The following is a 115,343-nucleotide window of genomic DNA, read 5'->3' on the forward strand; positions in this document are numbered from 1 at the left end:
TGCTCACCATTGTCAGGCTGAGAGATCAGCAGGTTTTCTGTATCGATTCCGAGTTTCTCGGCATATACCTTGTCAAATGCGTGCTCTGCGTCAATGAAGGCAGCCAGGCCACCGGCGCGCTGCGCCTCTGCAATAGCATGCATGGTAAGCGTGGTTTTACCAGAGGATTCAGGACCGTAGATCTCAATGACACGGCCGCGCGGTAAACCGCCAATTCCTAAAGCAATGTCAAGTCCAAGCGAGCCGGTAGAGATAGCCGGAATGTCTTCCACTTTGTTGTCGCTTAGCTTCATTACGGTGCCTTTACCGTAAGTCTTGTCAAGCTTGTCTATCGTCAGCTGCAGGGCTTTTAGTTTTTCGTTGCTTACGCTCATGTGTGTTTAATTAAATAGCTTTATATTGATGTGAAATTACGACGTTCAAAATCAATTTGCAAAAAAAGTAACAGGTATTTTGCTAAATATTTTAGTTGAGTATGGCCGTCTTGTTACAACATATATCGATAGGCTTTTGTGCCATATTATTCCCTTTTTTATGAGATATTTCAGGCTTTTATTTTGTGCCTTTGCTGTGCTTTACAGCCCTTTAGCCTATAGTCAGCTCAACAACGACGCACTCAAGCTAACTATACCCGTCAAACCTGAAAATGCTAATCAAATTAGAATTGGGCTGCATGCTTTTGGCTTTTCTAAAAACAATGAGTACTTCAACAGGATAGCCGATGGCTATACCTTGTTTGGTTACCACCTGATGCCGCGGGTAAGCTATTATCCGTCTGCCTCGGTGCGTATAGATGCCGGTGCTTTTCTGTGGAAAGACTTTGGCAGCTCGGGCTACCAGGACTTTCAGCCAACCTTCACCGTAAAATGGCAGCGCGAAAACTGGGCCTTTGTGTTCGGTACTTTAGAAGGTAACGTCAGTCACGATTATGTAGAGCCGCTCTATGATTTTGAGCGTGTGATCAACGACAGGCTGGAGAACGGGCTGCAGTTTTTGCTGAACACGCATCGTGTCAAACTGGATGCCTGGATTGACTGGAGCAAAATGATCTACCGGGCTGATCCTGTGCGGGAAGAAGTGGCTGGGGGTGTCAGTTCTGCTATACGCCTGTTCAACCGGCCTGGCAGGGCAGAAGGCGATACCCTGCGCCTGGCTATACCTGTGCAGTTTACGGCGCAGCACAAAGGCGGGCAGATCGATAGTTCGCCGTTGCCTTTGCTTACCGTAGTCAATGCGGCAGTGGGGATAGAGCTGGAACGGATGCTGCCGCATCGTGTACTCCACCGGGTATACACCAGGAATTATCTGCTGGGTTTTAACGACTACTCCAATACATTCCAGCTTCCGTTTACAAAGGGAGGCGCTATCTACCTCAACGCAGGTATAGATACCAAGTACCAGGATGTGATGCTGAGTTACTGGCGTGGGGACGGGTATATCACTGAGCTAGGGGGGAAGCTTTTTCAGTCAGCCTCCACAACTTATAAAGATCCTGACTACATCCAGGAGGACCGCCATCTGCTGATCCTGCGATTGATGAAGGACATCGAAATCATGGAAGACCTACACCTGACACTTCGGTTAGAGCCTGTGGTCGACCTTGACAATCCGAAACTGGAGTTTTCGAATGCGCTATACCTGACCTTCGACACTGATTTCTTTGTAGCGAAACCCCGTAAGTAAAGCGGTTTACACGGCAGTCTGGGTGTCGCGCTCTTTGAGTTGCGTTGCCTGCTCGTAATCGTCGCGGGTCATGCCGTAGTAGCGCAGGTCCAGTAGCTCTTCTGAGTCAGCACCCTTGAAGTCGCTTCGCAGCACACCTTCCTTTAAGAAGCCGCAATTCTCGGCCAACTTTGAGCATACATTATTATAGTGTGTGCAGCGCATGTATACCTTGTTGAGCTTCACGTCCTCAAATGCAAAATGCAACACTGCTTTGAACGCCTCCTGTGCCAGGTCCAGCATTTCAGACCAACTCGTAAAGTATAATGCTGCCTCTGCTTTTGGTACAGAACGGTCTATGTTCTTGAGCGTGATGTCGCCAATGTATGTGTTGCTCTCCCGAAGCCAGACCCCAAAGTCGAACTGCTTGCGGTTGTCCCAGTCGCTGCGCAACTGGGCCAGCTGTATGCGTGCATCTTCGAGTGCGCGTACCCGGGCCACTCTCCCTGTAAAGGCGGGACTCAGGGCTGCTGTGTTCTCCTGAATAAGGCGCATAAATTCCTGCTCGTCTCCTTCTGCGTAGGGCCTAAGTACCAGGTGTTCTGTTTCCAGTTGTTCTTCAAAGGCGTCGGGCAAGGTATTGTATAAATAGCTCATAGCGATGGTGTAGTTATAATGAATCAGATGTGACGTTGTTCCGCCTGCTTTGTTTGTCATACGCTATCCAGCTAAAAATGTGGAAATTATCTTCCTTGTCCTGTCACGAGCTAACCGACCAGCAGTCATGGCCGTTACAAGCTTATACAATACATGTGCTTTAACATTAATCAATTAACTATGAAAAACAGATTAGAAGGCAAGGTCGCTATTGTGACAGGCGGCGGTACAGGTATAGGAGAGGCTATCTGCAAGAAATTTGCGCAGGAAGGTGCCCGTGTGGTGGTAGCAGGCTTTCCGGAGGATCCCGTAGACGATGTCGTAAAGGAGATACAGAAGGGGGGAGGAAAAGCAATCGCTTATAATGGTGATATCTCCACAGAAGTCAATGCCAAGGAATGCGTTAAATTGGCTGTAAAAGAGTATGGACAACTTGACATCCTGATCAACAATGCGGGTGTTTTTCCGGAGGTGAACATGCTGCAGGACTATACAGAGGAGGCGCTGGACTACATGATCAAGAACAATATTAAGTCAGCTTTTGCCATGAGCAAGGCCGCGCTGCCTGAACTGCACAAAACAAAAGGAAACATCGTGTCGGCCGGATCGGAGGCCGGTGTAATTGGTATAGCGCAGAATGCGCCCTACGGTGGAACTAAAGGATTTATACATGCTTTCATGAAAGGACTCGCTGTGGAGCAGGCGCAGTTTGGTGTGCGGGTTAACATTGTAGGCCCAGGGCCAATCGACACTGCCTGGACGCACAAGAGCACCGGACCAATGGATAAGAAGATGGTGAAGACCATGAAGGTAGCCACACCCATGGGGCGCAGAGGCAGTCCGGAAGAGGTAGCGAACGTCTACTGCTTCCTGGCCTCAGACGAGGCTTCGTATGTGACGGGTGCACTTTATATGGTTGATGGAGGCATCACGGTCGCCAAAGGCCCTGTAGGCGAGGAGGCGGACTCCAGCATGAAGAAGCAGCCAAAAGGCGACCTGGACCTGGATCACTCCAAAGAGGGGCATACCTCCATCCGGAATAAGTAAGCTTCGTCTGGTATAGAAAACAAAGCACCCACAGGTATAAGTCTGCGGGCGCTTTGCTTTTATCAGGTATAGCCGCTGGCTATTGATTCAGTAGGAAAGGGTACTTGAAGTGTTTTGGGCTGTTAAGTTGCTGCTGGCGCATCATCACCTCCAGGGTATGGGCCGTTTCATTGAAATACTCCAGTCTTCGAATCAGCATTTCTTTTTGCAGTACAACGCCGCCTGCTGTTTTCATGTAGGCTCGCTTTTCTTCCAGTACACGCTGCAAAGTATCCATTACGGCATTCTCATTCTGCTCAAACCAGCGGGTAAAATCCTCCAGACGAGCAGCACCTGCTGTTTCAGATTTGAAGTCAAGGCCGTGCAGGCGCAGGATGTCAGCCAGCAGGTCTACTTCCAGCGGAATAGATACATTGTAAGGCATGGAGCGAACTTCCAGTCTGCTGTTCAGGGCTCCGATGATAGTGGCCAGGTTGTCTTTAAAGCGAACGTATAGCGCTGCCGCCTCCATAAGTTTCAGGGTAATGTGTCAAAAATCAGTACAGCCGCAAAATTACACCAATAAGCTTAGATTGCTACATTGTTTGATGAATTGTTGATTGCTGGTTGTTAATTGTTGCCTCTTGAATGGTTGAATTGTTCAATTGCTGAATTGTTGACGTCCTATATGACTGAAAATCTGTTAAGTTCACTCCTCCAATCTTACTAGAAAACAATATCTAGTCGGCTTGAGCTATACCTGAGAAATTTTAAACAATCAACAATAAGCAATCAACAATTAAAGCAACTCCTGGATGAGCTGCTCAACCGTAATACCCTCGGCCTCGGCTTTGAAGTTGCGCACGATGCGGTGACGCAGAATAGGGAGTGCAACAGCCTGCACATCTTCTATGTCAGGCGAGTACTTTCCATTAAGCAGGGCGTTGCATTTTGCTCCGATGATCAAATGCTGCGAGGCACGCGGACCGGCACCCCACTCCAGGTATTGACTGGCCCGTTCTGACCCCATCGCTGTATTAGGGCGGGTTTTGTGAACCAGCTTCACGGCATATTCCACCACATTGTCCACCACAGGCACGCGGCGCACCAATTGCTGGAAAGCCATGATGTCATCAGCGTGCAAGATCTTGTCAAGTGCCACACGGGCAGCACCGGTGGTGTTCTTCACAATCTGCAGCTCCGACTCGTAGCTTGGGTAGCCCAGCGTAATGTTGAACATGAAGCGGTCGAGCTGTGCTTCGGGCAGGGGGTAGGTACCTTCCTGCTCGATCGGGTTTTGGGTGGCAAGTACGAAGAACGGGCGTGGAAGCTCGTAGCGCTTGCCGGCAACTGTCACGGCATACTCCTGCATAGCTTCCAGCAGGGCTGCCTGTGTTTTGGGAGGAGTACGGTTGATCTCGTCCGCCAGAATGATGTTGGCGAAGATAGGGCCCGTCACAAAGTTGAAGTTGCGGTCCTTGTCCAGTGTCTCGGCTCCTACAATATCACTTGGCATCAAATCCGGGGTGAACTGCACCCGGCTGAAGGACATATCAAGCGAAGAGGCGATGGTCTGGATGAGGAGGGTTTTGGCAAGACCGGGAACACCGACCAGAAGGCAGTGCCCCTGACAAAAAACGGCTGTGAGCACCAGGCGCACGACCTCTTCCTGTCCTACTATGACTTTAGATATTTCGGAAGTGAGGTCCTGGTAGGAGCGGTGCAGCGCATCAGCTGCTTCTTTGTCAGAGGTATACTGCTTCATGGGTGTCTATTGCGTTAAGTTAAGCACTTTGCATCGGTCGTAGTCCGGATCGATCTCGATGAATACGGTGTCAATGTTTTTTCGGAACCACTCATCCACAGCTTTGTCTCTTTTCTGTGCCAGGGCGGCGGCGGCGATCTTTTGGTAGTCGTCGCGCAGGTTGGCGAGGTGAGGAGACGATTTGTAACGAAGCTGGATGATGCGGGCTGCTTCTCTACCGTCAGGCGTTGTGAAGCTAACTGGCTTCGACACGTCACCAACTTTCATGGTGTCGATCACGAAGAATATACCTGGTTCCACTTCATCCATCGGGATGTAAGAACTACCAGTTATACGGCTCATCAGGGTGCCACCGTTGTCTTTTGTGTTCTTGTCGTCCGAAAAATCTTTGGCAGCCTTGGCAAAGCTAATGCTGTCATTCACGATCAGCGTACGCACACTGTCCAGGGCGGCGATGGCATCCTGCACATCCACACGGGCGGTGGCAGGCTTGATCAGGATATGACGTGTGTTGAACTCCTGGCCTTTGCGCTCGATCATCTGGATCAGGTGGAAGCCGAACATGGACTCTATGACATTAGACATCTGGCCTGGCTCGAGGCGCAGCGCGGCGGCTTCATACTCTGGTACCAGTTCTTTCTTCTTGAAGAAGCCCAGTTCTCCACCAGCTTCTGCTGAACCCGGGTCTTGCGAATACTCACGTGCCAGTGTGGCAAAGTCTTCTCCGGCCACAATGCGCTCACGTAGAGCTTCCAGTTGCTGGCGGGCAGCCTGCTTCTGCTGGCGGCTTACCTCTGCATACTTCACGATGTGGCTCAGTTGTACTTCGCTGGAGAAGTAAGGCAAGCTGTCAGCCGGGATCTGGTTGAAATAACGACGTACCTCTTTCGGGGTAACGGTTACTTTCTCAGTGATATCACGCTGCATCTTTTCAGACACCATCTGGTTGCGAACAGTGCGGCGCAGTTCGTCGCGCAGCTGCTTAATGCTCTTTTTGTAGTACTGCTCCAAACGCTCGGTACCGCCCACTTGGGAGGCCAGGTAATCAATTCGGCGGTTCAACTCACCGGTTACGGCAGCTTCCTCCACTACAACTGAGTCAATCTCGGCACGGGCCAGCAATAGCTTCTCCTGTACCATCGATTTAAGTATCTCGCACTTCAAGGGCTCGTTCTGTTCGCTTGGCTGCTGTTTGTTCTGGGCCAGGTACTGCAGGTAGCTGAATTCAAGTTCGGAACGCAGGATCACATGGTTGTCTACCTTGGCAATAATGCCGTCCAATTTTTTCTGGGTAGGTGCCTGTGCCGTAGCTGTAAATACCGTAATCAGGCTGAGCAGTAGCAGGGCCAGGTTTTTCGTTTTATAGATTGTGTTATGCATGTTGGCTTCTATCGGTTCTCTCGTTGCGGACCCGCTTTATTTTCTGATAATTTTATCGACCTCTGTCTGGTTAACGCTAACCGGGTTCTTTTCCTGCAGCTGCTTTACCCACTGCTCGTCCAGGTAGTTCTGGTAGTCAGCCGTTACCTGACCTCTCACTTCAGACAGCTGCTTGGGAGCAGGAGCCAGCACATCGTGCACGATCACCAGGTACTTGCGTCCGTTCAGTTCGGTGTTGTAAGAGCCTTTTTCCCACTTCACAGCGTCCACAGCTTTGTTTTCGCCTTTCTGGAATTTTTTCTCGACGATCTGTACACCTAGCGGGTTGCCAGCATTCAGGTTGTCAGCCAGTGCGCTCAACTCTGAAGAGTAAAGCGTGAACGACACGCGTCTGTTGCGGCGGCGACCTGTTTCGGTATTGTCAGCAGCGGCTTGCTTGGTTTTGCCCAGTGCTTTGGCGCTGAGCTGATCTGCTGCTACGCCATGGGCTGTCAGGTAAGCCATTATAGCCTGCGAGCGCTCTGCGGAAAGGTCACGCTTGCCAGCTGCTTCACGTGCATCGGCATGGCCATTCACTTCCAGTGTCAGGTTCGGGTTATTGCTTAAGCGGTCAGCCAATTCGTTCAGTCGGGCTATACTTGCCTGATCCGGGGTGGCGCTGTTCGTTTCGAAAGTAATATCGGCTGGTTTGCCGTTGCGTACCTCGTAGCGGCGCTCACTCAACTGCTGCTGTGCTTTAGTGAGCAGTTCTGCATTGGCAGCGCTGATCACGGTGGCCTGTGCACGCTCTTTCCACTGGTACTTATCACGGTTCTGCTCAAAGTACGCCTGGAGGCCAGCTGTGTCTTCTACAGCCTTTGACCATACCTTTTCGTCCATCAACTGGAACAGCAGGATGCCGTCGTGGTACTCACGCACCAGCATGCGGTAATCCGGATACTTGTTCTCCAGGTTGGCACGCTCGTAAGCCAACAGGCTCTTCTGCACGAAGTTGTCATAGAACGAGCTCATGTGGTGCTGTGGGGTGCCTGCCATACGCGGACGTTGCTCAGCCCTCACATAGGTATAGAAGTCGGCCACGGTATAAGGCTTGCCCTGTATTGTGAACAGTGTATTCTTCAGAGATTTATCAGCGGCATCATAGTCCCATTTACCTTGCATCAGGGCGTCTGTCGCCTTACCCAAGGCAGCGGCTTTCACAGTGGCATCTTCGCTGAAGTTGTTTTCTGTTTTGATGCGCTTCAGGAAGGCTGCTTTGTTCAACTCGGAGCGGGAGTCTTTGGCAATCTTGTTGCGCAGGTTCTGCTCCATGTCCTCAAACGGAGGAAGCGATTGCTTGCCGATAAGCTTGATTATGTGCCAGCCATAAGGCGTCAGTACCGGAGGGGCCACTTCACCTTCTTTTTTCAAGGCAAATGATACCTCTTCAAACGAAGGGATCATGCGGCCAGTACCGAACCAAGGCAGCTCTCCGCCGTTGGCGGCAGAGTTGGCGTCCTCTGAAAACTCAGCGGCCAGGCGGTCCCAGCTCTCGTTGCGCTGCACACGCTTATAGATGGCATCGATGCGCTGCTTGGCTGCCAGTGAGTCTGCCTTCGGCATACCCGGTGTGGCACGTACCATGATGTGAGCTACTTTTACTTCGCCCTGTGCGGCACGCTTGTCGTTTACTTTGATCAGGTGATAGCCGAATCGGGTGCGAACCGGCATCGAGATCTGGCCAACGGGTGTTTTGTAGGCGGCGTCTTCGAAGCGGTATACCATCTGCATGGCCGTAAAGTAGCCCAGGTTGCCACCGTTTTCAGCTGCCGATGGGTCGTGTGAAAACTCACGGGCAAGCTTTTCAAAGGCCTCTCCAGCCTCCAAGCGCTTGCGCAACTCCAGGGCCTGGTTGTAGGCTGCCAGTGTGTCCTGCGGGCTTGGGTCGTTGGGTAGACCGAGCAGTATGTGCGATGCGTTCACCTCCTGTTTCAGGCGCTCGTAAGCCTCCTGCACCAGCTGGTCGGTTACACTTTTTTCGGTGAGGTAAGGTTGGGCGAGTTGTTCCTTATAGCCCTCCAGTTCGCGCTTAAAAGCGGTGGTGGTGTCCAGGCCACGGCTTTCGCCTTCCATCACCTTCAGCTTGAAACGGGTATAGAGATCGAGGTATTCGCTTACACTCTGGCGAGTATAGGCGTCTTCATTGCCTCCGTTGTTCTTCTCATACACATACTGAAACTCGGATGTGTAAATAGGTTGGGAGCCAATGGTCGCAATGATAGGTTCCTGCTTGTCATTCTTCCTGGTTGCGGTACAGCCAGCCATTAGGAGGGCCGCTGCCGCAACAAGTAGTTGATTGCTGCGCATAAATAGATGATAAACTAACGCTTGGTTTTGTCCTGACGAGGTCAGATCATGCAATTTTAGTTAATTTTTCTGACAGATTAGTCAAAAAGTACCACTATAATCCTATTGCATGCGATTTCGTTCCGGATAACGGACAAGGGGCGCTAAAAGTGTGCAGCTCAGCCCTATTTAATTTTTTTGTAGAGGAGGCAGGTGTTCTGCCTATCGTCTGACTCGAATTCCACGCGGTCCATGATGCGGTTGACGAGGGCGATGCCGACGCCCCCCTTTTTGCCGATCCGGATATGCTCTTCGATGTTAGGCTCTTTGTATTCTGAGCGGCGAAAAGCCACGCCATTATCGGTAATCTCGAATTTGAGCATCCCGCTCTTCTCCGTTATGGCCATTGAAATGGATTTGGAAGGATCTTCCTGATTGGCGTGGATGATGAGGTTCGCGCATATCTCATCCACAGCCAATACGATCTGATTCATCAGGATATCTGTCAGTTTGTAGCCTGCCAGATACTCCGTGACGAAGTCCCGTATTTGCTTCAGATTTTTTTTAGTACAGCTAACTGTAATTTTATTATTCATCAGCAATGGTCATGGCTTCCTCGTAATCCGAAACGATAGTCATGAGCAGGTCAAGGCCCAGGATTTCGAACACGTTGCGCACTTTGTCCTGCATGTTGTAGAAAATGAGTTTGATCTGTGCATCCTCAAATCGCTGCAGGTGCGAAATGAATACCCCAAGGCCCGCAGACGAGATGTAGTTCAGGTCTTTGCAGTCTACCAGGATCTTGCTGTAGGTCATGATCTCGGGGTCGGAAAGCGCTTCATCGAGCATAACTGATGAGCTTGCGTCCAGTTCACCATCCAGGGTGATGATGATTGTCGTGTCTTTGATTTGGTTAGTAATTTTCATCGGCATCCTTTACGTATAACTATTCACTAGGTTGAGTCGGCTTAAACTTGATGACAAGCAGCGTCTGGTCATCATATAGGTTTTCTGTGGGACCGGTAAAGTCCTCCAGGTCGTTAATAATAGCACACTTGATATCCTCGGCCTCCAGGTGGTAGGTCTGGGTGAGCATGTAGCGCAATCTGTCCTCTCCATACTCCTCGTTGGCAGGGCTGCGAGCCTCCACAATACCATCTGTGTAAATCACCATCACATCGCTCGGGTTGTAATCATAATACATTTCCCGAACGTGATTGTTATAACTTTTATCACGAATGATGCCAAGTCCCAGTCCGTCCGTCTGGAAATAGAAAGTGTCATCCATCATGGAGTTGTAGTACAGGGTATGGCAGTGGCCTGCGCGGGCAAACATAAAGCCCTTCATGCGATAATCAATGATGTATAGCGCAGAAGTAATAAAAGAGGTTTTCTCAAGGCAGCGGCTCAGGGCGCTGTTAGCCTGTTTCATGAACTCACTAGGCGGCATATCCTGTTGCATCAGGCCATGGAAAATACCCTTCATCTGGGCCATGTGGAAGGCCGCCGAAATACCTTTGCCCGACACGTCGCCGATAATAATGGCGATGCGTGACTCGCTCAGTTGCAAGAAGTCATAAAAGTCACCACCTACTTCTTTGGCTGCTTTCGCATGCGTGGAAATCTCGAACCAGCTGTCACTCGGGAATTTTTTAGGAATCAGGCTGTCCTGCACAAGTGAGGCAATCTTAAGCTCCTCTTTGTAACGCTCGTTTTGCAACGACTCGTGTACCAGGCGCAGATTTTCGATCGTGAGAATGGTCTGGTTGGTGAAGGTGCGCAGCACATTCACAGTTTCCCTATCAAAGCCCTGCTCTATATCCTTGAGCAGGTATAGCACCCCAAAGAGGTGCTTCTTGGACTTAATGGGCAGAATGATCAGCGACTTCCAGGGCAGTGTCAGGTCCCGGAAGCCAGGGTTACGATCGAGGTTATTGTTGATGTAGTCGATGTGCTGGATGTTGTAGGCCAGCAACAAGTGCCGTATGCGCTTGATCTGCTCTTCTTCTATGGTGAGCTGATGGCACAACTCTATTTCATCTTTTTTCTCGCCTTTGAATATCTCGAGCCAGGCAGCGCTGGCATCGGCGGCCTTTACGGTGCTCTCAAAAAGCATGTCGTATACCTGCTTCTCGCTTTGGCCCTGCTGTATGGACTGGCTCAGGCGCTGGAAGTTGAGTAGGTCTTCGCTCTTTTGCTCAAACACACTCGAGGTAGGCAAGCTGAAGAGCGCTACCAGGAAAGCGGCGAAGGTATACAGCGCTACAAAGAACATGGCCAGCAGCAGGAAACCCACATCGGTATAGTCGATTACAAGCAGCGGACTGTCTGCAAAGTTGTAGAAGAAGTCTGCGAAGATGTAGCAGGCCAGCAGGATAGCGACAAGCAAAATAAGCGACCTGCCTTTCTTGTTGAACGTCAGGTAAGCTACCCATTTGAGGTTGGTGCACAGGAACAAAGTATAGAGCGCGATCAGCCCTAGCAGCGGCATGAAGATCAGGCTGCTGTAGTTGAAGTTGAGCAGTGTGAGAAGCAGCGTAGCAAAGAGCAGGATCTCGTACCAGTCCCAGGCGATCTGGATAAACTTGTTCTTATGGTAGAGTATCAACTGTCGCCACACATAGAAAGCCTTTGCCAGGAACAGCACCAGTAAGCCAAAGTTTACCTGATACACCATGTGCAGCAGCAGTGGCGACTGCACGTTGGAATAGTTGGTAACCATGCGGTACACCATGTACAAGGCAACACTCAAGTAGGCAGCTATACCTCCTTTGGCAAAGATGTTCCAAAGATAACCGATGAAGTCGATACCTTTGAGGTTGTCAGCACTCATGCGCTGGAAGCCAAAGACAGAGATGATGAAAACGACGATCAGAAAGTTGTTGACAAAAGGCAGATCCAGGCCATTGGAGCTTTCCTGCCGCAAGCTCTCTGCCGCCAACAGCACATTAGCCAGCAGGAGCGACCAGCTGACCAGAGCTGAAGTAATAAATAGAGATTTCGCGTTGGTTCTATAAAGCATAAAACGGAAAACCGTGCTTAGTTTTATCGGCGACAGAAAATGGCTTGCCCGAGACTTTATCAGTTTGTAAGGTAAGAAAAATTTTTGCTCTTTGGCCAAGTTGTCGAGGTGAGTTTTTAAAGAACAACTTGCATAACGTAAAAAAGAAGAAGTAGGTTAGCAAAAGGCCAACCTACTTCTTTTATTGTTGTGTTATGAAATGACTAGCGGCTGTAGTTTGGAGCCTCGCGCATGATCTGTACATCGTGCGGGTGACTCTCACGCAAACCAGCCCCTGTTATTTTTACCATCTTGGCGCTTTGGAGCGCAGGTATAGTCGGGGTGCCGCAATAGCCCATACCGGCGCGGATGCCACCCACCAGTTGGTAGATCACCTCTGATACCAGGCCTTTATAGGCCACGCGGCCTACTATACCTTCTGGCACCAGTTTCTTGCTGTCTTTTTCGTTGCCCTGGAAGTAGCGATCTTTCGAACCTTCTTCCATTGCCTCAATAGAACCCATGCCGCGGTACGTCTTAAACTTACGACCTTCGTAGATGATCATCTCACCTGGCGCCTCCTCGGTACCAGCCAACAGAGAACCCACCATCACAGTGCTTGCACCTCCGGCCAGGGCCTTTACAATATCACCCGAGAATTTAATGCCACCGTCTGCAATCACTGGCACATCCGTACCCTCCAGACCTCTGGCGGCTTCCATCACAGCAGAGAGCTGCGGCACGCCTATACCTGCAATCACGCGGGTGGTACAGATACTGCCCGGGCCAACACCCACTTTCACGGCATCGGCTCCTGCATCTGCCAGTGCCTTCGCACCTTCGGCAGTAGCTACGTTACCTGCAATCACATCCAGGTTAGGGAAGTTGTCTTTGATCTTGCGCACTACATCCAGCACACCTTTGGAGTGACCGTGGGCTGTGTCAACGCTGATTACGTCCACGCCAGCTTCTACCAATGCTTTGATGCGGTCCATCACGTCAGGTGTTACGCCCACGGCGGCACCTACACGCAAACGGCCGTACTCATCTTTGCAGGCGTTCGGGCGGTCTTTTTTCTTCAGAATGTCTTTGTAAGTGATCAAACCCACCAGGTTGCCCTCGCCATCCACTACCGGCAGTTTCTCGATCTTGTACTGTTGCAAAATGTCTTCGGCTTTTGCCAGGTCAGTGCCTTTCTCGGCTGTGATGAGATTTTCGGTCGTCATCACGGCTCTCACGGGCTGGGTCAGGTCTTTCTCGAAGCGCAGGTCGCGGTTAGTCAGGATGCCGGTGAGCTTGCCCTTGCCATTGGTGATTGGTATACCTCCGATCTTGTTCTCTGACATGATGCGAACGGCATCGCCGAGCGTAGCATCTTCCTCCAATGTGATCGGATCGAGGATCATGCCGCTTTCAGAGCGCTTCACTTTGCGCACCTGCTCAGCCTGCGCCTTGATCGACATGTTTTTATGGATAATGCCGATGCCTCCTTCCTGTGCCATAGCGATCGCGAGTTCAGCCTCGGTTACGGTATCCATAGCGGCAGAAAGCAACGGGATGTTGATTCTTATGTTGCGTGTAAGCTGTGTGGAAGTATCAGTGTTGTGGGGGAGCACCTCGGAGTAGGCCGGGAGCAGAAGCACGTCGTCGTAGGTGAGTGCCTCAAATACAATTTTGGATTGATCAGCGATCATGGCAAATAAATTAGGGGTCCTTATTTGCCGCGTAAAATTACATAAATTAATCCGGATAATTTAGCAAGAGCTGCGAGAAAATTATTCAAAACCTGCTATACGGCTCCCATCAGAAATATTTTAAAATGTTAATAATTGTTCAGAAGTGCTTGCGGGGAAATGCTACAGAAGAAGAAAGAGAATGCCAGACTTCAGCAGGTATAGCGCTATACTTAGTACACGCGCATAGTGGGATCTACCTGTGTAGCCCAGGCATGAATACCGCCTTTCAGATTTAGCAGATTGTCGTAGCCAAGACGCTGGGCGAGGTAGTTGATGGCTTGTGCGCTGCGGAAGCCATGATGGCAAACCATGACCACCGGTATGTCGCGCCGGATGCGGTTCACCTGCTTGGACAAGTCCCCCAAAGGGATGAGTTCTCCACCCAGGTTGCATATCTCAAACTCCACAGGCTCACGCACATCTACAATCTGCAGTTGGGCGTTGCGGCTTAGTCTCTCTTTCAGTTCCTGTGCTGTGATCTCGTCCATAATAATAAGGCTCCTGTCTTTGCTATACCTTTAGCTTTGGCGTTTTGGTTTCGATTTACAAACTTAGCAACAAATTAGCCTAAATCATGGGCTTACACAGGTATAGATGACAGATTTTTACAATAGCATTCTGGAAGGATTACAGGGCATGAGCCTGGTCGAAGTGGTAGGCGTGATCACAGGTATAGCCGGGGTGTGGCTGGCCGCCAAACAGAGTATCTGGACCTGGCCCATCAGTGTGGTGAGTGTGACAGCTTACGTGTTCATTTTCTACGATGCCCGCCTATACGCCGACATGGGGCTAAACGCCTTTTACATTATCACGAGTTTTTATGGGTGGTATGAATGGCTTTACGGCGGCAAAGGGCATACCGAGCGCAAAGTCACCAACGTTAGGCAGCATGAGTTGTGGGTGTTAATTGCGCTGGTGGTAGCTTTCACAGGCGGCCTAGGTTATTTTCTTGACAACTATACCGACGCCGATTTGTCCTATACCGACTCGGCCACTACAGCTGTGAGTCTGATGGCCTACTGGCTTATGGCCAAAAAGCGCCTGGAGAACTGGTTGGTGTGGCTGGCAGTGGATGTAGTGTACGTGGGAGTTTACACTTATAAGGAGCTATACCTGACAGCTTTTCTGTATTTTATTTTCCTGATTCTGGCCACAATAGGCTATCTGGACTGGAAACGGGACATGGAAAAGGAAGCTGTAGCTCATGTTACAAAGTGATTGTTAGAAATGTCCTGTTTTATGTTTCTATCTTATGCAGTCATGGCATGGTATGTGCCGTACATGAGTGTAGCTGAGGCAATCGTTGAATTTTAGTGCGCCAAAGTATGCGAGTACCTATGTTCCACGCTACAACGACACTATGTATGAAGAACCACAAGATTGAATTGCCGGACGAACTCAAGTATGAGAACCGTATGAAATGGGGCTACGAGTCTCCGGACGAAAGCCCCAAGCGCCTGCTGCTATGTCAGCACGGCGATAGGCACCCCAAAGAGGTGGAGGTGTATAATTTCTATGATTATAGCTTCACTGAGAATTAAGTATTTGCCTGTATTAACTGTCCAGGCTGTAGTATAAAAAAAGGATACATAATCTATGTATCCTTTTTTTATACTTTGATTGCATCAGATCGTTCTATGGATTTGGTTTGTATCATTGCTTACCCTCCGCATATACCCGTCTACCTACTATGATATGTAGTAAACTATAAATAGCAAAAATCTACCTGTTTTTTAAAGTTTTAATAGTGTATTAGGTTAAAGTTCAGTTAGCTAATGGGTGATTAAAGGGTTGCCGTCTGCAAACTAATATAAAACTGTCTCTACCTCTCCTTGCTTATCCTATAAGCTATTGGTGAATGCGCTCGTATCGCTAGAATCTGATCTCAGATTAACGAATGCTCAAAATCGGTTAAACCAACTATGTAAAACGCACACTACCTGTAATGTTGATTTATAATTGAGATGGAGAGGTGGATAGTGATGGATTTAAATATAGTCGGTGCATACAAGCTTAATCAGTAAATCAGACAAAATAACGGTAAAAGATAAACTACTTAAAAAGGAATAGCAGTAGAAGGCTGTTAAATATAACTGCCGCGAGTGGGACCAATCCTGCTGGCGGCAGTTTTTTTATGGCAGGCCCTGTGATGGCGACTTTCAGCATAATTGCCCTACCTTTGCGGTATGCTGAAAGTCGCCATCACAGGGCCTGAGTCTACGGGTAAATCTACGCTGTCGCAGCAGTTGGCCGCGCACTACAACACAGTGTGGGTGCCGGAGTATGCACGCACCTATATCGAAGATTTGGCTAGGCCCTATACCTTGCAAGACCTTGAGGAGATCGCCAAAGGGCAATTGGCTTTGGAGGCACAGGTGCAGCAGGAGGCAGGCCGCATTTTGTTCTCTGATACCGACCTGCTGGTGATCAAAATCTGGAGTGAGCATGCCTTTGGGCAGTGCCCTGACTGGGTGCTTCAAAAACTAAAAGAGCAGGATTATAACCTTTACCTGCTGATGGGCGTTGATTTGCCGTGGGAGCCTGATCCGCAGCGAGAGCATCCGCATTTGCGCCAGTACTTTTATGATTGGTACAAACGAGAGTTGGAGGCGCTGCAAGTGCCCTATCTGGAGATCAGCGGACAGCACGAAGACCGGCTCGAAAAGGCAATCGGGCGTGTCGATGCATTGCTCCGGCAACATACCTAAACCTATACCTGACCATGCTATACTATTTGCAGAATTATAACTTTAAGGTGGGCGTCGAGAGCAAAGGCGCCGAGTTGCAGCATTTCATCAAGTTGGATGAACAGCTGGAGCTTATCTGGCAGGCCGATCCGGCAATCTGGGCGAGCCATGCTCCCAATCTATTCCCGATCGTGGGGGAACTGCCTGAGGGTACCTATACCTACGAGGACGAGATTTTCGCCTTGAAGCGGCATGGGTTTGCGCGGCACAAGGAGTTTAAGCTGATAGAGCAGGAGGAAGATAAGTTGGTGTTCGAGCTTGATGACGATGAAGAAACCTACAAGGTATACCCCTTCAAGTTCAGACTCCTGATCGCTTACAAACTGGAGAATAACAAGCTGTCAGTAACGTACCAGGTATTTAACCGCGACAGCAAGGGCATGTACTTTTCCATTGGCGGCCATCCGGGTTTCAATGTGCCGCTTTACGCTGGGGAGCGCTACGAAGATTACTTTATCGAGTTTGAGAAAGAGGAAACGCTGCACCGCTACCTGCTGACCGATGATGGCCTGCAGAGTGGCGACACAGAAAAGGTATTGGAGCATGATCGGGTGCTACCTCTCAAGCACAGTTATTTCGATAAGGATGCATTGGTGTTCAAGAACCTGAATTCTGATAAGCTTTCCTTGGGGAGCCGCACTAACCAGCGGCGCATCGAGATGACGTTCGAAGGTTTTCCATACCTGGGCATTTGGGCAAAGCCGGGGCCATCGCCTTATGTGTGCATCGAGCCCTGGTGTGGTATTGCGGGTCGTGACGGGGAGTCTGGGGAAATCGATAAAAAGGAGGGCATCAATCTGCTCAGTCCCAAGCATGTATTTGAGCGCACCTTTACCTTAGAAGTCTTATAGTCAAATTGAAAGAACTTCAATCAAAAAGTCCCCTGCTGTATTTTTCGAGCAGGGGACTTTTTGTTTTCATTGCAGGGAAGGTTCCGGAAACTTGGGAACCTTGATGCGTCTCAGGTCATATTGCGGTTCATAATCATTGATGGGCAATGATATGCCGGGTGGCAGGTCCAGATCTGGCAGATCGTCGCCTAGTGGCTCGCCTCCATCGTCATCATTATCAGTAGAGGAAGACCCTCTGAATTTTTTGCGTGGAGCGAAAGCGTAATATGCCAGTATCGTTAGCAGTGCTAAAGTATACAGTAAGCTGATCATCATCACATTTCTTCTTAAACTCTAAAATTGGTTCAGCCGGCCTATTTTCCTGGCAATTCCTACTTGGTATGAGCGGGTGCTTGAAAATGTGCCTTGTATTGTTTTCAACGTAGTTTGCCCGCATGTGGTTATCGGCTTTTGTTAAAATAAAATTGCACTTAACTACTTGATACAGTGGGTTAGCCATAAATTGCCTTAGTCCGTTTTGTTTTCACAGAAAATCAGCCATACCTTTACAGCAGTTTAGGGGTGCCTTATAACAACGGGCTGAGATCATACCCATTGAACCTGATCCGGGTAATGCCGGCGAAGGGAAAAACGCGGGGAAACAATGTAGCAGGCTGCCGGCCCCAGGCAGGTCTGTATGTTTCAACTTATTCTTTTCTTACACACCAATGAAAAAATTACTGATTGTGATGGCAGTCGTACTGTTGCCATTGCAGTTGCTTGCTCAGTACCAACTGAGCGGCTACGTAACCGATGCTGCCAAAAACGAAGCGCTGGCGGGAGCCACCGTTGTACTGGCTGGCAGCAACCAAGTCACCGTATCTGGCCAGGATGGCCGTTTTCAATTTCAAAATCTGCCGGAAGGCGAGTATACCCTGCAGGTTTCTTATCTGGGCTATAACAAAGCCAGCAGACAAATCAGGCTGATTGTTGACACCAGCGTGAACATGGCGCTGCAACCGGCTAGTGTAAGCACTGGTGAAGTGCTCGTGTCGTCTACCCGGGCCAATGAGCGAACAGGTACTACTTTCACGAACGTGACGCGCGAAGAGATAGCCGAGCGCAACTTCGGTCAGGATCTGCCATACCTGTTGGAGCAAGTGCCCTCCGTCGTGGTAAACTCTGACGCCGGCGCTGGCGTAGGCTATACCGGTATTCGCATTCGTGGCTCCGATATCACGCGCATCAACGTAACCGTGAATGGTATACCTGTCAACGACTCCGAAAGCCACGGTACCTTCTTTGTGAACATGCCGGATTTTGCCTCTTCAGTGGAGGACATGCAGGTGCAGCGCGGTGTGGGTACATCCACCAACGGTGCAGGTGCCTTCGGAGCAAGCATCAACATTCAAACCCAAAAGGTGCGCCGCGAGGCTTATGCCGAAACCGATAACAGCTACGGCTCTTTTAATACCTGGAAGAACAATGTGCGCTTCGGAACGGGCCTGATCAACGGCAAATTCGCTTTTGATGGCCGTCTGTCACGCATCAAGTCGGACGGCTACATCGACCGTGCTTTTTCTGATCTGAAATCTATGTACTTCTCGGGTGGCTACTATGGCGATAAGACGACAGTGAAGTTTGTGACTTTCTCAGGGCAGGAGCAAACCTATCAGGCTTGGTATGGTACACCGGAAGCGCTGGTATACGGCAACGAAGCTGACCTGCAGGCCTACATCGACCGCAACGGTATCACAGGTCGTGATCTCGAAAACCTGCGCTCCGCCGGCCGCCGGTATAATTACTATACCTACGACAACGAAACCGACAACTACCAGCAGGACCACTACCAGCTGCACCTGTCGCATGACTTCTCGCCGGAGCTGACTTTCTCCGGAGCGCTGCACTATACCTATGGCCGTGGCTACTACGAGCAGTTCCGAAACAACGACCGCCTCTCCAACTATGGCTTACCCAATGTGCAGATCGGAGATCAGACCATCAGCCGTACCGACCTGATCCGCCGTCGCTGGCTCGATAACCACTTCTTTGGTGCCACTTATGCCTTCCAGTATGATCCGTCAGCCAGGCTAAGCGCTACACTGGGCGGTGCCGTCAACAGGTACGATGGCGACCACTTCGGTGAGGTGATCTGGGCACGCTATGCCTCGACATCCAACATCCGTGACCGCTACTACGACAACAATGCGGTGAAGACGGATTTCAACATCTTCGGTAAACTCACTTATAGCCTGACGGATCAGCTGAGTCTGTTTGGCGACATGCAGGTGCGCACGATCAACTATACCTTCGAGGGTATCGATAACAACTTCGAGAACCTGGAGCAGGAGGTGGATTATACCTTCTACAACCCGAAAGCAGGTATAAGCTACGAAATTAAGCCGGGACATCAACTATACGCCTCTTATGCCATAGGAAACCGCGAGCCGGTTCGCAAAGACTTTACCGAGTCTACTGCCGATAGCCGTCCGAAGCACGAGACACTGCGCAACCTGGAAGCCGGCTACCGTGGTCAGCTTGGATTGGGCGAACTGGTAGGGCGTACACTCAGCGCCAACGTGGAGGCAAATTACTTCTTCATGGATTACAAAAATCAACTGGTGCTGACCGGTGAGATCAATGACGTAGGCGCCTATACCCGTACGAACATTGACCGCAGTTACCGCCAAGGTATAGAGTTAGCCGGAGCAATGCGTTTGGGCGGTTTTGCGAGCCTAAGCAGTAACCTGAGCTATAGCCAGAACAAGTTGCGCGACTTCGAAGAGTACATCGACGATTATGATGATGGTGGCCAGGTGATGAACACTTACCGTGAAGCCTCTATTGCTTTCTCTCCGGATTTTGTGTCGGCTACGCAATTGGAGGTAGAAGTGCTGAAAGGTTTGAAAGCTGCTTTTATCTATAAGACAGTGAGTAAGCAGTACCTGGACAATACCCAGAACGAAAGCCGCATCATACCTGCCTACCAGGTCGGGGATCTGCGTTTCCGCTACACTACTGGTTTCACAGGCGTCCTGAAAGGTCTTGAGCTTGGGCTGCTGGTGAACAACATCTTCAACGAACGCTATGCTGCCAATGGCTATACCTACAGCTACAAAGCAGGAGGGGAGTTAACAACTGAAAACTTCTATTACCCACAGGCCACACGCAATTTCCTGGCTTCTGTCGGCTTAAGATTTTAACATAGATTGAGATTTTTTGGAAAGGCCCCGCCATTAGGTGGGGCTTTTTTTGATCAGAATTTTCAGAATTTTTAAGGATAGACAGGATTGCTTTACCTCAAGTGATAGGGCAGCGTACGCTTGTTTTCTGCTTTAGGGCATGCAACAATTGCATCGGGACGTTGTTAGCATTGAAGTAAACAGGTGCTCAAAGACCTCACAGCGTCTCCGAAGACCTGTGAGTGTCTGTGCCGACGATGGTATTATAAACATACTGATTAAGTATTGTCTTTTTCGCCAATAACAGGTTTTAGTTATACCTCCATTATGCCTACGCTGCCTACGCTGCGTAGCCAACAAGACACTCTAGGTCTTCGGAGACACTGTGAGGTCTACGCACTACCCCGCGCCAGCATTATCAATCCTGAAAATCCGTGGGGGAAGGGGCCTCTATTTTTATTCCTACAAATCCTGATTCAGAAAACTTGTTATATTTGCGTATTACCCTTTCCTTAAAACAACGAAATAAGCTATGGCCTACGAATCATCAGGAGCTCCTGACTACTATAACATTGACGATTTATTGACTGAGGAGCATCTCCTCATCCGCCAGACCCTGCGCGACTTTGTGAAGAAAGAAATTTCTCCAAACATCGAACAATGGGCGCAGGACGCGCACTTTCCATCTGAGATTGTGAAGAAATTTGGTGACGTGGGTGCTTTCGGCCCAACTATACCTGCCGAGTACGGCGGAGGCGGACTGGATTACATCAGTTATGGTATCATCATGCAGGAGATCGAGCGTGGCGACTCCGGTATGCGCTCTACCGCTTCGGTGCAGGGCTCGCTGGTGATGTACCCGATCTACGCCTACGGCTCAGAAGAGCAGCGCAAAAAGTACCTGCCTAAACTGGCGAGCGGCGAGTGGCTAGGCTGCTTCGGCCTGACCGAGCCTGACCACGGGTCCAACCCGGGCGGTATGACAACCAATATCAAAGACATGGGCGACCATTACCTGCTCAACGGTGCCAAGATGTGGATTTCCAACTCACCGGAGTGCCAAGTGGCGGTAGTGTGGGCCAAGAACGAAGAAGGTCGCATCAAAGGCCTGATCGTGGAGCGCGGTATGGAAGGTTTTTCTACCCCAGAGATCCACAATAAGTGGAGCCTGCGTGCCAGCTGCACCGGCGAACTGGTGTTTGACAACGTGAAAGTGCCGAAAGAGAACCTCTTGCCAAATGTGGAAGGCCTGCGTGGTCCGTTGGGCTGCCTTGATTCTGCCCGTTATGGTATAGCCTGGGGAGCCATTGGTGTCGCGATTGACTGCTACGAGTCGGCCCGCAAGTATGCGATGGAGCGTATCCAGTTCGACAAACCGATTGGTGCATTCCAGCTCACACAGAAGAAACTGGCTGAAATGTTGACTGAGATCACGAAGGCGCAACTACTGGCTTGGAGACTGGGTACTCTAAAGAACGAAGGCAAAGCGACTACACAGCAGATTTCGATGGCCAAGCGTAACAACGTGGACATGGCTTTGCAAATCGCACGCGAAGCACGCCAGATCCACGGGGGCATGGGCATTACGGGCGAGTACCCAATTATGCGCCACATGATGAACCTGGAGTCGGTGATCACTTACGAAGGTACGCACGACATTCACCTGCTTATCACAGGGGCAGATATCACAGGTATACCGGCATTTAAGTAAGCTTATCCTTCTACTCAAAGCGAGGAGATTTACAAGTATAAGAAGGCAGCTGCGAAAGTGGCTGCCTTTGCTTTTGCTAATCTGGTTAGATATTTAATGATTTTCTATAAAATAATTAGCAAAATTCATTAAATTCGTAGGCAGAAATGGAGCGAAAGCAAAGCTGAAACTGTTACCTTTAGGTATAGCTTTTAGCTACAATAATACAGTTTATTCTATGAGAGAAGATTATCTCACCGGTAGCAATGACTACATGTCGCCGGTTGAAAAAGACATTGATAAGGCGCTTCGTCCGCTGAGCTTTGCCGATTTTACGGGGCAGGCGAAGGTGGTGGAGAACCTCAAAATTTTTGTGTTGGCGGCCAAAAACCGTGGTGAGGCGCTGGACCACGTGCTCCTGCACGGCCCTCCTGGTTTGGGTAAAACCACGCTGTCGCATATTATCGCTTCTGAGCTGGATGCAGGTATAAAAATGACTTCCGGCCCGGTACTGGATAAGCCGAGCGATCTGGCTGGTTTGCTGACCAACCTCGATGCCAACGACGTATTATTCATCGACGAGATACACCGTCTCAACCCAATTGTGGAAGAGTACCTGTACTCAGCGATGGAAGATTACAAGATCGACATCATGCTCGATTCGGGTCCGAATGCCCGTTCTGTGCAGATTAGTTTGAACCCTTTTACGCTGATAGGTGCCACGACGCGTTCCGGTTTGCTTACCTCACCGCTTCGGGCACGTTTTAGCATCAACTCCCGCCTGGAGTACTATGATGCGGAGTTGCTGACTTCCATTGTGAAGCGTTCTTCAGCCCTGTTGGGAGCGCCTATTCATGATGATGCCGCTTTTGAGATTGCCCGTCGTAGCCGCGGTACACCCCGTATTGCTAACAACCTGCTGCGCCGTACCCGCGACTTCGCCCAGGTAAAAGGCAACGGCACCATTACCGTAGAGATCGCCAAGTTTGCCCTGAATGCGCTCGACGTAGACCACAACGGCCTGGATGATATGGACAACCGTATCCTGAGCACTATCATTGACAAGTTCAAAGGAGGTCCGGTCGGTTTGTCGACCATCGCGACGGCTTGCGGCGAAGAGTCTGAGACGATTGAAGAGGTATACGAGCCATTCCTAATCCAGGAAGGTTACATCAAGCGTACCTCACGCGGACGTGAAGCCACAGAAGCTGCTTACCGCCATCTGGGCAAGATTCCGCCGCAGCAGGTAGTAGCTGGGGGCTTGTTTGATCAATCTGAATAAAAACTGTTTGTGATAAATTTAAAACGGCAGGCCTTAGGTCTGCCGTTTTTATTTTGCAGGTATAGGAAGGGCTGAAAGTCTACTTTTGTCTAACAGCTTTATTTTATCCGCATCCCGCTCTTCCAAATTCCCCAGACATTGCTCAGGGACTCAATATCACTTGTTGGATCACCTTCAACGAGTAAAAAATTAGCCTTACTATTCTCCTTGATAAGTTGGTTCTCCAAAAACTTGAAGGCTATGGCTGGGTTGATGGTCGCCGTTTTTAACACCTCCAAATCACTTAAACCACAGGCCTTGAGTAATCTTAATTCTTCCAGTAGGGCATCATGGTAGTTGATACCCAGGTTCGGCGCATCTGTTCCTGCCAATAAGAGAATCTGGCTTTGGTGTAGTCGATGTACTTCTGTCTGTATTTTCTCAAAAGGCAGGTGGTGCAAGTTAAGATCCTGTTGGTCGGCGTATTGCAGAAGTTTTTTTGTGGCGAATAAAGTAGGGATCACGAAAGGTTTTTGCGCAGTCAGTTGAGCCAGTTGTTCTTCATCCATGGCGCTGTCAAACCAGATGTGAGCAAATCCATTGATCCTCAAATCGCTGATGGCAAGCGCATCCGCCAAGGTGGAAACATGCGCGATGGCTAACTTTTTATGTTGATGAGAGGCCTTAATAAGTGCCCTGATGGTTTCAAAGTCTAAGGTAGATCGTAAGGGCTCTCGAATTATCTTGATATAATCAACGCTTTCAGCTGCCCTGTCACGAACAAAGCGGTTTGCCTCGCCGGCGTGGGAGACTGTGGGCACAGGATAACCTAGCTGTGTACCATGACCACCGGGAGCTGTTGCGCCGGGCCCAGAGGTATAGTAAGTAGCGTAAGGTATAGAATCATTGAATACCCGAAGTTGCTTCGTTTTTTCACTGGATGTGTACAGGTCGAGCACTGTGCCTATACCTTGAGCCAAACTCTCTTTTAGATGCTGCGGTTCGTACACATGGGCATGCGCATTGACCAATAGTGGAATAATAGTCTTGCCTTTTCCATCCACCACAATTGCCGCTTCACCTGCTCTATGCTCTCCGATAGAGATAATAACACCATCCGAAATTAGTACATCGACCTGCTCCCGAACTGTTGAGCCGTCAAACAACCTAACCTGTTTTATTAACACAAGCTGACTGTTGTTTCCACATCCAGAAAGTAAGACGCAGCACAAAAGGACCGCTATTATAAAGGCTTGCGTGAGAGCTCGGGAAAGCATAGCATTTTATCGGTAGAACAAAGCAAATGTATGCTATTCCTGTAATAAGTACATACTAGTGCTACTCCGTCTTGCTGATCTCTGCGATAACCTCTATTTCCAACACGGTGTCTTCCTCAAACAGCCTCGATACCTGAACCCAGGTAGCGGCAGGGGTGTGGGTTCCGTAGTATTTCCTGCGGATAGGCTGGCTTTTCTTGGCTGCTTCGATGTCTGTTGCATACAGGTTTTCCTTCACCACGTGGGTCAGGTCAAGTCCGTATTGCTTCAGGGTTAGTTCGATCGTCTGGTAAACACGCTCCATCGCCTTGTCCATATCGCCTTTCCCGACGGTACCTGACAGGTATAGCATGTTGCCGCTCCGGTAAGCCTGGGCATAATTCCATTCCTGTTCGCCCTTTGGGTGCAAATGAAAGACTTTTCCATTCTGTAATTTCTGGCCCTGTGCCTGCACGGTATAAGCCAAGCCAATCAGAAAGGCAATCAGTAAGAGGAGATTCTTTTTCATAGTTGTGAAGCTTTTATAGGTTTCTTCTGCTATACCTAAGATTATGCCAACTCAGGAATTGTGCTCAGGAGAGCCACAAGCGTGATTTGAGTGATAGTAAATCTGCTCAGTGTGTTCAAAATAGTACAGCACTGTCCAAAAGCGGGCGATTAGGGCAGCATAAAAGCAAAAGGCCTGGTGAGCTTGGCAAAATAGGTGCGAATCGGATTTATTTCTCCGTAAATTTGTTCTTCTCCAGGTATAGCTATACCTGAGCGACACGCATATTTTGAACAAAGCACAATACACATACCTCATCAAGCAGAAAGCGCAGGAACTGGGCTTTATGTACTGCGGCGTTTCCAAGGCTGATTTTCTGGAAGAGGAGGCTCCACGGTTGGAGAACTGGCTCAAGCAGAACATGCACGGGCAGATGCACTACATGGAGAACCATTTCGATAAGCGACTGGACCCGCGCCTGTTGGTAGAGGGAGCCAAATCGGTGGTGTCGCTGCTGCTTAACTACTACCCGGAGAAAGAAAATCAGCAGTCTGAGGAAGATACTTACAAAGTATCAAAGTACGCTTACGGCACCGATTATCACTTTGTCATCAAAGACAAGCTGAAGACGCTACTAAACTATATCAACGCGGAGGTAGGGGAGGTAGGCGGCCGTTGCTTCGTAGACTCGGCCCCGGTGCTCGATAAGGCCTGGGCTAAGAAAAGCGGACTGGGCTGGGTTGGCAAGAACTCGAACCTGATCACACCACAGGTGGGCAGTTTCTACTTCATCGCTGAATTGATCATTGATCTGGAGCTTGAGTATGATGGCCCCATCAAAGACTATTGCGGTTCCTGCACCCGCTGCCTGGATGCCTGCCCGACTGATGCGATCGTGGCGCCTTATATGGTAGACGGGAGTAAGTGCATCTCTTACTTCACCATTGAACTGAAAGACCAGTTGCCAACGGAGATGAACGGGAAGTTTGGAAATTGGATATTCGGATGCGACATTTGCCAGGACGTTTGTCCCTGGAACCGTTTTAGCAAGCCACACCAAGAGCCTGCCTTTGAGCCGCACCCGCAGCTCAAGGAAATGAAAAAATCGGACTGGGAGGAAATCACGCAGGAAGTCTTTGCGCAGCTGTTCAAGAAATCAGCTGTGAAACGAACAGGTTACAATGGCCTAGTGCGCAATATCCGCTTTGTGGAACAAGGCCCCGGTTCTCAGACCTGAGCTCTGGAGAAAACCTTGTTCAACACAAAGAGATACATCTCCGAGAACTTTTCATAGCACCATTGTTTCAGCTGTTTTAGCTCCTCTGGGATCAAAACCTTGAAGGCTTTTCTCAGTTCTTTTTCAAACAGCTTTCTGTCAAAGCTTACCTTCAACAAGATCGTTTTAACGTACTCCAGCATTTTTGTATATGGTAATTCGGTATTCTAATCTGATATACGAAATTAGTCTAAAAAGTTGATTCAGTTTTGATTAATTTGTAGAATTTTTAGTTAATCAGCTGATTTTGAATGATAATGCACTGACGATTTCTATCTCTTAGCTACTAATAGAACGTTCATAAAAGGCTCGTATTTCACAGAAATGGGGAATCAGGGAAAGGTGCAAAAAATTGGAGGGCCCCTAAGAATTGGACAATAATATTCCGGTGGATAGCGACAAGAATTTGTAAATTTGCTATTATACCTGAATTATGCGCCTTACTTTCCTACTTGTGCTGTTATACCTGTCGGTATTGGTGCCTGCCTTTGCGCAGCAGGCCCGTATTGAGTTGGGGAAAAGTCCACTGCCGATCAACACCTACTTCACGGTTTCCATCAGACTGCAGGATCAGCAACTAAAAGACTACTCGCCTTTTCCGGAGATAGAAGGATTCAAAAAAAGTAATCGCTTCTCGTCCACCAAAACGGTCATAGCAGGAGGTAAAACCACCACCGTGCTCACCATTACCCAGAATTACGCAGCCCTGGCCGAGGGCGACTACGAACTAAAGCCGTTTAACATGACCGTGAATGGACAGGCTTTGCAATCTCCCGGCATGAAGATCAAAGTGGGGCCAATGGCTGCTGTCAGTCCGCAGGGGCCTGACCTGGTGATTCCACAGCAGCCGGAGCAGGGAGAGGAGCAGCCCCAGGAGTATGTGGATCAGGAAGACAATGCCTTTCTCACGCTTTATACCGACAAAAAAGAGGTATACGTGGGAGAGGGCCTGAACATTGTGCTCTACTTCTACCTAGCAGAGGAAGATCAACGGCTGCTTGATTTCCATGATTTTGGCAACCAGATAACAGGTATACTTCGTCAACTGAAACAGCCCAATGCCTGGGAGGAGGTGTTTGAAATAGACGAGGTAACTCCTGAGCAGGTGATCGTGCAGGGAAAGCCATACCTGCGCTTCAGGCTATTCGAAGCCGTGCTATACCCGCTCACAACTGAGCCGCTGCATTTCCCGAAGCTTTCACTGCGCATGCTCAAATACAAAGTGGCCGTCAATCCTACCCTACTGGAAGACCGCCTTGAAGGGTACAAGACTTTCTTTGCCCGTGAGCGCATCATACCTGTGAAAGAATTGCCGCCGCACCCGCTGCGCGATGTAGTACCTGTGGGAGAATATACGTTGCGCGAAGGGCTGTCAAGCAAGTCAGTGCCGCTGAACAAAAGCTTTAGGTACATGTTTGAGCTGGAAGGGGAAGGCAATCTGGCTGCGATCATGCCCCCAAGCCCTACTACTACAGGGACGTTAGACTTCTATCCGCCCGATCTGCAGCAGGATATTACGTTGCGTGCCGGACGTGTGCAGGGTATGAAGCGTTTTAGCTACTCGGTGCTGGGACGTGTGCCTGGCACTTATAATCTGGCCGATGACTTTCAGTGGATTTACTTCAATCCGGTGACCGCTACCTACGATACACTGCGATCTGAGCTGAGCGTGACGGTAACAGGTATAGCCGATGCAGGTACCATGGTGCTGGCCCGCGACCTGGGGCCTTTTTACAAGATCATCGAAAACGAAGACCATACACTGGTTAGCATTTACCAGGATGAGGCCATTAAGCGCTATACCAACATCATTCTGCTGGTGCTTTTGGCTGTATCAGGGTTTATCTTCTTAAAATACCGCAAAACCAAATGAGCAACACATACGGCAAGATTTTCAGAATAACCACCTTCGGGGAGTCACATGGCCCAGCAGTGGGCGTGATCGTGGACGGCTGTCCGGCAGGTCTGGAGATAACCACAGACGAGATACAGGCTGCCCTTGACCGCCGTCGGCCAGGCCAGTCAGACATCACCACACCCCGCAAAGAAGAAGATAAGGTAACTATACTTTCAGGCGTGTTTGAAGGTCGTACCACAGGCACGCCTATTGCGATGGTGGTAGGCAACAAGGACCAGGCAAGCCACGATTACTCGCATGTGGCGCAGGCATTCCGGCCGTCACATGCCGACTATACCTATACTGCCAAGTATGGCCTGCGCGATCATCGTGGTGGCGGCCGCAGCTCAGCCCGTGAAACCGTGGCACGTGTGGCTGCCGGTGCTTTGGCCGCTAAACTCCTGCAGCATTATGGCATCACGGTGCGCTCCTATGTGTCGCAGGTGGGCCATGTAAAGCTCCGCAAGCACTATACAAAGCTGGACTTGTCGCAGATCGACAGCAATAAGGTGCGCTGCCCTGATGGGAAAATTGCCGCCCGCATGATCGGCCTGATAGAAGATGCACGCGATAATCTGGATACCATTGGCGGCGTAGTGAGCTGCGTGGTACAGAGTGTGCCATCAGGCTTAGGAGAGCCAGTATTCGATAAGTTGCACGCCGAACTGGGCAAGGCTATGCTGAGCATCAACGCTGTAAAAGGCTTCGAGTACGGAAGTGGCTTTGAAGGTGTGAAGCTGCGCGGCTCGGAACACAACGACCAGTTCTATACCGACGAAGAAGGCAATGTGCGTACCCGTACCAACCATTCAGGAGGTATACAGGGGGGCATCAGCAATGGGCAGGATATCTACTTCAATGTAGCCTTCAAGCCTGTGGCAACCATCCTGAAGCCCCAGCAGACCATTAACGATGCCGGTGAGGAGATCACCCTGCAAGGCAAAGGCCGTCATGACCCCTGTGTGCTGCCACGGGCCGTGCCGATCGTAGATGCAATGGCTGCGCTCGTGCTGGCTGATTTCCTGTTGAGGCAGCGGGTTAATAAGTTGTAATGACCTTTTGTACTTGTTACTGAAATTAAAAAGAGCCGCTTCCTTCACAAAGGAGCGGCTCTTCTATTATAGCTATACCTTAGGTTTTAGAACAGTCTCAGGTGCACCACCAGGAACCAAACCAGCAGGAAGATCGGAAGCAGGAATGGGATAGAGTAACGCAGAATGTAAGCGAAGAATGATGGCATTTTCACACCAGCACTTTCCGCAATCGCTTTAACCATGAAGTTAGGTCCGTTACCAATGTAAGTGAAGGCACCGAAAAGTACGGCTGCTAACGAGATGGCTTCGAGCTGAATCAATGTTTCCATACCTGCGGCAGAAGTACCGGCAGCAAACTGCCTAACATCCTCTACGTTGTTCTGAGCCAGGTCAAACTTTGCCATAGCCAGTGAAAGGAAGTTGGCATAAGTTGGGGCATTATCCAGGAAGCCAGATAGTGAGCCCGTTGCCCAGTACAGGAAATTTGGTGTGATGAAGTTAGCGTAAGCAGGCGACGAGGCAATCTCGGCTGAAAGCTGCAGGGCTGGCATCATGGTAAAGAAGATACCGAAGAACAGGAACACTACTTCCAGAATAGGATGGAAGTTGAACTGGTTACCTGCCAGGGCTTCTTTGCTTGAGAAACGGAAGCACATGAAGGCAGCTGATAGCTGGATTATCTCACGGATGTAAGAGAACTTGTTGCCGTCGTAGTAGATGTGTGGCAGAGCATCGATCACGTTCGGGTCCAGGAACACGGCACCGATAATGATGGCCAGCCAGAACAGGTTACGACGACCGGTGAAGCTGAATTCTGTTTTGCCTGTGCTTGGCTCTGGTGTGTCGAGGTGAGCTACGATTTCATCTCCTTTGTTGCGGCTATCCACAAAATAGAACAGTGTGCAAAGCAGGATGATAGAGATTACCCACGGAATGAAAAGGTGCTGTAGCGTCCAGAAGAACGGTACGCCTTTGATGAAGCCGATGAACAGCGGCGGATCACCAAGCGGCGTCAACAGACCACCCGCGTTACTCACAATAAAGATAAAGAATACGATCTGGTAAGGCTTGAGTCGGTGCGCATTGAGGCGCATAAACGGACGAATCAGAAGCAGGGAAGCTCCTGTGGTACCAATGAAGTTGGCTAAAACAGCACCTACGGCTACCAGCGCCACGTTTATGAGTGGCGTTGCTTTGGCATTCACATTCAGGTATATACCGCCGGCCGCAATGTAGAGGGAGCTAAGCAGTACAGCGAATGTAAAATATTCGGCCAGGGTATGGGCTGGCATGTGTACATCACCCAGCACAAACAGATAGTAAGCCAACACGGTCAGACCAAGTGTAACGGCTATTTTCTTATAGTTGTGTTCCCAAAAGTGCCCGAAAAAGATAGGACCACTTGCAATAAGTCCGATCAGGAGCAGGAAAGGGATAATCAGAAAACCAGGAACGGCATGCTGCGCTTGCGCCAGCAGAATGTAGTTGTAAAGCATGTTAAACGTGCTGTGTGTTTAGTCGGGACAAAAATTTAACTGCGTCACAAAGTTACATTTTCTGGGCTAAATAGCTAACCAAATTGTTGTATAGACATCGCTAATGCGGCACGATACCTGCTCTATATACAAGAAATGTACAAGTGTCTTGCTGTTTTGTGAGCTGTGCGCCTTTGCGAGGCACTATCACTTGTCAGAATAATTGAGTAATTTTGGAAACTTTAAGGCGCAGGCCTAAGTTTTAACATAAAACGCTGATATCCATGTTAGATAATAAAGAAAAGACAGTTTCGGTATATGCCGAAGCTAACCCGAACCCCGAGTCCATGAAGTTTGTGATGAACGTAGGCCTTCTGCCAGACGGCCAGAGCGTGGACTATCCTAACTTAGAGAGTGCTGCTGATTCACCTTTGGCACAAGAGCTCTTCAATTTTGATTATGTGTCGCGTGTGTTCATCGCCAGCAACTTCGTGACAGTAACCAAAGCCGCTAACATCGAGTGGGTGAAGCTTATACCTGAGCTGCGCACCTTCCTGAAGTCGTATGTAGAGGCAGGTGGCCCGATCTTCGTTGAAGGTTTCCAGGCAAACAAGCCAGCCACAAGCACTGAATCAAACGGAGAGGTGTCTGATGACGATGCTGCAATCGCGAAGAAAGTAACTGACCTGCTGGAAAACTATGTGCGTCCGGCTGTAGAGCAGGATGGTGGTAACATCTCCTTCAAGTCTTACAAAGACGGTGTGGTAACTGTACACCTGCAAGGTTCTTGCAGCGGCTGTCCATCTGCCACTGTTACACTGAAGGCTGGTATTGAGAACCTGCTGAAGCGCATGGTTCCTGAAGTACAGGAAGTAGTGGCTGACGGTGTGACGATCTAAGCAAGCCCAACAATCCATAATATAAAGGCCGGCTCTCTGTTAAGGGAGCCGGCCTTTATATTTTGTGATCGTATCATAACGCATACATCATGATTAGTTCTGCTGCTTCATCTTCACAGGCAGTCGGGTGCGCGTTTCTAAGTATAACGCATCATTTTGTGTGCTTTAACTCGTCTTTGATTTTGGAAAGGTATTTAACTGCTTTTTGTCGATAGGACCACGGTTTCACGTGTGCTGGCAGTCTGCTCAGCCAATGGGAGTTAGGCCCCATGTGGCCAGGCCTTTTCTCGCTTAATGCCCTAGTGGTTGGCAGCAATTTCATCGAAAGGATATCGATGCAATGGTCAAGCTGCTCGACCGATGAAAACACAAAAGTAAATCCATCAACTTCTATATGATAGATTTTGTACATACCGTTTGCGTTTTTCTGGGGTGCTGGCGGATCGAAAGCTTGAGCAGCATACCAGGGCACGCCGTCCTGCTCTATATGCACCCAATATGCCATAGGAAAGGACCGCCAATTGTCGCTGTAGCTTATACTAAAATGCTTCATGGTGTTAAATTAACCAGAACGCCAGAACAAAAAAACTCCCGCCCCTTTGCAGAGGCGGGAGTTTTCTGTTTATATGCTGAGCTTAACTTAAGCTACTTTAGCAGATACAGCTGGCGTTACTTTCTCTTTCACAGTATCCACCACGATTGGCGTCGCGATGAACAGGGAAGAGTAGGTACCAGCCAGTACGCCGATGATCATGGCGAACGAGAAGCCTCTCAGTACTTCACCACCGAAGATGAACAGGATCACCACCACTACAAACAGGGTAAGTGACGTGATGATCGTACGGCTGAACGTGCTGATCAGGGCTGGGTTCACGATGTCACGCAGCGGCTTGTTCGGGTTGTCGTGCATGTACTCACGTACACGGTCAAAGATTACTACGGTATCGTTAATGGAGAAACCGATGATCGTCAGTACCGCTGCAATGAACACCTGGTCCATTTCGTAAGATACACCAAACAGGTCGAAGATAGAGAACACGGCGATGATCATTAGGGCGTCGTGCAGCAAGGCAACCACACCACCCAGTGAGAACTGCCACTTGCTGAAACGTAGCATCACATAGATGAAGATACCTACGAGCGCCAGCAATACGGCCACAAGTGCTGTTTTCTGGATATCGTCGGCCATGGTAGCACCTACTTTAGAAGAGCTCAGGATTTCCGGATTCTGGTTGCTGTATTGCTCCAGCCCCTGCATCAGAGCAGCTTTCACACGCTCGTCAGCCTGAATGCTTTCATCATCTGCCAACCAGCTGGTTGTGATCTTCACACGGTTAGAAGCACCGAATGTCTTCACTTCTGTACCAGCAGACTCAAAGTCATCCAACAGGGCTGAACGAACATCCGGAGCTGCAATAGCTTGGTCGAAGTTTACAACATAAGAACGACCACCTTTGAAGTCAACACCCAGGTTAGGGCCACCGTTGATGTACATGGCCACGAAGCCAAATACGATCACAGCAAGTGAGAAAGCATAAGCTGGCTTTCTGAACTTCATCACATCGAACTTCACGTTGCGGAACATGTTAGCTGAAAGGGCAGTACCGAATGACAGTTTACCGCTCTTCTTGAACACACGCTCTACCAGGATTCTTGAAATGAATACAGAAGTAAAGAATGAAGTCACGATACCGATCATCAGGGTGATCGCAAAGCCTTTCACAGGACCAGAACCGAAGAAGTATAGGATAAAGCCTACAATGAAGGTTGTTACGTTCGCATCCAAGATAGTCGAGAAAGCTTTGTCATAACCTTTGTTGATCACTTCACGCATGCTGAGACCTTTGAGTGACTCTTCACGCATACGCTCAAATATCAGTACGTTCGCATCCACGGCCATACCTAGTGTCAGTACGATACCGGCGATACCAGGCAAGGTAAGGGCCGCGCCAAACTGAGCAAGTACACCCAGGATGAAGAACACGTTGAACAGCAAGGCAAGGTCAGCAATGAAACCGCCACGGCTGTAGTAAGCGATCATGAAGATAACAACCATGATCAGACCAGCGATTGTAGAGATCAGACCTTGGTTGATAGCTTCCTGACCTAATGATGGACCTACGATGGCTTCTTCCACGATACGGGTAGGAGCTGGCATCTTACCGGCCTTCAGGATGTTGGCAAGGTCTTTTGCTTCTTCAATAGTAAAGTTACCTGTGATAGAAGAGTTACCACCTGTAATCTCGCCCTGCACCACTGGAGCAGAGTATACATAGTTATCAAGTACGATCGCTACCTGACGGCCTACGTTGTCGCCTGTCAGTTTAGCCCAACGCTTGCTACCAGCAGGTGTCATGGTCATGTTGATCTCCGGACGACCGTTCTGGTCAAAGTCCTGACGGGCATCGTTTACGGCATCACCTGTCATAGGTGCTTTGCCATCACGGCCTTTCTTCACAGCGTAGAACTCTACGAATTCCTGACGGTTGTCACCCACAAGTGGCTTCACGCCCCACAGGAACTTCATATTAGGAGGGAAGATAGAACGAACATCAGGTCTGTTGAAGATTTCGTTGATTTTGGCAGTGTCGCGCACATTAGCACCGATACCACCTGGCATCATCGTGAATAGACGGCCCATTACACCCATTTGCTCTTCCTGAAGTGACTGAAGCGCATCAGCAGAGTCAGTCTGTGCGGCAGAAGCAAGGGCTGTTGTGTCGGTAGAAGCAGCGGCGGCAGTGTCGTTAGAGGTAGCGGCAGCTTGTGCCAGTACGTCGTCAGCAGCAGCATCCTGTACGGTAGCTGGCGTAGTAGCAGAAGACTGTGTGCGGGCTGTTGAAGAACGGCCGATGTTCAGACGACCCGCTTTTTCTTCTGCGTTCAGGTGCTCGCTCAGCTGTGTGAAATAAGGAGAAACTTCTTCAGGAGTCCATACTTCCCAGAACTCCAGGTTGGCCATACCCTGCAGGAGCTTGCGCACACGGTCAGGGTTGTCGATGCCTGGCAATTCGATCTGGATACGACCGCTGTTGCCCAGGCGCTGGATGTTTGGCTGGCTCACACCGAATTTATCCACACGTGTACGCAGGATGTTGAATGAACGCTCAATGGCATCTTCTACTTCCGTATCAATCGCGTTGATTACATCAGCGTTGCTGGATTCGTAGCTGATCTTGCCACGGTTGGCTGTGTTAGAGAAGATGCGGCTCAGACGACCGTCTGGCTCAATTTCTCTGAAGGCTTCAGCGAACAGGGAAGTGAATTTCTCCTGGCTGTTGCGCTGCATTTCCTGCGCACGGGCAAGTGCTTTGAGGAAGTTAGGGTCTTTGCTGTTGCCAGACATTGACTTGATGATCTCGATAGGAGACACTTCCAAAACCACGTGCATACCGCCACGAAGGTCAAGGCCAAGGCCCAGTTCGTTTTCTTTTACCTCCTGGTAGGTATACTCAGCACCAAGGAAGTTGTAAACAGGCTCTCTCCACACCGAGTCAAGGTATGACTGCTGCTGGGCGTGGTCTACGTTGCCTTGTGCGTCTGTGGCGTAGGCCTCAGCGTCTTTTTGCACACTGCGGGCAACGAACGAGAATGACAGGTAGTACAGGCAGAGCGCCGATACTATCAGAGTCATAACGATAATAAAATTCTTATTCCGCATGGGTTGGTTGATAAATAAAGTATAGTTGAAATAATGATAATGCTCTGAGGATCACAGCGGTGCTATCTTATAATAACCAATAAATGCTGTGATGCTGTTCCGCTATACCTGAGAAAAAGGTATGCGCAACGGGTCAGGACCATGGGAGGGCCTGTGGGGAAAGGGTTCGCTTAGGGAGCGTTGGGTTGAATGGAAATAGGGAGGAAGCGGGCAACGAAGCCAACACCGGGTGCTCTGGCCGCATAAGCAGGCAGCGCTTCATCAGTAGGTATAGCAAAGGCAGGTATAGGAGTGGGCTTCAGCGCATCCTGCTCTAAGTTGAGCACTACGAAGGAAGTAGTAGCCTCCAGCGTAACCTTTTGCTTGATAACCGTTTTTTCCTGCGGAGCCGTGGCCAGTTGGGAGGCCGACTTTACAGGGATGCCTTGCGCCGTGTAGGTATACGCCACCACTTCCTGTCCATTGAGCATAAGCGCCCAAAGCAGGGTTACGGTCATCAAAAGATGACGGAAGTGTGGAAGTATAGCGTTTGCGTTTGGCATATAGAAAGCAAATGTAAAAGCTTTCGTTGAAAAATAAAACCTGTTAGCGGTTTATATCAATAAATCGTTTGATATCGTGCTTTTTCCCGATAAGAATCAGAATGTCAGAAGGATAGATGATAGTGTCGGCCTTCGGAACACCGATGATGTGCTCCACCTGTGTCGGTTTACCGTCCTGGATCTCCTCAAAGAAGCGCTTAATCGTGATCATGTTGAGGTTATACTTCTCGCGCAGTGATATTTTAGCCAAGCTTTTGTTGGCGATACCACGCGGGGTGTTGATCTCCACGATCTCGTAGTTGTCAGGCAGCGGCAGGAAGGTGCGGATGTTTGGCTGCAGCAGGCGCTCGGCTACAGTTTTACCAACTTCTCCCTCCGGCGACAGGATCTCCTGCACGCCCATTTTCTCCAGAATACGACGCTGCTGTTTGTTGGAGGCACGTGTGATCACCCGTTTAATGTTCAGCTCCTGCAGGTTAGCTGTAGTAATCAGCAAAGCCTCGAAGTCCTCGCCGATGGCCACAATGGCCGCGTCCATGTCCTGCACGTTTTGGGCTTCGAGGGCGCGGATGTCGGTCGCGTCAAGGGCAACGGCATAGGCCACTTCGTCCTTGATGGCTTCCACGTGGTCTTCGTCATTGTCGATGGCGAGTACCTCCGCGCCACGTTCAGCAAGTGTGCGGGCAATGGAGTTGCCGAAGATACCGAGGCCGATTACTACGAACTTGTGTCGCATTATTTTATTTTGGAGTTAAGGTATGTGGTCAGCACATCCAGCCCGCGGTCGAAATTCTCGTTGTTCGGGATGATGATGTCTGCGTCGTTCTTGTAAGGCTTGATGTACTTCTCGTAAGTAGGTGCCACATGGTGGGTATAGCGGTACAGCACATCGTCCAGGTCATAGCCGCGCTCCACTTTGTCGCGCACGATGCGACGCTGCAGCTTGATGTACTCTTTGGCGTCGATGTATACTTTCAGGTCCAGCAGTTTGGCGATCTCCTCGAAATAGAAAACAAAAATACCCTCTACCACCACGATCGGTGCTGGCTTGAACTCCAGCTGCTTTGGCACTACGTTTGGGTTGTTGAAGGTATACTCTTTGCGGAAAACGCTTTCGCCACGGCTCAACTGCAGGATGTCCTGTGCATAAGCGTCGTCGTCGATGCAGGAAGGGAGGTCGAAGTTGACAACCCCGTTGAGGTCGCGGGTCTGGTGCTCGCGGTCTTTGTAATAGTTATCCTGAGAGATCAGACAAATATTCTCAGGCGAGAAAGAAGCAAGTAGTCTATTCAAAAAAGTGGTTTTCCCTGAAGCACTACCTCCTGTAATTCCGACGATGAATGGCTTTTGCATTGGAAGTTATGGTATCAGGCTACAAAATTAGTCTTTTAAGGCCAATGTGGCTACAGCCTGTGCTAATTATTTTACCTCCCCAACGCTATTGTGCTTTCAAAAATTCCACCAGCTTACGGATGGCCTCGCCACGATGACTGATGGCGTTTTTTTCCTCTGGTGTCATCTCTGCGAAAGTACGGTCATAACCCTCCGGTACAAACACCGGGTCGTAGCCAAAACCCTTATTTCCTTTCCACTCGGTGGTAATCTGACCGTTCACGGTACCTTCGAACTGATGCTCCTGCCCGTCGAGGAATAAGGTGATGGAAGTGCGGAAGCGGGCACGGCGGACGTCGTGGCCCTCTAGGTTCTTGAGTAAGTGGCGGATATTGTCGGCGTCGTTGCGCTGCGGGCCGGCATAGCGGGCAGAGTACACACCTGGCTCGCCGCAGATGGCATCTGCCTCCAAGCCTGTGTCGTCGGCAAAGCAGTTGACTTTATATTTCTCCCACACGTATTGCGCCTTTTGGCGGGAGTTACCTTCCAGCGTGTCCTGGTCCTCGGCCAGCTCCTCGTGGCAGCCGATGTCTTCGAGGGTGAGCAGTTTATACTTGCCTTCAAGCATGCGGCTCACTTCGGCTACTTTGTTTTTGTTATTGGTGGCAAAGCAGAGTTCTTTCATAGTTTGTCAGTATCAGGATTCGCCGGATTGAGGATAACCTAAATTAGTAGTCCGGTACCAAGCTGAATAGTACGTGCTAAGGTATATTTGGATTAACAGGAACCTCTTTTAGCCGTTCATGGGCGATGCTACGTCCTGCGAACGCCTTTCCAGCGTCTTTAGTTGATTGTATCGTTTGGTGTTGAAGTTCCAGTAGTAGGCGTGAAGACCCATCCCTACTGCGCTGTAAATGAATAGTCTGATCAGGAAGTCTGAGGAGATGAAACTATGGGCAAGTGCCGACGTGTCCCATGCTCTCAAATCATCCCAAGATTGGAGCAGGTTTGATAAGATACTGACCAGCACTCCCCACAGCAAACCGCGTGTGATAATGTAGCGCCATTGACCGCCTTCTTTCGCTTTGGCCCATTTGCCAATAAAGCCCACTTCTTCTTTGTTTAGCTGCATAGCTTCAGTTTAGAGTTTTCACCTTCTTTTGTAGAAGGCGCTAGAGTATTTTTAATGCAGGTACGCTGCTATTTCATTTTCCTGGAGCACCACATCCACACGCTCCCGCAGGGTAGTGGCCAGCGAGTAACCGGTATAGGTAGACGATACCGGGAATAAGGTATGGTGCCGGTTCACCAGCGTCGCGATCTCCACTTTTTTGGGATTGTGCGGCAGCAGGGCGTTTAAGGTATAGGCTAGTGTTTTGCCTGTGTTCAGCACATCATCCACAATAATCACGACGGCATTCTGGAGCGCAGTTCCCTCCGGACTGATGGCAACCGGTGTTTGTAGCGGAGCTGTTTTGTCGAGTGTGACTTGCAGGAGCGTTACCTTGATAGGTGAAATCTTCTCCAGTTCCTGTGCCAGCATGCCTGCCAGGGTATAGCCGTTGCGGTGTATGCCTGCCAGCACAAGGGGCTGTTCCTCAAAGTTCTGCTCATATACCTCATAAGCCATGCGGGTGATCTTTTGCTGGATCTGGCCCTGGTCGAGTATCAGGTTTTGCTGTGGGTGTGTCATGTGGGTATCGGTGTAAGGTATGGCGCTGTGCCTGAGACAAATTTATATAATTATCGATAGCAACTGCATACCTGAGTAAATGAGTAAAATAATTTGGTTAGTAGCGTTTTAATTTCAAAAATACTTATTAAATTTGCAGTCCGATTCAGAAATTAAGGTTAATTAACGTTTATAATAATGAAAAAAGGCATTCACCCAGAATACAGAGATGTGGTATTTCAGGATATGACGAGTGATTTCAAATTCATCACGCGTTCTACGATGAACTCTGACGAGAAAATCACGATGGAAGACGGCAAGGAGTATCCAGTGATCAAAGTGGAAGTTTCTTCTGCATCACATCCTTTCTACACTGGTAAAAACATCTTTGTGGATACTGCGGGTCGTGTGGAGCGTTTCAACACACGTTACAAGAAAAAATAAGCAGGTATACCACCTGGTTAAAACGTTTCAGAAAAGTCTTCCTGAGAAATCGGGAAGACTTTTTTATTTTTACCTTCAGTCGAGGCATTTGGCCCGGTTTCTGTTATAGCAAAAACTATATATAGACGCTTACTAAACCACTGACTATGAAACTGAAAGCTACCCCTCTGTTTGCCATGCTGTCGCTCTTGGTCTTCGCCTCCTGCGACAAAACCGAAGAAGTTACACCTGAGCCCGAGCCAGTTGATAAAACAGTAGTATTCCAGGTATTTGGCAGTCAGAATTTCTCTTACAGCCAGTATGCCGAGGAGGCTATAACGATCAAGCTTTTGATTACCCGAACGAACAGGGATGTGGCAGATGCGATTGAAACGGTGGTTTTCGACAGCACCTTTACGATGGCCCTGAAAGAGGTACCTGTGCGGGCTAACAGAATAGTGATCAGGAAAACTGTGCCTGCGGTGCTGGATACCGAAGAGAATGTGTTCATCGGAACCGGCTATACCTACCGGCAGAACTCCTTTGGCAAGAACCAAACCTTTCCTACTGGTCAACAAGAAAAGAATGTGGAGCTGACGGTCTACTAGGGAAAAGATTACACGTAATTAAGCCAGTCTTCCTGAACTATTTCGGGAAGACTTTTCTATTTTTGTAGCTATGAATATCATTCTCTTCGATGAACCTGTTATCCGGCAGTCGCTATTGCCGCTGACTTTCACCAGGCCGGTGGCCGAGATCCGCGTTGGTATAATGACCATTGCGGAGAAGTGGCAGGCATATGCAGGTGCTACTGTGTCATACCTGACGCAAACATACCTGCAGCACAAGTTTCCGGCGCACTATGTCACGCACAATGTTTTTGTAAATGGTGCGGTTTGCCCGGATGAAAAGCTAATAGAGCAGGTCAAAGCCCTCAAGGTAGGAGAAGGGTTGTACTGCGAAGGTATGCTGATTGCGCTAAATGCTGACAACCTGGACCTGCACGACGCCGCCGAATTGGTCATGCATTCCTCTTCCAAAAAAATAGAGTGCATGCCTGAGAGCATCATCCGGGAGGTGTGGGAGATTTTCGTGCAGAACGGGAATCAGATTCGCAGCGACTTCAAGGTGCTGACAGAAGGTCGCAAAAGCCAACCTGTTGGAGACAAGTATACCATGGTGTATGGCGAGGAGAATATCTTCATCGAAGAGGGTGTGAAAATCCGAGCGGCCATACTCAATGCGGAAAACGGACCTATCTACATCGGCAAGAATGCCCAGATACATGAAGGCGCAGTAGTCAAAGGCCCTTTCGCGATCTGTGAAGGCAGCAATGTGAACGTGGGCGGCAAAATGCGGGGTGACGTGACCATTGGCCCTTTCTCAAAGGTGGGCGGTGAAGTAGCGGCTTCGGTGATCTTTGGCTATACCAATAAAGGCCATGAAGGCTACCTGGGCAACTCGGTGTTAGGCGAATGGTGCAACCTGGGTGCCGATACGAATACATCAAACCTGAAAAACAACTACGCCGAGGTGAAGATCTGGAGCTACGCCAAAGGCGGCTTCAAAAGCACCGGTCAGCAGTTCTGTGGCCTGATCATGGGCGACCACAGTAAGTGCGGTATCAATACCATGTTCAATACGGGTACAGTAGTAGGTGTGAGTGCTAACATCTTTGGGGCTGGGTATCCGCGCAACTTTATACCTTCCTTCGCCTGGGGAGGCGCCGCTGGCTTCGAAACCTTCCAGCTGCGCAAAGCAAACGAAGTAGCCGAGAAAGTAATGGAGCGCCGTAACCTGGCTTATGACAAAATAGAACAGGATATTATGGCGGATATCTTTGAACAAACCCGCGAATACCGGGTGTGGGATAGGAAAGTATAATTGTTGGTTGTTAATTGCCAAAGGGGCCGCCTCTCAGGTTTAAAACACTGGAATGATAACAGCATAATTAACAATCAACAATAAGCAACCAACAACAATTTAAACGTGCATTTCTCTCAAATAATAGGACATCAGGAAACGAAAACCTTGCTGGTTAATTCGGTGCGGCAAAACCATGTGGCGCATGCGCAGCTGTTTCTGGGGCAGGAGGGAAGTGCCAATCTGGCTATGGCGCTGGCCTATGCCACCTACATCAACTGCGAGGACCGGCAAGCTGATGATTCATGTGGAACGTGCAATAGCTGCGTGAAGATGAACAAGCTGGTGCACCCCGATTTCAACTTCGTGATGCCGGTGACGAGCACCAAGTCGGTGACCAAGGATGTACTGAGCCAGAAGTTCCTGACGGAGTGGCGGGAGTTTGTGCTGGCCAATCCCTATCAGGGGCTGAATGAGTGGATGCAGCATATTGGTGCCGAGAACAAGCAAGGGAATATCTCCAAAGAGGAAAGCCGCCAATTAGTGAAACTGGTTTCACTGAAAGCCTTTGAAGGTGATTATAAGATCGTACTGATCTGGCTACCGGAACTGATGCACCCATTCGCCGCCAATGCGCTGCTCAAATTGCTGGAGGAACCACCCGCTAAAACACTTTTTCTGCTGGTGTCGCAATCGGCCGAGAAATTGCTGGCGACCATTACCTCCCGTACCCAGATTGTGCAGGTGCGGGCTTTCACAGAAAGTGAGGTCATCTCATACCTGCAGGAGAAGCACGGTCTTGATAACACAGCCGCTTACCAGGTAGCACAATTGGCTGAAGGTAGCCTGAACGCCGCTACCAAACTCACCAGCGAGGTCAGCAGCGACTACTTCACCTTCTTCACCGACTGGATGCGCAACTGCTACAGCTACAAATTCGACAAGGTGGTGGACTTCAGTGAGGAGTTTCAGAAGCTGGGCCGTGAGAACCAGAAGAACTTTCTGCTTTATGCGCTCAACCTCTTCCGCAAAGTGATGCTCTACGGTGTAGATCCATCGCTGATCGCTTATTTGCCCTCAAACGAGCTCGATTTCGTACAGAAGTTCTCGAAGCTGATAACACAAAACAATGCCGATAAACTGACGCAGGAACTAAACGAGGCACATTATCACATAGAGCGAAATGCCAATCCGAAAATGGTGTTCGTGGACAGCTCTATTCAGATCGCCCAGTACCTGCGCAATGCTAACTAAGAAGATATCATGGAAAATAATACAGCGATAAAAACCATCAACATCGGAACACGCGGCAGTAAGCTGGCCCTTTGGCAGGCACATGCCGTGGCCGACAAACTTCAGGCCGCAGGCTTGGATACTGAGATCGTGATCATCAGTACCAAAGGCGACCAGATACTCGACCGCTCCCTCGACAAGATCGGCTCGAAAGGCGTATTCACTGAAGAACTGGAAGTAGGCCTGCGCGACGGCAGCATTGACATAGCCGTGCACAGCGCCAAAGACGTGCAGTCGTCTATACCTGAGGATCTGGAACTGGTAGCCTTTATGGAGCGCGAGCAGGTGAACGATGTCATTCTATCCTTCAACCCGGACTTCAAACTGGAGCGTGACAGCAAGGTAGTAATTGGCACTTCGTCGACTCGCCGCAAAGCTTTGCTCAGAAAATACTACCCGAACGTGACTACCGCCGAGTCACGCGGCAACTTGCAAACCCGCCTGCAGAAACTCAAGGACGGACAGTTTGATGCGCTCATGCTGGCCTATGCCGGTGTGTTCCGCATGGGCTACGACGACCTGATTGTGCATACCTTCCCGGACAACGAATTTATACCTGCTGCTGGTCAGGGCAGCGTGGCTGTGGAATGTGCCCGCAACCTGGAGCCGGAGCTAAAGCAGCAACTAAAAGACGCGCTTGACCATGCAGAAACCCATGTTTGCCTGGTGGCAGAACGGGCTTTCCTGCGCACGATGGAAGGTGGCTGCAGTATTCCTTCTTTCGCACTGGCTACCTTAACAGCTGAAGGCAAGGTGAGCATTCAGGGTGGTTTGGTAAGTCTGGATGGACAGCAGCACCTGTACGATAAGTTTGAGGGTGATCAGGCAGAAGCTGAATCACTGGGTGTGAAGCTGGCTGAAACGATTCTGGGTCGTGGTGGTGATCAGATATTGAAAGACATCAGAGCTGAAAGAGGCGAATAGCCTGTCAGTAAAACTATACCTCAGTAAAATAAGAACGGGCCGCTTGCTTTGCGCAGGCGGCCCGTTTCTGTTGTAGGTATAAAGTATACCTGTTATCTATACCTATGCCTCCGCTTCAGCCTTCAAGTGTGCTGCTTCAACCGCCGCTGGTGTGAACGGCTGTTTTTTACTGGAGCGTGCATAGGCCAGGAAAGCCTGCATCTCGTTTTTCACGACCGGGGCCAGGATGAACAAACCTATCAGGTTCGGAATACTCATCGCAAAAAGCATCGCATCAGAAAAGGCTACTACGCTATTCAACTGAATCGGTGCACCCAGTACCACAAAGGCGCAGAACAATACTTTAAAAGAGATATCAGCCGACTTGGTGTGGCCAAACAGATAGGTCCAGGACTTAAGGCCGTAGTATGACCAGGTAATCATGGTAGAAAAAGCGAATAGGATAACGGCAGCAGCCAGTATGAGCGGGAACCAGTCGATTACTGTGGCGAAAGCGGAAGAGGTAAGTGCAATACCATCGCCTGTGTCCTGGGTATAGGCACCTGTTACAACTATTACGAGGGCTGTCATGGTGCAGACAACTACTGTGTCAATAAAAGGCTCCAGTGAAGCGACAAAGCCTTCTGTAACGGGCATGTTGGTTTTCACGGCGGAGTGCGCAATGGAGGCCGAGCCTATACCTGCTTCGTTCGAGAAAATACCACGACGCAAGCCTTGAATCATAACGCCAACCACACCGCCGCCAATGGCCGTCGTGGTGAAGGCACCTTCAAAAATAGCCACAAAAGCTGCTGGGATTAAAGTAAAGTTGACCAGCAAAACTATAATAGCAGCCACAATGTAAACGCCGCACATCAGCGGAACCACTTTCTCGGTTACCCGGGCTATGCTCTTCATTCCGCCCAGAATCACCAAACCTACCAGCACAGCCATAATCAAACCGAACATCCAGGAATTACCACCTCCAAAGAAAGAAGCCTCTGCGCCGCCCGTTACGGATATAAACTGCTGCGTTGCCTGGTTGATCTGGAACATGTTGCCTGCTCCCAGTGCACCGCCTATACACATCACTGCAAAAAAAGCAGCCAGAAATTTGCCCAGGCCCGTCATGCCGCGTTCCTGCAATCCCTTTTTTAAGTAGTGCATCGGTCCGCCTGATACGGTGCCGTCGGCATGCACATCGCGGTACTTCACACCCAGCGTACACGACACAAACTTAGTGGACATACCGAAAAGGCCTGCCATGATCATCCAGAAGGTAGCACCTGGTCCGCCGAGTGAGATGGCGATGGCCACACCCGCAATATTGCCCAGGCCTACTGTGCCAGATACGGCAGCTGTCAGCGCCTGGAAGTGGGACACCTCTCCGGGGGCACCGGGCTGGTTGTACTTGCCGCGTACAATGTCTAGCGCATACTTAAAGCCTCTGATGTTGACGAAGCCCAGGTATACAGTAAAGAATAGAGCGCCTGCCAGCAACCATACCAGGATAAGCGGTATACCTGTGCCAGCCACTTGCACTTCATAGAAGATGATGTCAGAAATGAACTGCGCAGTAGGAGCTACGGCTGCTTCAATTTTTTCGTCGATAGTGGTGGAGGGAACCTGTGCCTGCGCACTGCCTGAGGCGGCAAGGCCAAGGCCTGTTATGAGTAGTACTTTTTTCATTAAATAAGGGTAGGTAAGTTTAGTCAGCATGCATGAATATAACTTTATTTGACGGAAGTAGGAAATTAACATCTAAATTGCTTCCGGAGGTGCAGCATAAAGTTCTTAAAGTGCAAGCTATACCCTGTATACGAAAGGGCTCCTTTCACATGATGCTGTGGTTGTGGATTTTATTCTGAAATAGAAGTATTCGCATGAGGGGGCAGAAAATGAGGTCAATGCGTGAAAAGGTGCCAAAAAGGCTTAAATTTGAAATTTAGACCTAATTTCAGACGATAAACCTATACCACAAACATGAATCTGCTTAGAAAGATCGCTACTTTCATGATACTGCTGGCCTTGTTGCCTATGGCCGTGCTGGCTCAGAAAGCTCCGAAAGGCAAAGACCAGCTGGTAACCATCTCTACGCCGCATGGCGAAATGAAACTGCTGCTCTACGACGACACGCCTCTACACAAAGACAACTTCCTGAAACTTATCCGCGAGGGCTATTACGACGGCACCACGTTTCACCGTGTAATCGATGGCTTTATGATTCAGGGGGGCGACCCGAACACCAAAGACGATGACCCACGCAACGACGGTATGGGTAACCCGGGCTATACCATTCCCGCTGAGATCAAGCCGAAGTACAAACATGTGCGGGGCGCTCTGGCCGCTGCCCGTATGGGTGACCAGGTGAATCCTAAAAAAGAGTCGAGCGGTTCGCAGTTCTACATCGTGGAAAATCACCAGGGCACGCCGCAACTGGATGAAGCCTATACCGTGTTCGGGCAGGTGATCGATGGCCTGGATGTGATCGATAAAATAGCTGAACAAGCTGTAGACGGCCGTAACCGTCCGCTTTCGGATGTGAAAATAACTGTGAAAGTGGAGGACGTGAAAAAGAAGAAGATCGCCCGCAAGTACAACTATACCTATCCGCAGGCAAATTAACTGTCGTTGGGACTGACTGTCTGTTTTTCATTTAATAGAGAAACGCACAGTAACTGTAGAATCTTTACCCAAATGGCAGTTTCCTTTAGTAGGAGAGGGCTGATGCACTTGCTCTCAAGAACAGGGCTGTTTTTTATGAGAAAACAAGCTCCCTTCCCCCGGAGGTTAAGCCTGTGCCATTTGCTACCAAGATCCATTCAGGATGACAAAAGTAAAACGGAATGACCTTGCTCCCAAGTGGACTTAGTTTGCAAGCTAATACCAAACCAAGCATAGAAGAACTCTACTGAGAATCTTCACCTAAACCAAGAAACCGAAAACATGAAAAGAATACTGATTACAGGCTCCAATGGCCTGCTGGGCCAGAAACTGGTTACCCTGTTACTTCCTCGCACCGATGTAGAATTGCTGGCAACCAGCCGTGGCGATAATAAATTAGCTGAGATCTTTCCGACATTGGCCTTTGCCTCGATGGATGTGACCAACCCCATAGAAGTGGAGCGGGTAGTAGCTGACTTTAAACCAACGCATCTGATCCATACCGCTGCCATGACGAACGTAGACCAGTGCGAGTCTGACCGTGAGGGTGCTCTCAGGCTCAACCGCGACGCAGTGGCCTTTGTAGTAGAAGCCTGTGAAAAGCATAACGTACACCTGATCCACCTTTCCACTGACTTTATCTTTGATGGTGAGGACGGTCCTTATGACGAGGAAGCGGAGGGCAACCCGATCAGCTTTTATGGTGAAACCAAACTGATGGCCGAGGAGATCGTGAAAAAGGCGAAATGCAAGTGGGCGATACTCCGCACTGTGCTGGTATATGGCGTGGTGCACGACTACGGTCGCACGAACATTGTGCTGTGGGTGCGTGATAGCCTGCGGGCCGGCAAAGTGATCAAGGTCGTAACTGACCAGTTCCGTACCCCAACGCTGGCTGAGGACCTGGCCATGGGCTGCTGGCTGTCCGTGCAGCACAACGCCGAAGGCATCTACAACATCTCAGGCAAGGAAATGTACACCCCTTATGACATGGCGATGCTCGTCGCTGACTACTTCGACCTGGACAAATCACTCATCGATAAAGCTGATGGCAGCACCTTTTCGCAACCTGCCAAGCGTCCGCCGCGCACTGGTTTTATCATCACCAAAGCCGAGCGTGAACTAGGGTACAAGCCCCATACCTTTGAAGAGGGTATAGCCATGGTCGCAGAACAGGCTGATATGTATTAAAAATATTGAATTTAATATGGTTCAATCAGAACCATTGTTTAAATTGTAAGCTTTAAATCCCTATTATCCGTGCCTTTACACTAAACCAACTAATCTAAACTAACCAACCTTTACCTCTTTTTATGAGTGCTAACAAAGAATCATGGGGCTCCCGGGTGGGTCTCATTCTGGCCATGGCCGGCAACGCAGTGGGTCTGGGAAACTTCCTCCGTTTCCCAGTGCAGGCGGTGCAGAACGGCGGTGGAGCTTTCATCATACCCTATCTGATCTGCTTTCTGGTAATGGGTATTCCGCTCCTCTGGATTGAGTGGTCCATGGGCCGCTTCGGTGGTAAGTTCGGTCACCACTCCACACCGTTTATTGTGGACACCATGCACCGCAACCGCCTCTGGAAGTACATCGGGGTATTTGGTATCTGGACCAACATCGCGGTAGCCTCATATTACTGCTACCTGGAGTCCTGGACGCTCTCTTACGTGTTCCACTCCATCGGCGGTACCTTCGCCGGGCTTGATCAGAACGGCGTGTCAGCTTTCTTCAACGAGTATGTAAGCCTGGGTGAATCTACCTTCGGTATACCTTACGAACCTATTGTTTTCTTTGTGATCTGCTTGCTGCTTAACACCTGGATCCTTTCTCAAGGCCTTGCCAAGGGTGTGGAGCGTGTTGCCAAGATCGGTATGCCCTTGCTGATTCTGTTCGGTATTTTTCTGGCTTACAAAGGCTTCACTATCACGGCAGGTGAGAATGGCGCAATCAACGATAGCTCTGTAGGTCTCAACTTCCTTTGGACACCGAACTTCGATGAGCTATGGTCGCCAAGTGTATGGCTGGCAGCTGCCGGTCAGATCTTCTTTACCTTGTCGGTAGGTATGGGTACCATCCATTGCTACGCTTCTTATGTGCGCTCCAAAGACGATATCGCCCTTAATGCGATGTCTGCCGGTTGGATGAACGAATTTGTGGAAGTGGTACTGGGTGCTGCTATCCTGATCCCGATCTCTATTGGTTACCTGGGCGTTGACGGTGTGACTGAACTGGTGAACAGCCAAGGTGGTCTTGGACTTGGTTTCAGAACGCTGCCATACCTGTTCTACCAGTGGGGCGATGTGCTGGGTGCTGTAGCCGGTGTGATGTGGTTCGGCCTCCTGTTCTTTGCCGGTATTACTTCGTCACTTGCTATGGGTACACCTTGGATCGGCTTCCTGCAGGACGAGTTCAACTGGAGACGCAAGCCAGCCGCCTGGTCGTTTGGCCTGATCGTGTTGCTGCTAGGTATGCCGACGGTGCTGTTCTTCAAATATGGTGTATTCGACGAGTATGATTACTGGGCAGGCACTGTATCGCTGGTAGTGTTTGCGCTATTTGAATCTATTCTGTTTGCGTGGGTGTTTGGTATGAACAAGGGCTGGCGTGAGATTACCTCCGGTGCCGACATTCAAGTGCCTAATTTCTATAAGTTCATTATCAAGTTTGTGACGCCGCTGCTCTTGCTTTGGGTATTTATAGGCTCGCTTATTACGCCAAAAGGCGGTGACTGGGCCGGAGCCTTTGCTAATGGCTGGGAACTGGACGATAGTTCGATCATCAATAAGATCAAGAACTCCAGCCTGAAACGCCAGCTTGCCGAAGCGACTGATCCAGAAGTGATTCAGCAGTTGCAGGATACGTTGTTCTTTGTGAACGCTTCGCGTACATTGTTAGTAGCTGTATTCCTGAGCATTGCGCTGCTGGTATACATTGCCTACAAAAAAAGAGTTAGAGAAGGAAGAATTTAGGAAACTATGAATACATCTGCACTTGTTGTCATGCTCAGTACCATATTGCTGGTAACTGGCTTAATGTCATACTTCTTTTACCGGGTGCTGAATGCACCTCCAAAGCCGGAGCCCGATTCGTATCTCGACAATGATGACGAGATAGAGCGGCAGGCTCCACGGGCATAAATTAGAAATGAGAAAACTCAAGTACTGGATTCGACGCAACTTTGGCTTCTCGCAAGGTGAGGTAAACGGATTTCTGGTACTGCTGGGGGCAATGGTGCTGCTAACGGCAGCACCATTGCTATTTAAATGGGTTACAAAACCTAATCCCACCTCTATTGATAGTAGCCCATCTGACAAACAGCTGCTTGATAGCCTGGTGGCTCAACTCGAAGCCAAACAACCAGAGCCGACAGGTAGGGGACAGGTATACCAGTTGCCTGTGGCACTGCAGCCTTTCAACCCTAATCACTTAAGCGAGGAGCAGTGGCAGGAGCTGGGTATGCCGAAGTACATGGCACAGCGCATTCTCAACTTCCGCAACAAAGTAGGCGACTTCACTTACAAGGCACAGCTCGGGACTATCTATGGCCTGCCTGATTCGGTTTTCCAAAAGCTGTACCCTTACATCCAACTCCCCGAAACCAAACCTGATAGGTATAGCCGCAACCAAGGTATAGCTGGTAGTCCTCGGACTGCGCCAAATCCAAATTGGACCAGTAACCCACGCCCAAGAGAGCAGTTTATATTGGCACCTTTCAACATTAACTCCGCTGATACCACGGCGCTAAAACAGATCAGAGGGATTGGCAGCAAACTGTCGGCAAGGATCGTGAAGTACAGGGATGGTTTGGGAGGTTTCCACAGTATGGCGCAGGTGCAGGAAGTTTTCGGGCTGCCACCGGCCGTAGTAGACAGCCTGCAGAAGTATACCTTCGTGCCAAAAGCCAACCCCTTGCAGCAGCTGTCACTTAATCAAGCCAACGCCGATCAGTTGAAGGCACATCCTTATATCAGTTCTAATGTGGCGCGGGCGATTGTTGCTTATCGGGAGCAGCATGGTGCTTTTACATCAGTTGAAGATATTAAAAGAATTAAGATAATAGATCAGGAAATATACCAAAAGGTTAAACCTTATTTAATACTTTAATACTATATATATTTATCATCAGTAAATAATGATAGAGCTGAGAGAAAAAGAGCCCAGACATATTCATATCTAGGCTCTTTTACTTATTCTAAACTAGTGATTTCTACTGTTTCTGCGTAGTTGGTTTAGCATCAAGCTCCATATTATAAACTTTAGGCTCGTATTTCATAACGGCACCTGTTAGTGCATCTATGCCCCAAGCAAGTGGAGATAAGAAGTTTAATACGCTAACAACATTAAATGCTTTTTGTAGCTCAAAGGTTTTAGTCTCATAGCCATCAGCTTTTAGTGTTACAACCTTGTCATTTAAGCTTCTTTTTACGCGAATAGATTCACCAGTATGACCCACTTGGATGCCATCAATCTCTATTTTAGCTTTCTGATCTGAATTGATAACAATTGTGTCTTTTGTACCAGTAAAGAGGGTTGCACAACTCTGTGTAAGAATCATTGCGACAAGAATTAAGCTTGTAGATAATTTTTTCATAAGATGAAGTATAAAATTATTTGATAGTAGACACAAATGTAGAATTAATATTACATAATTCATATATAATAATTACTATATATTACTTGTGCTACTAACATTATGAATGGAAACATGCGGCAGATCAAGATTGTGACGCAGGAGCTGTTCGAGAAGATCAGCCCTTACCTGGTGTTGTAGGGTGTTCAAATCTAAGCTGTGCGAAAATAAGGGAGTCGATTGTGTGAAAATTGCACAGCGTCTCACCTTTCTCATTAAAGATATAAACTATATTTGCTGTCAGCCAAAATCATTTGAAAGACAAACAACAGCCTACCTGGCAGAAAACTGCCGACAATCATTCTACCTTATGAAACAGCTTCTACTTTCACTTCTGTTGCTCATCACAACTCAGTACAGCTATGCCCAAGCTGACACACTCTTCACGACCAGCGCAACCATACCTTGCATCGTAAAAGAAATTACTCCGGAAATGGTGAAATACTCTCATGTAGGGGAGGAGTTAGTCAACTCAGTGTATAGAAATGCTGTGCAGAAAATTGTGTTCCAGAATGGACGTGTGCAGACGTTTACGGAAGCGGCTGCATTCAAAAAAGTAAGCAATAGAAAGGACTTTGACAACGTGACCGTAACACAACTCGAAGGAGATGTGAAAGGCTTATTTAAAATTGGAGAAATCAGCTCGGCAGCTCAGGGGGCAACGCTATTTTCTGATATGGGAGCGGTAAAAGAACGGGCATTCCGGAAGATCAAAATTATGGCAGCAATGATGGGTGCGAACGTCGTATACCTGACGCAGAACCAAACGGTAACAAACAGTTTCAATATTCATAATAACAGCACAAGCGCAACCGCCGGCACATTTCTTTCAGGTGCAGTCTATACCACGCAATTATTAAACGCTGAAGAGTTCAAAGCAAGACTAGCTGGCAAAACGGAATTTAATGTGGTCGAAAAAGCAAGCTTCAAGAGTGGCTCAAACGACATGACAGTATATCCTTCCAAATATAAATTCAAACTACGGGAGGTGAAGGATGACAATGGCCTGATTATACTGGATGGTGACCTGCAGGGGGCAAGCAAGTATAACAAGTTCAGGATAGCGTCTTTTGACAAAGACTTCTTTTACATTTTCTACGAAGAAAAAGGCGTCTACTATAATGTAAAGCTTGTGATATAGGCTGTACGAAAAGTCGTTTTGATCAATTATTTGTGGGTAGGTGACTGGCCAGGAGCGAAATCTATTTCTCTGTTTTATGGATCAGTTGCTCCGCCTTTTCCAGCGCCTGACGTTCGCTTTTGAAAGACAGCAGCTCTTTGGCCGCTTGCAAGTCTACCCAACGGGCTTCGTTCACTTCCCAGTCGTGCTGGCCGATGTCGCCTGACTGGTAAGCCAGCAGAAAGAAGTGCACAAACTTGTGAAATCGAACTCGCTGTCCGGCTTTGTTTCCCACATACCAGTACTCAATCGTATCGATCTTCTCAACCAGCGTGGCTGTTACGCCTGTTTCTTCCTGCACTTCACGTACAGCTGTCGTTTCAGGTGTCTCGCCGGGGTCTACGATGCCTTTGGGCAGCTGCCAGCGGGCGGGTTTGCCAACCGAGATCAGGGCCACTTCTATACCTGACAGTCCGTGCTGAAACACGACTCCTCCCGATGACACCTGCTCTAGCGTAGGCAGGCCAGGTTTAGGTTGTTCTTCTTTTTTTGAAGCGTCAGACATTGGCTCGATCTATCCACATAATGATCACTGACCAGCCACAGGCTCGGCCGGAGGGGCTGGCATCTTCTTCTGCTGTTCATTCAGCCAAAGCAGACCGGGGTTATAGGCCATGTCGTGCACACCCTCAAACAGGGTTAGCCTGACATTAGCTGACTCCCGCACAAACACAATTTTGGGGTCTTTCGCTCCGAAATATTTGTCGCGGGTGGTAGCGCCTTCCATCCCTTCGGGCAGGGCCTGCTCTTCCAGGATATAGTCAATTTCCTTTTGGGAGATGGTATCGGCAGGATTGGCCAGTATGTTAAAGGCCCTGATGGAATGGTCAGGTGGTACGAGAACATCGACTGTGCCATGTGCCAGGAAGATCGGCACCTCCTTTGCATTATGGATGTAGGTGCTCGGGCTGCGGCGCTTGCATTCTTCGGCGGCGGGCGTGCCAGGTATAGGCTCTCCGCCACAAGCTGTCACCACGTGCCGGTTGTAGTCGCGGTGCGGGTAATTCTGGCTGAAAGCATACCAGTCCACCAGGTCGAATACAGGGACCCAGGCCACTACACCTGCCCAGATCTCGGGATGTCGTCCGGCTGCCACCAAAGCAGTCATAGCGCCGCCCGATGAACCCAGGATGTAAATGCGCGACTCATCTATTTCAGCGTTTGCTTTGGAGTAATTCACTGCATCTACCAGGTCCTGAATGGCCAGGTCAGAAGCCATGGCTTCCGGTTTGTTGAACTTGCCACGGTAGTTAGGGTGTATAAAGGCCCAGTCATACTCCTTGGACCAAAGCGCGAAGGGAATACTCACTTCCTGCAGATACTCGCTGCTCCAGCTGTGCAGCATCACCAGCAAGGGGCGAGGGCCAGTTGTTTCGGAGGTATAGAACAGCGCCGGCTGCTCGTTCCCGTCGAGCGTGGACTTGATTTTGACTTCCTTTATTTCAGGCACCTGCTCTTTCCACTTTTGGATACTCTCGTCCGCAAACTTGGAAGGGTATTTTTTGGAGGTAGTGTACTCGTCCATACGAGCTACTTCTTTCTCCATCCGCTCTTTGCGGCAGGCAGACAGCAGCGTGAGGACCAGCCCGAGCAACAGGAGCAGATTTATGGGTTTTCTCATAGTAAATATTGGTGCAAATCGGATGCAAGCTACAGCTTGTGCGTGATACTACAACTGCTGTTCAGGTGAAAATGTTATAAGGAAAGCAGATCACAGAAGCGCAAAATAGCTTAACCGGAATTTTTATTCCATACGGTTAAATATGCACTATAGGTTAAGCGGCGGCGGGTTTATGCAGTTTACAGGTTAGGAGATGCCTAGGCTATGATCCAAGTGATAGTCTGTCGCTTTGTGTGGCATCAGGAAGGCCGGAAAATAAAAAACACTACCGCATACAGCATACGTACTGCCGGAGTGATGACGATCTTATCGCTTCCAAGTCCACTAAATTCATGCTAACTTGCCGTAATGCTGCCGAGTTGCCGTATAGCTACAGACTATTCTGCAATTCCATCCGTTTTCGGAGCAATACACTGTATGAAATCCATCCTCAAAAGCTATCGCCATCGCCTGCTCAACCTGAGCGCCGGGAACAGAGCCCTGCTGCTGTTGCGGCTTTCGCGTGAGCTGCACCTCGATGTTAGCGAGCTGGATTTCATCAACAACAAACCCGCTTTCCATGTGCTGGAGAAGGTACTCAGTGGCAAAAATGCCGTGCTGGCCCCCTTTGCTGACAGTCGCTACGCTCCTGTAACGCCAGTGAGCCAACGCTTGCGCTACATTCGCCGCAAGGCTGACATGATCGAAGAAGAGCGTGGAAGCCGGGAGTTATACCTTGGCTGGCCTTTTGTGCATGGCAAGTTTGCCGATGGCACTACCGTGCGCTGCCCGCTGCTGTTTTTTCCGGTACGGTTGCAGATCAATGGCAAGCAGGAATGGGAGCTTATACCTGATCCGTCGCAGCCGGCACAGTTCAACCAGAGTTTTGTGCTGGCCTACGCGCATTACATGGGTACCCCGTTGGCCGAGCCCTTGCTGGAGCTTGATCTGGGCACACTGCCCACGCACCCGCTGGAGTTTCGCACGCAGGTATACGAGCTATTGAAAGAGAACCAGCTGACGGTGCATGCAGGCCGGGAGTTTTTTACTGATAAACTCAAGCCATTTCACGATTTCCGGAAGGCCGACTACGAAGCCGATCTGAAACCCGGTCAGCTATACCTGGAGCAGGAGGCTGTGCTGGGGCTATACCCGCAGGCTGCCTCTTATCTGCTAAGCGACTACGATGAACTCCTGCAGCGCGATGGTCTGCAGGAGATGGAAGACCTGTTTGCGGTACCTGATGCAGGTATAGGCCAGTCAGCTACACAAGCGCAGCATACCTTTACCGCTTTTGCCATGGATGCCTCGCAGGAGGCCGCCTTGCAGCAAGTGAAGTTGGGGCGCTCGCTGGTGGTGCAGGGACCTCCGGGTACGGGCAAGTCGCAACTGATTTGTAACCTCGTCTCTGACTTCACAGCCCGAGGTAAACGGGTGCTGGTGGTGAGCCAGAAACGTGCCGCCCTCGATGTGGTACACCAACGTTTATCGTCTGCCGGTCTGGGGCCGTTTGCCGCGTTGGTGCACGATATCAACGCCGACCGCAAAAACATCTACCAGCAACTGCTGCTACAGATAGACCAGCTGGAAGAATACAAGAAGCAGAACCACGCCCTCAACAGCATCTATACCGACCGTACTTTCCTGGAAGTGAGTCGTGGCATCAACCAATGCCTGCAAAAGCTGGAGGCTTTCCGTACAGCTTTGTTCGACAGTAGCCGCTGTGGCTGGTCACCCAAGGAGCTATACCTGCGCAGCAGCCTGCAACAGCCTCACGTGCAGCTTCCGGAGGTGTTCAGGCAGTTTACGGCTGATACCATCCATGATTTTTTGCCTCGTTTGCGGGCTTGCCTGCAGCAGGGCATTGTGCTGGAGCAGCCTGGCTTCATCTGGAAAGAGCGCCACAGCATGCAGGGCTTTGGCTGGCCGCAGCGGCAGGAACTGGAGCGCACCATCGAGGCACTGCCTGAGCAGTACCGTGCCCTGCGGCAAGGTATAAGCCAACTCAGCGGTTCTGACTTTGAACTGGGCAACCTGGAGCGCTACCGAAGCGCCTACGACACCTTAGACGAACTGCAGCACATGCTCGAGCAGGAAGGTGTGCCCGAAGTGCTGCAACCCCTTCTGCGCAAACAGGCCAAAGCATCAGAATTGAAAAAACTGGTGCGCCAGCTCAAAGGGCTATACCTGGTGTGTCCCGCTCCAGACGCAGCCATACCGGTCGAGCAACTGACGCTGGTGAAGTCGGCCATCTCAGCTTATGAGGCGCAGCAGAAAGATTTCCTCAAAGGTATAGGCTGGTTTTTCTCACAGGATAAAAAAGTGCTGCAGCAGGCATTAGGCAAATACAAGTTTGACCTGACCTCTAAGGGGGTAGGCGAACTGCAGCGGCGCATCGAACTGCGGGAGCAGGCACAGGAGTTGATTAAAGCCATCAACAAGAGCATTGGCTATACCCTGCGACTAGAAGACAACCCGACACCGATGCTGCAAAAGCTGGAGGTAGCAGAGCAGGCTCTGGAGGCGCACCAGTTGCTCAAGCAGCTGCATCGGGAGCGTGTGCTGCACGAAAAGATGTGGCTGGAGACAAACTTGTCAGGGCACTTGCAAGCCCTGGCACAGGCACTGCAGGTGTTTGAACAGCGCTACGGGCAGTGGGAGCAGTGGCTCCCTAAAACACAGATAGAAAAGCTGACAGAACAGGAAGGTTACAGCAAGCTGATGCTGGATACCCTGCAACAGTACTTTGAGCAAATAGTAGCTTACGACGAGCTGAACAGTACACTGACTGTAGCCGAACGGGAGGTATGCCGCCAGGTGCTGCACGAAGGTATAGCCACTGCGCAAGACGGAGAAGTACTGTTCCTGAACAGTCTGTACCTGGCCTGGCTGCACGAGCTCGAAAGCCAGAAGCCTGAACTTCGCATGCCCGACAGTGGCGAGCTAGACCGTGTAGAAACAGAACTGCAAAGCCTGCTGCAGCAAAAGCAGGACTTGAGTCAGGAAATCGTCCTGTCGCGGCTACGGGAGCAAACTTACCGGCACATGGAGTACAACCGGCTGGGCAATGCCGTGACCTATCGTCGGCTGCATGCCCAGGTCAGCAAAAAGCGCAGCCTGTATCCGATCCGCAAACTGTTCGAACTGTTCAGTGAGGAGATTCTGAACCTGGCACCTTGCTGGCTGGCATCGCCCGAAACGGTATCGGCTGTTTTTCCGCTGGAGCGCTGCTTTGACCTGGTGATCTTTGATGAGGCCAGCCAATGCTTTGCTGAGACAGGTATACCAGCCATGCTGCGCGGGCAGCAGGTGGTAGTGGCTGGCGACGAGCAGCAGTTGCGACCATCAGACCTGTACCGCTCACGCTGGGGCGGCAACGGTGACGAAGAACCGGAAGAGCTGACGGCGGAGTCGCTTTTGCAGCTTTGTGGGCTATACCTGCCGCAGACCATGCTCACACAGCACTACCGCAGCCGCTTTCCCGAGCTGATCGATTTTTCTAACCGCCACTTCTACCGCAACCGCCTGGAACTTATACCTGAGTTGCAGGACGTGAATGCCCGTCAGCCCGCCATCCAGTTTGTGAAAGTACAGGGCCTGTGGCAGCAAAACAGCAATCTGCCAGAAGCTGAGAAAGTGATAGAGCAGGTGCTTCAGCTGCTGCAGAACGGTGCACAGGATATAGGTGTGATCACTTTCAACTACAATCAGCAGATGCTGGTGCAGGACCTGCTGGAGCAAAAGACCCAGTTGCAAGGTATAGCCTTGCCGCCAACCGTGACGGTGAAGAACATTGAGAACATGCAGGGGGATGAGAAGGAGGTCGTGATCTTGTCGGTAGGGTATGCACCGGATGCCAAAGGCCGTATGGTAATGCAATTTGGTAGCCTGAACCAGGCCGGCGGCGAAAACCGCCTGAATGTGGCGATCACCCGTGCCCGGCAAATGGTGATCGTGGTGAGCAGTATCCGAAGTGAGCAGTTGCTGGTAGAAAACGCGCAGCACGCGGGCCCTAAGCTGCTTCGCGATTACCTACATTATGCACAGCAAGTCAGCCGTCGCTACTTCAAGTACGAACCACAGGTACTACCTATGCCGGCACAGGTACCGATGCTAAAAGAGCAGCTGGCGCAACTGGTGCCTACTTTGCAAGCCGCCATGCCTTTTGCTGACCTGACCACCGTGGAGGACGGCAACTATAGCAGCGTGGTACTGACTGATGACGACCTGTACTTCAACAACCTCTCGGTTCGCCACGCCCACGCCGACATCCCCAGACTACTACAGCAAAGACACTGGGCCTTCCAGCGTGTGTACAGCCGCCAATTCTGGGCCAATCGCAAAGCCTTACTGGATAAGTTCAGGAGTCTGGAAAGTTTGGAAGGTAGAAAGAGTTGAAAAGTTAGAGAATAGACAAACTACAGCGTCAGACCGCGACCAGTCACCAATCGTGCATCAAACCATTTAATAGCTGATAAATCATCAATTACAAGTTAAGATTCACCCACTAACAGATAAATGCTCATTAAACTTTTCACCCTGTATGTATACCTGCAAACGGCTTTGTGCGGCTGCGGAGCGGACAGGCGCAACAGCGACTTTGAGCGATTGCGGAAAGATTACAAGGTGAAGGTGCAGCGAATCGGTCGTTTAGATAGCCGCATAAAAGAGAGCTCAGGGCTTGCACATGCAACGGACACTACCTTCTGGACGCACCCTGATAGCAGTTTTCCGGCTGAGCTATACCTGTTTAACTTAAAAGGGGAGCTGCTGCGAACAGTACCAATGCCACTGCCCAACCGGGACTGGGAGGAACTGGCGGAGGACTGGAATGGAAACTTGTATATCGGTGACTTTGGCAACAATGCCAATGCCCGCCGTGATCTGCGAGTTTTTAAGGTGCAGCAGGAGGGCATGACCGTGCAGGAGACTATCAATTTCAGCTTTGCTGATCAGCAGGAGTTCCCCCCACCCACACGGCAGCGCCACTTCGATCTGGAGGCCTTTTTTTATCGTAATGACAGTTTGCACCTTTTCACTAAGAGCCGCGCCCGCAAAGGCATTACCCATCGCTATACCCTGCCCGCTTTAGGCGGCACCTATGCCCTAGAGCCACAGGAAAAACTTCGTGTCAGTTCTGCGATCACTGCTGCTGACAGCGCCCCGAACGGAAAAGTTTTTGCCTTGCTCGGGTATGGGCGGCTATACCTGTTTGAGCCCCAAGATAAGCAGGTACAATTTGCGGGCAAGCGCTACTGCCTCCCACTGGCCCGCACAGGTCAGGCCGAGGCGTTGCTATACCTGTCGCCTAGCGAGTTGCTCATTAGCAACGAAAATGGAAAGCTATACCTGGTCAGCTTTGAGCCGAAGCGCTGATTTTCATCATCCCCTTTAACCTATCACCAACATGATCAGTTTATAAGTAAAGCTGTATCATGACACGGCAGAAGGCCTTGGCACGTATAGCTAACATACCCCTTAACAGATAAGACTATGCGACAAACGATATTGGTAACTGGCGCTACAGGTACAGTAGGCCGTGAAGTTATAAAACAACTGGCCATGCAGGATGTGAATGTGCGGGCAGGCGTACACTCCGTTATCAAAGGCGAAAATCTAAAGCGATTGCCCGGTGTGGAGATTGTGGAGATCGACTTCCGAGACCCTAACTCCCTGCACGCAGCTTTCACGCATGTAGATGGGCTCGTGCTCATCACGCCACTTTCTGAAGACCAGTTGGAGATGGCTCGTAACCTGGTAGAAGAGGCCAAGCGGCAGGATGTAAAACATATCGTAAAACTTTCAGCACTGGGAGCCGGAGCTGAGCCGGGTATACAGCTCGGCCGCTGGCACCGTGAGATGGAAACTTATGTAGAAGAGAGCGGCATCCCCTATACTATTCTTCGGCCAGCTGGCTTTATGCAAAACCTGGTGAACTACAGTGCTAATTCAATAAAGGGTGAAGGCAAATTTTACATGCCAGTAGGGGAGGGAAAGGTCAGCTACATCGATACCCGCGATATAGCGGCAGTGGTTGTGGAGGTGCTGCTGTCAGAAGAACACATGGGAAAGGTATATGAACTTACCGGACCAGAGGCCCTTTCGCATCATGAAATGGCTACCTTGCTGGGCGAGGCTACAGGCAAGAAGGTAGACTTTGTGGATGTGCCGGAAGAAGCAGCCCGCGAAGCCATTAAGTCGCATCGTACACCTGCCTCAATTACCGATGCTTTGTTGGAGCTATACGCAGCGTACAAGGCGGGTAAATCAGCTAAGGTAAGCAACACAGTGCAGGAAGTTACAGGCCGGCCCCCTCACAGTTTCCGTCAGTTCGCACAGGATTATCAGGAGTGCTTTTGATGAATCAGGTATAAAGTGGTCTGCATAATCCAGCATGTGTAAAGTTGGAGTACGACAAAAAAAGAGCGCCTTCCCTGACTCAGGGAAGGCGCTCTTGCTTTAGCATATTGCTGGTTAGTCCAGGTCACGGTAGCGATCGCTTCTTCTTGTTTCGAAGCCGCTGTCGTCGCCGTAGCTGGAACGTCCGCGCTGTGAGTAATCCTGGTCACCCATGCCGCTGCGATAGTTTTCGCGGGAAGATGAGCCTTGGTTATCGCTGTAGTAAGACGTGCCGCTGTCCATAGAACCGTAACGGCTCTGGTCGCCGCCGCGTCCGCCCTGGCCATAACCACCTTCACGGTAACCGCTCTGGCCATAGCCACTCATGCCGCCGCCTCTGGAAGAGCCGCCCATAGAGCCACCACCGCCAGACGAACTGCCGTAGCCGCTGCTGCTCATACCTGAGCCCATGCCGCTTCGTGAGCTGCCATAGCCACTCTGCGAAGAAGAACCGTAGCCGCCTTGTGAGCTGCCGCGTCCGCTCATAGAGCCATAATCGGCACCTTGTGAACCGTAACGGGAAGAGCCGCCGTAACCGCCCTGCGAACCAGAGTTGTCGTCGTAAGAACGGCCACTTCTGCCGCGGTCCTGAGATGAACGATACTCGTCATTATAGGAGCCACCACGAGATCCGTAGCCGCCTTGTGAGCCATAACCACCCTGCATAGAGCTTTGGGAGTCGTACCCTCTCTGCGAACCATAGTCATCTCTGTCATACTCGCTCATACCTCTGGAAGAGCCGTAACCCATAGAACCATGTCGGTCGCGATCACCGTAGCCGCCGCCCTGGGAGCCACCCATAGAGCCACCGCCTCTGGACGAGCCGCCATAGCCGCCGCTCATACCTGAGCCCATGCTGCCGCTGGAGCCATAACCTCCTTGTGAGCTGCCGTAACTGCCCTGAGAGCCACCGCGGCTGCTCATAGAACCGTAATCTCCTTGAGATGAAGAGCTGTACCCGCTGCTGTCGCCGTAGCCGCGTTGCATGCCGCTACCCTGAGACGAACCATAATTGCCCTGTGAGCCACGCTGACCATAGTCACCCTGGCCGTAACCTTGTTGGTAACTGCCCTGGCTGCCATAGCCGCCGTGCATATTTGTTCTGGATGATCCGGAGCCTGTCATGCTGGAGCCGTAGCCTTCCTGGCCACTCATGCTACCACCATAGCCGCTCTGAGACGAGCCGCCGTAACCACCTTGAGATGAGCCACCATAGCTGCTGCCCTGGTTGCTGCTGCGATAGCCACCGCCTTGCTCATATCCACCTCGGCCGCTGTCGTAGCTGCCATAGCCACCCTGGTTAGAGCCGCTGCCCTGCATACCGAAGGAGCCTTGTGAACCACCGTAGCTCTGGCCACCGATATTATCACCTTCTCTGTCCTGCATGCCACCTTGCATACCTCCTCTTGATGCACCAAAGTCCTGATCCTGGTAGCGGGCGCGATTGCCTTCCATGCCACCTTGGTTGCCATAGTTGAAGCCACCCTGTGAACCCCAGTCAGACTGAGAGGAAGAGCCGTAGCCACCGCTCATGCTGCCGGAGCCACCACGGTTCATAGAGCCATAGCCGCTGCTGTCGCCGTAGCCGCGCTGCATGCCACCGCCTTGCTGTGATGAGCCGTAGTCGCCCTGATAACCGTAGCCACTCTGGCCGCCATAGCCGCCGCTGTGCTGCGAGCCATAGCCATAACCACCTTGTGAGCCATAGCCCTGCTGGTCGCCAGAGTTCTGGCCTCCCTGCTGCGAACCGTAGCCGCCCATGCCGCCTTGCTGACCACCCATGTTGCCTGAGCCCTGGTTGCTTTGCTGCGAACCACTCAGACTGCCATAGTTTTGGTCGCTGCTACCCATAGACGAGCTTCCGCCCATTGATGAGCTACTGCCCATTGAGCTGCTGCTACCTGAGTCGCTGCTCTTGCCGCTTTTAGAAGTAGAAGATTTAGATGTTTTAGAATCAGAAGACTTGGCAGAAGTTTTAGAGCCTGACTTAGCTTTGGTGCCTGATGCTGTCTTGCTTTCAGAAGACGACGACTTGCTGCTGCTGCTCTTGGAAGTAGGATTAGAGCCTGAAGAGGATGATGCGCTTGTGCCGGAACTTCCCTGGTTTGATGATCCCATATTGGAGCCGCTTTGGCTGGAGCTACCCGATGACATGCCACTCGACATGCTTCCAGACTGGCTGGACGATTGGTTTTTTTCGTTTTCTTTCATAGTTCTGATCTCCTCAGTTTATAGTTATAGATTAATTTGGAATGGTAAAAACCCATTAGTACGTCTCATTGCCACAGCCCGACACCAGGTGTCAGGGAAGTGGCAAATCGCTTGTTCAGTCTGAAGCAAAAAAATGGTAATTATACCTTTTTACTTAGTGTAACTGAACGTTTTAGCTATACGAACCTCGTGTGGGAGGGTTATTGGGCATGATAGCAGAGAGCACCCGAAAAGACTCACCGCATGCACATGCACCGATGGGGCAGGAGGGGCAAGGAAGATCAGCTATGTTTCTGATTCAGATTGGCTTATTATATTTTTCTGAATTTGGTTATTTATAAGAACTTATTTTTTACCTTTGCTTCCATTATTAACAATTATTTATCATGCAAACAGGTAAAGTAAAATTCTACAACGTATCGAAAGGCTTCGGATTCATCATTGCTGACGATACAAACCAAGACATCTTCGTTCACCAGACTGGTCTTGTTCACGAAATCCGTGAGAATGACCGTGTTTCTTTCGAAGTGAAAGATGGCAAAAAAGGATTGAATGCAATTAACGTAGAGCGTATCTAAGTTAAAGATCATATAGCCCTTTAGGCAGGGCATTCATCTATTTTGACCCGCTCAGTTTACTGAGCGGGTTTTTTATTTTACCCCGTTTTCGGCTTCTTTTTCCTCGCTGCGCTCCTCACCTTTTTCCAGGCCTTCCTGTATCAATTCGTTCGCCTCTTCATGGTCTTCGGCATCTGCTTTGGGAGGCTGCTGTTCCTCCTCATGTTTCGGTTCATAGTTTAGCGTGATCAGAATCGGGAAGTGATCGGAGCCGAACTTTGGCAGGCGCTCCATATGCACCAGCCGGAACGAAGGATCATAAAAGACATGGTCCAGGGGGTAGCGGAATAGTGGTACGTAAGCATTGTACGTGTTATAAAAGCCACGGCCAACCCGGGGATCCAGCATGCCGCTGATCTGCTTGAACAGCTTGGTGGTGCTTGACCAGGCCACATCGTTCAGATCACCGGCTACAATAGAAGGGCGCGGTGAGTTCTTGACAGCCTTGGCAGCAATCAGGAGTTCTGCTTCCCGGGTCTCGGTGTTCTGCATAAGCCGCGGCGGCTGAGGATGCACCGTGTACAAGTCGAACTTCAGACCGCTCGGCAGCTCCACGACTGTATAAAAAGAAGGTATATCGTCTTCCACCATAAAGCGGATCTCACTATCCAGCATCTTGAACTTGCTGTAGAGCAGCATGCCGTAGGTATTCTCCAGCGGCTTTTTGATCGCATAAGGGAACCGCTTGTCTAACTCAGGCTGAAGGTGTTCATGCCAGGCGTGGTTAGGTTCGTTGATCAGCACAATGTCAGGGTCGGTACGCAGTACGAGCTGTAAGAATTGCTCATACTTTTTATTGGTCATGCGCACATTCGAAATCATCAGGCTAATAGTGTTGGCGGGCTGTTGCACTTCGGTGCGCAATGCTTCTCTGGGAGCAAGTGGCGTGAAGTAATAGACAAAGCGCATCTCGTTTATGATAGCCAGACCCCACAGCACGAGCATAGCAGTCTCGCCGGCGCTACCTGTCACACCATATAGTGCGATGTACGCCACTAATATACCTGTCAGTAGTATGGCCACGTGAAAGCGCGGAAAATCAAGCACTCTGATCCACCACAAGGGGGACTTAATGAGTGGCAGAAAAGAAAATAGCGTCAGGACGAATCCGGCTATTTGGAGGGTGAGCTTCATATAAGTGCAAGCTAATAGGGATGGTACAGTAAGATATACTGCATACTTTCAACTGTAATTTTTTGTTGTAAGTACCTTCGGTTTCTTGCCAGGGTATAAAGTAATCGCTATAAAGTATAGGGAGCTAACCGGTGCAAAAGAAAAAGGGCCGAAGCTATACATTTGCCTCGGCCCTTTTACAGAAACTATACCTGTTTCTAATTGGCAACTTCTTCTACACGCACGCCCACTGCCAGAATGTTAGGAAGCGGATCACGACGCATGTATTGCGTCAGCTGCAGGCGGTAGGTACCTACCTGTGGGAAGGCAACTTCCTTTAGCACAAGTGACTGCATATCGTAGATGTCGCTTGAACCTTTTCCTTCAGGTTTGCCTGTTTTGGCATCCATCAGATGCAGCTCGTGCAGCGCTGCCGATACCTCACTGCTATCAGGAGCCGTCAGGCGGTGCTGCAGGTATAGGTTATAGTAGTCATAAGCCAGTGAATAGCGCACATTGAAGTACACGTTATACCTTTTGGTCGTGTCATCAATGGCAAACTCAAAAACCGGCGCATTGTCCACTGTCCAGTTTTTATCAGGCAGTTCTATATTCTGCTCATATACCCGCGAGGGGTCGCAAGCTGTCAGTAGAAAGGTGCATACTACTGCCAGCATTAGCATCATGTTACGCATCAGAAGAAGGTGTTTTTGGTTGGTTTGGTTTTGGGCCACGGTTCGGTCTGCGTGACTTCTGACGTCTGGGCTGCTGTGATGCGCCATCGCCCTGAGGCTGCTGGCCATCCGGTCTGCCTTCGCCACGCGGTTGTCTGGGCTCTCCACCTTCCCGAGCGGCTCTGGGCTCACGAGGCTGCTTTTCGTCTCCTCTTGGCTGTCTTTCCTCCCTGTTTTCACGTCCTTCGCGATTGCCACGGTTGCGTGGCGGGCGCTGCTTTTTAGGTCGCTGTCCCTGTTCAGATGGCTGTGCTTCGGTGACTCCTGTTTGAGGAGCTGTAGTAGCTTTAGCCTGCTGGTCAGCCGCCTTGGCCTCACGTGGACCTCTGTCACGGCCTCGGCCTTCACGAGGGCCTTTGCCTTCCCGCTGCCCTCTGTCCTCACGTGGTGCACGCTGCTCTTTAGGTTCACGTGCGTCACCCTGATTACGTGGCTGGCCTTGTTTGACCTCTGCACCTTCAGCGGCAGGTTTTTTCTTCTTTTTCTTCTTTTTCTTATTCTTAAACTTATCGTCGAGTCGCTCAAGGCTGCCTTCTACCTGGGCCACAAACTCATTCTGCTTCGGCTCGTTTATAGGCTCCTCTACCAGCATTTCAGGCACTACACCCTGGCTGTTCATCTTCAGGATTTCCTGCACGCGCTCCACCGGCACCGGGTACCAGTTGTTGTCGCCTCTGTAGCCAAACCACATCATCTTTTTAAAGATGTCGGTTTTCTGCAGCATGGCATCGCCTTGCTTGGTCTGCAACGGACGCGATACGGTAGGGATGTCCTTGAGCGCCGCCATGTAAGTTTCCAGCTCGTAGTTGAGGCAGCACTTCAGGCGTCCGCACTGACCAGAGAGCTTGCTTGGATTAAGCGAAAGGTTTTGGTAACGGGCCGCTGTGGTGGATACACTTTTGAAATCGGTAAGCCAGGTCGAACAGCACAATTCGCGTCCGCATGAGCCTATACCTCCCAGACGGCCTGCCTCGTGCCGCAGACTGATCTGGCGCATCTCGATGCGTACTTTAAACTCCTCAGCCAGCTTCTTGATCAGGTCACGGAAGTCAACGCGGTCGTCGGCAGAGTAGTAGAACGTCGCCTTGGAACGGTCGGCCTGGTACTCCACATCCGAGAGCTTCATTTTGAGGCCCGTCTGCTGGATGATCTCGCGAGACCGGTACATGGTAGCAGCTTCCTGCTCCTGCACTTCGCGCAGTTTTTCCAGATCGCGTTCATTGGCGATGCGGTAGATAGTGCGGATCTCCTCGTTGTTATCTACCTTCTTTTTGAGCATCTGCAGGCGCACGAGTTCACCTTTCAGCGACACAGTGCCGATGTGATGCCCGTTGGGCACGTCTACTACTACCGGGTCACCGGTTGTCAGGTCGAGTCTGTTTATGTTGCGGAAGAAATCTTTGCGTCCTCCCTTGAATCTTATTTCTACGATGTCGAACTCCTCAAACGCGGTTGGTATTTCCATATCGCTGAGCCAGTCGAACACATTTAAACGGTTGCAGCCTCCAGTGCTACAGCCGCCGTTGCTTTTGCAGCCACCCGGTTTTTCGCTGGTGCCGCATCCGCCACTAGAACATGAACTACATCCCACTATTTATATCTCCTATATAGCCGTGAGGCTTCTTGTTTTCTTGTTGTCTGAATTAACAAATATACTAATTTTTTGAGCTTATGCTCATTTAGCGGCAATTGTACCTGCGCACTGAAACAGTGCAGAGCACAATTTAGTGCTTTTACCGCGAAATTTTAATCTGGAGTTGCCTATTTCTGAAAATGCGAATACGCATAGCGGCTGTGTACATTTTATACCCTATTTTTAGGGAATGCTACGCAAACTCCTGTCACATGCTGCGATCTACGGCCTGTCTGCCCAACTGCCCCGACTGGCAGGCGTGCTGGCCCTGCCACTGATCACGCAGTACCTGACTCCTACCGATTATGGTGTAGCAGGGGTGATAACAGCTTACTACAGTGCTCTTCTGGTCATGATGTCACTGGGATTTACCGTGGTCATGGACAATAGCTTTGCGCGTCACCCCACTCGATTCCAATGGATCTGGCGCCAGCTCTATGGCTTTCTGACATACTGGTCACTCCTGTACGGGCTGCTGTGTATGGGGATAATCTACATGGCGGTGCCTGCCGATGCGCAGGATAACCGATTGTTGATTACTCTGCTCACAGGAGCACCTCTGCTCTTTTTTGTAGTCACCGATTTGTTTGGGGGCATGTACTGCCTTCACTTACAGCGTCCGTTGCCTATTGCATTGCGCTCTTTCCTGATGGGAGGAGTGAACGTTATACTGACCATTTACTTTATTGCAGGCCTGAAAATGGGTTACATGGGCTGGTTCTATGCCAGCCTGCTGTCATCTGCCGCGGGTTTTGTGGTGAGTGTTTACATTATAGCAAAGCAAGGCCTCTGGCCTATCTTCAACTTTAAGTGGTACCGGATCAGGCACAGTCTGAAGGTGTCACTGCCGGCCGTGCCGCATGGCTTTTCTTTTTTCATGCTCGATACATCTGACCGCCTGGTGCTGGATGTGTTACATGTACCTGTCGGGCGGATTGGCCTTTACAACGTAGCCTCAAATTTCGGCATTTATTTCTCGTCAGCCAGTTTTGCAGTGGTGCAGGCAGCGACACCCCTGTACATGAAGCTCTATGCCCAGACGAAAAGTATAGAAGCCGCACTGCAGGCCCGCTACATGACCTATACCTTGCAGCTGATCTTTTTCGCAGCCACATTTGTCGGAAGCCTTTGGATGAAGGAGATCTTTGGTTTTTTGATCCGCAACGAAGAACTGCAACAGGCTTATCCCTTGGCAATCGTGATCCTGATGGGATATAACTTCCGGCCGATGTATATGGCGGCGATTAACCTGCTTACTTTCCACGAAAAAACGGCTAAACTCTGGCGCATTTCCACCGTGGCAGGTATAGGCAATATTGTGCTCAACCTGATTCTGGTGCCACTTTACGGATTTCAGATGGCAGCTTATACGACCTTTGCAGCGCTGATGTACATGGGCTACTCAGGGTATTACCTGAAAGCATACCGGGAACTGGCTTTAGTGAAGTTTTACCCAGTCTGGTGGCTGCTGGCTACCATTGTGTTGCTGGTACTGGCCTATCAGCTCCGTGAAGTAGACGTGCTGGTAAAAGTTGCAGTAACAGCTGTAGTCACAGTGACAGGTATAGTGGCAGCTTACAGGTACAAGAAACTTGCTCAGGTATAAGCTATAAAAAAACAGGAAGCCAGCCTTACGCCAACTTCCTGCTTATACCTTGTTTCGTTCCTGCGTTTGTTTTAGTCCCTTTTACGGCTTCAACACCACCTTCACACAGTTGTCTTCTTTTTTATTGAAGATGTCGTACATGCGGGAGGCTTCTGCCAGCGGAACGGTATGTGTGATAATGTCGTCGAGCTTCACTTTGCCATCCTGTACTATTGAAATGAGGTTATCAATGTAGCGGTGTACCCAGGCCTGACCGCCACGTAGAGTGAGGCCTTTGTCAAACCACTTGTAGAGCGGAAAGTTGTTGTAAGGCGAACCGTACACACCAACTACCGTCACAGTACCGGCACGTCGCACAGCGTCCATGCAGTTTTCTAGCACCTTCATGGTGCCTTTCTCCATTTGTACTACGTTCATGGCTTTTTCCAACACGGTACGGTCGGCTTCCATACCTACGGCATCGACGCACACATCGGCACCATAGCCACCGGTCATCTCACGGATTACCTGCACCGCATCAACTTCCGAAGCGTTGATCACTTCTACATTAGCTGATTTGCGGGCCATTTCCAGGCGGTATGGTTGTATGTCGATACCAATCACACGCTTGGCGCCTTGCAGCCAGGCCGATTTCATGGCCATGATACCAACTGGGCCACATCCCCATACGGCTACTGTTTCTCCGCCTTTCAGTTGTGCCCAGTCAATGGCAGCCCAGCCAGTCGGAAATATATCAGTCAGGAAAAGCACCTGCTCATCTGTGAGATTGTCCGGCACTTTGCGTGGTCCGTAATCGGCATAAGGGACGCGCACGTATTCTGCCTGTCCGCCATTGTAGCCGCCGTAGATGTCGGTATAGCCAAACAAAGCTGCACCGGCACCTTTGGCCATCACAATTTCGCCTTCAGGGCCATAATGATCTGGATTGGAGTTTTCGCAGTGCGTGGGCAGCTGCATGTTGCAGAAGTGGCAGGTGCCGCAGGAGATGGGAAATGGCACTACCACGCGATCACCTTTCTTGAGGTTCTTTACGCCTGTTCCGACTTCTTCTACAATGCCCATAAACTCATGCCCCATGACCATATCGCGGAGTTGAGGCACCATGCCGTTGTATATGTGTAGGTCAGAGCCGCATATGGCTGTGGATGTTACACGAAGGATACAGTCGCGGGCATCTTCAAGTCGCGGATCGTCGATGGTCTCTACCTGTATGTCCTTCATTTTGTGGAATACTGCTGCTTTCATAGTTTATTTAGTAAATGTGTTACAAGTGTTGTGTAGCCGTTTGTACTTTACAGTACTCAAGTTTAACGGTTAGCTGTTGCAGTGGGTTTTTGCAGGTATGAGTCTGCTACCTATCTGATGCGTGCGCCGTATAGTCTTGCAAGTTGTATCTTGGGCCAAAAAAATGGAGATGTCTGATCGCTATACCTTCTCGTTTCTGCGTGAGCAGGATATTCCGGTACTGTACGACACGTTTGTGGCGGCCTTTGCCGATTATATTGTACCGATCAAAATAACACTCAAGGAGTTTGTCATGAAGTTTAAGCGGGAAGGTATAGAAGCAACTTTCTGCGTAGGGGCTTTTTACGATGGGCAGCTGGTGGGCTTTATACTGACGGGACTGGGAGAGTGGCAGGGCAAACCAACCGCCTATAATGCGGGGACTGGCGTTATACCTGCGCACCGGGGACATCAGCTAACAAAACAGCTGTATGACTTTCTATTGCCCAAGCTGCGCGAAAGTGGCATAGAACAGTGCCTGCTGGAAGTGATTGACGGGAATGCGGCTGCTTTTAAGGTGTACCGATCCATCGGTTTTGAAGCATCCCGTGCTCTGGACTGTTTTCGAAGCCCTGTAGGAGAGCTGTTGCTTTCGAGCGAAGAACCAATGCCTGCTGTTGAGATAAAACAGGCATCGAAGCCAAAATGGAGAGCCTATACTGCACTATATGAAAGCAGGCCGAGCTGGCAAAATACCATGGAGTCTTTCCGTAGAAGTCCTGATGAAAAACTGGTGATAGAAGCTTATTCAGAAGAACTGCTAATAGGTTATGTGGCTTTCTTCCCCCGCACAGGTGCTGTTGCCCAACTGGCAGTGCAAAAGGGCTACCGCGATCAAGGAATAGCGAAGGCTCTTGTGAGAGAAGCGGTGAAGCGTACTATAGCGCCAGCGCTTTTGTTTCTAAACGTAGACAAAACCTGCTCCTCCCTGACTGCTTTTTTGGAACGGATTCATCTCAAGCGCTTCCTTACACAGCACGAGATGCTGCTGCCTCTGCAATAAGTATGGCTATCCCCTTTAATCTGGCTAATTTGCATCTGATTTTTCACTGATAGGGGCTTCAAAGCCTTTTCAAAACAAAACGATATGAGTGCTGCTTGGTTTTACCTGATTCTGGCAGGTATCTGCGAAATTGGATGGGCCTTCGGGCTAAAGTATAGCGAGGGTTTTACAAAGCCTGTGGTGAGCGTTGTGACGGTCATCGTCATGATCCTGAGTTTTGTGTTGTTGGCACAAGCCATGAAATCACTGCCGCTGGGTACGGCTTACGCCATCTGGACAGGTATAGGAGCAGCAGGTACAGCCATTCTGGGGATGTTTTTCCTGAACGAACCCAAAGACCTGATGCGGATACTCTGTCTGTTGATGATCGTGGCGGGTGTAGTCGGGCTAAAATACTTTGCCGAGAGCAACTAACGGCTCATGCGGTATACGTCGGCCTGCTCTTTGGTGAACAGGTATAGCGTATCGTCGCTGATCAGGGTAGAGAGATAGTTTTTGTCAGCTGGGAGTGGGAGCACACGCTCCTGCAGTTTGTAGAGGTCAAAGAAATGCAGGGTGTTGTCTTTCACGAAGTATAACTCGTTCCCCTTAAAGGCGATGTAGGAAACACCCGTAAAAGGCAGCTTCTTTTTGTAATTGCCCAGGTTATCGAACACATACACGCCGCCGTTGTAGTCGAGCAGGTATACCATGTTCTGGTACTCGCGGATAAAGCGCACATCGAAACGTGCCTTGTCTAGAATCAAATCAAGTGGAGTTTCAATGATAGGCTTTTGGTAGCGCAGGTCCAGTTTGCTGAGCGTGAAGTCTGACTCGTTGAATAGCCAGAAGCTATCGTCGGAGGTGAGGGTGGCTGCCTGCACGTTGCCCATATAGCCTAGGTCAGTCAGGCGGGTGTTAGCAATGGGACGCATAAAGCGGTCGAGCAGCATCAGCTCCTGTCTGTCTTCATAAAACAGAAAGACCTTCATCGGGTTCCAGGCTTCGACAGCTGTGATGCGGCCCCGGCTAGGAGGTGAGAAAGTATTGGAAGGTTTACCGGTTGAGTCAAGCATAAACAGGCTACGACCCGTGTCCATCAGGTATACGCTGCCGTTTCGGTCAATTGACACCGTGGCAGGAGAGGAGATAGGAAAACTATGGCTAAAGGTGAGCGTAACCGACGAATCAGGCTGCTGCGCTGTGGCAGGTATAGTCAGGACTAGCAGCAGCAGGTATAAGGCTGCGCTCAGGTATAGCCTATTTTTCAAAATACTCCAGTTTAAGGTCCTTGCCGTCATATACGCCGTAAGAGCAAAAATTGACCCATTCTCCGAGGTTCACGTAGCGGCTGTTTCCGTTGATGGGCATGTCGAGTGGCAGGTGGCGATGCCCAAACACGTAAAAATCGTGATGCTGCTTATTTTCGACCTCTTTGCAGTACTGCACCAGCCATTCTTCTTCACCAAAAAACTTTTCATCATCCTTGGTATTGCTGATGCGGCTCCTGCGCGACCACATGTTGGCGATGCCTATACCTGCGTTGGGGTGCAGGCGGGCAAACATCCACTGACAGGCCTTGTTATTGAACACCTTCTTGAGCACTTTGTAAGTATGATCGCCCGGTCCAAGACCGTCACCATGCCCGATGTAGAATTTATGTCCGCCTAAATTAGTTGAAATAGGCTCCCGGATGATCGGGATGTTGAGCTCGTCCGGGAAGTAGTCGAACATCCACATGTCATGGTTCCCCGTGAAAAAAAGCACGGGTATACCTGCGTCAGTCAACTCGGCCAGCTTACCCTGCAACCGGATAAAGCCCTTCGGTATAGCGTGACGGTACTCGAACCAAAAGTCAAAGATATCGCCTAGCAACAGGATAGCCGCCGCGTCGTGCTTGACAGAATCGAGCCAGCGTACGATCTTTTTCTCACGCGCACGACTCTGCTCAGCGTTGGGAACACCCAGGTGAAAATCAGAGGCGAAGTATACTTTCTGGCCGGGAGCCAGTTCGTCAATGCGGAAGGTCATCTATCAGGAAAAGTACGAGCTGTTTTGGGCCGTGGGCGCCCATTACCAATGTTTTTTCGATATCGGCGGTGCGGCTCGGGCCACTTACCAGCGATACCATGGAGGGAAAGTTTTCCTTATACTTATCGCGCACCCGCTGCAAACCATCTTTGATGTCAGGCACCAGTTGGCTGGCCTTAGCCACGACCATGTGCGTTTCAGGGTATATGCTCAGGCGTCTTCCACCGGCATTACCTGAACTCACCAGAATGCTGCCTGTGCGAGTAATCAATGCCTCGCAGGTGGTCAGGCTGGCCTGGGCTTTTTGTATAAAATCCTCTTCGGAAGAAGTAAAATCTATACCTGCCTGGTAAAGGATGTTCTGTAGATTAGGCTCCCATACGTGCAGGTACTCAATCTGCTGTTCTCTTTTCAAATTGAAAAGCTGATCGAAGAAGTCCTCCTCGTCTTCGCAATACACAAAAAGGCCACTATTAGCGATGAAAGCCTGCGCAAAGGCAATTGAATGGTCTTCTGCCAGTGGCTGGTGCAGCGGTGAGCTGAAGTCTGGGGTAGGAGGCAGAAAAGGCGCCGACTTAGCCAGCGCCTCTCTTACTCTTCTCAATACAATTTCTTTCGATTTTGCTTCGTACATGCCTGTGTTATCAAGCTGTTCTGGAATTGATGTTGTCGTTCGGATCAGCAGAAGCATCGTTTTGGATCGGGGTTCCAGGCACACTTCCCTGTCCGTTCTGTTCAGGGTGCTCTGTCTGTCCTACTTCGATCGGATGCTGCTCCTGGTTCACTTCGCTCTTCGTTTTGCTGCGGTCCGTACCGGCAGTGTGTGCCTGGTAGGTAGTCAGCGCATCAAAAGGACGCTTACCAACCAAACGTTCCAAGTCGCTCTGGAACAGGATCTCTTTCTGCAATAGCTCCTGTGCTACTATTTCCAGTTCTCTTGCCTTATCCGTCAGCAGTTGCTTGGTGCGGATATAAGCTGACTCGATGATGTTGCGCACTTCGTTGTCAATTGTTTCGGCAGTTGCCTCAGAGTATGGTTTGTTGAAAGCCATATCTGTCTGCTTCGAATCGTAGAACGACACGTTGCCTATCTTCGAGTTCATGCCATACATCGTCACGATGCTGTAGGCCATCTTGGTGATACGCTCCAGGTCACTCAGGGCGCCTGTCGAGATCTTGCCAAATACCAGCTCTTCAGCGGCACGTCCACCCAGGGCCATGCACATCTCGTCGATCAACTGTTCAGTGGTATACAGGAACTGCTCTTTTGGCAAGTACTGTGCATATCCCAATGCGGCTACACCACGTGGAACAATACTCACTTTCACCAACGGATCGGCGTGCTCCAGGAACCAGCCTGCAATTGCGTGACCGGCTTCGTGGTAAGCAACAATCTTCTTCTCTTCAGGAGAGATGATTTTGTTCTTCTTCTCCAAACCACCGATCACGCGGTCGATGGCATCGTTGAAGTCTGCCTGGTCAACTGCTTTTTTGTTGCGACGGGCGGCAATCAAAGCAGCCTCGTTACACACGTTGGCAATTTCGGCACCGGCAAAACCAGGTGTCTGGGCTGCCAGCTTACGGGCATCTACATCAGCAGACAGGGTAAGCGGCTTCAAGTGTACATCAAAGATCTCGGTACGGCCGTTGATATCCGGCTTGTCAATGCTGATCTGACGGTCAAAACGTCCCGGACGAAGCAGGGCCGAGTCCAGAGTGTCTGGGCGGTTGGTCGCTGCCAGGATAATTACACCTGAGTCAGTCGCAAAACCATCCATCTCAACCAGGAGAGAGTTCAGCGTATTCTCACGTTCGTCGTTGCCACCTGGTGTAGCGCCACGGCTACGGTGACGGCCAATGGCGTCAATCTCGTCAATGAAGATGATACATGGTGCTTTGGCTTTGGCCTGCTTGAACAGGTCACGCACACGGGCTGCACCCACACCTACGAACATCTCCACAAAGTCAGAACCTGACAGCGAGAAGAACGGCACGTCAGCTTCACCAGCCACTGCCTTCGCAAGCAAGGTTTTACCTGTACCAGGAGGGCCTACAAGTAGAGCGCCTTTCGGGATTTTACCACCTAGGATCGTGAATTTGCTTGGGTTCTTAAGGAACTCCACGATCTCCTGAATCTCTTCTTTCGCCTCTTCCAGGCCTGCCACGTCCTTAAACGTGATCTTTACCTTGTTCTCAGCGTCAAACAGCGCGGCTTTGGACTTGCCGATGTTGAAGATCTGACCACCTGCGCCACCCGCTGTTACACGGCGCATCAGGAACCAGAAACCGAACAGCAACAAGATCAGGAAGCCCCATTGGAAGAAGAAGTCGGCAAAGCCGGTGCGTGTCTCAATGGTATAAGGCACACGGTTCTCGCGCGGGATGTTAGCCTGCAGCTTTTCGTAATCTTCCTTGAAAGACTCTGCTGTGATGATAGTGAAGTGGTAATGCGGACCCTGGTCCATACTGCCTAAGGTGCCACGACTGGACAGCTCACGGCTGTACTTTTCGTTCTGCAAGGCATCTTCCTTCAGGTATACCTCTACCACTTTGCCGTTCACGATGGTCAGTTTATTCACATCGTTGCTCAGCAGCATCTCCTCAAAGTTCTGCTGGGTGGTTTCTACAGAGGCATTGCTCTTGTTGAGCCAGGTGAGTCCGAAAATAAGCAGGATTAGTACCGCCAGCATCCACAGCTGCATTGTAGGCCGTGGAGGGGTTGGAGGTATCATCGGCTTCTTCTTCTTATTGTTATTTCCTTTATTATTCTTTTCAGCCATGAATATGTTGTTTCAGGATACATGAAATACAGAGAGCTGCCCGGTTTTGTTTTAGGGAGCCCCTGCTAAGCTTAGGCATCTTCAATACGGCGGATGCCTGCGTCGCCCCACAGCTCTTCTAAAGCGTAAAACTCACGTTTGTCTTTCAGAAATACATGCACTACCACGTCCACGTAATCAAGCAGGACCCACTCTTTGTTGGTGCGTCCCTCACTTTGCCACGGGTTCTGGCGTGTTGCTTTGTATATTTCTTCTTCGATAGACGATGCAATAGCGTCCAGCTGTGTGTCTGATGAAGCAGATGCGATTACAAAGTAATCAGATACGGCATTTTTGAGTGACTTCAGGTTAAGAACGACGATATCGCTCGCTTTCTTTTCCTGCATGCCTTTTACTACAAGCTCTGCCAATATGTCTGAATTGGCCTCAGCCTTGGTTTCTTTCATTTGTACTACTTAAATTTGATTTACAAAAGTACTAAATTCTGTTTAATCTATGTTGCCTAATACGCTGTTTATGGGCCAGCAGCTGTTTTTTCTGCCGGTTTGTAAATCCACCAACTCAGAGGCCCAGCAGCTACTCCTCAAAAATGAAGCCACAGAGGGTTGTGTGGTGCTTACTGACGAGCAGACGCATGGTCGCGGTCAGCGGGGCAATACCTGGGAGGCAGCTCCCGGTAAAAATATCACACTTTCTGTAATTCTGTCACCTGTTTTTCTGGCTGTCAGGCACCAGTTTTACCTCAATATGGCGGTATCGCTGGCAGTGCTTGACCTGTTGCGCGAACAGGGACTGGGGCATGCCCGTGTCAAGTGGCCCAACGACCTTTATTTTGAGGACAGGAAGCTTGGCGGGATTCTGATTGAAAATACAGTTACTAGTCAATCCATACAACACAGTATTGTCGGGATTGGTTTAAACGTAAATCAGCTTCATTTCGGAATCGGCACGGCCACTTCGCTGGCAGCCGAGGTAGGTACGCAACTTGATGTGAAAAGATTGGTGAACAGGCTGCTCGAGCTGCTCGAAAAACGATACCTGGAGCTTCGTAGTGGCAGAACAGACAAGTTGAAGTATGAGTACTTGCAGGCTTTGTACCGCTACCAGGAAGAGCATGGCTATCTGGTTGGAGCTGAGCAGGTGCAGGGGAGGATCATGGGTGTGGATGAAGATGGTCGTCTAGCCTTGCAGATTGAAGGCGAACTGCGTTACTTCGGTTTCAAAGAAGTCGCTTACATTATTTGATGCTGAGTTTTTTGGCGGCTGCGATCTGCTGCGGATCAGGGGTAGTGGGCGAGAGGGGCATCTTGAGCGAAACGTTCATGGTGCTGGCGCCATAGCCTGAACTTAGTTTTGGCGCTTGTATGTGATGGTCAGCTAGTTTGACCGGGAAGTCGGTCAGCAGTTGCCAAGTGTTTCCGCTCTGAACGAGTGTGCCTGTGATGGTTCTTTTCTTTGCAACACCATGGATGGTCAGAGTGCCTGTAGCAGTTACTTTCGCTTCCCCCTTGGCTGAAATGGGGCCTTTGTCTATAATTCTTCCTACAAATGTAGCCTTCTGGTAGCGACTGCTCTGCATGTACTTGTCATTGAAGCGCTCCTGCATGAGGGAGTTGAGAAACCTGAAAGAGGTGATGGGAACGTCAAATCTGAATTTGCCTGTCTCAAGATCAATCAGGCCATTGGCGGACTCAGATGTGCCCTTGATCAGGCTAAGTGGTGCACCAGCCTCAAACACGATAGTGCCGATGCCTTTATAGGTCCCTGTCTGGGCTTGTGTCTGTGGGATCATCCCATACAGGATGCATACAAATAGGAGTAGCTTTTTCATACATGTCTTGTCCTCTCTTCGGTTAAGCTTTCCTTATATTTATTTAACTAATCTGAGCAGAGATGGTTGAGCTCATTCACTAAAAATAGTGGTCCATTTCTTAATGTTTTTTCTGTTCAATCGTCCATATTTCTCACCGACTTTGTTTTTTAAATCAGTGCCATTAGGTGTAGTTGTTCAACCAGGTCCAAGGCGCACGTAGCGTCTTCACAAACTGTTTTTGTTAAAAATATAGGGCTAGTTAATACCATGCTGGGCATGGGGATTAGTTCAAAATATTGTTTGTTTTTAATGTAACGGGGTGGTGGTTGCTGAGTTGCACATTTTATAGATATATCCATATTGTTCAATTGATTTCCTTTTATCGTTATAAATTTAATTTGGCTTTGTAAGGTTGGTTTTTAGACATCACTTATCAAGTGATACCTTATTGAAGGTGGTTGATTAATATAGTATAATTGTAATATCGTTATTGGGGTTTGTGATGGAGCAGGAAGATGTTTATTGTTCAATTCAGGTCATCATAACACAAGGCATTTGGAAGCTAAGTGGCAGGATGTGATGCAACCCTTAGCCTTGATATAGGGTCATGGTTGTGCAAAGAGTATGGTAAGGCATGGTTCTTGATATTGAATGTGCAGAGCCAAAATAGAAAAAAACAGGGGTAAAGCTTTTTCTATAGTATGCTGTATTTTTAATTAGATTTTTTCTATTTACTATATTTTGGTATATCTTTGACATCCTGCCAGCTAGTGGCCAGGACCTTTAGAAAAGCGAGGTGTGATATATGAGAACTTTTACAAAAATGATAATAATGGCTGTTTTTGCGGTAACGCATTTAGCAGCATACAGTGTAATGGCCGACGGTCGCTTGAAGGAGGCTGGTGTATTGCCCGTGAATACTGGGGGTGCCTCAGCCTGGAAAGCCATACCAGAGAAGAAAGCCGAGGCGAATGTGCGTGCTGAGAATGCCAGAACTGCTTCGTGGGTTAAGAACTATACTGCAAACAAGAACAGGGGTTTATACCTGACTGAAACGGCTTATGCTGGTTCTTCACAGTTTGTGATCAGCTCTTACATGGCTTTTATGCCAGCGCCAGAGCGTCAGACCCCTTCAATCAATGCCTACCCGAACCCTTCGCGTGGCATCACCCGTGTGTCGCTGTCGCAGGTGGGTATGGCCGAAAACTACAAACTGAAGATATCGAATACGATCGGTAAGGTGATGGAAACGCACGAGCTGCCGGTAACGCACTCTAATGTGTTCATTCTCGATATGACAGGATACCCAGCCGGGGTGTATTTTTATAGCCTGCTCGTGAACGATAAGACGGTGGAAACGAAGCGTTTGATCCTACAGAAATAAAAGGGAGCTATACCCGTTATAATAGCAAAAGCCAGTTGAGAGACTGGCTTTTTTTTATTGCTGACTCGCCAAAGGTGCGCAGGCACCAATTTATTTAGTATTTTCGACGCTGAATATTTTAGAATTGCTATGACGGATTATCGCAAGATAAACAACCTCGTAGGCTGGCTCGTGTTTTTGATCGCGACGGCCGTTTATGTATTGACGCTGGAACCTACCGCCAGTTTCTGGGATGCGGGCGAATTCATCGCCTGTTCTTACAAGCTCTTAGTGCCGCACCCTCCGGGGGCACCTTTCTACCTGCTGGTAGGCCGCATCTTCTCCATGTTTGCCAGCGACCCAACCCAGGTGGCCTGGTGGGTAAACCTGCTATCCGCTCTGAGTAGCTCATTCACAGTTCTGTTCCTGTTCTGGTCCATCACCATCCTGTCACGCCGGTTGCTGGTGAAGCAGGAGGGAGTAGCGCCTACCAAAGGCCAGACGGTGCTGATCATGGGTGCTGGTGCCGTTGGCGCACTCGCCTATACTTTCACCGATTCAGCCTGGTTCTCAGCAGTTGAGGCAGAGGTATACGCCATGTCGTCATTCTTCACGGCCATTGTGTTCTGGGCTATGCTGCGTTGGGAATCCAAGGTGGGTGAGTCGCTGTCAGACAAGTGGTTGATTCTGATTGCCTACCTGATAGGTCTCTCGATTGGTGCCCACTTGCTGAACCTGGTAGCTATACCTGCGTTGGCCTTCATCTATTATTTCCGCCTGTACAGACCAACCTGGAAGGGTGGCGTGATCGCCTTCCTAATCAGTGCCGTGATTGTGATCGCAATTTTGTGGGGTATCATACCTGGTTTGCCATCGCTGGCGGGTAACGTAGAGGTGTTCTTCGTAAATTCACTGGGCCTGCCTTTCGGTTCAGGCATCATTTTCTTTGTGATCCTGCTGGTAGCAGCCATCATCTATGGTATACACTACTCTATTGAGCATAACATTCGGGTGCTGAACACAGCCATTCTGTGCTTCACTTTCATCCTGATCGGCTACTCTTCTTACATGATGATTCCGATCCGCTCTTCTTATAACCCAACCATTGACGAAAACGACCCGCAGGATATCCTGAGCTTTGTGTCATACCTGAAGCGTGAGCAGTACGGTGACCGTCCGTTGCTTTACGGGCCGCAGTACAATGCGCAGCCGGTTTCACAGGAAGAGGGGGCGCCACGTTACGTGAAAGGCAAGGATAAATATGTGGTAACCGGCCGCAAGCTGGAGACTGTATATGACAGCAAAGACAAGACACTCCTGCCGCGTATCTACAGTGACAATCCGCAGCACCTGCAGGAGTATAAGAAGTGGGTAGACCTCCGGGAGGGGCAGGCACCTACGTTTGGCCAGAACCTGAGCTTCCTGCTTCGCTACCAGTTGGGCCACATGTACTGGCGCTACTTCCTATGGAACTTCGTAGGGCGTGAAAGTGATGTGCAGCAGGCCGGCGTACTATGGTTCGGCAAACCAACTGATGGCGTGCCTGACCGGGTAGCCAACAGCAAGGCGCGTAACACCTTCTATTTGCTGCCACTTGTTTTCGGTATCATCGGTTTGATATTCCAGATACGTAAGAATGAGCGCGATGCCTTTATCGTAGGCTTGCTCTTCTTCTTTACAGGTATAGCCATTGCCCTATACCTGAACCAGCCACCAATAGAGCCGCGTGAGCGTGACTATACCTTTGCTGGCTCGTTCTACGCCTTCTCGATCTGGATCGGTTTGGGTGTGCTGGGTATAGCCGAGCTGCTAAACCGCGGCCTGCGCAATGTAACGACCAGTGGCGCCATTGCCACCGTCATCGGCCTGGCAGTACCAGGTATACTGGCCGCTGAAGGCTGGGACGACCATGACCGCTCCAACCGCTACCACTCAGTAGACTCTGCTAAAAACCTGCTGGATTCAGTGGCGCCTAACGGCATCCTGTTTACTAACGGTGACAACGATACCTTCCCGCTATGGTATGCACAGGAAGTAGAAGGTTACCGTACCGATGTGCGTGTGGCCGTACTTAGCTACCTGAACACTGATTGGTACATCGACCAGATGAAGCGCCAGGCTTATGAGTCGGATCCGTGGCCGCTGTCGCTTGAGAACGAGAACTATCGCCAGGGTACGAATGACTACCTCCCTTATGTAGAGCGGCAGCAGGTAGCGGCAGGTATAGACCTGAAGCAGTTTGTGAGCCTGATCCGCCAGAACCACCCGGCACTGCAGGTGCAGGCAGGTAGCGGCAGTACGCTGCTGAGCTTCCCTACCAAAAACTTCTTCCTGAATGTTGATACCGAAAAGGTTGCACAGGCAGGTTTTGTGGCCAACGATTACCAGGATCAGATCTCGGACCGTATGCAGTGGACCATCAACAAGTCACTGCTCGAGAAGAAGCACATGATCATACTGGACCTGCTGGCCACAAACGAGTGGAACCGTCCTGTTTACTTCTCCACTACGGTGAACAGCGCTGACTTTATGGGACTTTCCGAATACTTCCAGCTGGAGGGTCTCGCTTATCGCGTGGTACCTGTGAAAGTGAGCAGCGAGGATATGCCGGGCTTCCTGAACAAGGAGTTGATGTACAAGAATATGATGAACTTCAAATTCCGCAACTTCAACGATCCGAGCATCTTCTATGACGAGAACTACTTCCGCTTCGCAGCCAATGCCCGCGATAAGTTTGGTAAACTGGCCGCGGAGTATCTGATGAGCGGTGACAATGCCCGTGCTAAAGAGATTGTGGACTACTGCTTTGAGCAGCTGCCGCCAAGCACGATCCCTTACGACTACTATACGCCGCAGTTTGTCTCTATCATGGCCGATCTGGGCGAAGAGGAGCGTGCAAGAAGTCTGTGGGAGGACATGGCCAAAAATTCACGTGAGTCAGTGGATTACTACCTGGAAAAAGGTGCTCTGTTCGACATGGAGATACAAACGAACCTGTTTATCATGCAGCAGCTTATAGGCGAGGCGCAGGCCATCGGCGAAGAGCAGAAGGCAAAAGAACTGCAGGATGTGTTTGTGCAATATTTGCAACGCATGCGCCGTTAAACAAAATAGAGAGTTAAACAGTACAAAAGCCGAACCCGTTTCTGTGTTCGGCTTTTGCTATTTTCGGGTGCCTGCTTTATCTTCAAGCTAATGAAACAGATAAGTCTTCTTACCTGCCTGTCAGTCCTGCTGCTCCTCTCTTCTTGCGGCAGCTCCGACATTGCCTATGCGCCAATGTACCGTGATACCGCACCTGTTGCCCCCAGAGCTGAACAGCCCGAGGTGGTGCTGCAGCACGGCTACTACAGCACCCCCGATAGTTTGCACCTGATCCTTCGGTTTGATGAGCTTCGGCAGCTGCTCGACCTGACACAGGCAGCTGACCGCGTGGACTTCACCATCCGCTCAGGCAGTACCGAACGGGACATGCTCCTGCTGCGCGACACCGTACAGGTGCTGCCGCAGTACAAGGTGTTGTCGAACGGAACACTGGAGGTGCCGGTAACTATACCTGCCCGCTATGTGGCGGCGGGCAATACGATGCAGGTGCGGCTCTGGATGAAGCTGGCCGGGCAGGAGCGCCTCGGTATATCTCACCGACTGGCACTGCGACCCGACATGCTGCGAAAAGATTTTATGCTACTGCATGTACGCACAAATGCTCCGGTATTGCGAGGTTTTGCCACTGCTTCTGACAGCCTATACCTGTGGCAGCACAGCGATACCAGCGGTACGGCCACGTTCACGGTACAACAAACAAACTACACGCTGCAGCCTGCCCTGCCTCCGATGTCAACACGAGCAGAGAGCTTACCTGAAGTGCCTCAGGCGACGGGAGGTACGAAGCCATTGGCTGTGTTGGATACCTTTCAATTAGAACAGGAAGGGCTATACCTGTTGCGCACTGCATCAGGTGCTACACAAGGACTGGTGGTGCAGGGAGGTACTTACCCGCTGGTCACCCGGGTGCAGGATATGATCACCCCACTGATTTACCTGACCACATCAACTGAGCGGGAAGCACTTTACAGCGCCCAGGATCAGAAAGCCGCCGTGGATAGCTTCTGGTTGAAAATAGCCAAAGACAAGAAACTGGCCCGTGAGCTTATCCGGGCCTACTATACCCGCGTCGAGACAGCCAACAAGCTCTATACCTCCTTTAAGCCTGGCTGGGCCACTGACCGTGGTATGATCTACATCATTTATGGCAAGCCCCATAACGTGAGCACCAGCCCCGATGCAGAAACCTGGATCTACCGTGAATCAGAGGCTACACCATACGTCAAGTTCGTATTTACGAAAAAAGAGAATAACTTTACCGAAAATCACTTTGAGCTGGTACGGAATCGTGAATACGAGGAGAACTGGTACAGCACTGTAGCAAGATGGAGAGCAGGAATAATAAATTTGTAGGTGGCAACCGCTATAGCGGCCCCAGAACTCCGAAGGAGGATAAAATGGAAATGATCTTTGGTCTCAGACCTATCATCGAGGCCATGCTGGCCGGAAAGGTGCTGGAGAAGATCTTTGTACAGAAGGGCGCCCGCAATGCCAATGTGGATGAACTGCTTGACCTGGCCAAAAAGCATGACATACCTGTCGCCAGCGTACCGATTGAGAAGCTAAACAACCTGACTCGCAAAAATCACCAGGGAGCGGTTGCCTTGATCTCCGCGATCACCTACATGCCGCTGGATGAGATCGTGACCTCGCTTTTTGAAAAAGGCAAGAGCCCGCTGCTGCTTATACTTGACCGTATCACAGACGTGCGTAACTTCGGGTCTATTGCCCGTAACGCAGAGTGTATGGGAGTAGATGCGATCGTTATACCTAGCAGGGGAGGCGCCCAGATCAATGCCGATGCGATCAAAACCTCGGCCGGAGCCCTGCACCTGGTGCCTGTCTGTCGTGAGCAGAATCTGAAGAATACGATCGATTATCTGAAAGACTACGGGGTGCAGATTGTAGCCTGCACAGAAAAGACAGAGCATAACCTGAACGATAATACAGTTGACTTTGTAGGCCCGACCGCCATTATCATGGGTAGCGAGGAAGACGGTATATCGCCGGAATACCTCAAGCGTGCTGATGCCAAGCTGCGCATTCCATTACTAGGGCAGATCGGATCGCTGAATGTATCCGTGGCAACAGGCATTATTCTGTACGAAGCCATGAGCCAGCGCCTGCGCGATACAGGCTACTCTAACCTGAATACCTTTGAGCCGAGATAAGGTGTCTTAGCAGAAGTCAATAAAGAAGGGGAACGCTGTTGCAGCGTTCCCCTTCTTGTTACTTTATCCATACCTGAGCAGGTATAAAAGTTTAGTCTGTTAGATATACTCAGCGCCTTTTTTGGATTTGGCATCCGACATAAACTCCTTTACTTTCTGCTCTTCGTCCAGGCGGCAGATCATCAGCACGTTGTCGTGCTCGGCCACAATGTAGCCTTCCAGCCCTTGTAGCACCACCAGGCGTTCCTTAGGAGTTTTGATGATACAGTTTTTAGTATCGTAGAGCATCACATCGCCATCCACTACGTTACCGGTCTCATCTTTCTCGTTAATGGTATAGAGCGAGTTCCAGGTGCCCAGGTCCGACCAGCCAATATCGGCCAGCACCACATACACATTGTCCACCTTCTCCATGATGCCATAGTCGATCGAGATGTTACGGCAATGGGAGTAAGCTTTCACGATGAAGTTAGGTTCTTCCGGCGTATGCATATAAGAAGCGCCTTCTTCAAACACTTCGCTTATTTCAGGCAGGTATTGTTTGAAGGCCCTCATGATACTCTGCACATTCCAGATAAAAATACCGGAGTTCCATACAAAGTCGCCGCTGTTGAGGAACATCTGTGCCAGCTCCAGGTTCGGCTTTTCTGTAAAGGTTTTTACCTTTTTGATACCCTGTGACTCACCGTCGATGTACTGGATATAGCCGTAGCCTGTGTCAGGGCGGCTTGGGGTGATGCCAAGTGTGATGAGCACGTCATCGCTGTCGGCGGCTTCCACAGCCTCTTTAATGACCTTGGTAAAGGCGTCCTGCTTCAGTACCACGTGGTCCGAAGGCGTCACGATGAGGTTAGCATTCGGGTTGATCTGCGCTATTTTGTACGAAGCGTAAGCGATACAGGGAGCAGTGTTGCGACCGATCGGCTCGAGCAGGATCTGGTTGTCGCTCAGCTGCGGCAGCTGCTCTTTTACCAGGTTTTCGTAGTCGCGGTTCGTCACCACGTATACGTTTTCGGGTGGGCAGATGTCCTTGAAACGGTTCATGGTCATCTGGAGCATGCTTTCGCCTACGCCAAGTACATCATGAAACTGCTTTGGGAAATCGGTACGACTGAATGGCCAGAAGCGGCTACCGATGCCGCCTGCCATGATAACCACATAAGTGTTTTCGTTCATGTCTATATAAGTCCTTCTTTCAGCAAATCGTGGAGGTGCACAAAGCCCTCGAATTTGCCTGATTTAGTGACAATAAGTTGCGTGATGTTTTTTTGCTGCATGATAGCCAACGCTTCAGCCGCATAGGTTTCGGGCTCTATGGAGAGGGGAGATGCCGTCATGATATCTGAAGCGCGTATACCGTCTATTGAATCATATTTGTTCAGCATACGGCGTAAATCGCCATCAGTTATAATTCCCACCAATTCTTCTGTTCCTTCTTTTACCACAGCAGTGGCACCCAGCCTTTTAGAGGAAATTTCGATGATGATATCCTTCAGCGCGGCGTTTTCCAAAACCTGTGGCGCCATGTTCTGGCGGAAGATATCATCTACCTTCAGGTAGAGGCGCTTGCCCAGTGAGCCGCCCGGATGCAACGTGGCAAAGTCGGCGCTGCTGAAGCCGCGGGCCTCCAGCAGGCTCACCGCCAGGGCATCGCCGAGCGCCAGCGCAGCCGTTGTGCTGGTTGTAGGGGCCAGGTTGTGTGGGCAGGCTTCGCGCTCTACAGAGGCGTTCAGCACGAAGTCAGCGCTCTGGGCCAGGTATGAATCTGTGCTCGAAACAAGTGCCGCCAATTGGGCACCTTTGCGTTTGAGCAAAGGAACAAGTACCTTTATCTCAGGCGTGTTACCGCTCTTGGAGATACAGATTACAAAATCGTCGGGCTGGATCATGCCCAGGTCACCGTGGATGGCGTCGGCAGCATGCATAAAGAGAGCCGGGGTTCCGGTGGAGTTGAGGGTAGCAACGATCTTGCCGGCGATGTTGGCACTCTTGCCTATACCTGTCACTACGACACGCCCTTTGATGTTCAGAATGGCTTTGACGCAATTTTCAAAGCCTTCGTCGATAAAATCCGCCAGTCTGGCGATAGCTTCAGCCTCATCGGCCAATACTTTTTTTGCTGTAAGGGCTATATTATTAAGAAGATTCAATTTAAATTTGTGTTAAAGGTATCCTAAGGGGATACGTTGCTTTACAGTTAAATTTCTGATTTATTACATGTCTACCAAACAGGAGATCAATCTCAAAAACAAATTAAAGGAAGTTTTTGGGTATAATCAATTTAGGGGGAATCAGGAGTTGATAATAAACAATATTATCAACGGAAAGAACACCTTTGTGATTATGCCGACCGGTGCTGGCAAGTCGTTGTGCTACCAACTGCCTGCCCTATCGCTGCCGGGAACTGCCATCGTTATTTCGCCGCTGATCGCCCTGATGAAAAATCAGGTGGATCAACTGAACGCTTTCGGGGTGAATGCCCATTTCCTGAACTCCACACTTTCAAAGTCGGAGATCAACAAAGTGAAGAAGGAAACCCTGGCCGGTGAAGTGAAGCTGCTCTATGTAGCGCCGGAATCACTGACCAAAGAAGAAACAGTTGAGTTTCTGCGTGCATCTAATATCTCCTTTGTAGCCATAGACGAGGCCCACTGTATTTCAGAGTGGGGACACGACTTCCGTCCGGAGTACCGTCGCATCCGGGGCATCATCGACCAGATCGGCAACCTGCCGATCATCGCCCTGACGGCAACGGCCACTCCTAAGGTACAACTCGACATCCAGCGCAACCTGCAAATGGACGAGGCCTCGGTGTTCAAATCGTCATTTAACCGTACGAACCTGTACTACGAGGTGCGCCCCAAGCACAACACCAAGAAGCAGGTTATCCAGTACGTGAAGAAGAATAAAGGCAAAAGCGGTGTGATTTACTGCCTGAGCCGTAAGAAAGTAGAAGAGATCGCGGAACTGCTTCGCGTGAATGATATCAAAGCACTGCCTTACCATGCCGGTCTGGACTCCCATATACGCATGGCCAACCAGGATGCCTTCCTGAACGAGGAAGCCGACGTGATTGTGGCAACCATCGCCTTCGGTATGGGCATCGACAAGCCGGATGTGCGTTTTGTCATCCACTACGACACGCCAAAATCCATTGAAGGCTACTACCAGGAGACAGGCCGCGCCGGCCGTGACGGTCTGGAAGGTAACTGCATCATGTTCTATAGCTACGATGACATCATCAAGCTGGAGAAGTTCAACAAAGACAAGCCGGTAACAGAGCGCGACAACTCCAAGCTATTGCTGCAGGAAATGGCCGCCTATGCCGACTCAGCCGTGTGCCGCCGTAAGCAATTGCTGCACTACTTTGGAGAGGCCTACGAAAAAGACTGTGGCTTCTGCGACAACTGTCTGCATCCGAAAGAACGCTTTGAGGCACAGAACGAAGTGTTGCTGGCCCTTAAGACGATACAGCAGACAGGAGAGCGCTTCAGCATCGATCACAACACAGCCGTACTGACAGGCTTGCGCAACCAACACGTAACAAGCTACGAGCACGATCAACTAGAAGTGTTTGGTGCCGGCAAGGAGCACGACGCCCAGTTCTGGAGCTCAGTGCTGCGCCAAGTGTTGCTGTCAGAGTACCTCGAGAAAGACATCGAGCAGTTTGGTATTGTAAAGCTTACGCAAAAGGGCTTGAACTTTATCTCGAATCCGCACCCGATCCAGCTGACCAAAGACCATGATTATGAGCAGGAGGTAAAAGCAGACGAGGAGAAAGAGGAAACGCAAGCCTCAGCCGGGCACGATGAAGTGCTGTTCGATATGCTGAAGAACCTGCGCAAGAAGCTGGCAAAAGAGAAAGGATTGCCGCCGTACGTGCTGTTCCAGGACCCATCCATTAAAGAGATGGCGACCGTGTACCCAACCACCAAAGAGGACCTGGCGCACATTGCCGGCGTAGGTATGGGCAAGGTACAGAAGTTCGGCAAGCCGTTCTTGGACATGATCACCAAGTATGTAGAGGATAACGATATTGTGACGGCTGCTGACGTAGTGGTGAAAACCACTGTGAACAAGTCGAAGATCAAGATCTATATCATCCAGCAGATAGACAAGAAGGTGGATCTGGAAGAGATTGCTTCTTCCAAAGACCTGACCATGCAGGAGCTGATCGAAGAGATTGAGCACATTTGCTATTCAGGTACGAAGCTCAACCTGAATTACTACATCGACAATATTCTGGATGATGAGCGTCAGGATGAAATATACGACTACTTTATGAACGCCAGCACCGACAATATCGCGGTGGCTCTCAAGGAGCTTGGTACAGACGATTACAGCGAAGAGGATGTACGCCTGATGCGCATCAAGTTCCTGTCGGAGTATGCTAACTAAATTGTTGATTGCCTAGTGTGGCGATCAGCAAGAAGAATATTTAGTGTGGAGAGACCGTTGTATTTTACAGCGGTCTTTTCGTTTTAATAGTGCATATACAGTCGAGAAAAGTAAAAACGATGAATTGTGCTGCACTGCGCATTATAAATTTATAACTTCGCAACAATGCTTTTGGTAACGCTGAGAGCAGCAATTAATAACCAGCAACTAGCAATTAGACTATGAACGTATTGATTATAGGATCTGGCGCAAGAGAACATGCACTTGCCTGGAAACTAAGCCAGAGCCCATACGCCGAGCAGATATTTGTTGCACCCGGAAACGCGGGCACGGACGAGTTTCACACCAGCTGCGCTATCGATATTCACAACTTCGATGAGGTGGCTAAGTTTGTGACGGACTTCAACATCATGATGGTAGTAGTTGGTCCGGAAAATACCCTGGTAGAAGGCATACATGATTACTTTCAGGAGAAGGATTTTCTGCGCGATGTGCTGGTGGTGGGCCCTAAGAAGCTGGGTGCCATGCTGGAGGGCAGCAAAGATTTCTGCAAGGCCTTTCTGCAGAAGAACAACATCCCGACAGCACGTTACGAGACCTTTACGGAAGCAAATTACCGCGATGCCGTGGAGTATCTGCGTACGCACAGCTACCCTGTGGTGCTTAAGGCCGATGGTCTGGCGGCTGGAAAAGGTGTGATTATCGCACAAACTTTCGAAGAAGCCATCGATAGCCTGGAGGCCATGCTGCGTAACCACAAGTTCGGTAAGGCAGGCAGCAAAGTGGTGATCGAGGAATACCTGAAAGGTATAGAGGTATCGGTATTTATCCTGACCGATGGCAAAGAGTATGTACTGCTCCCAGAGGCGAAAGACTATAAGCGCATAGGGGAAGGCGATGCAGGTCTGAACACAGGAGGTATGGGTGCTATTTCACCTGTGCCGTTTGCCGACGAAACTTTCATGCAGAAAGTACGCGACCGTGTGATCGAACCAACTATCCGCGGTATGCAAGCCGATAACCTGGATTATACCGGCTTCCTGTTCATCGGTCTGATGAACGTGAACGGAGAGCCTTACGTGATCGAGTACAACGTGCGCCTGGGCGACCCGGAAACAGAGGCTATTCTGCCGCGCATTAAGTCAGACCTGTTTGAGCTGTTCCTGGCCCTGCACGATCATAAACTAGGTAACTTTAAACTGGAAATAGATCCACGCACTGCTGCCACTGTATTCCTGGTATCTGGCGGTTATCCGGAAGGCTTCGACAAAGGGAAAGAGATCTCAGGTCTGGGACAGGTAGATTCCGACACCCTGGTGTTCCACGCCGGCACCAAGCGGGTAGATGATAAGATCGTGAACAATGGTGGCCGTGTGATTGCGGTAACTGGATTAGGCAACACCATGGAAGAAGCGCTGGCGAAAGCCAACAAGGCAGCTGAAGCGATCAACTGGACTGACCGCTATTATCGCCGTGATATAGGATTCGATTTGGCAAAGCAGCCTATGCACTAGGCTGACTATACCTGATAAAAACAAAGGCCGGTGTTTCTCGAAACACCGGCCTTTTTGTTGAGGTAATCTTGGAGAGCTTAGCAGTAAGCCTCGAAAGCGCCCTGCAGGTTGTCTACAATGCGGTTAAGCTCATTACCTTCAATGTGGTAGCGCTCGATCATGTGCACCAGTTCGCCGTCTTTGAACAGAGCGATAGAAGGAGAGGAGGGTGGGTACGGCAGCATAAACTCACGTGCCTTGGCCACAGCGTCCTGTTCCATACCTGCAAATACAGTGATCATTTTAGTAGGGCGTTTCTCAGAAGAGGCAACAGCCATTTTAAGGGCAGGGCGCGCTTTAGAAGCAGCACAGCCACATACTGAGTTCACAGCAACCAGCACAGTGCCTTCTTTTGACGAAAGCACCTGCTCTACTTCTTCTGCGGTCATCAGTTGTTCGAAGCCTGCAGAGGTCAGGTCTTCGCGGATCGGGGCGACCATATATTCAGGATACATTCCCATGGTTATCGGCTTTAAAATTAAAAGATAATTGATACTGCAAAATTAATCATAATTCTGCAGAAAGGCTACAGATCAGAAGTATAGCCTGAATAGGGAACTTAAAATATATCTTATTGTATAGTTTTGAGAATATGCGTTTTAGCTAAACAGAAGGCAAAGAAGTAGGGTATACACTGATATTCCGGTGTGCTTTGTGTAAAGTTATATTCGTCGTGTATGGCTGTCCGGGATATTGCGCGACCATTGGCTTAAGACCTAACTATGTACCCACACCCTTACCCACATACCTCTGGCATAAATAAACTCCATCAGGTAGCCTACTTCTATATGCCTGCAAACGATGAGCGACCTGCCGAACTTATCCAAATTCTGAACTGTGATCGCACCTTTATTCACGTGCCCATGCGTGAAGAAGATGTAACGCTGGATGCTTTTTTTGTGCGTGATATGACGGAGGCTGAAATACAGAATTTTAGCGATAGTCAGACTTGGCAGATATTTGTGCACTGGGATGAGCTCTATGAAGACCATGTACGCTTTAAAGTAAGCCGAAAAGTAATGAGCGAGCTAGAGCAGTTAAAGCAGAAGTTTCCGTTGCCTGAGGGTATGGCCGCTTAAAGAACTTATTGGTAGAAAGACCTGAGAACAGAAAAGAAGCAACCTGTACCTGCTACGGTACAGCACAAAAGAAAAAGGCCTCTCAGATTTCTCTGAGAGGCCTTTTCGGTGGTCGCGAAGGGAGTCGAACCCCTAACCTTCTGATTCGTAGTCATGACGATAGCCTTTATTGCTAGTATTATATATTAGTAAAAACCGTCTTTTTAGCCAAATTAAGCAATTTTTGTTTCTCCTTGTTTAGTAATATTACTTGACTTTTTGACGGTTTGTGTGCAAATTGTGTGTACAGGAAATAATTTGCACACACATGATACCCGTACTTACTTCCGTCATGCTGGATACCAGAAGGGCTCTGAAAGATGGCTCATTCCCGGTAAGGTTGAGGCTCACCTTCCAAAGACAGCGCAAATACTATAATACGAGCTACTCTTTGAGCGAGGCAGAATTCTTTAAGGTTCAAGCGGAAAAGCCGAAAGGAAAGTACAAAGAGCTTCAGATAGCTTTTCAGGCAATAGAGCAGAAGGCTATAGGCATCATCCGTAACCTTGAAACCTTCACTTTTGAGCAGTTCGAGAAGAAGTACCTGAACACTGCAGTTAAGAACGATGTCTTTACAGCATTTGAGCAGCAAGTCACAAGACTGGTTGAGGAAGGCAGGGTAGGCACGGCCAGCAGCTACGAGAGCGCCAGCCTCTCCTTGCTATCCTTTATTCAGAAAGAACCCCTTACCAGAAATAAGGGCTTATCTAGAGCTAAAGCAACCGAGAAGAGGGAAAACCTGCTGAAGAAACGCAAGCCTCTGGCTTATGCCGCTATAACTGTTGATTTCCTGATGGGGTACGAGAAATGGATGCTTCAGCACGGCCACTCGATCACCACCATAGGCATCTACCTGCGGGCGCTTCGCGCCATCTACAACAACGCCATCGCGGCAGGGGAGGTGAACGCCGACCTCTACCCGTTCGGCAAGAGAAAGTACCAGATACCCTCCGGCCGGAATGTGAAGAAAGCCCTGACGCTGGCAGACATTGAAAAGATATTCTCCTATAAGCCTGCCACCGAGAACGAAGGGCGTGCGCGGGACCTGTGGATCTTCTCCTACCTGTGCAACGGGATAAACGTGAAGGACATCGCCCGTCTGAAGTACAAGCAGCTTGACCAGGAGAGGATCACCTTTGTCAGGGCCAAGACGGAGCGGACCAGCCGCCAGAATATCAAGGTCATTACGGCCATGCGGACGCAGGAAATTGATGAGATCATCGAGAGATGGGGTAATAAACCCGCTTACAGTGAAGATTATGTGTTCCCCTTGCTTGAACCAGGGTTGTCTGCGGAAAGAGAACGGGCAAAGATTCAGCATGCCACCAAGACTATAAACAAGTACATCAAGCGTGTTGCCTCCGCGGTTGGCATTGAAAAGAATATAAGCACGTACACGGCCCGGCATTCCTTCTCTACAGTCCTCAAGCGAGCAGGGGCACCGATAGAGCTTATATCTGAATCCCTTGGGCACTCTAACCTGAAGACGACCGAAAGCTACTTGGATAGCTTTGAAAACGACGTGAAGAAGCAGTACGCTGCACGGTTAACAGCATTTAATATGATTAGCGAGTGAGGTTTAATTAATAGTTAATACGATTCTGCTGTGGAAATAAACAAGGGACCATAATACACTATGCGCCTATAATAATAGATAGCGATGAATATTGGAGGGAAGGTTGTCATGTATTTGACTGGCCTTGACAATAAGCTGACTACTATTGTAGAGTACAGGGCAAAGGCGGTTCAAATACTCTAAATTTAGGTACATTAAGTCTCATAATGAGTAGGAGTCTAGTTCAATTTCAGGTAATCTAGCTTTAGGATCAGCTTCTTTTGAGTAAGGTCGTCAGGTGACTTTTTTTATTTCCTTACATTTTTATGTAAGGAAGAGATCATCTTCATGGTAGCAGCCCAATTTACATACAGCGTAATTGAGATTGGCCTTTAATCCTCTATTATCGTCACGAGGTGTTTATGCCTTTAACTTGTAGTGTAGGTCCATAGTCCTGGAAAATTTTCTATGATTGTCGCGACAACTGAATATACCGGAGAGGCATGTGAGGTATATACCCATATTGGCAAGGCCAATATTTTGCGCATTCTAACTTAAGAGCCCCGCATTAAAAGTTTTTGTGAAGCAGTTCCAGTAATGGAGTAGAAGCCTTGAGCATTAGACTCTTCCTAACAATGGCGCCCTGCAGCCCAAGCATTAGTATATTCCTGCAAATATACCCTATAAATATAATTATTAAAACACTGTATTGCTCAGGCAACCAACAAGGGGTATTCATAATTATATAAAAATCAGCTGGGAATGTATAAAACTATCACGGTAAGGGATGGGTATAACTAAGGACTTATAACCAAACAAAACAAACTATGAACATAACGATGAATAGAGAACTAGTTTCAGTGTTGGCAGAATGTGCCGCAGCCTGTAACTACTGTGCTGTCTCCTGTCTGCAGGAAGACGATGTGAAAATGATGGAGCGCTGTATCCGCCTCGATCTGGACTGTGCCGCTATCTGTAAAATGGCGCTGGATTATGTATCCCGTGATTCGACTATGAAGCGAGACGTGCTGGACCTGTGCGCCAGAGTGTGTCGCGAGTGCGGTGCGGAATGTGAAAAGCATTCGCACATGGAGCACTGCCGTATGTGCGCTGAGGCTTGCCGTCGTTGCGAGCAGGCTTGCCAGCAGGCGTAGTTGTTATTACAAGTTGGTCAAATGCAAGACCTAAGAAACACCCTGATTGTTCTATACCTGCTAGAGCGGTCAGGGTGTTTTTTGGCGTGGACGTGAATTACAGTGCACCGATAGAAGTCCCCATAAAATTAAGAGGCTTAGTAAGTGAATTTTGGTCACATTTTTTAACCACATAATCTATGAAAAAAATTTTATCAGTATCAGAAGCTTTGCTCTTATGCTAATTGCCGTCTTTGTGTTCAGCAGCTGCGAAAATGACCAAGATGTTGTTAGCCCGTTAAGTACCAGCGCAGAGAAAGCGACGAAAGGTCCTTACTGGGGGGCGACAAAGCATTTGACAAGGAAATGCAGCAGATCATCAACTCCATGATGAAGATGATGAACCAGATGGAGATGACCTGCGACCCCGACATTGATTTTGCCAACATGATGATCATGCACCACGAAATGGGTATTAAAATGGCCGACCTGGAACTCCAGTATGGGCATGAGCCCGAGGCACTGGAACTGGCCGAGAAAACGAAGATAGGCAACATGGAAAGTAAAGTACGTCTTGAAGCATTGCTGGCATCGCATCCAGGGGCGGAACCACTCTCGAAGGAGGAGTGCAAGATGTTTATGATGGAGATGCGAGAGGACATGATGGCTATGATGCACTGCATGCGTTCTGTAATGGACACACCTGATCCGGATGTTGATTTTGCCCAGCTGATGATCTGTCATCACGAAGGAGCCCTTGCCATGTCAAACACAGAATTGAAGTGGGGGGATGATGAAATGGCCTTGGAGGAGGCTGAAATGATCATTGAAGAGCAAGCGCAGGAAATAATGGAGCTAGCCGCATTCTTAAATGAGCACGGTATACCGACCAAGCACCATAACATGTAGTAAGTCAGCATGATCTGACTTAAGATTTACAAGCCCGGCTACTGGAAACGTCAGCCGGGCTCTTTAGTTAAATGCCGTTTCATCCGGAGTATAAAATTTGTAGTTTTAGCCTTCATTTACATCAAACAATAGGTATTGCTTACCTTGTCAAAGCCGGTTTAATACCCATACTACAACCCTTACACCATGAACCCCAAAATTACAAACAGCTTTTTTGCTCTTATATTTTGCGCCTCCCTGTCCTATTGCAATCAAACCGCTAAAGAACTGGAAGTACCAGCAGAAGAAACACAGCACGCCAATCATACCCCTAAAATGAGCGAAGGCGCTGTCATTATACAGGATCAACCGGAACCTGATACATTAAGAGGCAGTCTGAAAGCAGAAGCCCATGGTATGGTAGGCAATGCGCACCTGACCATCAATTACCATTCACCAGCCGTGCGCGGACGCAACATCTGGGGCGGCCTGGTAGCTTACGACCAGGTATGGGTGACAGGAGCGCACTCAGCCACCAGCCTGACAACGGATAAAGATATCACCATAGAAGAAAAGCTACTGCCAGCAGGCAAGTATGCCTTGTTCACCATTCCTGGAAAGGAGGAGTGGACTATCATCATCAACAAAAACTGGGAGCAGCACCTGACCGACGATTACACGGAGAAGGAAGACGTATTGCGCGTTACCGTAAAACCTGAAGCAGCAGCGCAGCCACAGGAGCGACTTCGTTACCAGATCGTGTCAGAGGCTGATAGCAAAGGAGCCATTAACATAAGCTGGGACAAGTTGAAAGTAACAGTACCCGTTGCTATTTAGGTGTAGCCAAGAAGCATATTTTTATTCATAAAGCCACTCCGACAGCTGTTGGAGTGGCTTTATGAATTTATAGATGAACCTGAGTATAGCCATATGGATATACCTGAACAAGAAGCAACGTTGCTTACTTGAAAAGACTTATAGGCAAACAATTATACTTTAACAGTTAAAAAAAATGGAAAAGGGAAATTATATGAAGTTTTTGTTGATGCTAGCCGTATCGTTTGTGATCATGTACGGGGTGATGTATTTGAATGCCGATAAGTTTGATCATGTGTACCTGAACCTGAACAGGCTGTACATGGCCCTATTGATGGTGGCGCCTATGGCGCTTGTTATGTTAGGGTTTATGTCGGGAATGTATACAAATAAGAAGCTGAAGTATCATTGTAGCTGTTGGTGTAGTAGCTTTTGCCGGCTCACTGTTCATGCTAAGGAAACAGGCCTTAGTGGATGATAAACAGTTTCTAAAATCCATGATTCCGCATCACTCTTCAGCCATTCTGGTAAGCCAGGAAGCAAACATAAAAGATCCCGAAGTGAAGAGGCTAACGGAGCAGATCATAGAATCTCAGGAAAAAGAAATAGCAGAAATGAAGGCAATCCTAACCAGAATGAGGTAAATCTTATACTGTATCCATGGCCGGATCTTATTCTTGGTGATGCATGTATAAAAACGAAGCCGCCTCTTTACCGAGGGGCGGCTTCGTTTGATAATAAGGTGGACTATTTTACAACCAAAGAATAGTTTAGACCTGTTAAGTTTTTACTGTTATATTTTCCTGAAATGGATCTTGTTTTCATCTTCCCAGACACAAAGCGTTTTTTTATCCGGCATTTCAGCAGTTTCAATATAGCTGCCTTTCCCTACCACAGTTTCCGTATCTGCATTCAGGAATTTTAGTTTTAGATCTGAACCATCTTTCCAGGCAATAACCGGATTTGTTTTTCCGCTGATGCGGCAGTTCCGGCCTCTGCCAATTTGCACTTCCTGTTGGCCAGGCTTTGCATAGAAGATATTCCCTTCCCGTTGCCAGGAAGTGTGAATCGTATTCTTACTATCCAGTAGAATGCCCCCGCCGTCCATGGGACATCCTTCCAGTTCCCAGGTGCCATTCCCTAGTTTCTGTGGCTGAGAAAAGTGTTGTCCGTTGTCAGTTGATTTGGTCAGGTAAAAATCTCTGGAGCCATCTACCCAGTTTCTGAACATCAGGATTACCTGTTTGCCTTCCACATCTATACTTGGCTTACAGCATTCGCACACGGTGCTGTCTGGCGATACGTATACTATCTTGTTTTCTGACCATGCGGCGGCGTTTCCTGTAGTGGAGGCAAACACGATCTTGTTTTGTTTGGTGTTTCTTACATCCAGCCACACAGCATAGAAGGTGTCTTGTTCATCGGAGGCGATACTCATCAGGCCTTCTGGCACTGAGCCCGGTATGTCATTCACACCAGCTGCCTTTATCCACTTATTTGTATCATGGTCCAGACTGTAGGTATGGATATTACCCTGCTTATCTATGGCGGTTACCACCGAGTAATTCATGGAGCTGGCAATCTGAGGCCCCATGGACATGCCCAGGTACAAGCCCTTCAGCTGCCCCACCAGTAGAGGTTCTGAGAAGGTTTGTCCGTTATCTTTGGACGTGACGCAATAAATTCTGTCTTCCAAGCCATACACTACCCTGGTATTCCCTTTTGTATCTACTGCGATCTGTGGCTGACGACCTGCCAGGAGCAGGGTGTTTGTCGTTTCTTGTTCTGTTTTGCTACAGGAGGTATTTAAAATCAGAAACAAGACAAACGTTAGAAGCTGTAATGGTGCCCTCATTCTTTACAAGTTTAAGACAAAGTATACTGTAAGATAAGAGAATTTTTGGAAAGATTCCGCTTGAAGGCAGGTAAGCGAACATGCCTGATGAATACATACAGGCCGTAAAGCGTAGCCGTTGCACAACCTGGTGTAAACTGTCGCGTTCATTTTAAGCAAAAACACATGTTGCTATGGAAGTAATCAAGTTCAAAACCAATGTGGAGAATGAGGAAGCTATATCCAGGGTAGCGCCTTACCCGGACAAAGAAGAAAGTATCAGCAGGTGGAAGCTGGAAACTGGAAGCACAGAAAATATTTTAAGTGTCTCCGGTACAGATCTTGATCCCCAAAGGATTGAAAATGTGGAGCAGGAAGCAGGATTCAAAGCTGAAATCATCCGGGTTATAGGCATCGGTGGCAAGGACTTGTAAAGCCGATAGCAGAAACTGTTAGGAGTGCTTACCATTTAAAACCAGGCATACACTAAAATGATTTTAGTAAAACCCCAGCTGATAGAAAGAGATACTAGTGTTAAATTAATCCGGGAACCTAAATTCAGCCAAGCAGAGATAAATAATAGTGCACCTCCATCTAAAATCTAAAATCTTACACAAGGTTGTGAAAGTGCTCGACTTACGATTGATACACTTCCTTCCAGGGCCAGCCGTCCATTTCCAAAAGGGAAGATAGCAGTCTCCGGCGGTCCTTCAGGGTCTGTTTGAAAGTTAGTTCAACTTCTTCCCTCTTTTTAAGCGGAACTCCTTTCTCCTCCAGTTGCCAAAGATCAGGTGTAGGGGCATCTTCCTGGGGTGAAGTGTTCTTGAGGAAACCTTCTTTTACCATTTCCAGATAAGAATCCAGAGCCGTTTGGAGCATCACCATTTTCACTTCACTCCTTTTAACATCCTGCGAAACGGCTTGCTCCAGGAGCTGATATGCCTCATCCAGCAGCACAACGGCGGGCGCAACAGACAACTGTGCTTGGCTGTTATGAAAGTAATGAATTACAGGAAAGGAGTGGTGGTTCACCGTATGCTGCATTAGCATCTGGCATATGTCTGACACATTATCGAAAAAGGAGGAAAAGTCTTTCCCATTCCAACTGTTTGCCAGTATCTGCTGTGGCGTTTTACCCATGCTGTTAATGTAAAGACTGAGCTTGCTCTGCAAGCCTACGGCAGATAACACCTGTACAAAATAGGTGAGGGAAGCAGTTATGAAAGCTAAGCCAGAGAAAGCTGTGACACTCGTAATGATCCGCCACACATCATTTGATGCCTTATAATCTCCTACTCCCAAAGTGGAAAGTGTAAAACCGGCATAGTAGAGCTTCTCTAAGGGGCTGGCACTGGATAAAGTAGTGCTGTTTACAACAGAGTCTGGATCAGAAAGTAACAGCAGGAACAGACCTGCCCAAAGACCAAGAACCCAAGTCATAAGCGTGCAGGTAAGTATAGACGGCCCCGCATACTCAAGTAATTTGGATTTCCCATTCTTACCCGAAACTAAGAAGAAAATCTTCCATACCGCTCTGGATACCAATTCCGTAATCCGGCCGCCTCCGCTTGAAGAAAAGGTGGTCTTGATGATGTCCAGTGCGATTAAAGTATAAAAAAGAGCTCCCAGGAAGGGATACAGAATGTTCATAAAGTACATAGAATTGTTAGCACGTTCTTCTAAACGCAATAACAAATAGGGAGTTAAAAACATAGGGGTGGCAGATTCATGAAGCCCGGTAAGTTTAGGCTTGGAATCACTGTCAGGGCAGATGTTGCCTGTTTTAGAAGTCCTTGAGCTTTTGATAAAAGCCACATTATGTAAAAACAACTCATGAATATATAAAACAGATGGGTTTACGGAAAGGTATAACCAAGCACGCTTTCATAAGACTTATGGAAGCATTAAGTATGGACACAGTGCCTTGATAAAGGCTTAAGCAGTATGTGCAGCAGCTTGTAACTAGTAGGCTGCATCAAGCCGGCCTGCACACGGTATATCCTTCCATATTGGAGAGGTATGTGGTCACTTATGTAGCGTATAGCTCTGAGGCTGTAGTGGATCTATGAATTCCTCTAGGGCACAAGGCATAACAATTAAATAACTTAATTGATGTTTGACGTTTTAATAAGCTCTCAGCCTTCCGCTATAAGCGCACAGGAAAAGGTTAAACTACTTCTCACACCTGTTAACCAGGAGGCCGCCGGTGTTCCCCTTGTACTGGAAGAAGTACATACCAAAGACATTCACCTCATCATAGTATCAGAAGACCTTTCTTTCTTTGCCCACGAGCACCCGGAAAAGGCAGGCAAGGAATACTCTGTTGACTTCATATTTCCCTTTGGGGGCAAATTCCTGCTTTACTGCGATGTAAAGCCCCTGAATACGGCACCGGCTGTTATCCGAAAATCGGTGGAGGTTGCCGGTGACAGCAGGAACGTGCAGCGCTACCAGCAGGATGTGCTCAGTAAAACGGTTGACAATGTGAGCGTTCAACTGGATGTGCGGGAGCTAAATGCCATACGCGTTACTATGAAACAGGGGGAGGCTGCCATAGCAGCCTCTTCATTAGGTGATTTTCTGGGTGCTAAGGCACATGTGGTCATGATCAATGTGGATACAAAAGAATACCTGCATGTCCATCCCATGGTGCACGAGGATGTGCTGGTGCTGCACTCCGCTTTTACAGCCAGTGGGCTATACCGGGTGTGGATTCAATTCCTGCTGAACGGGCTACTATATACCCTGGACTATGTCGTGCAAGTAGCTGAGCTTCCGAGCCAAGGACATCATGGGCACCATCACTAAAAGCAGCACACCGCAATATTACCAATGGAAGTTAATAAAGAGCGTGTAGATATACCAATTGCTGTCACTCTTCGTGATAAAATGAAGATTGTCCTGCTCCTTGCTTTTCCAGCAGTAGTAGAGAACTTCTTTCAGACATTTATTGGCTTTGTGGATGTCTATTTTGTCTCAAAGATAGGCTTAGCCGAAGTTTCTGCCATAGGGGCCACCAACGCCATACTGGCTATCTATTTTGCCGTCTTTATGGCTATCGGGGTGGCAGCAAACGTAAGGGTGGCAAATGCCCTGGGAGCGAAACAGGTAGAAAGGGCTCGGCATATAGCGCAGCAGGCCATCATACTCTCCATCCTTTTCGGCATTCTGACAGGTATCGTAACATTGTTTTTTGCACGCCCCCTGCTCACGCTCATGGGGCTGGAAGAGCAGGTGCTGGATATTGGAGAGAACTATTTCCGGGTTGTGGGTATTCCTTCCGTGTTCATGTCGCTCATGTTTGCGCTTAGTGCCAATTTACGGGGCTCGGGTAACACACGGGCACCCATGAAAGTCAGCATTCTCATCAACATCTTCCATGCGCTCTTGGGGTATGCTCTTATTTTTGGTTTCTGGATTTTTCCTGAAATGGGAGTGACAGGTGCTGCTTTGGCTACAGTTGCTTCCCGTGTACTTGGGACCTTACTGCTGGTCTACTACATCCAGCGGTCGGAGGTGCTGGCCTTCCGGAAGGACTTCTGGTCGGTAGACTGGGGCCATCAGAAGGAGCTTGCTACATTAGGCAGCCCTGCGGCCGGGGAGGTGCTCATCATGCGGGCAGGGCAGATCGTCTACTTCGGGTTCATCGTTTCGCTGGGAACCAACGTCTTCGCCGCCCATCAGATTGCCGGTAATGTGGAGGTAATCTCCTATATGGCAGGTTATGGCTTTGCCACAGCAGTTACTATACTGGCAGGACAGCAGATAGGTGCAGGAAGAATAGAGGAGGCGATTTCCTTCACAAAAATAGGGGCCTGGATGGCTGTAGGCATCATGGGTGTGCTGGGCTTACTGCTCTTTTTCCTGGGAGAGTGGGCTGGCAGTCTGTTCTCCGAAGACCCGGAGGTAATCTCTAAGATAGGGGACGCCCTGAAGGTTTCGGGTGCGTTTCAGCCTTTCCTGGCAGCCCTTTTAACGCTTACAGGCGCGTACCAAGCCGCTAATAATACGAAGTTCCCCATGTACCTGACGGCGGCTGGTATGTGGGCCATCCGCACCGTTCTGGTCTACTATCTTGGAATCACCCTGGGCTGGGGCCTTATTGGTGTCTGGATCGCCATTGGTATTGACATTGTGACCCGTGCAGGGGTCTTGGCCTATAAGTTTGCTAAGGGTACATGGATGAATCTGGAAAAGGAAGCAGAGGTGGAGTCACAATGTCACCCGCAGTCCATTAAAGAGACCATGTCTGACTGCGTTAACAATTACTAAATATGTACTAAATGACAATGCCACCGGGATATGTTAGCAAGAAGAAACTCAGCTAAATCTGTTGGTCAGCCACCACCAATTATCCAGGTACTAAAAGAGGCTAATCCAACCTATGAAGCTGTTTCATGTAAACAGAGATATAAATTAGCAGCACTAGCTTAGAAGTGGATAAAAGACCTTTAAGCATTGCGTGTCGCAGGTATAGTATAGAACGCTTTAATTACCTTACCAGCTTAAAATGTATAAACTTTTGATACTAGTATTATTGCTCGGGACTGGGCAGTATACTTTCGCACAGCACGAACAGCATAAGCCAACCCAGCAACAGCAGACTGAGATCTACACCTGCCCGATGCACCCCGAAGTGCAAACCTCAAAACCCGGTACATGCCCCAAGTGCGGTATGACGCTGGTAAAGAAAAAGCCACAAGCCCCTGCAAAACAACAGCAGCAACAGGCTCCACAAAAAAAAGCTGTTAAAGCCAAGCCTGCTGCCCCAGCAAAGCAACGTGTACAGCAGAAACAAGCACAGCCTGCTCAGAAACAAGCTCAACCTGCTCATCAACATGCACAGCCGACACAGCAAAAGCCAGTCACACCTGTACAGAACCCGGAGGAAAAAGAGAAGCCCATCCACAAAGCAGGACACAAGCCAGAAAGCCCGGGACAGACCTATACTCCTCGCACCGTTCGGTATGACCTGTATGTACGGGATACCTTGGTCAACTTCACAGGAAAAACCAGAAGAGCCGTGGCTATAAACGGGAGCATTCCGGCACCTGCCTTAACCTTTACCCAGGGTGATACAGCCGAGATCTATGTGCATAATGAGATGGATGTGGAAACTTCTATCCATTGGCACGGCGTGTTTTTGCCCAACCGGTTCGATGGTGTTCCCTGGCTTACCCAGCAGCCGATCAAGCCCCATTCCACTTACCTCTACAAATTCCCGATCATCCAGAGTGGTACTTACTGGTATCACAGCCACAGCGCCTTTCAGGAACAAAGCGGCATGTACGGTGCCCTGATCTTTAACAAGGTGAATGAACCGGATATGCCGGCTATACCGATCGTGCTTAGCGACTGGACCGATATGAACCCCAAAGAGGTATACCGTTCCTTGCGGAGCGCCAACGACTGGTTTGCGATCCGGAAAGGTGCTACCCAAGGCTATGCAGAGGCTATAAAGAAAGGCTACTTTGGCACCAAACTTAAAAATGAGTGGAAGCGGATGACGGCAATGGATGTGAGCGATGTGGCCTATGAGAAGTTTTTAACCAATGGGCAGGATATTGCAGAGCAAACCCATTTCACGGCAGGGGATGTAGTCAAACTCAGAGTAGTGAATGGCGGTGCTTCCACCTACTTCTGGCTGACCTACTCTGGTAGTAAGATTACGGTGGTGGGCAACGATGGCAACGATGTGGAGCCAGTGGAGGTGGATCGCCTGATCATTGCGCCTGCCGAAACCTACGATTTGCTGGTCACCATACCCGAGAGCATGCAGTACGAATTCCTGGCTACTGCCGAAGACCGCTCCAATACCACTTCGCTGTGGCTGGGCAGGGGCATGAAAATGAAGGCACAGCGTCTAGGCAAGCTGAACTACTTTGAAGGCATGAAGATGATGAACGACATGATGAAGATGAACGGGGACATGGAGCCGATGGGCATGGAAATGAGCAACCAGCAGATGGATATGAACCGCGTGATGTACCCGGAATCAGCAGCCCAGGACCACAGCATGCACGGAGAAGGGGCGACAAAACCTGCTGCTGATACAAGCATGCAGATGAAGCAGCAGGTTGACACCACCGCACACCAGGGCCATGATATGAAAGGATACGATATGCAGAACATGAACATGAGTGGCAGCAAGGACGAGATGGTCACCCTGAACTATGGCATGTTGCGCGCTCCTGAAGAAACAACCCTGAAGCCCGGCCCGGAGAAAGTATTGCGCTTTGAGCTTACCGGCAACATGAACCGCTATGTATGGACGATGGACAACAAGACGGTGTCAGAGTCGGACAGGATCCTGATCAAAAAAGGGGAGAATGTGAAGATCATCATGTTCAACAACTCCATGATGCGCCACCCCATGCACCTGCACGGGCACGATTTCCGGGTACTGAACAAACACGGAAAACATGCACCTCTAAAAAATGTACTGGACATACTTCCGATGGAGACAGACACGATTGAGTTTGCAGCTTCGGAGAGTGGTGACTGGTTTTTCCACTGCCACATACTCTACCACATGATTGCCGGCATGGGCCGTGTATTCACCTACCAAAACTCACCACCCAATCCTGAGATTCCGGATCCTGAGCGGGCCCAAAAGATGTTTAACCGCGAAGACAAGATTTTTCTGCCTTCAGCGATGGTAGGGCTGGAGAGCAATGGCAGCGACGGAGAGTTTGTACTTGGTAGCTCCCGGTACCAGATCTCCACTGAATGGAGGATTGGTTTTAAGAAGGAGTATGGTATTGAAAGCGAGACCTACTTTGGCCGTTATTTTGGAAAAATGCAATGGCTCTTTCCCTTCGTCGGCTTTGACTATCACTACAATAGTATAGAGAATGAGCCCGAGGAAAACATGTTCGGGCAGCTAAGCAACCAAGATAACCGGAAGGTGGCCGTGGCCGGGGTGCAGTATACCTTGCCTATGCTGATCGTGTCAGAAGCGAGGATAGACTCCAAGGGTAAGCTGCGGTTCCAGTTGCGGCGCGAAGATGTCCCACTAACAAGCCGCCTGCGCCTGAACCTGATGGGGAACACCGATAAAGAATACATGGCCGGCCTGCGATACATTGTAACCAAGTATATATCCCTATCAACGCATTACGACAGCGACATGAAGTATGGCGCTGGGCTTACATTTATTTATTAGGCTGTGTTAGCACAGGAAACAAATGTGCGTTTCTATTCTGGTTCGACATCTAAGGTATAATTAAAACGCTCTGTGGACCACTGCTCCTGGATCTTAATCATTTCAACAGTACTAACCTTTGTACTATCACAGCCAGGCTTTTTTACCTGAATGCTAGTATCATCAGGTGCATAAAATTTGTAGCTTTAAAGATTCATTCAGAACAAGAATTAAAATCGCTCTATACCTTAAAGCCACCTATACCGCTAAACAGCATGAACAGAAATCTTACAAAAACCCTTTATGCCCTTATACTTTGTGGCGCACTTACTTACTGCAACCAGCCAGCGCAGGAGCAGGAAGCTCCTGCCGAGCAGGAACAGGAGGCAGTACATGCCGAACATACGCCGAAAGTGAGCGAGGGAGCAGTCGTGATACAGGACCAGCCAGCGGCGGACACGCTGAAAGGCAGCCTGAAAGCAGAGGTGCACGGGCAGATCGGGAACGCACACATTATGATCAACTACCATTCTCCTGCTGTGCGCGGACGTACTATCTGGGGTGGTCTGGTAGCGTATGATCAGGTATGGGTGACAGGTGCGCACTCTGCCACCAGCCTGACCACGGATAAAGACATTACCATAGGAGGGAAGACATTACCGGCAGGAAAGTATGCCCTGTTCACCATTCCGGGTAAGGACGAGTGGACGGTGATCATCAACAAAAACTGGGAACAGCACTTGGCCGATGACTATTCCGAAGCAGAGGATGTGCTGCGGATCAAAGTAAAGCCGGAAGCAACAGCACAGCCACAGGAGCGTCTGCGCTACCAGATTGTATCGGAGACTGACGAAGAAGGGGCCATCGTCATCACCTGGGATAAGCTAAAAGTAAGCATTCCGGTTGCTGTATAAACAAAAAAGAAAGTCATCTCAAAAAGCCGCTCTGACGACTGTCAGAGCGGCTTTTTGACTTTTAATAATAACCAAAATACATAAATACCTGTATTTCTATACTACTAAAAGCCGCCCTTTCAGCGAGCATTAGCTTCGAGTACTAAACTAAAAACCAATAAAATGGAAAAAGGAAATTATAAGAAATTCTTCCTCATGCTGGGTGTCTCATTTGTCATCATGTACGGGGTAATGTTTCTGAATGCAGACAAGTTCGACCATGTATACCTGAACCTGAACCGCCTTTATATGGCCTTGCTCATGATAGCTCCCATGGCGCTTGTCATGCTGGGGTTTATGTCCTCTATGTACAAAGATAAAAAGCTGAATGGCATCATAGTAGGGGTAAGCCTGGCCGTAATGGCAGGAACCTTTCTACTGCTCAGAAGTCAATCGCTGGTAGGTGACAAGCAGTTCCTGAAGTCTATGATCCCGCATCATTCCTCTGCCATTCTGGTCAGTCAGGAATCCAATATAAAAGACCCGGAAGTGAAGAAACTAACGGAGCAAATCATCGAGTCGCAGGAAAAGGAAATTGCTGAAATGAAGGCGATCCTGAAGAGAATGGAGTAGGTACTTTGCTCACTTTTTCTGCTGGTTTTGTGAGCCATCTCTTTCATTTTCTTGTCTACGCTATTGGCTAGTTATTCATCGGCCATCCGGACTGCTCCTTGAAAGGGGTGGGCTCACATACTGCATGTGCTGATGCAGAAGGCCTATCAGTTCTATCTTATTCTTATCCTACAAAATAATCAGTATTTTAATTGCCGGCGCAGCAACTGCGCATTGATCGCCACGATTACCGTACTCAGGCTCATCAGGGCGGCGCCCACGGCAGGCGATATCATGATGCCTTGGTTATAAAGTACACCAGCCGCCAGGGGTAGTGCGATGACGTTATAACCTGTGGCCCAGATCAGGTTCTGGATCATTTTGCGGTAAGTGGCTTTGCCAAACAGGATAAGCGAGGCGATGTCCTGCGGGTTGCTGTTGACCAGAATAATGTCGGCTGTTTCGGCGGCTACGTCAGTGCCGGAGCCCACGGCTATACCTACATCGGCCTGGGCCAGCGCAGGGGCGTCGTTCACACCGTCGCCGGTCATGGCCACAAACTCGCCCTGGTTTTGCAGTTCTTTCACTTTCTCCTGTTTCTGGTGCGGCAGCACATTGGCCAGGTAACCATCCATTTGCAGTTTGTCGCTCACGCTTTTGGCTACCCGTTCGTTATCACCGGTGAGCAGCAGGTTCCTGATGCCGTTCGCTTTTAGCACGCGGATGGCCTCTGCCGATTCCTCCCGTATCTGGTCGCGCATGGTGATGTACCCGACAGGCCGCTCGTCTATTAACACATACACCACCGTTTCCACACCTTCTTCGGCCTCGCTGGCCGGTACCTGTATGTTGAATTCCTTCAGGTAGTTGGGGCCCACCACCTTCACATCCCGGCCCTCCACCATACCTTCCAGCCCTTTGCCGGGCAGGTAGTTGAAAGACTGGGAGGGAGGCACGGCTATACCTTCTTCTTTCACTCTTCGGAGGATGCCCTGCGCAATAAAGTGCTCGGAGTTCTGCTCCACACCGGCTGCCAGACGCAGCATTTCCCGCTCGTCCACGGACTTGTCAAAGGTCACGACAGCGGCGATTTCGTGTGAGCCCTGGGTGAGGGTGCCGGTCTTGTCGAAGATGACAGTGGTGATGAGGCGGGAGTTTTCGAAAGCGGTGCGGTTGCGGATAAGCAGGCCGTTATTGGCGGAAACAGCGGTGGAGATCGCCACCACCAGCGGCACGGCCAGTCCCAATGCGTGCGGGCAGGAAATCACCATAACCGTCACCATGCGCTCTAGGGCAAAGGCAAATTCCTGCCCCAGTAGGAGCCAGACGGCAAGCGTGCCAAAGCCGGCGAAAAGGGCAATGTAGGTGAGCCACTTGGCGGCACGGTCGGCCAGGCGCTGCGTATCCGATTTCGTCTTCTGGGCATCCTGCACCAGCTTGATCACCTTGTTCAGGTAACTCTCTTTGCCGGTAAACTCCACCCGCACCCGCAGGGCCCCGTTTCCGTTGATAGAGCCTCCGATCACTTTGTCATCTATCGTCTTTTTAACCGGTTTGCTCTCGCCGGTGAGCATGCTTTCGTTCAGGTGACTCTCACCCTCTTCCACCACGCCATCGGCGGGCACTTTCTCGCCAGGCTTCACCAGAATTAAGTCGCCCTTCTGCAGGTCCTCGATTCGCACGCGCACCGTTTCCCCATCCTTGATCAGCATCGCCTCGGCGGGCATCATGCTTACTAGCAGTTCCAATGCCTTGGAAGCGCCCAGCACCGACTTCATTTCGATCCAGTGCCCGAGCAGCATGATCACAATCAGGGTGGCCAGCTCCCAGAAAAAGTCCATTCCTTCTAGCCCGAACACGATGGCAGTGCTGTAGAGGTAGGCTACGGTGATGGCCACCCCGATCAACGTCATCATACCCGGTGCGCCTTTCTTCACTTCCTCAACCAGACCCGTCAGGAAAGGCCAGCCACCATAAAAGTAGATGATGGAGGAAAGCACAAAAGCAATGTACATGCCGTAGGGCACATCCAGCGTAAAGCCCAGAATGTGCTGCACCATGGGGCTCAGGATGATGACAGGTACAGACAGCGCGAGCGAAAACCAGAAGCGCTTTTTGAAGTCCACGATCATCATGCGGTGATGGTCGTGGCCGTGCTCGCCGTGGCCGCTGTGGTCATGCCCGTCGTGCGGCGGGTGGCCGCCGGTGTCTTCGTGCATGGCGTGCTCGTGGCCGTGCAGCATTTTTTTCCCCAAGTGTTCTTTGGCTGCTTCTACGTGATTTTCAGCTTGTTTTTTGGGCCCATGGTGATGATGGTGATGCTCAGGATTGTTCTTCATAACTATCTGATCTGATGTTTAGTACTCTCGCCTTAATTTGCGGGCCAAATCAGGCGTAACAGCATCAGCATATACGCCATATGCATCCACCAAAACTCCCTTCACTCCTTTATCAGAGGAAACAGCATACACGACAGAATTATCATCCGGATTGCTGGCACCTTCAAACCGGTAAACTTCATCAATCTCAAATTCTTCAGGTTTTAACTCCAGGTGTAGCTGCGGGCATTCCAGACAGGTGGGCTGCAAATTAAAGTCTACTGCGTAGCCGCGCTCCCGTAAGTTGTTCAGCGTCTCGACCATCGTATCATACTTGTACTGTTTCATCTATTTAGCTTTAGTAAATATAATGATTTTGTTTGATTCTTTCTTGAAAATTAGTAAATGGAAAAGGCGCAGCTAGGGTGACTGCGCCTTCGGACTTAATGGTGGTGACCAGTCTCCAGGTATTTGCCTTGTGGGCCGACACCCTCTATATGTACGAGCTGAGCGCCATAATGTCCGGCCATGGCCACACAGTAGGCAGCACTGGTAAGAACAAGGGCAACAACCAGCACGCTCCAACGCTTCCCTTTAAACAAGAACTGATTTAACAATTGGGCTATCAGGCCTATTCCTCCTAGGTAGATGGTCCAGTCAGCGTAGAAGTCATGCTGTTCAAGCACCAGCTTGGCATGCGCTGTAAGGCCAGTTGTATGCGGGTGGTCGATTTCAGTTACATAGTAGGCCGTACTAAAGCTGATCAGAGTGGCTACGGTGGTGATCCAATCGAGCTCCTTGCGCAGAAACAGGATGTTGCACAGCTGGACGGCAGCAGCCACTAAAAGCAGCACGATGGGGAAATGCACGATCAAAGGGTGCTTATTTGGAAAATCATCCGGCCTGGCGTGGGCGGAAGCGGGGTCCTGCACGTGGGCTGCGTGCTCTTCGGGTGCTATCTGCTGCGGCGTGAGGGTATCTGGCACCTGCGAAATAGCCTCTGTCCGGGCGGTGCTGCCATGTTTCTCGCCTCCATGTGCGTAAAGCGGGGCTGTATGCATCAGACACAAAAGCAGGATGAATAGCATTGATAAAAGGGTATTTTTCATGATTTGTAAAAATTTAGCATTTATTGGGGTGTGATTAAACAGGATGTAAACTCTGGAAAGTACCTGTCCATGAGAGCTGGCAACACACCAGCTCGTAATATGCTAGCAAAGCGCTGCTGTCAGCCAGGCATTAGAAGCAAGGCAGCACATTAGGCTACACTTCCAGTACTATGCCGGCCCTCGGGCAGCTTTTTAATTTATAAAGCTGTAATCTCTTTGTCCATGGGTACGCATATGTCAATACAGGTTATCAATGGGTTGACGATCCGCTCCGCCCTGCTTCTTGTATATACTGGGGCTTATGCCGGTTACCTCTTTGAACTGCCCAGACAGGTGTTGCAGGCTTCTATAGCCTAACTTGGCCGCAATGGTACCAAGAGGGAGCTCTCCATAGGTTAGCAGTTCTTTAATGCGTTCCACCTTCTGCAGTATGATGTATCTGTTCAGGGCAATTCCCTCAGATGCTTTAAAGGCCGTACTGATTGTAGCGTAATCCTTCCCAAGCTCCATGGCCAGGTGCGTGGACAGATTTGTAGATAGGGTGGCAAGCCTGTCTGCAGAGATCAGGTCAATAACAATTACCTTGATGCTTTCCACAAGCTTTTCTCGCTTGCTGTGAAGCAGTTCAAACCCTTTGCTAACCAGTGCCGCTTCTATAGCGGTTTCATCCAACCGGTCACTCTGCTCGATTAGGGCCGTGCCAAGCTTTACTTCCAGTACATGCAGGCCGAGGTTTTCAAGTTCCTGGCGCACTACCATGATGCAGCGGGGACACACCATGTTTTTAATGTGTAGCACCTTGAGGTGCCGACTCTCTTCACTCATTTTCACGAATTGAATATGAAGCGAAATCCTTGCTTCACTTGTTGGACAAACTAATTTAACACGACGCTGAAAGCCTTTCTGCATACCAGGAATTTGGTATAGGGCAGGGGACAGAAGGTCGTCTGCATCGGTGCTTGAAAGCATAGGCTTTCAAGCACCGATGCAGAACAAGTACAGTTTGTGCATCAAATAATAAGAGAGTGCAGGAATACCCTGATATCGGGTATTTTAGGTACAGGGGCATCGGGGGGAGTATACGTTACATCTGTAATATGGCTCTTGTACAGGAAACCCAGCACTGCCTGATAGAAGGTGTCCATGAAGGCAATAGGTGCTTTTACAAGCTGGGAAAGCTCCACGGATGGGGAGGCTTTGAGAAAAGGAGCGTACTCTTGTTCTACGCAACAGCCAGTGTCTTCCGTTGACGAAGCAGGATGCTCACCGCTTTGGTGTGCACTCCTGTCACCGTGATGCGCGGATGTAGGGGTTCCATGTCCAGGAGAGTGACTGTGTTCTCCATGCCCCGTGCTATGGTGGTGTGCTGTAGAAGCGACAGGTTGAAGCCGCTGTACCAGGTGCGGCAGGTTGCAAGCCAGCTGAACAAGGTACAAGTGTACGAAGACCGTTAGGAGAAACAGTCCCGTAAAACTTATATTCTTGTTATGCCTGGTTCTTTTCATGAAGCAAAGCTGCAATCGGACAGGGTACTGCCCGATGCGCATGATAAATATAAAGAAAAAGTATTACCTAAACCTACTCTTAGGCAGGGCACGACTGGCTACTTGCTGCATCGCCTCCGTTCGGACTCACTCGCCAAATACTTCGTACCGACCTTGGCAGGCGCACAGGTATAATAAGTTAAGTCATGCGTGAGCCACAGTTTGACCCACGCATGAATGGTTTTAGTTGAACACTTCCTCGATGCTACCGCATTCTAGCATGCTCTCGCCAAAGTATGGGTTACGGATTTCCCCATCAGCGCTCAGCCAGTAGGCGCCTTGGTTGTTGTTGGCCATGGGGCAGTGCTGGTAGAATAAAGTAGCGGTGGAAGCACCAAAGGCTTTGGTCAGGGCAAAACTAGCTTCAGAAAGCAACTCTAACTGGCCACGCTGCACCGCCAGATCAGCTGCCTCTGCCATTTTGGAAGCGCTTTGTTTGACCTCTGCTATTCTTTCTTCCACAAAGGCTTTTTGTTCTCCTGCCAGTCCTGCCGCATCTACTTTTTCAGCTGCAGCCAGCAGCGTTTTGGCTTCATCCTGCGCTTGCTGAGCATCAGAAGCAACCAGGTTGTCTTTCAGCTTCAGGAAGCTGTCCAACACTGCAGCAATTTGCTCTTTTACAGGTGCTGCTACAGCTGTGTAGTCCGGAGCCTCTACTACTAGTGAGTTACTGGCAGGCATTTCATCACCATGTGCCATGCCTTCATGGTGTTCGTGGCTTTCTGTTTCGGTTGCAGAGGTTTCTTGTTTAGCCTCTGAACAGGAGGTAAACAGAAATGCTGCCAGGGCGGCGGCGATTAGGGGTTGTTTCATCGTTGGTTTGGTTAATTGTTTATGTAAGGATTTAATTTAAATTCAACTGGACTTAAAGAAAGCAGTGAGACAAACAGTGAGCAGAACGTTACAACCTGTTCCGGTATTCTCCTTTTACTTCCATGTTACTGCATGTACTTCCGGTAATTTTCTTCAGAGGCAAAGTAGAGCACATCGCCGTTGGCACCGCCGGGTTTCAGGGCGATGAAGGCCAGCGACTTGTCCACCTCCTCCCCGGTTACCGGATCAACGGCATGGCGTACTTTCCGCTGCTGCTGGATGGTGTTTACGCACATTTCGCAACAGCCGTAGTACATTTTGTTTTCGAATGGTACAGGGAACTGCTTTTTACCCATATAGGCGTTGTTGACCATACAAACCAGGTCTTTAGGCAGGCCCTCCCTGGTCATCAGGTCTTCCGCGGAAGGATCAGCCTGTGTTTGGGGAGTGGCAATCGCCATGTGGTTTGCGTGGGGGACGGGTGCCGCTGCAGTTGTTTGGGCCGCGGCGGCAGCCTGGGTCTCGGCGGTCTTTTCTGAAGTGCACGATGCCAGTAGGATTGCTGACAAGGCTGCGGTATACAGCAGGTTCTTTTTCATGGACAAGGAAATAAATTAAGTTGTAAACTGTTCAAATAACACCAGCCCGAGGGCCAGCAGTAGAGCCAGGTAGAGCAGCCGCTTCGGCCAGCTGTTCTTTTTTTCAGGCGCTTGCTCATCGCCGGTTCTGCAACATTCCTTCATCGTATACTTAGTGCTGATGGCCGGCCATCGGGTCAGCCCCTTGCTTCAAAACAAACTCGCTGTACAGAAGGTAGGCCCCGCTCACCACGACCCTGTCGTTTTCCTTTAAGCCGGAAAGAATGGCCACGCTGTCGGCGCTCGCTGCTCCCAGTTTTACCATTTGAGCTTTGAAGGTATCCTTGCCCGACTGCACCCACACATGGCTGCCTTTGCTGTCCCGGAGCACCGCATCGGTTGGCAGGGTAAGGGACTTGCCGTTCGGGTTGCGCAGGATAACGCTTGCCTGCATGCCCGGCAGGTATTGCTGGTTGGGGTTAGGGAGTTCGGCGCGAAGGGTGGCCACCTGGCTACCTGCCTTGAACTCCGGACTGATGAAGGTCACTGTTGCGGAGACGGGCGTTTGACTGAAGCCTTCGACCGCGACTTTCAATGCATCGCCTTCATTTACACGGGCAAGCTCCTGGGGATACACTTCGGCTTCTACCCAGATTTTGTCGAGCCTGCCCAGGCGGTACAGAATCCCTCCCTCAGCCACGTACTGGCCTTCGGCTGCTGCGACTTCGGTCACCACACCGCTAACGGGGGCGACAAACGTGATACGCGGGCTCACCTGCCCGGAACTAGCCAGACGTTGAATTTGCGCCTCTGTCAGTCCGTATAGCAGGAGCTTCTTTTTGGCAGCTTCCAGAAAGGAAGTGAAACGCGGGTTTTCTTGCCCCAGCTCCTGGTTTTGCCGGAGCGCCAGCAGGTATTCGCGTTGCAGCGTCAGCAGCTCTTCCGAGTACAGCTCGTAAAGCGGCTGTCCTTTTTTTATAGGCTGGCCGCTTTCTTTCAGGTATAGCTTCTCGATGCGGCCGGCGGCGCGGCTGCTCACCACATCGGTCTGCGTTTCGTCGAGCACCAGTTTGCCGGTAAGGATCGCGTTGCTCCCCACGGAGCCAAACTTGATGCGTTTGGTTTTGATGTTGCCCAGGGCAATCTGGCTTTGGCTCAGCATCAGTTCCCCGTTTTCCTTACCCGTCTGTGACACCGGCACCAGGTCCATGAAGCAGATAGGGCAGGTACCGGGCTCGTTCTGAACGATCTGCGGGTGCATCGGGCAGGTATAGGTTGCTGATTCGCCATCAGCATGCGTTTTTTCCTCCACCGAACAGGCAGCTACAAGTATAGCTGTCAGCAGGAAGAGTATGTTCAAATATCGTCTCATGGGTCTCTTTAATTATTAACCTTGATAAAGCTTTCACTGTCGACCAGGAACTGGGCGTTGGTGGCGATCACATCGGTTTGCTCCAAGCCAGCCGTGATCTGGATCTCATGGCCTGCGCGAGCGCCGGTGGTCACTGTAACCGGTTCGAAGACACCGTTCATTTTCCGGAAGGCCACCGTTTTGGTGCCGATGTCCAGCACCGCCGCCTGAGGTACCCAGAGAGCAGGGGCCGTGTCGACACGGGCTGTTGCGGTCACCAGTTGCCCTGCCATTGCCAGTTTTGCATTACCGGGCAGGTATACCCGCACTTTGGCAAAGCTTTCCCCCTCGTCGAAGAACGGCTGAAAGAAATCCACCTTGCCATCAAGCTGCTCACCTGGGATTTGTGGGAAAGAGATCTTCACCGGCGTACCTTTTGACAGGGCTTGTAGCTCGCCGGCAGGCACATTAAACTCGGCCCACAGTTGCTCGGCATTCACCACCTGCACCAGCGGCTGCCCTACGCTCACATACATACCTTCGCGCAACTGGATAGCCTGTCCGGCTGGATTAGTTGAAGCCCCGGAAGGAGGTGTTGGGGTTGCAGCGCCGCCTCCGCCCATGGCGTCCATGCCGCCACCGGAGCCGGCTGCAGGAGTAGCTGCGGCCATACCGGTAGAAGCGGCCGGAGAAGCGGTATTGAGATCAATTACGTAACCGTCATAGGGGCTGTAGAGCGTGAAGGTATAGCTCTCTTCGCCGTTGCGGATAAGGCGGTTTATCTGCTCGTCGGTGGCCCCGAGGTACTGCAGTTTTTGCCGGGCGGATGAAATCAACTGCTGATCTTCAGGTGAAGCCTTCACCAGGTAGAGCAGTTCGCGCTGCGCCGTGATCAGGTCCGGGCTGTACACCTCCATCAGCTTCTGCCCCTTGCGGATCGGCTGGAAATTGTATTTGACAAACAGCTTTTCGATGCGGCCGGCCACGCGGGCAGGGACTGTGTAAACGCGCCGCGGATCATAGGTGATGATGCCGTCCAGCTGCACGGTGGTCTGTGTCGCCTTTTGCGCGGGCTTTGTCGTGGTGATACTGGCTACCACCGTGCCAGTCGTCGGTTTCAGCAGAAACGCCAGGTCTTCGGTAATTTCAACGCCTTCGCCATGTACGGTTTTGGGGACTAAATCCATACCGCAGACAGGGCAGGTGCCGGGCTTGTTCTGCACAATCTGCGGGTGCATCGGGCAGGTATACTCCGTTTCGCCCTGTGCATGTGTTTTTTCCTCCACCGAGCAGGCAGCTACCAGCAGCGCTGTCAACAGGAAGAGTATGTTCAAATATCGTCTCATGTTTGATTTTGAGTGAGTGATCGAGTGGCTGTGTGTCAAGGTTTGAATCAAATCCTTTGCCCAGTCACTCGACCGCAATTTATTTCTCTATTTCTTTTTCATAGCTTACCGACATCTGGTAGAGCGACTGCAGCAGCTTGAGAGACTCCATCTGCGCCATGTTGAGGGCTTCCCAGGCATCGATCACCAAGGGCAGCTCCTCACTGTTCTGCTCATAGGCCAGCAGGGTCACATCGTAGTTCTTCTTCAGCGCCGGGAGGATCCTGCTGTTGTAATTTTCAACCTGCTCCCGCATCGTATTCAGCTCCAGGGCCATGGTTCGCGCCATCCCTTGCGCCTCGTTGAGCATGGCTTCCCGCTCACGCTGCATGGCCTGTATTTCCAGGTTCATGGCCTTGGTGTTGGCCTTGTACATCTTCGACGACCAGGGGGCGATCGGGATCGAGACCATGCCCATGGCCGTGTACTGCTGCGGCATCATGTTGTCGCGCGGGTACATGTGGTCGAAGCGCAGGCTGAAATCCGGCAGGCGTTCTTTCTTTTCCATCTCCACGTTCAGTTGCATCGACTGGATGGTTCGGTCGAGCTGGCGGATGTCGCTGCGGGCGCCGCTCAGGTAGCTCGTATCAATGGCGGGGACAGCCGGTGCAGGTACGGCTACGGTGGTATCGATTTTATACTTCTGGTCTTTGGGCAAGTTCATCAGGATGTTGAGCTGCACGTTCTGCTGCTCGATCTGCGAAGCCGTCATTACCTGCATGTTCTTTACCTCGTGCAGCCTGGCTTCGGCTTTGTAAACACCACCCAGCTTGCCCTGGCTGTAGGGGTAGCGGATACGGGCCAGCTTCAGCATGTATTCCATGATCCGCTCGTTGTCTTTGAGAACATCCAGCTGTTTTTCCAGCACCACCCAGTTGTAGTAAGCCGTTTTGGCCTGCGCCCGGAGCTCGTTGAAGGTCACATCCTTCGCCGCCTGCTCGACGCCTGCTCTTGACTTCATGTATTTCTCCTTGGCGCGAAGCTTTACCGGGTTGGGTATGTCCTGCTCTGCCGATATCATCCAGGCGCCTTTATCACGCTCATCCATGATCTCGGCCCCTGGGTAGGGGGCCATGAACACACCACCGC

The 115,343-nt window shown here is 49.8% G+C and carries 104 protein-coding genes, 1 pseudogene and 1 riboswitch (2 of these 106 running past the window's edge); of the genes and pseudogenes, 51 read left to right on the forward strand and 54 right to left on the reverse strand.

What is annotated here, in order from left to right; all coding sequences use genetic code 11:
* On the reverse strand, positions 1 to 374 hold the beginning of the coding sequence (gene recA, locus Q1A54_RS02495) for a recombinase RecA (protein ID WP_007657847.1). The gene continues 670 nt to the left of window position 1, outside the view; the window shows 374 of its 1,044 coding nt (coding positions 1–374); its start codon is at positions 372 to 374; the stop codon falls past the left edge of the window.
* A 196-nt stretch (positions 375 to 570) separates the two neighbouring features.
* Here recA and Q1A54_RS02500 point away from each other — a divergent pair, with 196 nt between their 5' ends.
* Complete coding sequence (locus Q1A54_RS02500) at positions 571 to 1,683, forward strand: hypothetical protein (protein WP_299984803.1); 1,113 nt, start codon at positions 571 to 573, stop codon at positions 1,681 to 1,683.
* 6 nt (positions 1,684 to 1,689) lie between these two features.
* Here the strand turns inward: Q1A54_RS02500 and Q1A54_RS02505 are convergent, their stop codons facing one another.
* Positions 1,690 to 2,379 carry a GNAT family protein gene (locus Q1A54_RS02505; protein ID WP_299984805.1) on the reverse strand — a complete coding sequence of 230 codons (690 nt, stop codon included), beginning with the start codon at positions 2,377 to 2,379 and terminating at the stop codon, positions 1,690 to 1,692.
* A gap of 120 nt (positions 2,380 to 2,499) precedes the next feature.
* Here Q1A54_RS02505 and Q1A54_RS02510 point away from each other — a divergent pair, with 120 nt between their 5' ends.
* A complete protein-coding gene (locus Q1A54_RS02510; RefSeq protein ID WP_299984807.1) occupies positions 2,500 to 3,366 on the forward strand; it encodes an SDR family oxidoreductase in 867 nt (288 codons plus the stop codon).
* Positions 3,367 to 3,445: 79 nt separating this feature from the next.
* Here Q1A54_RS02510 and Q1A54_RS02515 read toward each other — a convergent pair whose 3' ends face one another.
* From Q1A54_RS02515 to Q1A54_RS02555, 9 genes are all read right to left on the reverse strand, one after another.
* On the reverse strand, positions 3,446 to 3,877 hold the full coding sequence (locus Q1A54_RS02515; protein ID WP_299984809.1) for a hypothetical protein: 432 nt from the start codon (positions 3,875 to 3,877) through the stop codon (positions 3,446 to 3,448).
* A gap of 267 nt (positions 3,878 to 4,144) precedes the next feature.
* Positions 4,145 to 5,110 carry a MoxR family ATPase gene (locus tag Q1A54_RS02520; RefSeq protein WP_299984811.1) on the reverse strand — a complete coding sequence of 322 codons (966 nt, stop codon included), beginning with the start codon at positions 5,108 to 5,110 and terminating at the stop codon, positions 4,145 to 4,147.
* A 6-nt stretch (positions 5,111 to 5,116) separates the two neighbouring features.
* Complete coding sequence (locus tag Q1A54_RS02525) at positions 5,117 to 6,490, reverse strand: peptidylprolyl isomerase (protein WP_299984812.1); 1,374 nt, start codon at positions 6,488 to 6,490, stop codon at positions 5,117 to 5,119.
* A gap of 36 nt (positions 6,491 to 6,526) precedes the next feature.
* Entirely contained in the window at positions 6,527 to 8,836 is a 2,310-nt protein-coding gene (locus tag Q1A54_RS02530) for a peptidylprolyl isomerase (RefSeq protein WP_299984814.1), read from the reverse strand.
* A gap of 164 nt (positions 8,837 to 9,000) precedes the next feature.
* The gene (locus tag Q1A54_RS02535; protein WP_196119862.1) at positions 9,001 to 9,411 is read right to left on the reverse strand and encodes an ATP-binding protein; all 411 of its coding nucleotides are present in this window, start codon (positions 9,409 to 9,411) and stop codon (positions 9,001 to 9,003) included.
* Positions 9,404 to 9,742 carry an STAS domain-containing protein gene (locus Q1A54_RS02540; protein ID WP_040574303.1) on the reverse strand — a complete coding sequence of 113 codons (339 nt, stop codon included), beginning with the start codon at positions 9,740 to 9,742 and terminating at the stop codon, positions 9,404 to 9,406. The genes Q1A54_RS02535 and Q1A54_RS02540 overlap by 8 nt, the downstream gene beginning before the upstream one ends.
* Positions 9,743 to 9,761: 19 nt before the next feature.
* Positions 9,762 to 11,837 carry a GAF domain-containing SpoIIE family protein phosphatase gene (locus Q1A54_RS02545; RefSeq protein ID WP_299984819.1) on the reverse strand — a complete coding sequence of 692 codons (2,076 nt, stop codon included), beginning with the start codon at positions 11,835 to 11,837 and terminating at the stop codon, positions 9,762 to 9,764.
* Positions 11,838 to 12,040: 203 nt separating this feature from the next.
* Positions 12,041 to 13,510, reverse strand: coding sequence for an IMP dehydrogenase (gene guaB, locus Q1A54_RS02550; protein WP_007657832.1), 1,470 nt, complete (start codon positions 13,508 to 13,510; stop codon positions 12,041 to 12,043).
* A 212-nt stretch (positions 13,511 to 13,722) separates the two neighbouring features.
* Positions 13,723 to 14,040 (reverse strand): rhodanese-like domain-containing protein, encoded by a 318-nt coding sequence (locus tag Q1A54_RS02555; RefSeq protein ID WP_299984821.1) that lies wholly within the window; start codon positions 14,038 to 14,040, stop codon positions 13,723 to 13,725.
* 106 nt (positions 14,041 to 14,146) lie between these two features.
* Between Q1A54_RS02555 and pnuC the strand changes: the two genes are divergently transcribed.
* The 4 genes from pnuC to Q1A54_RS02575 all read left to right on the forward strand — a co-directional run bounded on the left by pnuC (position 14,147) and on the right by Q1A54_RS02575 (position 17,150).
* Complete coding sequence (pnuC, locus tag Q1A54_RS02560) at positions 14,147 to 14,770, forward strand: nicotinamide riboside transporter PnuC (RefSeq protein ID WP_299984823.1); 624 nt, start codon at positions 14,147 to 14,149, stop codon at positions 14,768 to 14,770.
* Positions 14,771 to 14,916: 146 nt separating this feature from the next.
* On the forward strand, positions 14,917 to 15,093 hold the full coding sequence (locus Q1A54_RS02565; RefSeq protein WP_196114218.1) for a hypothetical protein: 177 nt from the start codon (positions 14,917 to 14,919) through the stop codon (positions 15,091 to 15,093).
* A 645-nt stretch (positions 15,094 to 15,738) separates the two neighbouring features.
* Complete coding sequence (locus Q1A54_RS02570; RefSeq protein WP_196114219.1) at positions 15,739 to 16,260, forward strand: ATP-binding protein; 522 nt, start codon at positions 15,739 to 15,741, stop codon at positions 16,258 to 16,260.
* Between the two features lie 14 nt (positions 16,261 to 16,274).
* Entirely contained in the window at positions 16,275 to 17,150 is an 876-nt protein-coding gene (locus tag Q1A54_RS02575) for an aldose 1-epimerase family protein (protein ID WP_299984828.1), read from the forward strand.
* 66 nt (positions 17,151 to 17,216) lie between these two features.
* Here the strand turns inward: Q1A54_RS02575 and Q1A54_RS02580 are convergent, their stop codons facing one another.
* Entirely contained in the window at positions 17,217 to 17,465 is a 249-nt protein-coding gene (locus tag Q1A54_RS02580) for a hypothetical protein (protein WP_007654857.1), read from the reverse strand.
* Between the two features lie 232 nt (positions 17,466 to 17,697).
* A riboswitch (TPP riboswitch) is annotated at positions 17,698 to 17,795 on the forward strand.
* A 62-nt stretch (positions 17,796 to 17,857) separates the two neighbouring features.
* Between Q1A54_RS02580 and Q1A54_RS02585 the strand changes: the two genes are divergently transcribed.
* From Q1A54_RS02585 to ruvB, 3 genes are all read left to right on the forward strand, one after another.
* Complete coding sequence (locus tag Q1A54_RS02585; protein ID WP_299984831.1) at positions 17,858 to 20,332, forward strand: TonB-dependent receptor; 2,475 nt, start codon at positions 17,858 to 17,860, stop codon at positions 20,330 to 20,332.
* Positions 20,333 to 20,843: 511 nt separating this feature from the next.
* The gene (locus Q1A54_RS02590; RefSeq protein WP_299984833.1) at positions 20,844 to 22,022 is read left to right on the forward strand and encodes an acyl-CoA dehydrogenase family protein; all 1,179 of its coding nucleotides are present in this window, start codon (positions 20,844 to 20,846) and stop codon (positions 22,020 to 22,022) included.
* 217 nt (positions 22,023 to 22,239) lie between these two features.
* Positions 22,240 to 23,283, forward strand: a complete 1,044-nt coding sequence (gene ruvB, locus Q1A54_RS02595) for a Holliday junction branch migration DNA helicase RuvB (RefSeq protein WP_007653991.1) — start codon at positions 22,240 to 22,242, stop codon at positions 23,281 to 23,283.
* Positions 23,284 to 23,381: 98 nt separating this feature from the next.
* Here ruvB and Q1A54_RS02600 read toward each other — a convergent pair whose 3' ends face one another.
* Complete coding sequence (locus tag Q1A54_RS02600; protein WP_299984836.1) at positions 23,382 to 24,428, reverse strand: amidohydrolase family protein; 1,047 nt, start codon at positions 24,426 to 24,428, stop codon at positions 23,382 to 23,384.
* Positions 24,429 to 24,600: 172 nt separating this feature from the next.
* Complete coding sequence (locus Q1A54_RS02605) at positions 24,601 to 25,047, reverse strand: RidA family protein (RefSeq protein ID WP_299984838.1); 447 nt, start codon at positions 25,045 to 25,047, stop codon at positions 24,601 to 24,603.
* Between the two features lie 268 nt (positions 25,048 to 25,315).
* On the opposite strand from Q1A54_RS02605, the gene queG reads away from it, so the two are divergent.
* Positions 25,316 to 26,263, forward strand: coding sequence for a tRNA epoxyqueuosine(34) reductase QueG (queG, locus tag Q1A54_RS02610; RefSeq protein WP_299984840.1), 948 nt, complete (start codon positions 25,316 to 25,318; stop codon positions 26,261 to 26,263).
* On the opposite strand, the gene Q1A54_RS02615 is transcribed toward queG, so the two are convergent.
* Positions 26,254 to 26,445, reverse strand: coding sequence for a hypothetical protein (locus Q1A54_RS02615; RefSeq protein WP_007653987.1), 192 nt, complete (start codon positions 26,443 to 26,445; stop codon positions 26,254 to 26,256). The two genes, queG and Q1A54_RS02615, sit on opposite strands and share 10 nt — an antisense overlap.
* Positions 26,446 to 26,735: 290 nt before the next feature.
* On the opposite strand from Q1A54_RS02615, the gene Q1A54_RS02620 reads away from it, so the two are divergent.
* Together Q1A54_RS02620 and aroC are read left to right on the forward strand one after the other, a co-directional pair.
* On the forward strand, positions 26,736 to 28,175 hold the full coding sequence (locus Q1A54_RS02620) for a BatD family protein (protein WP_299984843.1): 1,440 nt from the start codon (positions 26,736 to 26,738) through the stop codon (positions 28,173 to 28,175).
* Entirely contained in the window at positions 28,172 to 29,251 is a 1,080-nt protein-coding gene (gene aroC, locus Q1A54_RS02625; RefSeq protein ID WP_299984845.1) for a chorismate synthase, read from the forward strand. The genes Q1A54_RS02620 and aroC overlap by 4 nt, the downstream gene beginning before the upstream one ends.
* 86 nt (positions 29,252 to 29,337) lie before the next feature.
* On the opposite strand, the gene Q1A54_RS02630 is transcribed toward aroC, so the two are convergent.
* Entirely contained in the window at positions 29,338 to 30,729 is a 1,392-nt protein-coding gene (locus tag Q1A54_RS02630; RefSeq protein WP_196114228.1) for a sodium:proton antiporter, read from the reverse strand.
* A gap of 263 nt (positions 30,730 to 30,992) precedes the next feature.
* Here Q1A54_RS02630 and Q1A54_RS02635 point away from each other — a divergent pair, with 263 nt between their 5' ends.
* Positions 30,993 to 31,607 (forward strand): NifU family protein, encoded by a 615-nt coding sequence (locus Q1A54_RS02635; protein WP_196114229.1) that lies wholly within the window; start codon positions 30,993 to 30,995, stop codon positions 31,605 to 31,607.
* 151 nt (positions 31,608 to 31,758) lie between these two features.
* Here Q1A54_RS02635 and Q1A54_RS02640 read toward each other — a convergent pair whose 3' ends face one another.
* From Q1A54_RS02640 to Q1A54_RS02675, 8 genes are all read right to left on the reverse strand, one after another.
* A complete protein-coding gene (locus tag Q1A54_RS02640; RefSeq protein WP_299984848.1) occupies positions 31,759 to 32,160 on the reverse strand; it encodes a hypothetical protein in 402 nt (133 codons plus the stop codon).
* Between the two features lie 87 nt (positions 32,161 to 32,247).
* Entirely contained in the window at positions 32,248 to 35,268 is a 3,021-nt protein-coding gene (gene secDF / locus Q1A54_RS02645) for a protein translocase subunit SecDF (RefSeq protein WP_196114231.1), read from the reverse strand.
* 170 nt (positions 35,269 to 35,438) lie between these two features.
* Positions 35,439 to 35,810 carry an RNA methyltransferase gene (locus Q1A54_RS02650; RefSeq protein ID WP_299984851.1) on the reverse strand — a complete coding sequence of 124 codons (372 nt, stop codon included), beginning with the start codon at positions 35,808 to 35,810 and terminating at the stop codon, positions 35,439 to 35,441.
* 43 nt (positions 35,811 to 35,853) lie between these two features.
* Positions 35,854 to 36,546, reverse strand: coding sequence for a TrkA family potassium uptake protein (locus Q1A54_RS02655; protein WP_007652125.1), 693 nt, complete (start codon positions 36,544 to 36,546; stop codon positions 35,854 to 35,856).
* Entirely contained in the window at positions 36,546 to 37,163 is a 618-nt protein-coding gene (gene udk, locus Q1A54_RS02660) for a uridine kinase (protein ID WP_299984854.1), read from the reverse strand. Before udk ends, Q1A54_RS02655 begins: the two co-directional genes overlap by 1 nt.
* Before the next feature lie 85 nt (positions 37,164 to 37,248).
* Positions 37,249 to 37,827 carry a non-canonical purine NTP diphosphatase gene (locus tag Q1A54_RS02665; RefSeq protein ID WP_299984856.1) on the reverse strand — a complete coding sequence of 193 codons (579 nt, stop codon included), beginning with the start codon at positions 37,825 to 37,827 and terminating at the stop codon, positions 37,249 to 37,251.
* Between the two features lie 108 nt (positions 37,828 to 37,935).
* Positions 37,936 to 38,274, reverse strand: coding sequence for a hypothetical protein (locus Q1A54_RS02670; RefSeq protein ID WP_299984858.1), 339 nt, complete (start codon positions 38,272 to 38,274; stop codon positions 37,936 to 37,938).
* 51 nt (positions 38,275 to 38,325) lie between these two features.
* On the reverse strand, positions 38,326 to 38,835 hold the full coding sequence (locus Q1A54_RS02675; protein WP_299984860.1) for a phosphoribosyltransferase family protein: 510 nt from the start codon (positions 38,833 to 38,835) through the stop codon (positions 38,326 to 38,328).
* 177 nt (positions 38,836 to 39,012) lie between these two features.
* Here Q1A54_RS02675 and Q1A54_RS02680 point away from each other — a divergent pair, with 177 nt between their 5' ends.
* The 5 genes from Q1A54_RS02680 to hemC all read left to right on the forward strand — a co-directional run bounded on the left by Q1A54_RS02680 (position 39,013) and on the right by hemC (position 43,317).
* Positions 39,013 to 39,258: a type B 50S ribosomal protein L31 gene (locus Q1A54_RS02680; RefSeq protein WP_007652115.1), complete on the forward strand. Its 246-nt coding sequence runs from the start codon at positions 39,013 to 39,015 to the stop codon at positions 39,256 to 39,258.
* 146 nt (positions 39,259 to 39,404) lie between these two features.
* Positions 39,405 to 39,845, forward strand: a complete 441-nt coding sequence (locus tag Q1A54_RS02685) for a hypothetical protein (protein ID WP_299984863.1) — start codon at positions 39,405 to 39,407, stop codon at positions 39,843 to 39,845.
* A 70-nt stretch (positions 39,846 to 39,915) separates the two neighbouring features.
* On the forward strand, positions 39,916 to 41,121 hold the full coding sequence (locus Q1A54_RS02690; protein WP_299984865.1) for a GlmU family protein: 1,206 nt from the start codon (positions 39,916 to 39,918) through the stop codon (positions 41,119 to 41,121).
* 105 nt (positions 41,122 to 41,226) lie between these two features.
* Entirely contained in the window at positions 41,227 to 42,354 is a 1,128-nt protein-coding gene (locus Q1A54_RS02695) for a DNA polymerase III subunit delta (RefSeq protein WP_299984866.1), read from the forward strand.
* Positions 42,355 to 42,363: 9 nt separating this feature from the next.
* Positions 42,364 to 43,317 (forward strand): hydroxymethylbilane synthase, encoded by a 954-nt coding sequence (gene hemC / locus Q1A54_RS02700; protein WP_299984868.1) that lies wholly within the window; start codon positions 42,364 to 42,366, stop codon positions 43,315 to 43,317.
* 102 nt (positions 43,318 to 43,419) lie between these two features.
* On the opposite strand, the gene Q1A54_RS02705 is transcribed toward hemC, so the two are convergent.
* A complete protein-coding gene (locus Q1A54_RS02705) occupies positions 43,420 to 44,985 on the reverse strand; it encodes an alanine/glycine:cation symporter family protein (protein ID WP_299984870.1) in 1,566 nt (521 codons plus the stop codon).
* 294 nt (positions 44,986 to 45,279) lie between these two features.
* On the opposite strand from Q1A54_RS02705, the gene Q1A54_RS02710 reads away from it, so the two are divergent.
* From Q1A54_RS02710 to Q1A54_RS02730, 5 genes are all read left to right on the forward strand, one after another.
* Complete coding sequence (locus Q1A54_RS02710; RefSeq protein ID WP_196114241.1) at positions 45,280 to 45,921, forward strand: peptidylprolyl isomerase; 642 nt, start codon at positions 45,280 to 45,282, stop codon at positions 45,919 to 45,921.
* A 321-nt stretch (positions 45,922 to 46,242) separates the two neighbouring features.
* The gene (locus Q1A54_RS02715) at positions 46,243 to 47,151 is read left to right on the forward strand and encodes an SDR family oxidoreductase (RefSeq protein WP_299984872.1); all 909 of its coding nucleotides are present in this window, start codon (positions 46,243 to 46,245) and stop codon (positions 47,149 to 47,151) included.
* Between the two features lie 122 nt (positions 47,152 to 47,273).
* The gene (locus Q1A54_RS02720; protein ID WP_007660080.1) at positions 47,274 to 48,929 is read left to right on the forward strand and encodes a sodium-dependent transporter; all 1,656 of its coding nucleotides are present in this window, start codon (positions 47,274 to 47,276) and stop codon (positions 48,927 to 48,929) included.
* Positions 48,930 to 48,935: 6 nt separating this feature from the next.
* Positions 48,936 to 49,097, forward strand: coding sequence for a hypothetical protein (locus Q1A54_RS02725; protein WP_192811708.1), 162 nt, complete (start codon positions 48,936 to 48,938; stop codon positions 49,095 to 49,097).
* 7 nt (positions 49,098 to 49,104) lie between these two features.
* A complete protein-coding gene (locus tag Q1A54_RS02730) occupies positions 49,105 to 50,064 on the forward strand; it encodes a helix-hairpin-helix domain-containing protein (protein WP_299984876.1) in 960 nt (319 codons plus the stop codon).
* 103 nt (positions 50,065 to 50,167) lie between these two features.
* Here the strand turns inward: Q1A54_RS02730 and Q1A54_RS02735 are convergent, their stop codons facing one another.
* The gene (locus Q1A54_RS02735; RefSeq protein ID WP_196114244.1) at positions 50,168 to 50,551 is read right to left on the reverse strand and encodes a hypothetical protein; all 384 of its coding nucleotides are present in this window, start codon (positions 50,549 to 50,551) and stop codon (positions 50,168 to 50,170) included.
* Between the two features lie 349 nt (positions 50,552 to 50,900).
* Between Q1A54_RS02735 and Q1A54_RS02740 the strand changes: the two genes are divergently transcribed.
* The gene (locus Q1A54_RS02740) at positions 50,901 to 51,731 is read left to right on the forward strand and encodes a hypothetical protein (RefSeq protein ID WP_299984879.1); all 831 of its coding nucleotides are present in this window, start codon (positions 50,901 to 50,903) and stop codon (positions 51,729 to 51,731) included.
* A gap of 61 nt (positions 51,732 to 51,792) precedes the next feature.
* Here the strand turns inward: Q1A54_RS02740 and Q1A54_RS02745 are convergent, their stop codons facing one another.
* The gene (locus Q1A54_RS02745; RefSeq protein WP_299984881.1) at positions 51,793 to 52,275 is read right to left on the reverse strand and encodes an NUDIX hydrolase; all 483 of its coding nucleotides are present in this window, start codon (positions 52,273 to 52,275) and stop codon (positions 51,793 to 51,795) included.
* A gap of 24 nt (positions 52,276 to 52,299) precedes the next feature.
* Positions 52,300 to 53,391, reverse strand: a complete 1,092-nt coding sequence (locus tag Q1A54_RS02750) for a prolyl oligopeptidase family serine peptidase (RefSeq protein ID WP_299984883.1) — start codon at positions 53,389 to 53,391, stop codon at positions 52,300 to 52,302.
* 417 nt (positions 53,392 to 53,808) lie between these two features.
* On the opposite strand from Q1A54_RS02750, the gene Q1A54_RS02755 reads away from it, so the two are divergent.
* From Q1A54_RS02755 to Q1A54_RS02765, 3 genes are all read left to right on the forward strand, one after another.
* A complete protein-coding gene (locus Q1A54_RS02755; RefSeq protein ID WP_299984885.1) occupies positions 53,809 to 57,768 on the forward strand; it encodes an AAA domain-containing protein in 3,960 nt (1,319 codons plus the stop codon).
* A gap of 120 nt (positions 57,769 to 57,888) precedes the next feature.
* A complete protein-coding gene (locus Q1A54_RS02760; protein ID WP_299984887.1) occupies positions 57,889 to 58,746 on the forward strand; it encodes a hypothetical protein in 858 nt (285 codons plus the stop codon).
* Positions 58,747 to 58,863: 117 nt separating this feature from the next.
* Positions 58,864 to 59,730 carry an SDR family oxidoreductase gene (locus tag Q1A54_RS02765; protein WP_299984889.1) on the forward strand — a complete coding sequence of 289 codons (867 nt, stop codon included), beginning with the start codon at positions 58,864 to 58,866 and terminating at the stop codon, positions 59,728 to 59,730.
* A gap of 114 nt (positions 59,731 to 59,844) precedes the next feature.
* Here the strand turns inward: Q1A54_RS02765 and Q1A54_RS02770 are convergent, their stop codons facing one another.
* Positions 59,845 to 61,980, reverse strand: a complete 2,136-nt coding sequence (locus Q1A54_RS02770; RefSeq protein WP_299984891.1) for a hypothetical protein — start codon at positions 61,978 to 61,980, stop codon at positions 59,845 to 59,847.
* 386 nt (positions 61,981 to 62,366) lie between these two features.
* Here Q1A54_RS02770 and Q1A54_RS02775 point away from each other — a divergent pair, with 386 nt between their 5' ends.
* Complete coding sequence (locus tag Q1A54_RS02775) at positions 62,367 to 62,558, forward strand: cold-shock protein (RefSeq protein ID WP_007654403.1); 192 nt, start codon at positions 62,367 to 62,369, stop codon at positions 62,556 to 62,558.
* A gap of 72 nt (positions 62,559 to 62,630) precedes the next feature.
* On the opposite strand, the gene Q1A54_RS02780 is transcribed toward Q1A54_RS02775, so the two are convergent.
* From Q1A54_RS02780 to ricT, 3 genes are all read right to left on the reverse strand, one after another.
* Entirely contained in the window at positions 62,631 to 63,731 is a 1,101-nt protein-coding gene (locus tag Q1A54_RS02780) for an endonuclease/exonuclease/phosphatase family protein (protein WP_299984894.1), read from the reverse strand.
* 197 nt (positions 63,732 to 63,928) lie between these two features.
* Positions 63,929 to 64,405, reverse strand: coding sequence for a gliding motility lipoprotein GldH (locus Q1A54_RS02785; protein ID WP_299984896.1), 477 nt, complete (start codon positions 64,403 to 64,405; stop codon positions 63,929 to 63,931).
* The gene (gene ricT / locus Q1A54_RS02790; RefSeq protein WP_299984898.1) at positions 64,398 to 65,909 is read right to left on the reverse strand and encodes a regulatory iron-sulfur-containing complex subunit RicT; all 1,512 of its coding nucleotides are present in this window, start codon (positions 65,907 to 65,909) and stop codon (positions 64,398 to 64,400) included. The genes Q1A54_RS02785 and ricT overlap by 8 nt, the downstream gene beginning before the upstream one ends.
* 358 nt (positions 65,910 to 66,267) lie before the next feature.
* On the opposite strand from ricT, the gene Q1A54_RS02795 reads away from it, so the two are divergent.
* The gene (locus Q1A54_RS02795) at positions 66,268 to 67,683 is read left to right on the forward strand and encodes an oligosaccharide flippase family protein (protein ID WP_299984900.1); all 1,416 of its coding nucleotides are present in this window, start codon (positions 66,268 to 66,270) and stop codon (positions 67,681 to 67,683) included.
* A gap of 81 nt (positions 67,684 to 67,764) precedes the next feature.
* Here Q1A54_RS02795 and Q1A54_RS02800 read toward each other — a convergent pair whose 3' ends face one another.
* Positions 67,765 to 68,928 (reverse strand): zinc-dependent alcohol dehydrogenase, encoded by a 1,164-nt coding sequence (locus Q1A54_RS02800; protein ID WP_299984902.1) that lies wholly within the window; start codon positions 68,926 to 68,928, stop codon positions 67,765 to 67,767.
* A 163-nt stretch (positions 68,929 to 69,091) separates the two neighbouring features.
* On the opposite strand from Q1A54_RS02800, the gene Q1A54_RS02805 reads away from it, so the two are divergent.
* Together Q1A54_RS02805 and Q1A54_RS02810 are read left to right on the forward strand one after the other, a co-directional pair.
* A complete protein-coding gene (locus tag Q1A54_RS02805) occupies positions 69,092 to 69,970 on the forward strand; it encodes a GNAT family N-acetyltransferase (protein WP_299984904.1) in 879 nt (292 codons plus the stop codon).
* A 78-nt stretch (positions 69,971 to 70,048) separates the two neighbouring features.
* Positions 70,049 to 70,384, forward strand: a pseudogene (locus Q1A54_RS02810) (multidrug efflux SMR transporter); the annotation flags it as partial.
* Here Q1A54_RS02810 and Q1A54_RS02815 read toward each other — a convergent pair.
* From Q1A54_RS02815 to rsfS, 5 genes are all read right to left on the reverse strand, one after another.
* The gene (locus tag Q1A54_RS02815; RefSeq protein ID WP_299984908.1) at positions 70,381 to 71,220 is read right to left on the reverse strand and encodes a hypothetical protein; all 840 of its coding nucleotides are present in this window, start codon (positions 71,218 to 71,220) and stop codon (positions 70,381 to 70,383) included. The pseudogene Q1A54_RS02810 and the gene Q1A54_RS02815 sit on opposite strands and share 4 nt — an antisense overlap.
* Complete coding sequence (locus Q1A54_RS02820; RefSeq protein ID WP_299984910.1) at positions 71,210 to 71,980, reverse strand: UDP-2,3-diacylglucosamine diphosphatase; 771 nt, start codon at positions 71,978 to 71,980, stop codon at positions 71,210 to 71,212. Before Q1A54_RS02820 ends, Q1A54_RS02815 begins: the two co-directional genes overlap by 11 nt.
* Positions 71,964 to 72,671 (reverse strand): LUD domain-containing protein, encoded by a 708-nt coding sequence (locus Q1A54_RS02825; protein ID WP_230391905.1) that lies wholly within the window; start codon positions 72,669 to 72,671, stop codon positions 71,964 to 71,966. Before Q1A54_RS02825 ends, Q1A54_RS02820 begins: the two co-directional genes overlap by 17 nt.
* On the reverse strand, positions 72,625 to 74,760 hold the full coding sequence (gene ftsH, locus Q1A54_RS02830; protein WP_196114256.1) for an ATP-dependent zinc metalloprotease FtsH: 2,136 nt from the start codon (positions 74,758 to 74,760) through the stop codon (positions 72,625 to 72,627). Before ftsH ends, Q1A54_RS02825 begins: the two co-directional genes overlap by 47 nt.
* 71 nt (positions 74,761 to 74,831) lie before the next feature.
* Entirely contained in the window at positions 74,832 to 75,206 is a 375-nt protein-coding gene (rsfS, locus tag Q1A54_RS02835; RefSeq protein ID WP_076420729.1) for a ribosome silencing factor, read from the reverse strand.
* A gap of 49 nt (positions 75,207 to 75,255) precedes the next feature.
* Between rsfS and Q1A54_RS02840 the strand changes: the two genes are divergently transcribed.
* Positions 75,256 to 76,005, forward strand: coding sequence for a biotin--[acetyl-CoA-carboxylase] ligase (locus tag Q1A54_RS02840; RefSeq protein ID WP_299984915.1), 750 nt, complete (start codon positions 75,256 to 75,258; stop codon positions 76,003 to 76,005).
* Here the strand turns inward: Q1A54_RS02840 and Q1A54_RS02845 are convergent.
* A complete protein-coding gene (locus Q1A54_RS02845; protein WP_196114258.1) occupies positions 75,998 to 76,591 on the reverse strand; it encodes a YceI family protein in 594 nt (197 codons plus the stop codon). The genes Q1A54_RS02840 and Q1A54_RS02845 overlap by 8 nt on opposite strands.
* 814 nt (positions 76,592 to 77,405) lie before the next feature.
* On the opposite strand from Q1A54_RS02845, the gene Q1A54_RS02850 reads away from it, so the two are divergent.
* From Q1A54_RS02850 to rlmB, 4 genes are all read left to right on the forward strand, one after another.
* Positions 77,406 to 77,957, forward strand: a complete 552-nt coding sequence (locus tag Q1A54_RS02850) for a T9SS type A sorting domain-containing protein (RefSeq protein ID WP_299984917.1) — start codon at positions 77,406 to 77,408, stop codon at positions 77,955 to 77,957.
* Positions 77,958 to 78,086: 129 nt separating this feature from the next.
* Complete coding sequence (locus Q1A54_RS02855; RefSeq protein WP_299984919.1) at positions 78,087 to 81,041, forward strand: DUF2723 domain-containing protein; 2,955 nt, start codon at positions 78,087 to 78,089, stop codon at positions 81,039 to 81,041.
* Between the two features lie 90 nt (positions 81,042 to 81,131).
* Positions 81,132 to 82,394 carry a GWxTD domain-containing protein gene (locus tag Q1A54_RS02860; RefSeq protein ID WP_299984921.1) on the forward strand — a complete coding sequence of 421 codons (1,263 nt, stop codon included), beginning with the start codon at positions 81,132 to 81,134 and terminating at the stop codon, positions 82,392 to 82,394.
* Positions 82,367 to 83,212 (forward strand): 23S rRNA (guanosine(2251)-2'-O)-methyltransferase RlmB, encoded by an 846-nt coding sequence (gene rlmB, locus Q1A54_RS02865; RefSeq protein WP_299984923.1) that lies wholly within the window; start codon positions 82,367 to 82,369, stop codon positions 83,210 to 83,212. Before Q1A54_RS02860 ends, rlmB begins: the two co-directional genes overlap by 28 nt.
* Positions 83,213 to 83,311: 99 nt before the next feature.
* Here rlmB and Q1A54_RS02870 read toward each other — a convergent pair whose 3' ends face one another.
* Positions 83,312 to 84,388, reverse strand: a complete 1,077-nt coding sequence (locus Q1A54_RS02870; RefSeq protein WP_007654362.1) for a mannose-1-phosphate guanylyltransferase — start codon at positions 84,386 to 84,388, stop codon at positions 83,312 to 83,314.
* A 2-nt stretch (positions 84,389 to 84,390) separates the two neighbouring features.
* A complete protein-coding gene (locus Q1A54_RS02875; protein WP_196114262.1) occupies positions 84,391 to 85,362 on the reverse strand; it encodes a KpsF/GutQ family sugar-phosphate isomerase in 972 nt (323 codons plus the stop codon).
* A gap of 67 nt (positions 85,363 to 85,429) precedes the next feature.
* Here Q1A54_RS02875 and recQ point away from each other — a divergent pair, with 67 nt between their 5' ends.
* A complete protein-coding gene (recQ, locus tag Q1A54_RS02880; RefSeq protein ID WP_196114263.1) occupies positions 85,430 to 87,610 on the forward strand; it encodes a DNA helicase RecQ in 2,181 nt (726 codons plus the stop codon).
* Positions 87,611 to 87,831: 221 nt separating this feature from the next.
* On the forward strand, positions 87,832 to 89,124 hold the full coding sequence (gene purD / locus Q1A54_RS02885) for a phosphoribosylamine--glycine ligase (RefSeq protein WP_196114264.1): 1,293 nt from the start codon (positions 87,832 to 87,834) through the stop codon (positions 89,122 to 89,124).
* Between the two features lie 77 nt (positions 89,125 to 89,201).
* Here purD and Q1A54_RS02890 read toward each other — a convergent pair whose 3' ends face one another.
* Positions 89,202 to 89,618: a BrxA/BrxB family bacilliredoxin gene (locus Q1A54_RS02890; RefSeq protein WP_007654354.1), complete on the reverse strand. Its 417-nt coding sequence runs from the start codon at positions 89,616 to 89,618 to the stop codon at positions 89,202 to 89,204.
* 267 nt (positions 89,619 to 89,885) lie between these two features.
* Between Q1A54_RS02890 and Q1A54_RS02895 the strand changes: the two genes are divergently transcribed.
* From Q1A54_RS02895 to Q1A54_RS20330, 6 genes are all read left to right on the forward strand, one after another.
* On the forward strand, positions 89,886 to 90,242 hold the full coding sequence (locus tag Q1A54_RS02895) for a hypothetical protein (RefSeq protein ID WP_196114265.1): 357 nt from the start codon (positions 89,886 to 89,888) through the stop codon (positions 90,240 to 90,242).
* Positions 90,243 to 90,549: 307 nt separating this feature from the next.
* Positions 90,550 to 91,857: a site-specific integrase gene (locus Q1A54_RS02900; RefSeq protein WP_116541397.1), complete on the forward strand. Its 1,308-nt coding sequence runs from the start codon at positions 90,550 to 90,552 to the stop codon at positions 91,855 to 91,857.
* A gap of 818 nt (positions 91,858 to 92,675) precedes the next feature.
* Entirely contained in the window at positions 92,676 to 92,990 is a 315-nt protein-coding gene (locus Q1A54_RS02905) for a four-helix bundle copper-binding protein (protein WP_229733913.1), read from the forward strand.
* A gap of 315 nt (positions 92,991 to 93,305) precedes the next feature.
* The gene (locus Q1A54_RS02910; RefSeq protein ID WP_366915786.1) at positions 93,306 to 93,878 is read left to right on the forward strand and encodes a DUF305 domain-containing protein; all 573 of its coding nucleotides are present in this window, start codon (positions 93,306 to 93,308) and stop codon (positions 93,876 to 93,878) included.
* Positions 93,879 to 94,064: 186 nt separating this feature from the next.
* On the forward strand, positions 94,065 to 94,694 hold the full coding sequence (locus tag Q1A54_RS02915) for a DUF2911 domain-containing protein (RefSeq protein ID WP_116541394.1): 630 nt from the start codon (positions 94,065 to 94,067) through the stop codon (positions 94,692 to 94,694).
* Between the two features lie 476 nt (positions 94,695 to 95,170).
* Complete coding sequence (locus Q1A54_RS20330) at positions 95,171 to 95,317, forward strand: DUF305 domain-containing protein (RefSeq protein ID WP_366915787.1); 147 nt, start codon at positions 95,171 to 95,173, stop codon at positions 95,315 to 95,317.
* 149 nt (positions 95,318 to 95,466) lie between these two features.
* Here Q1A54_RS20330 and Q1A54_RS02925 read toward each other — a convergent pair whose 3' ends face one another.
* Positions 95,467 to 96,495, reverse strand: coding sequence for a hypothetical protein (locus tag Q1A54_RS02925; RefSeq protein WP_230391907.1), 1,029 nt, complete (start codon positions 96,493 to 96,495; stop codon positions 95,467 to 95,469).
* A 206-nt stretch (positions 96,496 to 96,701) separates the two neighbouring features.
* On the opposite strand from Q1A54_RS02925, the gene Q1A54_RS02930 reads away from it, so the two are divergent.
* Positions 96,702 to 96,941 carry a copper chaperone gene (locus tag Q1A54_RS02930; RefSeq protein WP_116541393.1) on the forward strand — a complete coding sequence of 80 codons (240 nt, stop codon included), beginning with the start codon at positions 96,702 to 96,704 and terminating at the stop codon, positions 96,939 to 96,941.
* 202 nt (positions 96,942 to 97,143) lie between these two features.
* Here Q1A54_RS02930 and Q1A54_RS02935 read toward each other — a convergent pair whose 3' ends face one another.
* A complete protein-coding gene (locus Q1A54_RS02935) occupies positions 97,144 to 98,322 on the reverse strand; it encodes a potassium channel family protein (RefSeq protein WP_299984931.1) in 1,179 nt (392 codons plus the stop codon).
* Between the two features lie 297 nt (positions 98,323 to 98,619).
* Here Q1A54_RS02935 and Q1A54_RS02940 point away from each other — a divergent pair, with 297 nt between their 5' ends.
* The 5 genes from Q1A54_RS02940 to Q1A54_RS02960 all read left to right on the forward strand — a co-directional run bounded on the left by Q1A54_RS02940 (position 98,620) and on the right by Q1A54_RS02960 (position 105,177).
* Positions 98,620 to 99,315, forward strand: a complete 696-nt coding sequence (locus Q1A54_RS02940; RefSeq protein ID WP_137761703.1) for a hypothetical protein — start codon at positions 98,620 to 98,622, stop codon at positions 99,313 to 99,315.
* A gap of 24 nt (positions 99,316 to 99,339) precedes the next feature.
* Positions 99,340 to 100,779, forward strand: coding sequence for an MATE family efflux transporter (locus Q1A54_RS02945; protein ID WP_188501695.1), 1,440 nt, complete (start codon positions 99,340 to 99,342; stop codon positions 100,777 to 100,779).
* Positions 100,780 to 101,029: 250 nt separating this feature from the next.
* Positions 101,030 to 103,672: a multicopper oxidase domain-containing protein gene (locus Q1A54_RS02950; protein ID WP_230391908.1), complete on the forward strand. Its 2,643-nt coding sequence runs from the start codon at positions 101,030 to 101,032 to the stop codon at positions 103,670 to 103,672.
* A gap of 254 nt (positions 103,673 to 103,926) precedes the next feature.
* The gene (locus tag Q1A54_RS02955; protein WP_188501696.1) at positions 103,927 to 104,565 is read left to right on the forward strand and encodes a DUF2911 domain-containing protein; all 639 of its coding nucleotides are present in this window, start codon (positions 103,927 to 103,929) and stop codon (positions 104,563 to 104,565) included.
* A 162-nt stretch (positions 104,566 to 104,727) separates the two neighbouring features.
* The gene (locus Q1A54_RS02960) at positions 104,728 to 105,177 is read left to right on the forward strand and encodes a DUF305 domain-containing protein (RefSeq protein ID WP_188501697.1); all 450 of its coding nucleotides are present in this window, start codon (positions 104,728 to 104,730) and stop codon (positions 105,175 to 105,177) included.
* 179 nt (positions 105,178 to 105,356) lie between these two features.
* On the opposite strand, the gene Q1A54_RS02965 is transcribed toward Q1A54_RS02960, so the two are convergent.
* From Q1A54_RS02965 to Q1A54_RS02985, 5 genes are all read right to left on the reverse strand, one after another.
* Positions 105,357 to 107,495 carry a copper-translocating P-type ATPase gene (locus tag Q1A54_RS02965; protein ID WP_196114266.1) on the reverse strand — a complete coding sequence of 713 codons (2,139 nt, stop codon included), beginning with the start codon at positions 107,493 to 107,495 and terminating at the stop codon, positions 105,357 to 105,359.
* 18 nt (positions 107,496 to 107,513) lie between these two features.
* Entirely contained in the window at positions 107,514 to 107,822 is a 309-nt protein-coding gene (locus Q1A54_RS02970; RefSeq protein WP_168194102.1) for a phosphoribosylpyrophosphate synthetase, read from the reverse strand.
* A 95-nt stretch (positions 107,823 to 107,917) separates the two neighbouring features.
* On the reverse strand, positions 107,918 to 108,583 hold the full coding sequence (locus Q1A54_RS02975; protein WP_137761623.1) for a hypothetical protein: 666 nt from the start codon (positions 108,581 to 108,583) through the stop codon (positions 107,918 to 107,920).
* Positions 108,584 to 108,820: 237 nt separating this feature from the next.
* Positions 108,821 to 109,408 carry a helix-turn-helix domain-containing protein gene (locus tag Q1A54_RS02980; protein WP_188501699.1) on the reverse strand — a complete coding sequence of 196 codons (588 nt, stop codon included), beginning with the start codon at positions 109,406 to 109,408 and terminating at the stop codon, positions 108,821 to 108,823.
* 397 nt (positions 109,409 to 109,805) lie between these two features.
* Positions 109,806 to 110,012 carry a hypothetical protein gene (locus Q1A54_RS02985; RefSeq protein ID WP_196114267.1) on the reverse strand — a complete coding sequence of 69 codons (207 nt, stop codon included), beginning with the start codon at positions 110,010 to 110,012 and terminating at the stop codon, positions 109,806 to 109,808.
* A gap of 58 nt (positions 110,013 to 110,070) precedes the next feature.
* Between Q1A54_RS02985 and Q1A54_RS02990 the strand changes: the two genes are divergently transcribed.
* Positions 110,071 to 110,262 (forward strand): hypothetical protein, encoded by a 192-nt coding sequence (locus Q1A54_RS02990; protein WP_196114268.1) that lies wholly within the window; start codon positions 110,071 to 110,073, stop codon positions 110,260 to 110,262.
* Between the two features lie 48 nt (positions 110,263 to 110,310).
* Here the strand turns inward: Q1A54_RS02990 and Q1A54_RS02995 are convergent, their stop codons facing one another.
* The 5 genes from Q1A54_RS02995 to Q1A54_RS03015 all read right to left on the reverse strand — a co-directional run.
* Positions 110,311 to 110,940, reverse strand: a complete 630-nt coding sequence (locus Q1A54_RS02995; RefSeq protein WP_188501701.1) for a DUF3347 domain-containing protein — start codon at positions 110,938 to 110,940, stop codon at positions 110,311 to 110,313.
* A 125-nt stretch (positions 110,941 to 111,065) separates the two neighbouring features.
* Positions 111,066 to 111,539, reverse strand: a complete 474-nt coding sequence (locus tag Q1A54_RS03000; protein WP_196114269.1) for a hypothetical protein — start codon at positions 111,537 to 111,539, stop codon at positions 111,066 to 111,068.
* Between the two features lie 151 nt (positions 111,540 to 111,690).
* Positions 111,691 to 112,890, reverse strand: coding sequence for an efflux RND transporter periplasmic adaptor subunit (locus tag Q1A54_RS03005; protein WP_196114270.1), 1,200 nt, complete (start codon positions 112,888 to 112,890; stop codon positions 111,691 to 111,693).
* Between the two features lie 8 nt (positions 112,891 to 112,898).
* Complete coding sequence (locus Q1A54_RS03010; RefSeq protein WP_196114271.1) at positions 112,899 to 114,215, reverse strand: efflux RND transporter periplasmic adaptor subunit; 1,317 nt, start codon at positions 114,213 to 114,215, stop codon at positions 112,899 to 112,901.
* A gap of 79 nt (positions 114,216 to 114,294) precedes the next feature.
* Positions 114,295 to 115,343, reverse strand: the 3' portion of a protein-coding gene (locus Q1A54_RS03015; protein ID WP_196114272.1) for a TolC family protein. 211 nt of this gene lie beyond the right edge of the window; 1,049 of the gene's 1,260 nt are visible here — the last part of the coding sequence; its start codon lies off the right edge, out of view; it ends in the stop codon at positions 114,295 to 114,297.

The sequence above is a fragment of the uncultured Pontibacter sp. genome (assembly GCF_947502515.1).
Lineage (GTDB): Bacteria > Bacteroidota > Bacteroidia > Cytophagales > Hymenobacteraceae > Pontibacter.

Bases quoted from the DNA above. Each gene is read 5' to 3' on its own strand.
- Q1A54_RS02505 (WP_299984805.1), bottom strand. From the start codon at position 2,379: ATGACAAACAAAGCAGGCGGAACAACGTCACATCTGATTCATTATAAC.
- Q1A54_RS02510 (WP_299984807.1), top strand. From the start codon at position 2,500: ATGAAAAACAGATTAGAAGGCAAGGTCGCTATTGTGACAGGCGGCGGT.
- Q1A54_RS02515 (WP_299984809.1), bottom strand. From the start codon at position 3,877: ATGGAGGCGGCAGCGCTATACGTTCGCTTTAAAGACAACCTGGCCACT.
- Q1A54_RS02520 (WP_299984811.1), bottom strand. From the start codon at position 5,110: ATGAAGCAGTATACCTCTGACAAAGAAGCAGCTGATGCGCTGCACCGC.
- Q1A54_RS02525 (WP_299984812.1), bottom strand. From the start codon at position 6,490: ATGCATAACACAATCTATAAAACGAAAAACCTGGCCCTGCTACTGCTC.
- Q1A54_RS02530 (WP_299984814.1), bottom strand. From the start codon at position 8,836: ATGCGCAGCAATCAACTACTTGTTGCGGCAGCGGCCCTCCTAATGGCT.
- Q1A54_RS02535 (WP_196119862.1), bottom strand. From the start codon at position 9,411: ATGAATAATAAAATTACAGTTAGCTGTACTAAAAAAAATCTGAAGCAA.
- Q1A54_RS02540 (WP_040574303.1), bottom strand. From the start codon at position 9,742: ATGAAAATTACTAACCAAATCAAAGACACGACAATCATCATCACCCTG.
- Q1A54_RS02545 (WP_299984819.1), bottom strand. From the start codon at position 11,837: ATGCTTTATAGAACCAACGCGAAATCTCTATTTATTACTTCAGCTCTG.
- guaB (WP_007657832.1), bottom strand. From the start codon at position 13,510: ATGATCGCTGATCAATCCAAAATTGTATTTGAGGCACTCACCTACGAC.
- Q1A54_RS02555 (WP_299984821.1), bottom strand. From the start codon at position 14,040: ATGGACGAGATCACAGCACAGGAACTGAAAGAGAGACTAAGCCGCAAC.
- pnuC (WP_299984823.1), top strand. From the start codon at position 14,147: ATGACAGATTTTTACAATAGCATTCTGGAAGGATTACAGGGCATGAGC.
- Q1A54_RS02565 (WP_196114218.1), top strand. From the start codon at position 14,917: ATGAAGAACCACAAGATTGAATTGCCGGACGAACTCAAGTATGAGAAC.
- Q1A54_RS02570 (WP_196114219.1), top strand. From the start codon at position 15,739: ATGCTGAAAGTCGCCATCACAGGGCCTGAGTCTACGGGTAAATCTACG.
- Q1A54_RS02575 (WP_299984828.1), top strand. From the start codon at position 16,275: ATGCTATACTATTTGCAGAATTATAACTTTAAGGTGGGCGTCGAGAGC.
- Q1A54_RS02580 (WP_007654857.1), bottom strand. From the start codon at position 17,465: ATGATGATCAGCTTACTGTATACTTTAGCACTGCTAACGATACTGGCA.
- Q1A54_RS02585 (WP_299984831.1), top strand. From the start codon at position 17,858: ATGAAAAAATTACTGATTGTGATGGCAGTCGTACTGTTGCCATTGCAG.
- Q1A54_RS02590 (WP_299984833.1), top strand. From the start codon at position 20,844: ATGGCCTACGAATCATCAGGAGCTCCTGACTACTATAACATTGACGAT.
- ruvB (WP_007653991.1), top strand. From the start codon at position 22,240: ATGAGAGAAGATTATCTCACCGGTAGCAATGACTACATGTCGCCGGTT.
- Q1A54_RS02605 (WP_299984838.1), bottom strand. From the start codon at position 25,047: ATGAAAAAGAATCTCCTCTTACTGATTGCCTTTCTGATTGGCTTGGCT.
- Q1A54_RS02615 (WP_007653987.1), bottom strand. From the start codon at position 26,445: ATGCTGGAGTACGTTAAAACGATCTTGTTGAAGGTAAGCTTTGACAGA.
- Q1A54_RS02620 (WP_299984843.1), top strand. From the start codon at position 26,736: ATGCGCCTTACTTTCCTACTTGTGCTGTTATACCTGTCGGTATTGGTG.
- aroC (WP_299984845.1), top strand. From the start codon at position 28,172: ATGAGCAACACATACGGCAAGATTTTCAGAATAACCACCTTCGGGGAG.
- Q1A54_RS02630 (WP_196114228.1), bottom strand. From the start codon at position 30,729: ATGCTTTACAACTACATTCTGCTGGCGCAAGCGCAGCATGCCGTTCCT.
- Q1A54_RS02635 (WP_196114229.1), top strand. From the start codon at position 30,993: ATGTTAGATAATAAAGAAAAGACAGTTTCGGTATATGCCGAAGCTAAC.
- Q1A54_RS02640 (WP_299984848.1), bottom strand. From the start codon at position 32,160: ATGAAGCATTTTAGTATAAGCTACAGCGACAATTGGCGGTCCTTTCCT.
- secDF (WP_196114231.1), bottom strand. From the start codon at position 35,268: ATGCGGAATAAGAATTTTATTATCGTTATGACTCTGATAGTATCGGCG.
- Q1A54_RS02650 (WP_299984851.1), bottom strand. From the start codon at position 35,810: ATGCCAAACGCAAACGCTATACTTCCACACTTCCGTCATCTTTTGATG.
- Q1A54_RS02655 (WP_007652125.1), bottom strand. From the start codon at position 36,546: ATGCGACACAAGTTCGTAGTAATCGGCCTCGGTATCTTCGGCAACTCC.
- udk (WP_299984854.1), bottom strand. From the start codon at position 37,163: ATGCAAAAGCCATTCATCGTCGGAATTACAGGAGGTAGTGCTTCAGGG.
- Q1A54_RS02665 (WP_299984856.1), bottom strand. From the start codon at position 37,827: ATGAAAGAACTCTGCTTTGCCACCAATAACAAAAACAAAGTAGCCGAA.
- Q1A54_RS02670 (WP_299984858.1), bottom strand. From the start codon at position 38,274: ATGCAGCTAAACAAAGAAGAAGTGGGCTTTATTGGCAAATGGGCCAAA.
- Q1A54_RS02675 (WP_299984860.1), bottom strand. From the start codon at position 38,835: ATGACACACCCACAGCAAAACCTGATACTCGACCAGGGCCAGATCCAG.
- Q1A54_RS02680 (WP_007652115.1), top strand. From the start codon at position 39,013: ATGAAAAAAGGCATTCACCCAGAATACAGAGATGTGGTATTTCAGGAT.
- Q1A54_RS02685 (WP_299984863.1), top strand. From the start codon at position 39,405: ATGAAACTGAAAGCTACCCCTCTGTTTGCCATGCTGTCGCTCTTGGTC.
- Q1A54_RS02690 (WP_299984865.1), top strand. From the start codon at position 39,916: ATGAATATCATTCTCTTCGATGAACCTGTTATCCGGCAGTCGCTATTG.
- hemC (WP_299984868.1), top strand. From the start codon at position 42,364: ATGGAAAATAATACAGCGATAAAAACCATCAACATCGGAACACGCGGC.
- Q1A54_RS02705 (WP_299984870.1), bottom strand. From the start codon at position 44,985: ATGAAAAAAGTACTACTCATAACAGGCCTTGGCCTTGCCGCCTCAGGC.
- Q1A54_RS02710 (WP_196114241.1), top strand. From the start codon at position 45,280: ATGAATCTGCTTAGAAAGATCGCTACTTTCATGATACTGCTGGCCTTG.
- Q1A54_RS02715 (WP_299984872.1), top strand. From the start codon at position 46,243: ATGAAAAGAATACTGATTACAGGCTCCAATGGCCTGCTGGGCCAGAAA.
- Q1A54_RS02720 (WP_007660080.1), top strand. From the start codon at position 47,274: ATGAGTGCTAACAAAGAATCATGGGGCTCCCGGGTGGGTCTCATTCTG.
- Q1A54_RS02725 (WP_192811708.1), top strand. From the start codon at position 48,936: ATGAATACATCTGCACTTGTTGTCATGCTCAGTACCATATTGCTGGTA.
- Q1A54_RS02730 (WP_299984876.1), top strand. From the start codon at position 49,105: ATGAGAAAACTCAAGTACTGGATTCGACGCAACTTTGGCTTCTCGCAA.
- Q1A54_RS02735 (WP_196114244.1), bottom strand. From the start codon at position 50,551: ATGAAAAAATTATCTACAAGCTTAATTCTTGTCGCAATGATTCTTACA.
- Q1A54_RS02740 (WP_299984879.1), top strand. From the start codon at position 50,901: ATGAAACAGCTTCTACTTTCACTTCTGTTGCTCATCACAACTCAGTAC.
- Q1A54_RS02745 (WP_299984881.1), bottom strand. From the start codon at position 52,275: ATGTCTGACGCTTCAAAAAAAGAAGAACAACCTAAACCTGGCCTGCCT.
- Q1A54_RS02750 (WP_299984883.1), bottom strand. From the start codon at position 53,391: ATGAGAAAACCCATAAATCTGCTCCTGTTGCTCGGGCTGGTCCTCACG.
- Q1A54_RS02755 (WP_299984885.1), top strand. From the start codon at position 53,809: ATGAAATCCATCCTCAAAAGCTATCGCCATCGCCTGCTCAACCTGAGC.
- Q1A54_RS02760 (WP_299984887.1), top strand. From the start codon at position 57,889: ATGCTCATTAAACTTTTCACCCTGTATGTATACCTGCAAACGGCTTTG.
- Q1A54_RS02765 (WP_299984889.1), top strand. From the start codon at position 58,864: ATGCGACAAACGATATTGGTAACTGGCGCTACAGGTACAGTAGGCCGT.
- Q1A54_RS02770 (WP_299984891.1), bottom strand. From the start codon at position 61,980: ATGAAAGAAAACGAAAAAAACCAATCGTCCAGCCAGTCTGGAAGCATG.
- Q1A54_RS02775 (WP_007654403.1), top strand. From the start codon at position 62,367: ATGCAAACAGGTAAAGTAAAATTCTACAACGTATCGAAAGGCTTCGGA.
- Q1A54_RS02780 (WP_299984894.1), bottom strand. From the start codon at position 63,731: ATGAAGCTCACCCTCCAAATAGCCGGATTCGTCCTGACGCTATTTTCT.
- Q1A54_RS02785 (WP_299984896.1), bottom strand. From the start codon at position 64,405: ATGCGTAACATGATGCTAATGCTGGCAGTAGTATGCACCTTTCTACTG.
- ricT (WP_299984898.1), bottom strand. From the start codon at position 65,909: ATGGAAATACCAACCGCGTTTGAGGAGTTCGACATCGTAGAAATAAGA.
- Q1A54_RS02795 (WP_299984900.1), top strand. From the start codon at position 66,268: ATGCTACGCAAACTCCTGTCACATGCTGCGATCTACGGCCTGTCTGCC.
- Q1A54_RS02800 (WP_299984902.1), bottom strand. From the start codon at position 68,928: ATGAAAGCAGCAGTATTCCACAAAATGAAGGACATACAGGTAGAGACC.
- Q1A54_RS02805 (WP_299984904.1), top strand. From the start codon at position 69,092: ATGGAGATGTCTGATCGCTATACCTTCTCGTTTCTGCGTGAGCAGGAT.
- Q1A54_RS02820 (WP_299984910.1), bottom strand. From the start codon at position 71,980: ATGACCTTCCGCATTGACGAACTGGCTCCCGGCCAGAAAGTATACTTC.
- Q1A54_RS02825 (WP_230391905.1), bottom strand. From the start codon at position 72,671: ATGCTTCTGCTGATCCGAACGACAACATCAATTCCAGAACAGCTTGAT.
- ftsH (WP_196114256.1), bottom strand. From the start codon at position 74,760: ATGGCTGAAAAGAATAATAAAGGAAATAACAATAAGAAGAAGAAGCCG.
- rsfS (WP_076420729.1), bottom strand. From the start codon at position 75,206: ATGAAAGAAACCAAGGCTGAGGCCAATTCAGACATATTGGCAGAGCTT.
- Q1A54_RS02840 (WP_299984915.1), top strand. From the start codon at position 75,256: ATGTTGCCTAATACGCTGTTTATGGGCCAGCAGCTGTTTTTTCTGCCG.
- Q1A54_RS02845 (WP_196114258.1), bottom strand. From the start codon at position 76,591: ATGAAAAAGCTACTCCTATTTGTATGCATCCTGTATGGGATGATCCCA.
- Q1A54_RS02850 (WP_299984917.1), top strand. From the start codon at position 77,406: ATGGCTGTTTTTGCGGTAACGCATTTAGCAGCATACAGTGTAATGGCC.
- Q1A54_RS02855 (WP_299984919.1), top strand. From the start codon at position 78,087: ATGACGGATTATCGCAAGATAAACAACCTCGTAGGCTGGCTCGTGTTT.
- Q1A54_RS02860 (WP_299984921.1), top strand. From the start codon at position 81,132: ATGAAACAGATAAGTCTTCTTACCTGCCTGTCAGTCCTGCTGCTCCTC.
- rlmB (WP_299984923.1), top strand. From the start codon at position 82,367: ATGGAGAGCAGGAATAATAAATTTGTAGGTGGCAACCGCTATAGCGGC.
- Q1A54_RS02870 (WP_007654362.1), bottom strand. From the start codon at position 84,388: ATGAACGAAAACACTTATGTGGTTATCATGGCAGGCGGCATCGGTAGC.
- recQ (WP_196114263.1), top strand. From the start codon at position 85,430: ATGTCTACCAAACAGGAGATCAATCTCAAAAACAAATTAAAGGAAGTT.
- purD (WP_196114264.1), top strand. From the start codon at position 87,832: ATGAACGTATTGATTATAGGATCTGGCGCAAGAGAACATGCACTTGCC.
- Q1A54_RS02890 (WP_007654354.1), bottom strand. From the start codon at position 89,618: ATGTATCCTGAATATATGGTCGCCCCGATCCGCGAAGACCTGACCTCT.
- Q1A54_RS02895 (WP_196114265.1), top strand. From the start codon at position 89,886: ATGTACCCACACCCTTACCCACATACCTCTGGCATAAATAAACTCCAT.
- Q1A54_RS02900 (WP_116541397.1), top strand. From the start codon at position 90,550: ATGATACCCGTACTTACTTCCGTCATGCTGGATACCAGAAGGGCTCTG.
- Q1A54_RS02905 (WP_229733913.1), top strand. From the start codon at position 92,676: ATGAATAGAGAACTAGTTTCAGTGTTGGCAGAATGTGCCGCAGCCTGT.
- Q1A54_RS02915 (WP_116541394.1), top strand. From the start codon at position 94,065: ATGAACCCCAAAATTACAAACAGCTTTTTTGCTCTTATATTTTGCGCC.
- Q1A54_RS20330 (WP_366915787.1), top strand. From the start codon at position 95,171: ATGATTCCGCATCACTCTTCAGCCATTCTGGTAAGCCAGGAAGCAAAC.
- Q1A54_RS02930 (WP_116541393.1), top strand. From the start codon at position 96,702: ATGGAAGTAATCAAGTTCAAAACCAATGTGGAGAATGAGGAAGCTATA.
- Q1A54_RS02940 (WP_137761703.1), top strand. From the start codon at position 98,620: ATGTTTGACGTTTTAATAAGCTCTCAGCCTTCCGCTATAAGCGCACAG.
- Q1A54_RS02945 (WP_188501695.1), top strand. From the start codon at position 99,340: ATGGAAGTTAATAAAGAGCGTGTAGATATACCAATTGCTGTCACTCTT.
- Q1A54_RS02955 (WP_188501696.1), top strand. From the start codon at position 103,927: ATGAACAGAAATCTTACAAAAACCCTTTATGCCCTTATACTTTGTGGC.
- Q1A54_RS02960 (WP_188501697.1), top strand. From the start codon at position 104,728: ATGGAAAAAGGAAATTATAAGAAATTCTTCCTCATGCTGGGTGTCTCA.
- Q1A54_RS02965 (WP_196114266.1), bottom strand. From the start codon at position 107,495: ATGAAGAACAATCCTGAGCATCACCATCATCACCATGGGCCCAAAAAA.
- Q1A54_RS02970 (WP_168194102.1), bottom strand. From the start codon at position 107,822: ATGAAACAGTACAAGTATGATACGATGGTCGAGACGCTGAACAACTTA.
- Q1A54_RS02975 (WP_137761623.1), bottom strand. From the start codon at position 108,583: ATGAAAAATACCCTTTTATCAATGCTATTCATCCTGCTTTTGTGTCTG.
- Q1A54_RS02980 (WP_188501699.1), bottom strand. From the start codon at position 109,408: ATGAGTGAAGAGAGTCGGCACCTCAAGGTGCTACACATTAAAAACATG.
- Q1A54_RS02990 (WP_196114268.1), top strand. From the start codon at position 110,071: ATGCCTGGTTCTTTTCATGAAGCAAAGCTGCAATCGGACAGGGTACTG.
- Q1A54_RS02995 (WP_188501701.1), bottom strand. From the start codon at position 110,940: ATGAAACAACCCCTAATCGCCGCCGCCCTGGCAGCATTTCTGTTTACC.
- Q1A54_RS03000 (WP_196114269.1), bottom strand. From the start codon at position 111,539: ATGAAAAAGAACCTGCTGTATACCGCAGCCTTGTCAGCAATCCTACTG.
- Q1A54_RS03005 (WP_196114270.1), bottom strand. From the start codon at position 112,890: ATGAGACGATATTTGAACATACTCTTCCTGCTGACAGCTATACTTGTA.
- Q1A54_RS03010 (WP_196114271.1), bottom strand. From the start codon at position 114,215: ATGAGACGATATTTGAACATACTCTTCCTGTTGACAGCGCTGCTGGTA.